Consider the following 115,343-nt stretch of genomic DNA (forward strand, 5'->3'; position numbering starts at 1 on the left):
CACCCGCGCCCTGGCGATCTGGGAGAAGGCGCTCGGCCCCGACCATCCCGACACCGCCTTGAGCCTTAACAATCTGGCCTATCTGTACAAGGCGCAGGGGAACCTTGAGGCCGCCGCCCTGCTCTACACCCGCGCCTTGGCGATCTGGGAGAAGGCGCTCGGCCCCGACCATCCCGACACCGCCTTAAGCCTCAACAATCTGGCCTATCTGTATCAGGCGCAGGGGCAGCTTGAGGCCGCCGCCCCACTCTACACCCGCGCCTTGGCGATCCGGGAGAAGGCGCTCGGTCCCGATCATGCTGATACGGCGATCAGCCTCAACAATCTGGCGCGCACCCTTCAGGATCAAGGTCAGTTGCCGGAGGCCGCCCCGCTCTTCATCCGTTCTGTCGCCATCCTGGACAAGGCGCTTGGGCCGCAGCACCCCACGACGATTCATGTTCTGAAAAACCTTGCCAAGCTGCGCCAGGCGCAAGGGCAGGCGGAGGACGCGGCGGCGTTGTTTGCCGACGCCGAGGCGCGTGCGGCGGCTCAGGCACCGGCCAAAGCGCCTTAACCGGGCCGCAGCCGGTCCCGTTCAGCCGCCAGCGCGCGGAACCAGTGGAGTTTTTCCGCGTAGGGCAGGCGGGCGAGGCCGCTGGGGGAGGGGAGGACGAGGTCGGTGATGCCGGGGAACAGGGCGGTGTCCTGCACGCCCCATGGCGCGTCGGGTCGGCCGCTCGCCGCCAGATAGACGCCCTTGCCGGTGTGGGCGAGGATGGCCGGGCGGACCGCCGCGACGATGCGGGCCAGACGGGGCAGACCGGCGCGCAGCTCCGCCCGGCTCAGTTCGGCGGCGGACGCGGTGGCGCGGGCGACGAGGTTGGTGGAGCCAAGGCCGAAGCCGGGCAGCAAGCCATCCTCCTCGCAGCGCAACCGGCGCGGGGTCAGGCCGGAGTCGGCCAGCAAGCGCCAGAACTGGTTCCCCCGCCCGGAATAATGATGCCCCAACGCGCCGGACCGCAAACCGGGGTTGAAGCCGACGAACAGCACCGCCAGGTCCGGCCCCAGCACATCGGGCAGGGGACCGTCTTGCGGTGGTCCGTCTTGCGGCGGGCCATCGTGGGGCAGGCCATTGTGTGATGGGCCATCGTGGGACGGATCATCCGGCGACGGCGGATCCGAAAGCGGCCAAGCGGGGGCGGTCACGGCGCGGTGTCCCCGTCGGGGATCTCCAGCCCGCCCAGCGCGGCGGCGCAGGCGTCGCGGACCAGGGCGCGCAGCCAGCGGTGGGCCGGGTCGGCGTCCTGGCGCGGGTGCCACAGCAGGGAGATTGTGACCTCCGGCGTGGCAAAGGGCAGGGGCCGGGTGCACAGACCGGCGCGCAGCGCGGCGGTGTGGCGCAGCGGCACGGTGGCGACCAGATCCGACCGGCGCGCCACCGCCAGGGCGGCGGCGAATCCGCCGACGCTGGCGATGATCCGGCGTTCCAGCCCCAGCGCGCGCAGGGCGCTGTCCACCGGCCCCCGTCCCAACCCGCCCTTGCCACCGCCAGCGCTGGATCGGGTGACGCAGACATGGGCGGCGGCGCTGTAGCCATCGAGGGTGAGCGGCCCCTTATCCATGCCGGCGGCCAGCGGGTGGCCGGGGCGGACCACGGCGACGAAACGGTCGCGGAACAGGGCCTGGGCGCGCAGCTCCGGCCCCATCGCCGGGGTGACGACGCCGGTTTCCAGATCGACCGCGCCGTCGCGCAAGGGGGCGCTGTCCTTGTCGGGTTTGGGCAGGAAGACCAGCCGCACGCCGGGGGCCGCCGCCGTCACCGCCGCGATCAGCTCCGGCCCCACCGTTTCCACAAAGCCCTCGCTGCTGCGCAGGGTGAAGGTGCGGGCCAGACGCTGCGGAGTCAGCGTCTCCACCGGGCGCAGCACCGCCGCGCCATCCTCCACCAGTTGGTGAACGCGCGCGCGCAGCTCCAGCGCGCGCGGGGTGGGGACCAGATCGCGCCCGGCGCGGACCAGCAGCGGATCGCCCGTCACCTCCCGCAGGCGGGCGAGCGCGCGGCTCATCGCCGACGGGCTGAGGTTGAGCCGCCGCGCGGCGCGGGCCACGCTGCCCTCCGCCAGCAGAACATCCAACGTGACCAGCAGATTCAAATCGGGAAGCGCCATGCCCCAACTGTAGCACGATCCAGTGCGCGCGCGGCAACGGGCGGGGGAACGGGCCAACGCGGCGGGGCCGGGCGCTGGCATGGCGTGGCGCGCAACAACTTCCTGCGTCCGGCGCGCGTTCCGCCGGTGGTTGGGGCGGGCATAGGCTGGGGGCAACGCCGCGCTGCGGCTGTCTCACAACCGGATGCCTGACCATGACCAACAGCCTGAACCCGCCCGCCCCGGAGGGCGCGGCGACCCTGAACGACACCCTGAGGAACGACACCTCGACGAACGGCACCCCGGCGGCGGCCCCAACGGCAGCAACGCAAACCCGCGCGCTGCTCGCCCTCTGCCTGCTGACCCTGCTGGCGGCGCTGGGGGCGAGCGGGGCGAACGTCGCCCTGCCCACCCTGGCGGGCGCGTTCGGCGCGTCGTTTCACGACGTGCAATGGGTGGTGCTGGCTTATCTGCTGGCCATCACCAGCCTGATCGTCGGGGCCGGGCGGTTGGGCGACCGGATCGGCCGTCGCCGCCTGCTGCTGGGCGGGGTGGCGCTGTTCACGGCGGCGTCGGCGCTGTGCGGGCTGGCCCCCAGCCTGGGCGTGCTGGTCGCCGCGCGGGCGGTGCAGGGGGCCGGGGCCGCCGTGATGATGGCGTTGACCATCGCCATGGTCGGCGACAGCGTGGCCAAGGCGCGGACCGGGCGGGCGATGGGGCTGCTGGGCACCATGTCGGCCATCGGCACGGCGCTGGGGCCGTCGGCGGGCGGCGGGCTGCTCGCGGTGGCGGGCTGGCCCGCGCTGTTCCTGGTCAACGCGCCGTTGGGGCTGCTGGCCTGGGGGTTGGCACGCGCCAGCCTGCCCGCCGATCCGCCCCGCCCGGCGGGACCGCGCCCGGCCTTCGACAGCGCCGGGACGCTGCTGCTGGCGCTGACGTTGGCGGCCTACGCCCTGGCGATGACGGTGTGGCGGGAGCGCTTCGTTCCGCTGGGGCTGGGCCTGTTGGGCGCGGCGGTGGTCGGGCTGGCGTTGTTCCTGTGGGTGGAGCGGCGGGCGGCGGCCCCGCTGCTGCGGCTGTCGCTGTTCCGCGATCGCGCCTTTCGCGCCAGCCTCGCCGCCAACGCGCTGGTGTCCACGGTGATGATGGCGACGCTGGTGGTCGGCCCCTTCTTCCTGTCGCGGGCGCTGGGCTTGACGGAGGCGATGGTCGGGCTGGTGCTGGCCAGCGGGCCGGTGGTGTCGGCCCTCAGCGGCGTGCCCGCCGGGCGGTTGGTGGACCGCTTCGGGGCCGCGCGCATGGTGTCGGCGGGGTTGGTGCTGGCGATTGTGGGGGCGGTGGCGCTGGCGCTGCTGCCGGGCTGGTTCGGCGTGGCGGGCTACGTCGCCGCCATCGCGCTGCTGACCCCCGGCTATCAACTGTTCCAGGCCGCCAACAACACCGCCGTGATGGCGGATGTGCCGGCGGACCGGCGCGGGGTGACGTCGGGCCTGCTGACCCTGTCGCGCAATCTCGGGCTGGTGTCGGGCGCGTCGCTGATGGGCGCGGTGTTCACGGCGGTGGCCGGGGAGGCGACCAGCGCCGGGGCGGAGGCGGTGGCCGACGGCATGCGCATCACCTTCCTGGTCGCCGCCGGGCTGGTGGCGGTGGCCTGGCTGTGGTGTTCTGCCAAGCCGCGCCGGGGGGGCTGATCCGGTTCTTGCCATCGCGACCGGGTGCGCAGGCTGGAAGCGGATCCGGGGGGCGGCTGGTCAAGCGCATGGCGTTTGACCGTGTGTGCGTTGGGTTTGCGGGTGTTTGGTCGCAGTGGGCGATCAACGCGGCTGGACCGGCAGGGCGCGGCCACGACCCCACAGGACGAAGGCGGTCAGGGCGATCAGCACCACGTTCATCGGGACCACCGCCGCCTCGCCGCGCGACAGGTGGAAGGCCAGGGCGAGCACCTGAAGGATGATGATCCCCAGAGCGGCCAGAACCGTCAGACGCGGTTGGATGCGGGTCAGCGACGGCAACAGGATGCCAAGACCGCCCAGCAGATCCGCCGTGCCGGTCAGGGGAACCAGACCCGGATGCTGCGCGGTCCAGGGGATCATCGCCGCCAGCTGGTCGGCGGGCAGGGCCAGCTTGGTGTAACCGGCATAGACGAAAAACAGCGACAACAGGCCCTGAACGGTCCACAGGCCGGGACCCAGGATGTTGCGGCGGGGGGCGACGGTGGCGGTGGTCATGGGGGTGTTCCTTTGGTGCGGGGATGATCGGCAGGGCGTCGGGCGACGCCGTTTCTGATCATCATCCTGCGTCTCGAAACACATCCACGGAAGCGATATGATTTCGATCAAACCCATCGATTGGAGAGATGGATCATGATCGGTGCCTTGACGTTGGACCAACTGCGTGTGCTCGTGACCATCGAGGACACCGGCAGCTTTTCGGCGGCGGGCCGCAAGCTGCGGCGTGTGCAATCCGCCATCAGCCACGCGATTCAGGCGCTGGAGGACGCGCAAGGGGTTCAACTGTTCGACCGCAGCGGGCGGACACCGCGCTTCACCGATGCCGGGCGCGTGCTGGCGGTTCAGGCCCGGCAGGTCCTGCGGCAGGCCGAGGCGTTCGAGCGCACCGCCCAGTCCATGGCGGCGGGGCTGGAACCGGAACTGTCCATCGCGGTTGACAATTTCGTGCCCTCGGGGCCGGTGATCCGTGGGCTGGCCAGCCTGCAACGCGCCTTCCCCGATCTGACGGTGACGCTGTTCACGGAGGGCATCGGAGCGGCCGAGCGGCGTGTGCGCGACGGCAGCGCCACCCTGGGCATGTGCGCGCTGATGCCGTCCACCGCGCAGGATCTCCAGGCCAGCGCGCTGACGCAGATCACGCTGGTTCCGGTGGTGGCCCCGTCCCATCCGCTGGCGACCGAAGCACGGCCCCTGACGCGGGAGATACTGGCCGAACATGTGCAGTTGATTTTGACCGATCCATCGCAGCGCCCCGGCCCCAGCTTCAGCGTGGTCAGCCCGCGCGTGTGGCGTTTCGTGGACATCACCCGGCGTCTGGAGTTTCTGCGGGCGGGGTTCGGCTGGGGAACCATGCCCCATCATCTGGTCGAAGCCGATCTGGCGGCGGGGCATCTGTTGCGGTTGTCGATTGAGGATCCGGCGGTGCTGCCCGGTTCGATCGGGTTGTTCGCCATCCACGACCGTCGGCACCCGTTGGGCATGGGCGCACGCTGGCTGCTGGCGGAGTTGCAACGGCAGGGTTGGGGGACCACCCCCTGACCCTGGCGGGGCCGTGGATGGCATCAGGGACGCGCAACGCGGATGGCGGCGGCGCTGCGCGTCCTCTGGTCAGGCGGCTTTCTTGGGCGCGCCGTGGTGGCCGCCTTCCAGGAAATCGAGCAGCTCGGCGCGGTACTCGTAATAACGCGGGTGCTCCAGCAACGATTGACGGGTGCGCGGGCGGGGGATGTCCACCTTCAGGACGTGACCGATGCGGGCGTTGGGGCCGTTGGTCATCATCACCACGCGGTCGGCCAGCAACAGCGCCTCGTCCACATCGTGGGTGACGCAGACCGCCGTGACCTGGGTGCGCGCCCACACCTCCATCAGCACCTCTTGCAACTCCCAGCGGGTCAGGCTGTCGAGCATGCCGAACGGCTCGTCGAGCAGCAGCAGCTTGGGCGACAGGGCGAAGGCGCGGGCGATGCCGACGCGCTGCTTCATGCCGTTGGACAGTTCCGACGCCTTTTTGTCCATGCTGTCGCCCAAGCCCACGCGGGCGAGGTAATAGCGGACGATGTCGGCGCGCTCCGCCCGTTTGGCGTGGGGGTAGACGCGCTCCACCCCCAGCATGACGTTTTCATAGGCGGTCAACCAGGGGAACAGGCTGGGGGCCTGGAAGACGACGGCGCGGTCGGGACCGGCGGTTGACACCTCCTTGCCGTCCAGCACGATGCCGCCGCTGGTGACGTCGGCCAGCCCGGCGACCATCGACAGCACGGTGGATTTGCCGCAACCGGAATGCCCGATCAGCGAGATGAACTCCCCCTTGCGCATCTTCAGGTCAAAGCCATCGACGATGGTCAGCGGCCCCTTGGGCGTGGCGAAGGTCTTGGTCAGCCGGGTGAATTCCAGATATCGTTCGTCGGCCACGCTGCTGGCCTGCGCCGCGCGGTAGGCCTTGGGCGGTTCGGACGCGGTGATCGGGCGGATGTCGGGCAGGGGGAGATCCTCCCCCGTGGCGGCGGCGCGCGCGATCCCGGCGTTCATCAGATAGGCCGTGACCTCCGCCCGCAGCCGCTTGAAATCCGGGTCATGGTTGACGGCGGTGCGGTCGCGCGGGCGGGGCAGATCGACGGTGAAGGCCGGACCCAGCGTCGCCCCCGGCCCCGGCGTCAGCGGGATGATGCGGTCGGCCAGCAGGATGGCTTCATCGACGTCGTTGGTGATGAGGATGACGGTCTTGCGGTCCTTGCGCCAAATGGCTTCGATCTCGTCCTGCAATTTGGCGCGGGTCAGGGCGTCGAGTGCCGACAGCGGTTCGTCGAGCAGCAGCATGTCGGGCGACATCGCCAGCGCGCGGGCAAAGCCGACGCGCTGGCGCATCCCGCCCGACAGCTCTTTCGGGCGGCGGTCGGTGGCGTGGCCCAGCCCGACGGTTTCCACCGCGCGGCGGGTCAGCACGCCGCGTTCGCTCGCGGTCTTGCCGCTGTGGACGGCGTCCACCGCCAGCGCGACGTTTTCCTTCACGCTCAACCACGGCATCAGCGAATAGCTTTGGAACACGACGCCGCGTTCCGGGCCGGGGCCGCGCACCGGCGCGCCGCGCATCAGCACCGCGCCGCTGTCGGGCATGGTCAGGCCGCCGATCAGGTTGACCAGCGTCGTCTTGCCCGAGCCGGAGAAGCCGACGATGGCGACGAACTCCCCCTCCGCGATGGTCAGGTCGATGTCGCGCAGGACGTTGGTTGCGCCGTAGGACTTGGAAACGCCCTTCAGTTCCAGGATCGCCATGGTCGTAGTCTCCGGGGAGGCAGAGGGGGAGGCAGGCAGTCGGGGGGGAGAGAGGATCAGCGGTTGCCGGTGTGGGTGACGGCGGCCTGGAAGGCCAGCATCACGCGGTCCAGCAGGAAGCCGATCAGGCCGATGGTGAAGACGGCGACCATGATCTTGGCCAGCGAGTTGGAGGAGCCGTTCTGGAACTCGTCCCACACGAACTTTCCAAGGCCCGGATTTTGCGCCAGCATTTCCGCCGCGATCAGCACCATCCAGCCCACGCCCAGCGACAGGCGCAGCCCGGTGAAGATGAAGGGCAGGGCCGACGGCAGGACCAGACGGCGCACCATGGTCAGGCCCGACAGTTGCAGCACCTTGCCGACGTTCATCAAATCCTTGTCGATGGACGACACGCCGACGGCGGTGTTGATCAGCGTCGGCCACAGCGAGCACAGCGTGACGGTGATGGCGGAGGTGAGGAAGGATTTCTCGAAGGTCGGGTTGTCGCTCGACACCGTGGCCGACACCACCATCGTCACCAGCGGCAGCCACGCCAGCGGCGACACCGGCTTGAACAGTTGGATCAGCGGGTTCATGGCGGCGTTGACCGTGCTGGACAGGCCGCAGGCCACCCCCAGCGGCACCGCAACCAGCGCGCCGATCAGGAAGCCGGTGAAGACCGTCTTCAGGCTGGTCAAAATCTGATCAAGATAAGTCGGCTTCCCGGCGTAGGGGCGGGTCTTGACCGGGGCGTTGGGGTCGGCGGCCAGCGCCTCGGCGTTGCGCTTGGCCTGGCGCTCGTAAAAGGCGGATTCCTTGGCGCGTTCGGCCTTGTGGTCGGCGTAGAGGCTGGTCGCCTGTTCCCACACCTGCGCGGGGCCGGGAATGGCACCAAGGCTGGTGTGGACTTGCGGAGCCGCCCAACCCCAGGCGGCGAGGAACAGCAGGATCGCGGTCAGGGGAACGCCCATCTGCCGCCACAGCTCCACGGCCTGGACGCGCGGGTTTTCGCCAGCGGCCATGCGCAGCAGCGGGGCAAGCCAGCCCAGCCCGACGGTGGTCAGGGCGCTGGCGATGCGGTTGAGCGCGTGGGCGCGCCGGGCCTTGCGCTGGGCGCGGGCCAGATCGGAGGGGGCGGTGTCGGTCAGGCTGGTCATGGTGGTTGGTTCCTTCATGATCCCGTGGCCCCGTCCGGTTCCCGGTTGGGGAGCCGGGCGGGGGCGCGTGGAGGATGGACGCGGGGCGGGGCGCTGGCGTCTCAGCCGCCGACCAGTTGCCCGCCTTCGACCTTCTGGTTGCCCTTCAGGCCGATGGGCTGCTTGTTCAGGTAGTCGTTGGGCTTGCGGCCATCGAAGGGGATGCCGTCGATGAACCCGGCATCGACCGGCTTGTAGCCGTCGCTGGTCCAGGGGAAATCGGCCTCCTTGACCTTGCCTTCCTCGACCAGCAGCTTGGCGGCCTTCAGGTAGGTGTCGGGCTTGTAGACCTTGCGGGCCGTCTCGTCGTACCAGGAATCGGGCTTGCTCTCGGCGATCTGGCCCCAGCGGCGCATCTGGCTGAGATACCAGACGGCGTCCGAATAGAAGGGGTAGGTGGCGTTGTAGCGGAAGAAGACGTTGAAGTCGGGCACGTCGCGCTTGTCGCCCTTCTCATACTCGAAGGTGCCGGTCATCGAATTGGCGATGACCTTGGCGTCGGCCCCGACATATTCGGATTTGGCGAGGATCTTCACCGCTTCGGCGCGGTTGGCGTTGTTGTTCTCGTCCAGCCATTGGGCGGCACGGATCAGCGCCTTGACGACGGCCAGATGGGTGTTCGGGTTCTTTGTCGCCCAGGCGTCGGTCACGCCGAACACCTTTTCCGGGTTGTTCTTCCAAATCTCGGTGTCGGTGATGACCGGAACGCCGATGCCCTTGACGACTGCCTGCTGGTTCCAGGGTTCCCCCACGGCGTAGCCGAAGATGGTCCCGGCCTCCAGCGTCGCCGGCATCTGCGGCGGCGGGGTGACGGACAGCAGGGCGTCGGCCTGGATCTGGCCCGACACGTCGCTGGGGGCGTAATAGCCGGGGTTGATCCCGCCCGCCGCCAGCCAATAGCGCAGCTCGTAATTGTGGGTGGACACCGGGAAGACCATGCCCATGGTGAAGGGCTTGCCCGCCGCGCGGTATTCGGCGATCACCGGCTTCAGCGCGTCGGCCTTGACCGGGTGGACCGGCTTGCCATCGGCCCCCTTGGGCACGTTGGGCTTCATCTTCTGCCAGACCTCGTTCGACACGGTGATGCCGTTGCCGTTCAGGTCCATGGAAAAGGCGGTGACGATGTGGGCCTGGGTGCCAAAGCCGATGGTTGCCCCAAGCGGTTGCCCGGCCAGCATATGCGCGCCGTCCAACTCGCCGGAGATGACGCGGTCGAGCAGAACCTTCCAGTTCGCTTGCGGCTCCAGCGTCACCGACAGCCCTTCATCCTCGAAGAAGCCCTTTTCAACGGCGATGGCGAGCGGGGCCATGTCGGTCAGCTTGATGAAGCCAAGCTTCAGCTGCTCCTTTTCCACCTTCAGCGGGGCGGCGAAGGTCGGAACGCTCAAGCACAGGGCGATGGCGGCGGCGGCGGACGCCAGCAGGGTGCGGAAGGCCATCGGGGTGCGGACAGAACGGGCGGTCATCACGTCGGTTGCTCCATCTCAGAAAGCCGGACCATCGGGCGGCGGCGGCGACACCGGCGGGTGCCAATCCGAAAGGGCTGTTTTTTGGGCAGCGGCACTGTGGCCGGGTTTCCCAAGAACGCGTCCCGTTGGATCGGCTCCCGAACACCCGGCAAGCGGCGGCAGGGCTGCTTGCGCGGTGCGGGAAACCGGGGTCGGCAACACTGCCGGGGGATGGCCCAACGTTGGACGCTGTGGGATGCGCACCGTCGTTGGCGCGTCTCTCGCCCCGATCCTTCGCAAGCCTCATGCCAAAGGATGGGATCTTGGGGCCGACGCGGTGAAACTGGCGGGATGGCTTGGATTTTTGTGGAGAGATCAGCCGAAAGGTATGGGTCTGCCCGGCGGATCGCCATACCAAGTGATGAATTTTGCAGCGCACAAACGCCTGTGTGTCTGTTTTCTGACCAAGACCTAAGCATGGGCAAAAAACAGGCACCTAAGCATCACCCCCACGCCGGGCCGCGACGTGGCGGAAACGCTGGCGTTGCGGCCGGTTGACCGTCTGCGGTTGGGCCGGAAACGGGCTTGGCACGCGCCTTGCGAAGAGAGCGGCGAGACAAAAGGCGGAGGTCGGCAACGTCGCCAACCCCCGCCGCAGGGCCGGATCCGGGCGACGCGGCGCGGATATCGGCCATGGTTCGACGACGAACCGCCCGGACAACGGCGTCCGATCCGGTAGGCCCCCATTCCACGGGATGGGCACGCCCGCCGGTTCGGACGCCTTTTTTTTGGCCCCGCGCCCCGCCGACACGGCCGGGCGGACACGAGACGAGGCAGACGCCATGGACATGCACCACCCGATCTCATCGCCCGACGGGCAAAACGCCGCGCAGGACACCCCGCGCAAGGAACGCCTGGTCGTTGTCGGCAACGGCATGGCCGGGATGCGCACGGTGGAAGAGCTGTTGGCCAAGGCCCCCGGCCGTTACGACATCACCGTGTTTGGCGCGGAACCGCTGCCCAACTACAACCGCATCATGCTGTCGCCGGTGCTGGCGGGCGAAAAGACCTTTGACCAGATCGTGCTGAACAGCCGCGCGTGGTACGAGGAGAACGCCATCACGCTGCTGACCGGCGAGCCGGTGGAGAGCATCGACCGTGCCGCGAAAACGGTCACATCGGCCAGCGGGCGGGTGGTGGCCTATGACCGGCTGTTGCTGGCGACCGGCTCCATGCCCTTCATCATCCCGGTGCCGGGATCGACCCTGCCGGGGGTGATCGGCTTCCGCGATCTGGCCGATGTGGACGCCATGCTGGCCGCCGCCGCCAAGGGCGGGCGCGCCGTCGTCATCGGTGGCGGTCTGCTGGGGCTGGAGGCCGCCAACGGCCTGCGGGTGAAGGGGATGGACGTCACCGTCGTCCATCTGATGCCAACGCTGATGGAACGCCAGCTCGACCCGGCGGCGGGCCAACTGCTGCAACAGGAGCTGGAACGGCGCGGCATCGCCGTGCTGACCGGGGCCGACACCGCCGAAATTGTGGGCGGTGAACAGGCCGAGGCGGTGCGCCTGAAGGATGGCCGGCTGCTGCCCGCCGACATTGTGGTGATGGCGGTGGGCATCCGTCCCAACATGGCCTTGGGCAAGGCGGCGGGGCTTGAGTGCGGGCGCGGCGTGAAGGTGGACGACGCGATGCGCACCAGCGACCCGGCGATCTTCGCCGTGGGCGAATGCGTCGAGCATCGCGGCCTGACCTATGGCCTTGTCGCCCCGCTGTTCGAGATGGCGAAGGTGCTGGCCGACGCGCTGGCGGACGGGGAGGGCAGCGCCTACACCGGTTCCGTCACCTCGACCAAGCTGAAGGTCACTGGCGTGGATGTGTTCTCCGCCGGGGATTTCTCCGGCGGCGCGGACACGGAGGAGATCGTGTTCCGCGACCCGGCGCGTGGCGTCTACAAGCGTCTGGTCCTGAAGGACAACCGGCTGTTGGGCGCGGTGCTGTACGGCGACACCAAGGACGGCGGTTGGTACTTCTCCTTGCTGAAGGACGGGGCCGACGTCAGCGCCGAGCGCGACACCATGATCTTTGGTCAGGGCTTTGGGGGGGCCGACGCCGGAAACCCTAAGGCCGCCGTTGCCGCCCTTCCCGACAGCGCGGAAATTTGCGGCTGCAACGGCGTGTGCAAGGGAACCATCGTCAAGGCCATCACCGACAAGGGCCTGACCAGCCTGGACGAGGTGCGCGCCCACACCAAGGCGTCGGCCTCCTGCGGAAGCTGCACCGGCACGGTGGAAGCGCTGCTGGCGGTGACGGCGGGCGATGCCTTCACCGCCGCCCCGGCGGTCAAGCCGATGTGCAAATGCACCCACCACAGCCACGACGCGGTGCGCGCCGCCATCGTCGCCCAAAATCTGCGCACGATGGGCGAGGTCTTCGCCGCGCTGGATTGGACGACGGCGGACGGTTGCGCCTCCTGCCGCCCGGCGCTGAACTATTACTTGCTGTGCGCCTGGCCGGGTGAGTACGCCGACGATTACCAGTCGCGCTTCATCAACGAACGCGCCCACGCCAACATCCAAAAGGACGGGACCTATTCGGTGGTTCCGCGCATGTGGGGCGGGCTGACCAGCGCGACCGAACTGCGCGCCATCGCCGATGTGGTGGACAAATTCGCCATCCCCACGGTGAAGGTCACGGGCGGCCAGCGCATCGACCTGTTCGGCGTGAAGAAAGAGGATCTGCCCGCCGTGTGGGCGGATCTGAACGCGGCGGGCATGGTGTCCGGCCACGCCTACGCCAAGGGTCTGCGCACGGTGAAGACCTGCGTCGGGTCGGAATGGTGCCGCTTTGGCACGCAGGATTCCACCGGGCTGGGGGTGAAGCTGGAGCAAATGACCTGGGGCACCTGGACCCCGCACAAGGTCAAGCTGGCGGTGTCCGGCTGCCCGCGCAACTGCGCGGAGGCGACCATCAAGGATCTGGGCGTGGTCTGCGTGGACAGCGGGTACGAACTGCACGTCGGCGGCAACGGCGGGCTGCACGTCCGCGCTTGCGATCTGCTGGTGAAGGTGGCGACGGAGGAGGAGGTGTTGGAATACACCGGGGCCTTCATGCAGCTTTACCGCGAAGAGGCCCGCTATCTGGAGCGCACCGCCCCGTGGGTGGAGCGGGTCGGGCTGGACCACATCAAGCGCGCGCTGGTCGATGACGCCGAAGGGCGCGCGGCGCTGCACGCCCGTTTTCTCTTCTCGCAACGCTTCTCGCAAGACGATCCGTGGGCCGAACGCGCCGCCAAGGGCGTGGACCGTCACGAATTCTCGCTGCTCGCCAAGGTGGGGTAAGACACATGGACCAGATCCTTTCCGCTCTCCCCAAAACCGGTGTGGCCGAAACCGGTGTGGCCGCGACCAGCGCCGCCGCCGACACCCTGTGGACGCCGGTCGGTCGGGTGGAGGACATCCCGGTGCGCGGATCGCGCGTGATCCGCACGCCCGACGGCGACGTTGCCCTGTTCCGCACGGCGGACGACGCCGTGTTCGCCCTGCGCGACCGCTGCCCGCACAAGAACGGCCCGCTGTCGCAGGGCATCGTTCATGGCCAACGCGTCACCTGCCCGCTGCACAATTGGGTGATCGAGCTGAGCACTGGCGAGGCGGTCGCCCCCGACGTCGGCAACGCCGGTCACATCCCGGTGCGGGTGGAAGATGGCGCGGTGTCGGTGGCGTTGGAACTGGCGACGGCGGCGCGGGGCGGCTGCAAGGGGGCGTGCCATGTTTGACGGGCCGGAGGGGGACGGACCAGGAGGGGGCGGGTCAGCCCCCGGCGCGTCGCGGGACACCCGCACCACCTGCCCCTATTGCGGGGTCGGCTGCGGCGTCATCGCCACGGTGACGACGGACCCGGCGACGGGGCAGGACCGGGTGAGCGTGCGCGGCGACGCCGACCACCCGGCCAACCGGGGGCGGCTCTGCTCCAAAGGCTCCGCGCTGGCCGACACGCTGGTGCGCGACGTCGATGGCGGCGGGCGGCTGCTCCACCCGGAAATCGACGGGCATCGGGTGACGTGGGAGCGCGCCCTCGCTGAAGTCGCAACGCGCTTTGCCGACACCATCGCCCAGCATGGGCCGGACTCGGTGGCCTTCTACGTCTCCGGCCAGTTGCTGACGGAGGATTATTACGTCGCCAACAAGCTGATGAAGGGCTTCATCGGCGCGTCCAACATCGACACCAACTCGCGCCTGTGCATGGCGTCGTCCGTCGTCGGCCACAAGCGCGGTTTGGGGGCGGACGCGGTGCCGGGCAGCTACGCTGATTTTGAAACGGCCGATCTGGTGGTGCTGGTCGGCTCCAACCTCGCCTGGTGCCATCCGGTGCTGAATCAGCGCTTGCGGGCGGCCAAGGCGGCGCGCGGGACCCGGATCATCGTCGTCGATCCCCGCCGCACCGATTCCGTCGATGGCGCCGACGCCCATCTGGCGCTGGCGGCGGGCACCGATTCCGTGCTGTTCAACGGCCTTTTGGTCCATCTGCACGCGCGCGGGGCCACCGACGCCGTCTTTGTCGGCCGCCACACCGATGGGGAGGAGGAGGCGCTCGCCGCCGCCCGCGCCGACGCACCGGATCTGGCGACCGTCGCCCGGCGTTGCAAACTCAGCGAGGCGGAGGTCGCCGCCTTCTACGCTGACTTTGAAACGACGGAGAAGGTCGTCACCGTCTATTCCCAGGGTGTGAACCAGTCGAGCCAGGGAACCGACACCGTCAACAGCATCCTGAACGTCCATTTCCTCACCGGGCGGATCGGGCGGCCCGGCATGGGTCCCTTCTCCGTCACCGGCCAGCCCAACGCCATGGGCGGGCGCGAGGTGGGCGGGCTGGCGAACCAGTTGGCCGCCCATATGGGCTTTTCCGCCGAGGACACCAACCGGCTCGCCCGCTTCTGGAACGCGCCGCGCGTCGCCGCTCAACCGGGGCTGAAGGCGGTCGATCTGTTCCGCGCCATCGAACGCGGGCGGGTGAAAGCGGTGTGGATCATGGCGACCAACCCGGCGGTCAGCATGCCCGACGCCGGGCGGGTGCGCCGCGCGCTGGCGCTTTGCCCCACCGTGGTGGTGTCCGACTGCATCCGCGACACCGACACCGGGCGGTTCGCCCACATCCGCCTGCCCGCCGCCGGGTGGAGCGAGAAGGACGGGACCGTCACCAACTCCGACCGCAACATCTCGCGCCAGCGCGCCTTTTGCGCGCCGGAGGGGGAGGCGCGGCCCGATTGGTGGATCATCACCCAGGTGGCCCGGCGCATGGGCTTCGCCGACGCCTTTGGCTTCGCCAGCCCGGCCGATGTGTTCCGCGAGCACGCCGCCCTGTCGGCCTTTGAGAATGACGGGCGGCGGGCGTTCGACATCGGCGCGCTGGCGGCGGTGAGCGACGCTGATTTTGATACGCTGGCCCCGTTTCCGTGGCCGTGGCGGGCGGGCGGCCAACCGCAGGAGCGGCTGTTCACCGATCACCGCTTTTTCCACGAGGACCGGCGGGCGCGCTTCATCCCGGTGACGACGCGGCCCCTGCCGCGCAGCCTGCCCGACGGCGCGCTGCTGCTGAACACCGGGCGGTTGCGCGACCAGTGGCACACGATGACCCGCACCGGCCTGTCGGCCCGGCTGTCGGCCCACGCGCCCGAACCCTGCCTGGATCTGCACCCCATCGACGCAGCGGCGCGCGGCGTGGCCGATGGCGGGCTGGCCCGAATCGTCAGCACGGCGGGGGAGGCGCTGGCCCGTGTCCGCGTCACCGACGCGCAGGTGCCGGGCACCGCCTTCCTGCCGATGCATTGGACCGACGCCTTCACCGGGTCCTGCGTGATCGGCCGACTGATCGACGACGACGCGGTCGATGCGCTGTCGGGCCAACCCGATCTGAAGCGGATGCCCGTCACCGTCCTGCCCTATGAGCCGGATTGGACCGCCTTCTGGCTGTCGCGCCAGCCGGTGACGCCGACGCACGACGGCTATTGGGCGCGCCGCGCGGTGCCGGGCGGGCATCTGATCGAACTGGCCGGGCGCGGTCCGGTCCCGGATCTGGCCCCCGCCGGGTGGGACGCCGCCAGCGGCACGGCGATCAACTTCAGCGACGCCGCGCGCGGCAACCGGCGCACCGCGTGGCTGCGCGGCGACCGGCTGGACGCCTGCCTGTTCGTGGCCGCCGATGGGCGGTTGCCGGGGCGGGCGTGGCTGGTCGGGCTGCTGGAGGGCGACGGTCTGGCCGACGCCGACCGCGCCGCCCTGCTGGCGGGCCGCGCCCCCGGCGCGCGCGCGGACGAGGGGCGGATCGTGTGTTCCTGTTTCAGCGTGGGCATCAACCGCCTGATCGCCGCCATCGGCGACCAGTCCCTGACCAGCGCCGAGGCGGTCGGCGCGGCGTTGAAGGCGGGGACCAATTGCGGCTCCTGCGTTCCCGAAATCAAGGAGGTGCTTCGTCATGCGGTTCAGCGCGAAATGGCGTGATGGCCTGATCCTGTTCGGTTTCCGCCTGCTGTCCCCGGTTCTGCCCACCGCCACTTTGCGTGGCGTGGTGGGGGGTGGGGCGGATCGGACGCCCGGCCCGGTCGCACCCGCCACACCGGTGGATCGGCCCGGCGTTGGCAGCGTCACCCTGGTCGGGGCCGGGCCGGGCGATCCCGATCTGTTGACGGTGGCGGCGGTCAAGGCGCTGGCGGCGGCGGACGTCGTGCTGTTCGACCATCTGGTCGGCGACGGCATCCTCGACCTCGCCCCGCCCGGGGCCGAGCGGATGTGCGTGGGCAAGCGGTCGGGCCGCCATTCCCTGCCGCAGGAGGAGATCAACGCGCTGATCGCGCAACAGGCGCTGTCGGGGCGGCGGGTGGTGCGGCTGAAGGGCGGCGACCCGATGATCTTCGGCCGCGCGGGCGAGGAGATCGATCACCTCGACGCGCTGGGCATCCCCGTGCGCGTCATCCCCGGCATCACCGCCGCGCTGGGCTGCGCGGCCTCCGCCGGACTGTCGCTGACCAAGCGCGGCGTGGCCCGTGCCGTCACCTTCGTCACCGCCCATGGCCGCGACGGCGAACGTTTTGAACCCGATTGGGCGCGGCTGGCCAGCCCGGACACGACTCTGGCGATCTACATGGGCCGCGAACAGGCACGCGCCGCCGGGGCGGGCCTGTGCGCCGCCGGTCTGCCCGCCGACACCCCGGTGCTGGCGGTGGAAAACGGCTGCCGCCCCGACGAACGCCGCCTCCGCACCACATTGGGCGCGATGGCGGTGGACGGCGTGGCGGCGGGGAAGGGGCCGACCCTGCTGCTGATTGGCGACGCGCTGGCCGCGCGCGGCACGGGCGAGGCGGCGGAGGTCTGCGGCGCGATGGCGGTCGAGGGTCGTTGACGCCCGCCCACCATCGCCGGTCCCTCAACGCCGATTCACGTCGCACAGGGCGGGCAGCAGGATGGCCGGGGTGACGCTGGCCCCGACCAGCGCGCCGTAGAGCGCCTTGCCCACCAGCACGATTGTGAACGGGACCGCCGTCCAGCCGCCGCCCCACAGCAGGGCGGTGGCCGTCGGCGCGAACAGGATGAACCAGACAAGGGCCAGGACGACCGCGCGCGCGACCACCCCGCGCGGGACAAACCGGCTCCACCCGGCCAGATCGCTCCAATCGCAATCGGGCAGCCCGCCACCGGCCCGCCGTTTGCGCAGGACAAACGGCAGCAGCAGGCCCATGGCCAGCACCGGCAGGATGGTGCTGGGCAGCAGGTCGAAGGCCAACCCGCCCAGCCCCCAGACCGGAACCGGGTCAACGCCGGAAAACACCAACCCGGCGATCCCCGCCGTGATCGCGCCGTTGACCGCCGCGCCGACGGCCATTTCCACGCGCAGGAACGCGCGCAGGTCGCCGCGCCGCGCCGCCAGAGAAGTGAGCATTCCACAATCCTTTCGGTTCAAAACATGATGAGACGGGGGGCGCTCAATTGGGGCGCGTTCAATGGGCGGAGCGGACCTTGACGACGAAGGAGTCGACCGCCACGCCCAGCCGGGTCGATTCCCCGACCAGCCCGTCCGCCGCCGCCAGCACGCGGTCGGCGATGGTTCCGGTGTCGCTGGCCCCCTGCATCACCTCGTCGATGATGACGCGGACGTCGTCGGCACCGCTGGCCGCCCGGCTGGCGCTCTGGGCGATGTCCTGGGTGGCCTGGCTTTGCTCCGTCACCGCCGCGCTGATCGCGCCGGAGATTTCCGACATGCGGGTGATGACGCTGCCGACGCCGTGAATGGCGTCGGCGGCCTTGGCGGCAGCGGCACGGATGTCGTCGATCTGCCGTTCCACCCCCAGGATCGCGTCGGAGGTCTGGCGCGCCAGCGCCTTCACCTCCTGCGCGACGATGGCGAAACCGCGCCCGGCGTCGCCCGCGCGGGCGGCCTCGATGGTGGCGTTCAGCGCCAGCAGGTTGGTGCGCCCGGCGATGGCGTCGATCAGGCGGACCACCTCGCCAACCCGTTCCGCCGCCGTCAACAGCTCGTCCATCGCCGCTTCGCTGCGGCGCGCCCCGGCCACGGCGTGTTCGGCGATCCGTTCGGAGGCCACCACCCGTTCGCCGATGTCGCGGATGCTGGCCGAAAGCTGTTCGGCCACCTCGGCCACCACATCCACGCTTTTGGCCGCCTGCCCGGCGCTGCCGGCGGCGGAGGTCGAGCAGCGGTTCGCGTTGCCCGCCACCGCCGCCAGCTCGTCCGCCGTCTGGCGCATCCGGGTGGCCGCCGCGCCGACGGACTGGACCACCTCGGCCACTTCGGCCTTCAGGCCGTCGGCCAGCCGCTCCAGCGTCCGGCGCTTGTCGGTTTCGGCCTGGGCCTGCAAACGCTCCTGTTCGTCGCGCAGCCGTTCGGCGTCCCGCATTGCCCGTTGGAACACCAGCACGGCGCGGGCGGTGGCGCCGATCTCGTCCCGGCGCTCCACCCCATGGATGGGGATGTCCAGCGCGCCATCGGCCAGCCGCGTCATCGCCCGCACCGTGCGTTCCAACGGCCGCGACACCGAATGCAGCGCCAGCAGCAGGGCCACCGCCAGCGTCAGCAGCGCCCCGGCAGAGCCACTGACGACGGTCACGCGCACCGTGTCGTCGTAGCGGGCCTGGGCGGCCTGATCGGCGGCCTCAATGGCCTTGTGCACGTCGGCGCTCAAGCCTTCGAACTGGGAGATGGCGACGCTGAGGTCGAGACGCCCGCTGTTGAGCAGGTCGGCGGCGGCGCTGCGGCGGCCCGCCATCACCTCCCGCCGCACCTCCTCCACGATCGCCATCAGGTTGGTGAATTGGCTGATGCCGGAGTCGATGTCCTGGTCGCGCTGGGGCAGGATGCGTTTCAGGCTGTCGGCGCTGGTGGTGACGGTCGCCTTCAGCGCGTCCAGATCGCGGCTGAGGAACGCGAGATTGTCGGGGTCCTCCTCGGCGACCATCTCGCGCACCAGCCCGCTGATCGACCGCACGGCCCCGGAGGCGACATACGCCGCCTTGCCGCGTTCCGACAGATCGACCACCCGCTGGTAATCGTCCTTGATGAGGCCGCTTTGCGCGATGCCGTACCACGACATCGCCAGCGACACCCCCATCATCACCACCAGCGGAACCACGATCTTCACGACAATCGGCAGATGGTTCCATGGCGCGGCCAGACGGCGGACGGTCGCCGCCACCGCCACCATCGTTGCATCGGCCAACCGCCGACCACCGGAAAGCAGAGCGCGCATGCTGCGGTCCTCCCTGTTCCAAGCCTGCGGGGTCACGGGGCCAGGGCGCGGCGGATCAACGCGCCGACGTCCCCGTCATGGCGGAAGCCGACCGCCGCCGCCGCCGTGGCGTCGAGGGGCGGAAAGGCCCCGAACCCGGCCTCCAGCGCCGGATCGGGCGCGTGGGTGACAAGGCGGCGGCGGTCCTCGCCGAACCGCGCGGCCAACCCGTCCACCAGATCGGCGATGGTCAGGCGCAGCACCGGCAGGGTGAAGACGCGCCGCTCCGCCAGCGTGGCGGACGGCAGCCCGGCGGCGTGCAGCAGGTTGTCCACGCAGGTTTCGACCGACATCCACCAGGCGACCGCCTGCGCCGACACCGGGCAGACAAAGGGCCGCCCCGCCGCCAGCGCCCAGAAAATCTCGCTCATGAAGGCCGACAGCAGGCCGTTCGGGGCCGGGGGGCGGGCGACGATGCCGGGCAGGCGCAAGGCGCAGCCATCGACCCACCCGCGCCGCCCGTAATCGTTCAACAGGATTTCGGCGGCCAGCTTCTGCGCGCCATAGCTCAGGGTGGGGCGCGTCGGCGTGGCGTCGTCCACCCGGTCGGGCAGGGGGGAGCCATAGACGGCGATGGTGCTGGTGAAGACCAGCCGCGCCGCTGGTTGGCCAGGGTTTTCGACGGGGTGTTTGGCGGCGCGCCGCCGCAGCAATTCCAGCAACGTCAGCGTCGCCCGCAGATTGACGTCCAACCCCAAGGCGGGCTGACGTTCCGCCGCCCCGCCGGGCAGGCTGGCCAGATGGAACACGCCGTCGCAGTCCGGCTCCAGCGCGGCGGCGAGAACGCCGTCGTCGGCGATGGACCCGACCACCCGGCGCACGCGTGGATCCTGCGGCGCGTCGTCGAGCGTCAGATCCACCAGGGTCAGGCGTTCGCACGCGCCATCGGCCAACAGCCGACGGGTCAGCGCTTGGCCGACGAAGCCGTTGGCTCCGGTGACAAGGATGTGTTTCATGCGGTCCACCCGTTGGCCATGCTGTTGGCGGTGGTGTCTTTATCGGCCATGCTGTTGTTGGCCGTGCCTTTGCCGGTGGCGGCTGACGTTTCGGTCGCGGGGGATGCCCCGCCGGGCAGCAGCAGATAGGCCAGGGCGGGCAGCAGGACGAGCGCGCCGACCATGTTCCACAGGAACATGAAGGCCAGCAGGATCCCCATGTCGGCCTGGAATTTGATGTCGGAAAAGGCCCAAGTGGCGACGGCGGCGGCCAGGGTGACGCCGGTCAGGATCACCACCTTGCCGGTGAAGATCAGCGCCCGGTAATAGGCTTCGGACAGCCCCATTCCGGCCCGCATCATCGCCAGCGTCACCGACAGGATGTACAGCGCGTAATCGACGCCGATGCCCACCCCCAGCGCGATCACCGGCAGCGTGGCGACCTTCACCCCCATGCCCAGCCACACCATCAGCGCTTCGGCCAGGACGGAGGTCAGCATCAGCGGCAGCACCGCCACCAGCACCGCCCGCCACGAGCGGAAGGTGACGAAGCTCAGCAGCATCACCGCGCCATAGACGAGGTAGAGCATCTGCCGCCACGCCTGCTTGACGACGATGTTGGTCGCGGCCTCGATCCCGGCGCTGCCTGCGGCCAGACGGAAACGGATGTCGGGCGTGTCGTTGTCGGCGGCGAAGCGTTCGACGCGGGCGACGACGCGGTCCAGCGTGTCGGCCTTGTGGTCCTTGAGATAGACGAACAGGGTCAGCAGGGTGCAGGCCTCGTTGTACAGGCCGCGCGGCGCGCCCGCCGTCACGAAATTCAGCATCGCCTGATTCTTGATCAGCTCCCCCCATTTCGGGTTGGCCTCGTTCAGGCCCGACAGCACGTCGCGGTTCAACTGCGCCAGGGAGTTGGTGGTCTCCACCCCCTCCAACTGCCGCAGCTCCCATTCCAGGGCGTCCAGGCGGCGCAGCGCCTCGTAACCGGCGCAGCTTCCGTCCCCCTTGGTTTCCACCATCACCGCGAACACGTCGCTGCTGGCCCCGTAATGGGCGTTGATGTAGGCGACGTCGCGGTTGTAGCGGGAGTCCGGGCGCAGCTCCGGCGCGCCGGGGTCGAGATCGCCGATCTTCAACCCTTCGGCCCCCCACAGCCCGACGGCGGCCAGCGCCACCCCGCCCAGCACCGCCACCATCGCGCCTTCACGCCGGGTGAAACGGTCGAGGAAGGCCCAGACCGGATGCTTGACGCCGGTGGTCTGGCGGGCGTTGTCGGTCTTCAGGCTGCGCGCCGCCGCCGCCGCGCTGACCCCGGTGTAGGACAGCAGGATCGGCAGCAGGATGAGGTTGGTGAAGATCAGCACCGCCACGCCCAGGCTGGCGGCGATGGCCAGTTCGCGGATCACCTGGATGTCGATCACCAGCAGCACGGCGAAGCCGACCGCGTCGGCCAGCAGCGCGGTCAGACCGGCCAGGAACAGGCGGCGGAAGGTCAGGCGGGCGGCGACGTATTTGTGCACGCCGCGCCCGATGTCCTGCATGATGCCGTTCATCTTCTGCGCGCCGTGGCTCATGCCGATGGCGAAGACCAGGAAGGGGACCAGGATCGAATAGGGATCCAGCGCCATGCCCAGCGTCGGCAACAAGCCAAGCTGCCACACCACCGCCGTCATCGAGCTGACCACCACCAGCGCGGTGGAGCGGACGCAGCGGGTGAACCACAGCACGCAGACGGTGGTGATGACGATGGCGACGGCCAGGAACAGCAGCACCTCGCGCAGGCCGTCGATCAGGTCGCCGACGATCTTGGCGAAGCCGGTGACGTGCAGCGTCAGCCCCGGCCGCTCGAAACGCTGGCGGATCTCCTCCAGCTTTTGGGAAAAGGCGGCGTAGTCAAAGGGCGTGCCGTCGGGCAGCGCGCTCAACAGCGGCACATAAAGGGCGCTCGACGTGCCGTCCAGCGCCACGATCTGGCCGATCTCGCCCGACCGCGCCACGTTGACCCGCAACTGCCCCAGGCTGGCGGCAGAGCCGTCATAGCCGTCGGGGATGACCGGCCCGCCATCCATGCCGTCTTCCGTCACCCCGATCCAGCGGGTGTTGGGCGTCCACAGCGATTTCATGAAGCTGCGGTCCACGCCGGGGGTCAGGAACACGGCGTCGTTGATCTGGCGCAGCGTGTCGAGATAGGCCGCCTCGTAGATCGACCGCCCGCCGTTGGACACCACGATGCGCACGGCGTTGCCCAGGCCCCGCAAATCCTGCTGGTGCTCCATGTAGGCGGCGATGAAGGGGTGCTGGCGGGGGATCGTCTTTTCAAAGCTGGCGTTCAAGCGCAAGGCGGACGCCTGCCACCCCAGGACCAGCGTCATCACCAGGCACAGGCACACGACGATCAGGCGGTTGTTGAACAGGACCCGTTCGACGCGGGACCCGGATTGCGGATCGAAGGCCGCAAGGTCCTGCGGTTCGGCTGGGTCGACGGTGGGGGAAACGGCCATGATGGTTCCAGACTGTCGAAAGGTTCAGGGGGGCGGGTGCGCCGATCTCAGCGACTGGCCTCAGCGGCCAGACTCAGCGGTTGGGCTGGGGCACGCGCCACAGACCGCGCAGGGTGGCGACGACCAGCCCGCCGTCGCCGCTGTCCAGCAGACCCGTCGGCGTCGGCAGCGGCGGGGTGGGCAGCGGGGCCACGGGGGTCGCGCCGTCCCGCGCCATCAGGATCTGCCCGGCCTGGTTGGCCAGCAGCAGGCGACCGGAGCCGCTGGTCGCCGCCGTCACCGACACCGGGGCGGGCAGCTCGATCGGCTGCCAGCTTTCCCCCCGGTCGGTGGAGCGGAAGGCGTTGCCGCGCAGCCCGCCCAGCACCAGGGCACCGGACGCATCCACCGCCGCCGTGAACCAACTGCCGCGATAGGGTGTGGACAGCCGGGTGAAGCCGTGCCCGCCATCGTCCGACCGCAGCAACAGCCCCTGTTCCCCGGCGATGTAGAGCGTCTGGTCTCCGGCGTTACCGCGTCCGGCGCGGATGGCGTACAGGTGCAGCCCGTCCGGGTTGGGCAGGGCGAGCGTCAGGGACGACCAGCTTTTGCCGCCGTCGTCGGTGCGCAGCGCCAGGCCGAAGGCCCCGACGATGAAGCCGGTGTCCGCCGTCGGGAAGAAAAGGTCGAGGAAGGGCTTGTCCGGCCCCTCCTCGACCAGTTGTCCGATGCGGTGGGAGGGACCGTCTTTCGGAAGGCTGTCGGCGATGATGCGGGCCGCCGCCACGCCGTCGAGCTGTTTGACCCAGCTTTCGCCGCCGTCGCGGCTGTGCAGCACGACGCCGTAATGCCCGACCGCCCAGCCCAGCGTCGGGGTGGGGAAGGCCACGGCGGTCAGGGTGACGCTGACCGGAACCTTGGCCTGACGCCAGCTCGCGCCCTTGTCGTCGGACAGGGCGATCACGCCGCGTTCGCCCACCGCAACCAGACGCCCGCCCGCAGCGGCGAGCGCCTGGAAGGCGGCGCGTTCGGGTTGGCGGACCAGCGTGGCGGGGCGGTCCAGCGGTTCGGCCACCGGTGCCGCACCCGCCGCGCCCGCGAAGGCGAAGCCACCCAGGGCGAGCGCACCCGCCAGGGCGATCCTCGCCGCTCCATTGCACCGTCGCATCATTTCACCATGGTTTGAGGCATCGGACGTCACGTCGCGGGGACTTGCGCGGGGACCGTCAGGCGGGGTCGGCCGACGGGATGGCCGCCGGGGCGATGGCGTGGTCGATGGCCCCGAACAGCGAACGGCCCGCCGCGTCCAACACCTCGAACCGCAGCCGGTCGCCGAAGCGCAGCGGCGGGGTGGTTGCGGCGCCCGTGGCGATGACCTCCAACGCCCGCCGTTCGGCCAGACAGGCCGATCCCACCGTCGCGGCGTCGCGGTTGGACACGGTTCCCGACCCCAGGATCGCGCCGCTGCGCAGATCGCGGTTGTGGGCGAGGTGGGCCAGAAGCTCGCCAAAGCTCCAATCCATCTCGCGGCCGTTGGGGTTGCCGAACCAGTCGCCGTTGCGGTGGATGCGCAGATCCAGCGCGATGCGGCCATCGACCCAGGCGTCGCCCAATTCGTCCGGCGTCACCGCCACCGGCGCGAAGACCGTGGCCGGTTTGGCCTTGATGAAGCCGAAGCCAAGCTGCAATTCGGCGAACAGGTGGCGGCGCATGCTCATGTCGTTGAACAGCGTGACGAGCCGGATGGCCCGTTCCGCCGCCGCCGGGGAACTGCCCATCGGCAGATCGCCGACGATAACCGCGAACTCCCCTTCGAAATCGCCCTGCTCCTCCTCGTCCAGCATCGGGTAATCGTCGCAGGGGCCGCGAAAATCGTCGCTCTGGCGCTGGATCAGGATCGGAACGCCCTCCTGCTTCTTGACCGTCAGGTTGTAGGCCCGCTCCATGATGTTGCCATGGTTGAGGAAGGCCGACGCGTCCACGAACTGGCCGGTGCGCGGCAAGGGGGCCATCGCCTGCGCCGGATCGAAGGGGAAGGCCCCGGGGGCGGTTCCCTCCTCCAGCCGCTGGGCCAGGGCGCGCAGATCGCCTTCGCAGCGTTCCCAACGGTCAAGCGCGGCGCGCAGCGTCGGCGCGATGGCCGCCGCGTCCACGGCGCGGCTGAGATCGCGCGACACGACGACCAGACGGCCATCGGGCGCGCCGTTTTTCAGGGTGGCGAGCTTCATGGGATCAGACCTCTTCGAAAATCGCGACGGCGCGGGTCCATCCGGCGGACGCGCCGCGAATCTTGTGGGGGAAGCAGCTGACCAGAAAGCCGTCGCCCGGCAGCGCTTCGAGGTTGTGCAGCTTTTCCAGGTGGCAATAGCCGATGTCGCGCCCGGCCTTGTGCCCTTCCCAGATCAAACTGGTGTCGCCGGTCTCCGCGATCTTCTCGGCGGTGTAGGAGAAGGGGGCGTCCCAGCTCCAGGCGTCGGTTCCGGTCAGGCGGACGCCGCGTTCCAGCAGGAACATCGTCGCCTCGTACCCCATGCCGCAGCCGGTTCGGACATAGTCGTTGTGCCCATAGCGGGACCCGGCGCGGGTGTTGACCAGCACGATGTCAAGCGGTTGCAGGCTGTGGCCGATGCGGTCCAGCTCCTGTTCCACATCGGCGGCGGTGGCGACGTAGCCGTCGGGGAAATGCCGGAAATCCAGCTTCACGCCGGGTTGGAAACACCAATCCAGCGGCACCTCGTCGATGGTGATCGACTTTTTCCGCTCGCCCAGCTTGGCGTCCATGGTCGAATGGAAATGCCAGGGTGCGTCCAGATGGGTGCCGTTGTGGGTGGTCAGCGTCACCCATTCCGCAGCGGCGGCCTCGCCTTCGGGAAGGTCCCCGGCTTTGATGCCGGGCAGCATGTGGAGAAACTCCGGCACCGTGTCGGCGTGCTGCTGATAGGTGATTTTCGGGGCCAGCGGCGGCGGGTCCGACAGCACGTCGTTTTCCAGATAGATCGACAGATCGACCAGCCGGCGTTTTGCGGTGAGCAGCATGAACGGGAACTCCTAGGGCGCGCGGGTGGGCCAATGGGTGGGCGGCAGGCCGGGAACGGGGGACCGGAAGACCGGCAGGCGGTCGCCGCCCAGACTGCCCAGGCAGACGGTGCGCAGATCCGGCCCGGCAAAGGTGACGCTGGCCATCAGCGGGGCGATGGTTCCGGCACAGGCCCCCAGCAGGGCGGGCGTGACCGTGCCTTGCGCGTAGGCGGCCTCATAGGCGGCCAGCGCGTCCGGCTTGCCATCGTCGAGCAGGGTCAGAACCTCGCCCGTCGGGGTCAGGGCGATCAGCCGTTCGGTCAGGATCAGGGTGATCCACAGGTTGCCGACGGCGTCGAGCGCGAAGCCATCCGGGAAGCCGCCCAGATCGCTGGGGCCGTACACCTCGCGGTCGGTCAGCGCGCCGTCGGCCCCGACGCGCAGGCGCGAGATGCGGCGGGCGTTGGTTTCGGCGACGTAGAGCCATTCCTCTGCGGCGTCGAAATGGATTTCGTTGGTTCCGCAAAAACCGTCGGCGACGATGCGCGCGCCCCGCTCGTCGATCAGGCCGATGTAGCCGTCCGCCGTGCGCTCGTTGATCGAGCGGGTCCAGGGAACTTGCCGGGTCGTCACGGTGAACCAGATCCGGCCACGCCGGTCGGTCAGCACGAAGTTGGTCTTGCCCAGCGGCTGGCCGTCGATGCGGTCGCACAGGGTGGACAGCGCGCCGTCGCGCGTCATCCGTTCGATCAGGTCGGTGCCGAAATTGGCGATCAGCAGATCGCCGTTGCGGTCAAAGGCCAGCCCGTTCGGCAGGGAGCCGCCCAGGATCAGCGAGTCCGCCGTGCCCGTGCGGGCGTCGGCGGTGGCCGGGCGGCCTTCGATCAGGCGCTGGGTCCCGTCGGGCCGCAGATGGACGACGCCGCGCGCGTCCGCCGTCCACAGCGACCCGTCGGGTTCGGCGAGGATGCATTCCGGGCGGCGCAGGCCGACACCGACGTAACTCAGGGCGTCAGGGTCCACCCGCCATCCCGTCAAGGGGTTGGCGGCGGACGAACGGGTCGTCGTCATCAGGGAAGGTCCGCTGGGTTGGACCCCGCCGGATCAGACCCGTGGAGGGATCAGACCGGAGGGGATCGGGCGGGGATCGGCGCGGCTCGGGTCAGATCGGCTGCGCCAGCGCCATCATCGACGCGCGCATGATGGCGGCGTGTTCGGCCTTGTCGCCCCCGGCGATCTCGATCTCGCCCAGGCGGCGGGAATTTTCGACGACCATGCGGCAGCGCTCCCAACGGCGGGCCTGGAACGCCTCCAGCCCGGCGGCGAGGGCGTCGGCGCGCGCCACCTCCTCGGCCAGCACCAGGGCGTCCTCGATGCCGATGCAGGCCCCGGAGGCGAGGTGCGGCGTGGTGGCGTGCACGGCGTCGCCGATCAGCACCACCCGGCCCTTGTGCCAGGGCTGCGGGACCAGCAGGCCTTCCAACGGGCGGTAGACGATGTGGGAATCCGCCGTCAGTTGGCCGCGCATCCACTGCACCAGCGGGGCCGGAAACGGGGCCAGCAGGCCATCGAGCAGCGTCAGGAAGCGGTTCGGCTCGATGAAGCTGTTCTCGGCGCGGTTTTCGGTGATGAACAGATACATCTCTTCGCGCGACACCGGGTTGACGCCAACCTTGATCTGCGGGCCGATCCACATGATGCAGCGCTCGACCTCCGCCGGGCGCGGCAGCACGGCGCGCCACACCCCTTGCCCGCTGTAGGCGGGGGCCGGGGCGTCGGGGAACACCGTTGTGCGGACCTTGGAATACAGGCCGTCGGCCCCGATCACCAGATCGTAGCGGCCCGTCGTTCCATCGGTGAAGGCGACCGTCACGCCGTCGGCGTCCTGGTCGATCGCCGCGAAGCTGCAGCCCAGCCGCACCGAGGTCCCCGACGCGCGGGTGGCGTCGGCCAGGATGCGGGCCAGGGCCGGGCGCATGATGCCACCACCGCCCGGAACCTCGGGACCGGCCACGCGCGGGGTGGGCAGGGTGGCCAGATGGGTGCCGTCGGGGGTGCAGGCGTCCACCCCGTCGCTGGCGGCCCCTTCCTCCAGGAAGCGGTCGAGAACGCCAAGCTGGCGGAAGGCGCGCAGGGTGGCCCCGCCGATGCTGATGCCAGCGCCGTAGGAGCGCCAGCCCGCATCGATCTCGACCAGATCGACCGCCACGCCCCGCTTGCGCAGTTCGATGGCCGCCGCCATGCCGGAAAACCCGCCACCGATGACAAGCGCCTTCTGAACGACCGACGTCATGATGCTGTCCTTAAATCCAGGGCGTCGCGCGGAACCAGCAGCAGGCCGTCCGCGCGACGGATGAGAGGGAGGGATTGCAGCGACTGGCCCGGACAGGGTCCATGAACGCAGTCGCCGGTGTCGATGTCAAACCGCGCGCCGTGGGCGTAACAGACGATGTGGCCGCCGTCGGGGCTGAGATAGCCATCCTTGCGCCACGCCATCGGCGCGCCCGGCCAATGCGGGCACCGGTTGCGGTAGGCCCGCAGCGTGTCGCCGCGCCGCACGACGAACAGGGCGTCGCGCCCCTGTCCGAGCGGATCGAACCCACGCGCGCCGTTGGGCGGCAGCTCGTCCACCCGGCACAGCGGTACCGGATGCAGGGCCTGCGGCGCGCCGTCCATCGTCGGCCTCACGCCGTCTTGGCCGGGGGCGGGCCGCTGGGGAACCACAGCTCGCGGGCCTGGAACAGGAAGACTTGCGAGCTGTCGGCGTTGGCCTCCGCCTCGCGCGCCACCCAATCGGCGTCGTGGTGGTCCATGTCGGCGTCGTATTCGACGTGGCAGCCGAACGGGCTGTTGAAATACCAGAACCAGTTCGACCCGAAGATGTGGCGGCCCGGCCCCCAGAAGGATTGATAGCCCAGCTCCACCATGCGCCGCCCCGCCGCCAGAACCTCGGTCGGGCCGCCCATGTGGAAGGTGAAATGCTCGCACCCCTGAAGGAAGGGCGGGGTCTGGATCATGAACAGCGTGTGGTGGTCGCGGCACCCCGCCGGGCGCATGAAGGGGCCGACCTTGGTGAAACGGTCGGTGGTGACGAAGCCCAGACGGTCGGCGTAGAACGCCTCCGCCTTCGCCACGTCGGGCACGAAATAGACGACGTGCGAGAGGGAGCGCGGCTTGGGCGGCGGGGCGTTCGTGTCCACGCCCAGCGCGTTGACCGGGCGTTGCGCCGACACGCCCGGCGCGTTGGCGGCCTCCGCCGCGAAGGTCAGCGGGCGGGGCGTGCTGACGCGGAACCCCAACGCGAAGCCCAGATCGTCCACCGATTCCAGCGACCCGTCGGCCAGCCAGCGCACCGCGCGGTCGCGGCCCAGCTCCGCCGCGATGGCGTCGAGCGTGGCGGCTTCGGCGACGCCGTAGATGGTTTTGCGCAGGGTGCTGGCGGTCGGCAGCGGCGGCGGCAGGGACGGATCGTCCCGGCGGGCCAGCAGGATGGCGGTTCCGTCCAGCCCCTCGAACCGCCCGCCGTCCGGGCCGGTGTCGACCGGCGTCAGGCCGTAATCGATCAGGTAGCGCGCGCAATCGGCCACGTCGTCGACGCCGAAGACCAGCGCGTCAAGTCCCACAATGTTCATCGGGTGTCCCCTGCCGTCAAAGTGCCGTGCGACCGCCGAGTGTTTCGGCAACCCAATCGGCGATGTAATGGCCAGCGTTGATGCTGTTGTCGAAACTGGAATGCTGAACACCGCCTTCGCGGTCGGTGAAGATCTTCAGCTCGCGCTTGGGGCTGTTCACCAACTGCTCGTAGGTGCGGTGCGCCCATTTCAGCGGGATTTGCGAATCCTTTTCGCCGTGCGTCACCAGGAACGGAACCGTGATCCGGTCGAGCACGCCGTCGAGATGGACGTTTTCGGCGATGCGCATGAAATCGTCGAGGTCCGTCGCCCCCCACACCCATTGGACATGCGCCCAATAATGGGGAACCGGGAAATTGCCCTCGCGCTCCAGACGGCGCTTTTGCACGTCGCGCCAATCATGGTTGGCCCCCCACACCACGCCGCAGGCAAAGCGCGGCTCGAAGGCGACGGCGCGCGGGCAGTAATAGCCGCCCAGCGACACCCCTTCCAGACCGATGCGGGTGGGATCGACCTCGGACCGGGTTTCCAGCCAATCGACGACGCGGCTGGCCCAATGCTCGCTGTCGTACCGCGCGGTCAACCCCTGAAGGCGCAGCGCCTCGCCCGTGCCCGGCTGGTCAACGATGAGGGAGGAGACGCCGCGCTTGGCCAGCCAGGCGGGCAGCCCGACCCGGTATTTCATCTCCTTGGTCGAATCCAGCCCGTTCACCTGGACCAGCAGCGGGGCCGGACCAGGACCACCCGGTGCGCGCACATACAGGGCCGACAGATGGGTGTCGCCATAGGGGATCTCGACGCGCTCGCAGTTTTCCCCCGACAGCGCCACCCCCTTCTGAAACAGATCCAGGTGACGGCGGTACAGCGCCACCCGCCCCGGCGTGCCATGGGCCTGCAACCGTTCGCAGGTGATCAGGTAGGTGGCCGCGCGGCTGTATTTCTCGCCAGCCGACAGCAAGCGGCCCTGCTGCTCGTCCTCCGCCGCCAACCCGCAGAGCTTGTCCGCCATGGTTTCCCAGACATCGCGGAACGCCTGGGTTCCGGTGGCGTCGGGCTGCTTGGCGGCCTCCTGCAACGGCCCGCACATCTCCGCGATCTCGCCGATGCGGGCGCCCATTTCCAAGGCGAGGTTGATGGACAGGTCCCAGCCATAGTTGGTGGGGAAGTATCGAAACATGGGATCCTCGGGAAAGGTCATTTCGGTGGGCGCGGCCGGGGGTTGGGGGCCGCCCGGCCGCTGGACCGGGTCAGCGCACGCCTTCGCCCGCCATGGCGTCCGGCGTGAACACCCGATCCGGGAAGGGCGGCTTCACGGCGTAATGGACCGGTTGGGCGTTGTAGAGGTTGGCGACATAGGCCGACCCGCCCAGCAGATCGTTCATCCCGAACGCGGCGGTGACGGTGCCCGGCAGATCGGGGGCGACGAAGGTTTGCGTCCACAAGGTGCGCCACAACTGGCCGTTCGCGTCCCAGCGGTCGGCCAGCACGCAGGCCCAGGTGTCCTCGTCGCAGTAATAGCGGCTGCGCGTCGCCTGGTGACGGGCACCGGCCCGCAGCGTCGCCTCCACCACCCACACCCGGTGCAGCTCCCACCGCACATGGTCGGGGTTGAGATGGTGCGCGCCCAACACCGCCTCGTCCTTTTGCGGCTGAAGCAGGCGGTTGCCGTTGTAGGGGATGTACATCTCCTGCTTGCCCAACAGCTTCCAATCGAAGCGGTCGAGACGCCCGGTGAAGGTTTCGAGTTCGTCGAAGGTCATCACCCCCGCCGTCGCCGGGGCTGGGGTGTCGCAGCACGGGTTGGGCAGCTTGCGCACGCGGCGCTGGCCGGTCAGATAGACCCAGCTTTGCGATTTGGATCCGTCGATCTGCTCGCGCCCGACGATGGCCTCGCCCGCGCGGATCGGCGGGCCGTTGTTGACCAGCCGGACCATCCAATATTCGCCGCGCTTGGCGAACTCCTCCGGCGAACCGTCGGGCAGGTAATAGGGCATCTGCTGGTCGGCGGCCCCGACCGTGGTCAGCACGGCGTTGCCGGCGCTGGTCAACTGGTATTGCGTGACCTGCCACTGGGCGGCGGTGCCGCGCCACCGCAGGATGTGATTCCACATCACCTCCGCGCCCGAGGACGGGATGGGGAAGGGCACGCCGCCGTAAGCCCCTTCGACCAGATCGCCGTTCAGGCGGGCGCGGGTGGCGTTCTTGGCGGTGTTGTCATAGACCCATTGCGGTGCCGCAGCGGTGCGGTGGGTCTTGTAGACGTCGATCCGAAAGCTGTCGGGGTATTTGGCCAGCATGGCCTTGGCCCCGTCGGTCAGCTTGTCGGCGTACTGGCCGACGTTCTTCTGGCTGATCGAGAACAGCGGCTTTTCGTCCTTGAACGGGTCGCCGCGCCGCCCGCCGGGAACGTCGCCCGCGATCGGGGTGGTGTGGCCGCCGGTCCAGGCGGGGATGGTCCCGTCCTTGTTGCCCGCCTTTTCCGCGCCGAACGGGGTCAGGCTGGTTTTCAGCTTGGCCGCCGCGTCGGCCGACACCTGCGCGACGGCCGGACCAGCCAGGCAGAGCGCCGCGACCATGGCGGCGCACAGGGGATAACGCGTCTGCATTCTGGGGGTTCCTTAAAAAGTCCGGCTGACCGTCAGGGCGACGAAATCGCGGTCCTTCAGCGATTGCTTGAAGGAGACGTGGTTCTGCGAGTCGACGAAGGTGCCTTCCGGGCCGAAATAGTGGGTGTAGCTGAGGCCCATCTGCCAGGTGTTCTCATAGACACCCTTCAGGCCGATGCTGAGGTCGCCGACGCGGTTGCCGTTGACCGCCGTGCCCAGGGCGGCGGAATTGCCCATGCCAAAACCGAAACCGACCGGCACCGACAGATCCAAGCCGGGCAGCGCCTGCCGGTAGGACGGTTCATAGACCATGCGCAGGTTGCAGGCGTCGCGGTTGGCGTTGGGGTTCAGCGCGGCGGCGTTCTTCGTCACCTTCAGCACGCGGTTGCAGGCGAATTCGCCCAGGAACGAGGCCTCCTCCGCGACAAAGCTCGGCGGCAGGCTGGCCAGCCACGACACTTGCGCGTGGGCGGTGCGGCCCACGGCGTAGAGCGGGTTGCCGTCATTGTCGCCCGCCGCCGTCGGCCCGCCGAACCGGCTGGGCACGATGCCGAACAGATCGAGTTGGGCGTTGCTGGCCAACGGCATGTTGGTCCGCATCGAGGCTTCGCCCGCGATGTTGAAAATGCCGATGGTGTGGCTGAAGCTGGCCCCGACCGTGCGGATGTTTTCCGGATAAACCCACAGGAATTGGCTGGGCACGCTGGTCCCGGTCATCAAGCCCCGGAAATAGGGTTGCGGCGACTTGTCGTGATACTGCATGGCGTACAGGCCAAAATCGGTCTCGCCGATCTGGAAACGCGCCTGGACGCCGCCCTGGCCGGAGTTCTTGGCGCGGATGTCGGCGGCGCGGGTGGCCCAGAAGGGACCGAAATTCATCCGCTCCGCGCCCGCGCCGAAATTGTCCGACGCGGAAAAATAGCTGCCGGACCCGGCGAAGCGGTTTTCCTCCCACCGGAACTGATAATAGGCCCCGATCGACAGATCCGGCGAGATCTGCCATTGGCCGGACATCTGTTCGACCGGGCGGATCAGCTCCTTGAACTGGGTGTTCGGCACCGACTGCGCCTTGACGATGTCAATGGGGGCCATGGCGGCGGCCACGCCGTTCGACCCGAAGAACAGGCTTTCACCCCATTGCAGGGCGTAGCGCCCGACGCGGAAGGAGGCGGTCGTGTCCTCGATGTTGACCTTGCCGAAGGCGAAGGCGTCCAGCAATTCGGCGTTGCGGCCGTGCAGGCGCTGCGTGTCCTTGGTGAAGCTGGTCGACGACACCGACCGCTGGTTCGCGGTCCGGGGGGAATCGTTGTCGTTGGAGCGGTTGTAGACGGTGTCGTACCAGCCCGCCCCGCTGACGCGCACACCGAAGCCGCGATACACCACGTCCAGTTCCGACAGCAGATCGACGCGGTTGGAAATCAACCCGCGATCGAAATTGCGGTCGCCGTCGTCAAAATTCGGCGATCCCTTCAGCGTGGACGACGCGTCCTTGACGCGGGCGGCGGCGCTGTATTTGGCCGTCGTGTCCCAGCGGATTTTGACCTCGGGGTTGCCGCTGTCGATTTCAAAAGCCTGCGCGGCCGGCAGGGCCAGAACGCTCCCCGCGCACAACGCCAGGGCGCAGACGATGGACCGGCGCGCCCGTCGCGCGCGCCGCTTTGCAACAGTCTTCACGAGACCCCCCATTGAATGATTGTGTCCAGGCAGCGGCCGCGCGCGACGGATCAATCACGACCGCGCGATGGGAAACACAACGCCGCTGGAACCATCAGCCCCCCAGAATCCGCAGGAAAACCGCAAGGATGTTCTGGGAATGTCCGGTTTCTTCAGAGTGTCTGGTGTGGTGATGTTTGATGGATTGTCATGGTTTGTCTCTTCCCTATGGATTTTGATTGAGACGCCGCTGCGTTGCCGGGATGGAAGACCGGGAGCAACTTGCGGGTTCGATTGTTGTTTCAAAAACCATAGAGGCAAAAAATTGCTTAGACGAATGATTATTTTCCATTTGACATATTGATACAGTGAATACCTTATGGGGGTACCCATCTCAAACGAGGATGGACAACCCCAGCAATCCGTGTCCCCCAACGGTGTCGCGGTTCAGGAACGTCATGCGGTTCAAACGTCTGGATTTGAATCTTCTCGTCGCGCTCGACGCCCTGTTGCGGGAGCGGAACGTCAGCCGGGCCGCCGACGGTCTGAACCTGTCGCAATCGGCGATGAGCAACGCGCTGGCCCGCCTGCGTGACTATTTCAACGACGATCTGCTGGTGCAGGTCGGGCGCAAGATGGAATTGACGCCGCAGGCCGAAAGCCTGGTGGAATCCGTGCGCGACATCCTGTTGCGGATCGACACCGCCATCGCCGTGCAGCCGGATTTCGTCCCGGCGGAGTCCAAACGAACCTTCACGCTGCTGGTGTCGGAATACACCACGACGGTGCTGATTCCCGCCCTGCTCTCGCTGGTGCACCGGGAGGCCGAACACATCGCCTTCCGCTTCCTGCCGCAGACCGGCTCGCCCGAAGCGATGCTGACCAGCGGCGACGCCGATCTGCTCATCATGCCGGAGGCGTTCATCCCGCCCGGCCATCCGTTCGAACCGCTGTACGAGGATGATTTCACGTGCGTGGTCTGGCGCGACAGCGCGGCGTTCGGCGACACCTTGAGCGTTGACCAGTATCTGGCGGCCCTGCACATCATCACCGAATTCACCACGGCCCGCGTGTCCTACGAAGGCTGGTTCATCAAGCGCCATGGGGTGGAGCGGCGGATCGCGGCGATCACCCCCAGCTTTCTCACCCTGTGCCCGCTGGTGGTCGGGACCGATTGCGTCGCGACGGTGCATTCGCGCATCGCCCGGCAGGCCGCCCGCGCCCTGCCGATCCGCCTGCTTCCCACGCCGATGGAGATTCCCACGCTGGTGCAGACGGTGCAGTGGCACAAATACCGCTCGCAGGATCCCGGCCTGAAATGGCTGCGCCACCGCTTGCAGGAGGCCGCGCGCCTGATCCAGGCGCAATGACGCAGCGGCATGCGCAATGAATGGGGAACGACGGTTGGGCAGTCCCATCAGGAGGGTGCCGCCGCCTGCCGCAAGCTGTCGATGATGAGCTTGAAGGCGGGCAACGTCTGGCGGCGGCTGGGGTAATAGATGCAATAGCCGGGAAAGGGCTGGCACCAGTCATCCAACACCTGACGCAACGCCCCGCTGCGGATGTGCGGCAACGCCAGATCCTCCGGGACCAGGGCGATGCCATAGCCGCGCAGCGCCGCGTCGATCATCGGAAAGGAACTGCCGAAGGTGAGTTGCCCATTCACCCGCACGCGCAGTTCCTGATCGCCCTTGCCGAACTCCCAGGCGTACAGGCCGCCGGCGGTGGCTTGCCGCATGTTGATGCATGTGTGCGCCAACAGGTCCTGCGGGTGTTCGGGAACCGGGCGGTTGGCGAAATAGGCGGGGGAGGCCACCGCAACCTGCCGCCAGTCGGGACCGATCCGCAGCGCGATCATGTCCTTTTCCACAGTCTCGCCCAGCCGGATTCCGGCGTCGAACCCATCCTCCACAATGTTGCGCAGGCCGTTGTCGATGCTCAGTTCCAGCTTGATGTCGGGGTAATCCAGCAGGACCGAATTCAGCTTCGGCCACACCACGCTGTGCAGCGCGTGGTCGGACAGGGTCAGGCGGATGGTTCCGGCGGGCTTGTCGCGGAAGGCCATCAGGGCGGCGATGTCGGTTTCGATCTCGGCGATGCGGGGGGCCAGCGACTGACGCAAGCGCTCGCCCGCTTCGGTCGTCGCCACGTTGCGGGTGGTGCGCGTCAACAGCCGGATGCCCATCCGGTCTTCCAGCCGTTTGATCGTGTGGCTCAGGGTCGATTGCGACACGCCCAGCTTGGCGGCGGCGCGGGTGAAGCTGCGCTCCTCCGCCACGGCGAGAAACCACAACAGATTGTTGAAATCCTCTTTGGCCATCGGTCCCCCGCTGCGGCGTCGGTCATGATTTATGGGCGGGATCGATAAACGCAAGAGAATTGCCCCCACTAATCGGTTCCGTGCGCCGCCGTTACCCTGCGCGCTGGTGAACACCCGGCGCGGGTCTGCCCATCGACCACCGCCCCCACCGACAACGACGGCACGCACTGACGGCAAGCACAGGAGGAGGCGATGGATCTGACCATCAACGGGGTCACGCAGCGTGTGGAGGTCGAACCCGACACGCCGCTGTTGTGGGTGTTGCGCGACACGCTGGGCATGACCGGCACGAAATACGGCTGCGGCGCGGCGCAATGCGGGGCCTGCACGGTGCTGGTCGATGGTCAGGCCGTCCGCTCCTGTGTCACCCCGGTGGAGAGCGTCGCCTCCGCCGCCATCCACACCATCGAGGCGGTCGAGACGGATCCCGTCGGGCGCAAGGTGGTGGCGGCCTGGGTCGAACAGCAGGTGCCGCAATGCGGCTATTGCCAATCGGGGCAGGTGCTGACCGCCACCGCGCTGCTGAAGCAGACCCCGAACCCGACCGACGGGGACATCGCGGCGGCGATGGTCAATCTCTGCCGCTGCGGCACCTACGAGGCCATCGCCACCGCCGTCCGCAAGGCGGCGGGCGCGTGACGGAGAGCAACACCATGACCAACGCCCACCACAGCCCCGCCCTCGCCACGCCGGTCCGGCGTCCCGTCAACCTGTCGCGACGCGGCGTTCTGGGCGGCGCGCTCGGCGCGTTCGTCCTGGGCGTCACGCTGCCCGGCGGCCCGCTCCGCGCCCAGGGCGCGGCGGCAACGATCACGCCGGGCACGCGGGTGCGGGCGTTTCTGGACATCCGGCCCGACGGAACCGTGCGGTTCCGCAGCCCCTTCATCGAGGGCGGGCAGGGCATCTTCACCGCCATGGCCCAGATCGTGGGCGAGGAGCTGGACAGCGACCCCGCCCGCTTCGAGGTGGAAGGCGCTCCACCCGGTCCCGATTACCTGCTGATCGGCGGCATGCGCTTCACCGGCGGCAGCATGTCGGTGCGGATGAGCTATGAGACGATGCGCAGGCTGGGGGCCTCGGCCCGCGTCATGCTGCTGCAGGCGGCGGCGGCGCGGCTGAGTGTGCCGGTCGCCACGCTGACGACGGAACCGGGGCGGGTGGTCCACGCGGCCAGCGGACGCACCCTGGCCTATGGCGACCTCGCCGCCGCCGCCGCCGCGCTGCCGGTGCCGCGCGACCCGCCGCTGAAGGCCCCTGCCGATTTCCGTTGGATCGGCAAGCCGGTGCCCCGGATCGACGTGCGCGACAAGGCGACGGGGCGGGCGCGTTACGCCATCGACCTGACGGTGGACGGCATGCTGCACGCCGCCGTCCAGCACGCCCCGCGTCTGGGCATGGAACCCGGCCCGATGGCGAACGAGGCGGAGGTGCGACGGATGCCCGGTGTGCATTCCGTCCACACGCTGCCGGGCGCGGTCGCCGTGGTGGCGTCAAGCTGGTGGCGGGCGCGGCGGGCGGTGGAAACCCTGTCGGTGTCCTGGACGCAGGCCAAGCCGGGAACCGCCCACGCCATGCCGGCGGATTTCTCCTCGGACGGCCACCGGGCGCGGCTGATGGCCGCCAGCGGCGACGGTGTGGCCTATGAAAGCGATGGCGACGTCGCCGCCGGGTTGCGCGGGGCCGCCCGCGTGGTCGAGGCCACCTACGACGCGCCGCATCTGGCCCATGGCCAGTTGGAGCCACCCTCCGCCCTGGCGCGCTGGAACGCCGACGGCACGCTGGAGCTGTGGTGCCCCAACCAGGCCCCGGAGATGTTCCAGACCGCCGCCGCGTCGGTCGCGGGGATCGCGCCGGACAAGGTCATCCTGCATTCCCCGATGCTCGGCGGCTTTTTCGGGCGGCATTTCCTCTACCAGACCGCCAACCCCTTCCCGCAGGCGATCCGCCTGTCCAAGGCGGTGGGGCGGCCGGTCAAGGTGATCTGGAGTCGTGAGGAGGAGTTCCTGCGCGACGCCCTGCGCCCGATGGGCGTGGCCCGTTTCCGCGCCGGGCTGGACGCCCACGGGCTGCCGGTCGCCCTCAGCGCCGTCGCCGTGGGGGAGGGGGCGACCGGCCGCTGGTTCGGCCGCCCGCCAAACGGGGTGGACAGTTCCGCCGTGGAAGGCATCGCGGGAAAGCCCTACGCCATTCCCCACCGGCGGGTCGGGCAAATCCACATCGACGATCCGGCCATCATCGGCTTCTGGCGGTCGGTCGGCCATTCGATGAATGATTTCTTTTACGAAACCTTCTTCGACGAGATGGCCGACGCGGGCGGGCAGGACCCGTATGAGCTGCGCCATCGGCTGCTTGCGAACAGCCCACGCCACCGAAATCTGCTGGAGGCGGTGGCCGATCTGGCGGGTGGTTGGCGGCGCGGCCCCTACACCCACGCCGACGGCAGCCGCCGCGCCCGTGGCGTCGCCATGGCCTCCCCCTTTGGCAGCGAGGTGGCGACGATGGCCGAGCTGTCGCTGCGCGGCCGGACCCTGCGGGTGCATCACCTGTGGGTGGCGGTCGATCCCGGCAGCGTCGTCAACCCGGCGATCGTCGAGGCGCAGATCCGGTCCGCCGCCGCCTTGGGCCTGTCGGCCACCCTGGTGGAAGGGGTGGTGTACAGCGGCGGCGTGCCGCAGGCGCGCAACTTCGACGCCTATCCCGTGCTGCCGCCCGACCGGATGGCGCGGGTGCATGTCCGCATCGTCGAAAGCGGGGCCAAGATGGGCGGCATCGGCGAACCCGGCCTGCCCGGCGTGCCGCCCGCCGTGGCCAACGCGCTGGCCAGCCTGACCGGCCAGCACGTCCGCAGCCTGCCGCTGTCGCGCGCGGGGTTTGTCTGACAAGGAGCCGCCTGGATCCAAGGAGAGTGTGCGCCATGATCGATCACCACACCCGTCCGCTCCTCACCCGTCCGCTCCTCACCCGTCCGCTGTCGCGGCGCGGCCTGATCGGCACGGCCCTGGCCGTCGCGTCGGGGCTGACAATCGGAACCGCCGTCGCCCAAACCCAGCCGGGCCTTGCCCCGGCCTCGAAGCCAGTGGCTTCGAAGGCGCTGGCACCGGAGACCATCATGTCCATTCGTTTCGCGTTCAGCGGCCAGACCTTCACCGCCACCCTGTTCGACACGCCGTCGGCCCGCGATTTCGCATCGATGCTGCCGCTTGATCTGACGATCAGCGACTACGCCACCAACGAGAAGATCGCCTATCTGCCGCGCAAACTGACCGAACAGGGCAGTGGTCCGTTCGACAACGAGGCACCGGGGGATCTCTGCTACTACGCGCCCTGGGGGAATTTGGCCTTTTTTTACGCCGGATACCGCTGGTCGCGCGGCTTGATCCGGTTGGGCCGGTTGGACGCCGGTCCCAGGCCGCTGATGACGCGGGGTGAATTTCCGCTGCGCGCCGACCGTCTGTCCTGATGTGACATTTCAAAAAGCAAAGGACCAATCCCATGTTGGCCACCGTTCTGCATGGTCCCGGCGACGTGCGTTATGAGCCGGTTGAGGACCCGCAAATCCTGAAGCCCACCGACGCCATCATCCGGCTGGCGGCCACCTGCGTCTGCGGGTCCGATCTGTGGCCCTATCGTGGGCTTCAACCCACCAGCGCCCCCACCGCCATGGGCCACGAATATTGCGGCGTGGTGGTGGAGGTGGGCGGCGCGGTCAAGACGGTGCGCCCCGGCCAGTTCGTTGTCGGCTCCTTCTGCCTGTCGGACAACAGTTGCCCGCATTGCCGATTCGGCTTCCCATCCTCCTGCGAACAGCGGGAGTTCATGAGCGGCGCGCAGGCCCCCTACGCCCGCATCCCGCTCGCCGACGGCACGCTGGTCGCCACGCCGGAGTTGCCGCCGGACGACCTGATCCCCAGCCTGCTGGCGACCTCGGACGTGCTGGGGACCGGCTGGTACGCCGCCGACGCCGCCAACGTGCGCCCTGGGGCCACGGTCGCCGTGGTCGGTGACGGGGCGGTTGGATTGATGGGGGTGCTGGCCGCCCATCGGATGGGGGCCGACCGGATCATCATCATGAGCCGTCACAAGACCCGCCAGGATCTCGCCCTGGAGTTTGGCGCGACCGACATCGTGCCGGAACGCGGGGCGGACGGTGTGGCGCGGGTGCGGGAACTGACCGCCGGAGTCGGGGCCGACGCGGTGCTGGAATGCGTCGGCACGCAGGATTCGATGGAACAGGCGATCCGCTGCGCCCGGCCCGGCGCGATGGTCGGCTATGTCGGCGTGCCGCACGGCGTGCGGTTGGACGGGCAGACCCTGTTCTTTTCGCAAACCGGGCTGATGGGTGGACCGGCCCCGGTGCGGCGCTTCCTGCCGCATCTGATCGATCTGGTGCTGAGCCGCAAGATCAACCCCGGCAAGGTGTTCGACCTGGAACTGCCCATCGCCGACGTCGCCGAAGGCTATCGCGCCATGGACGAGCGCCGCGCCATCAAGACGCTGCTGCGGGTCTGACGGAGCCGGAGGACGTCCGTCGGTGGGGCCACCCTCTGGCGCCTCTGGGGCGTCGATGGTCCGCCGTTGCCATCACGGGCCATCGGTGCGCAGACGGGTGGCGTGCGCCCACCATCCCGGCTCCGCCATCCGGATCGCGGCGGCGGCGGCCTCGGCCTCTGTCGTGGTGGGGTACAGGGCGAAGCAGGTGGCCCCGCTGCCCGACAGACGGGCCAGCAGGCAGCCGTGGGTGCCCTCCAGCGCGGTCAACACGGTGGCGATCACCGGGGCGACGGTCAGCGCCGGGGCGGTCAGGTCGTTGCGGCGCGCGCGGAGCGCCTCGGCCAGCGCCGCGACGCTGCCCGGCGCGTGGGTCAGGCGGGCGGGGGTGGAGAAGGGGGCCGGGCCGCGCGCCCGGAACACCGCCGGGGTTGGGACCGGCACGTTGGGGTTGACCAGCACGACCGGGCAATCGGGCAGGGCCGGGGCCGGGGCCAGCTGATCGCCGACACCGCCGAAATGGCGGTTTTCCCCGACGACGCAGACGGGGATGTCGGCTCCCAACCCGGCGGCAACCTCGAACAGGACCGGCGCGTCCGGCGGCAGGCCCCAGAGCCGGGCCAGCGCCCGCAGGCAGGCCGCCGCGTCGGCGGACCCGCCACCGATGCCCGACGCCACCGGCAGATTTTTGGTCAGGGTGATCCGCCCGCTTGCCCGTCGGCCCAGGGAGTCGGCCAACCGCCGGGCGGCGCGCGTCACCAGATTGCCGGCGGGATCCTCCCCCGCCAGCGCGGCGGCGAAGGGGCCGCAGATCGACAGGGTCAGATCGGCGTCGCCGTCCGCCACCTCCAGCGTCAGCGTGTCGCCCAGTTCGGTGAAGGCCACAAGGCTGTCCAGCTCGTGGAAGCCGTCCGCGCGCTTGCCGGTGACGTGCAGATACAGGTTCAGCTTGGCCGGGGCGGCTTCGGTGATCCGTTGGGCGGGGGTATGGGCGGGGGTGGATGCGGTGGCGATCATGCCCCTTGTGTCGCACCGATGGGGGCGGGGAGGCAAGACCCGCCCCCATGCCATGTCTCAGCTCTGGGCGATCAGCTCCTTGACCAGGGTTTCGCCCATCGGCCAGGGGCCGAACCCCGACGCGACGTTGATGTGCCCGACCGCCCCGGCGTTGAGGAAATCGGCCCCCCACAGCACGGCGAAGGCGCAGGCCCGTTCGGTGCTGCAATAGGGGTCGTTGTCGCTGCCGACGACGATGGTGTTGAAGGGCAGCGGATCGGTCGGGATGGGGGCGAAGACATGGACGGCGGGGGGCGTGTGCTCCGCCGATTCGACGTCGGTCGGGCCGACCAGCAGGGCACCGGCCACCTTGTCCACGCTGCCGCTGCGGGTGCCCGACGCTGCCCAATGGGCCACCAGCGCGCAGGACGCGCTGTGCGCGACCAGAATCACCCGCCCCGGCGTGACCAGGATCGCCGATTCCAACCGGGCCATCCATTCGGACGGGACCGGCTGGTCCCAATCGGCCTGTTCCACCCGGCGCGCGCCGGGGATGCGGGCCTGAAGCCAGCTTTGCCAGTGATCGGGGCCGGAGTTTCCCAGGCCAGGAAGAATCAAAACGGTTGGATGCGTCATTCTTTCAACCCAGAAGCGGCATGGATGGCGTATAGTACGGCCCCAAGACCGTGGGGCAACCGCCCGATGGCTGGGGTCAGCAATGCGCCCGATCCGACCATCGCCAAGAGCGGCCACGGAGCGGGTCATTCAGGGGGGGAAGTCTTGGAGATCAGCGCCACCATCGCTCAGGACATTTGCGATCACATCGGCCGCGAACTGGACGTCGTCGTGTCCTTCATGGGGCAGGGCGGGAAGATCATCGCCTCCACCGCGCGGGAGCGGATCGGGTCCACCCACGCGATCGCTGCCGACATCATGGCGCGTCGCATCGACGAACGCGCCGTGAGCAAGGACGAGGCCGCCAAATCCGGCGGTTCGATGCGCGAAGGCTACAACATCGCCATCGATATGGAAGGCGAACGGGTCGGCTCGCTCGGCGTGGCCGGTCCCGCCGATCAGGCCCGCCGCTACGCCCGTGTCGCCCGTCATTGGGTGCTGTCGATGCTGCGCGCCGACGGGGCCGATTCGCAGCGCGCCAAGGTGGTGCGCGAGATGAGCGACCGGCTGGAGCGCGAGGTCGGCGGGCTGGCCAGCGAAATGGCCGAGGCCGGGCGCAAGCTGGAAAGCGCGGTCAACGCCGTGCGCAAGGCGGGCGGCGACTGCCTGCGCCAGACCGCCGACGCCGCCGGGGCCGCCCGCGCCGTCGATGGGTCGGTCGGCAACATCGTCGGCATGCTCGACCGGCTGTCCTCCACCTCCATGCAGATTTCCGGCGACACCAGCAAGGCGCGCGAAATCAGCCAGGCGGCGGCGGTGGACAGCGACCGCGCCACCACGGTGATGACCTCGCTGCGCGCGGCGGCGGAACAGATCGCCAGCGTGGTCAAGCTCATCAACGCCATCGCCAGCCAAACCAACCTGCTGGCGCTGAACGCCACCATCGAGGCCGCGCGCGCGGGCGAGGCCGGTCGCGGCTTTGCCGTGGTCGCCAACGAGGTGAAGGCGCTGTCGCGCCAGACCGCCGACGCCACCAAGCAGATCGCCGATCAGGTGTCGAACCTGCAAAAGGAAACGGCGGCGGTGGACGAGGCGCTGGGCCGCATCCATTCGACCATCGGGTCGATCCAGACCATCAACGGCACCGTGGCGGCGGCCATCGACGAACAGGCGATGCTCACGGCGGAGGTGTCGCGCGCGCTCGACCGCTCGCGTCAGGACGCCATGGCCGCCGAACAGCGCATCGTTGGGGCCGAACAGTCGCTGGGCAGCGTCAACAAGACCTTGGACGATCTGGGCAACCTCAGCCAGACCATCACCACGCGGGCGGGCGGGCTGACCAGCCGCGTCGGCGACGTGCTGCGTCAGGCGCGCGGGTAAGACCTTGTTCTAAGACGCCGTGGTCGCCCCGTCGTCCGCGTGATCGCGGGCGGCGGGGGCGGCACCGCCGGGCAGCGGCACGATCAGGCGGCGTTTGGTCGGCTGCTTGGCGGCGCGGCGCGACGACACCCCGGCGAAGATCTGCTTCGACGCCTCGATCATCGTCACCCCGGCGAAGGCCTTGAACCAGCGCCCGCCGACCTCTTCCCAGGCGGGCGCGGTCTTCAGCAGGACGTGGGAGCGCAGCGGCGGCATGAACAGGGCGTGGCCGGTGCGTTCCGGCACGAACATCGCCTCCCGCAGCACCTGTTTGAGCTGCGAGGCGGAATAGGGAAAGCCGTGGCCGAACGGGGTCCAATCGGCCCGCGCCCACAGACCGCGCCGGTTCGGGACCACGGTCAACACCCGTCCGCCCCCGGCCAGCACCCGCCAAATCTCCCGCATCATCGGGCGCAGCTGCTCGGTGCCTTCCAGCCCATGGACCAGCAGCACCCGGTCGATGGTGTTGTCGCCAAAGGGCAAATCGGCCTCGTCCCCCAGCGCCACCATGCCCGGCCCTTCCGGCGGCCAGAAGGTGACGCCCTGGCTGGCGGGCATCACCGAGACGACGCGGTCGGCCTCGCCGATGAAGGGGCGCAGATAGGGAGTGGTGTAGCCGATGCCCATCACGATCTGCCCGCGCAGGTCCGGCCAGATGGCGCGGATGCGACGGCGGATCATCCGACGGGACATTTGCCCCAGGTCGGACTCGTAGAACTCCCGCAGATCGACGATATCGGTGTACATGATGACCCGAGCCTAGCACGGTTTGCAGCGCAACAGCAGGGAGTTCGCCGTTGTGGAGATCATTCTGGTTCCGGCATTCGCCGACAACTACCTCTATGTGTTGCGCGATCCCGCGTCCGGCAAGGTGGCGGCGGTCGATCCCGGCGACGCCGCCCCGCTGATGGCGGAGCTGGAGCGGCGCGGCTGGGGGCTGGACCTGATTTTGCTGACCCACCATCACAACGACCACACCGGCGGCGTGGCCGCGCTGGTGGAGCGTTACGCCCCCCTGGTCGTCGGGGCCGGGCACGATTCCCACCGGTTGCCACCGCTGGGGCGGGCGGTGGCCGACGGCGACCGGGTGGCCTTTGGCGGGACCAGCGCCGAGGTGATCGCCACACCCGGCCACACGCTGGGCCACATCGCCTATTGGTTCGCGCAGGACGAGGCGCTGTTCTGTGCCGACACCCTGTTTGCGCTGGGCTGCGGGCGGCTGTTCGAAGGCACGCCGGGCCAGATGTGGGAGTCGCTGCTGCGCTTGCGCGCGCTGCCCGATGCCACCCGCGTCTGCTGCGCCCACGAATACACCCTGTCCAACGCCCGTTTCGCGGTGACGGTGGACCCGGACAACGCCGCCCTGCGCGCCCGGGCCGAGGAGATCGCCGCCCGGCGCGCCCGCCACGAACCGACGGTCCCCACCCTGTTGGGGGTGGAGAAGGCGACCAACCCGTTTTTGCGCGCCGACGATCCAGGGGTTGCGGCGGCGGTCGGTTTGGTTGGATCATCGCCCGACCGCGTCTTTGCCGAGCTTCGCGCCCGCAAGGACCGGTTCTGACATGTGCGCCATCCCGTTCCCCTTCCATGTCCAGTTCTGAAAGGACAGCCGGTCCCATGATGACGTTGCGGTGGAGCGCCACCTCCCCCTTTGTGCGCAAGGTGATGATGGTCGCCATCGAACGCGGGTTGGCCGACGCCATCACCCGCCAGCCGACCGATCCGTGGTCGGCCGACACCGATCTGCCCCAGGGCAACCCGCTGGGCAAGGTTCCGGCGTTGACCCTGGCCGACGGAACCGTCCTGTTCGACAGTCCGGTGATCGCCGAGTATCTCGACAGCCTGGGCGACGCCGCGCCCCTGTTCCCGGCGGTCGGCCCGGCGCGCTGGGCGGCCCTCCGGCTCCAGGCCATCGCCGATGGCGTGTGCGACGCGGCGATCCTGCGCCGCCTGGAGGCCAACCGCCCCGACGGCGAGAAATCCGCCGGGTGGAGCGAGCGCCAACGGCTGGCGGTCGCCCGTTCGCTTGATCTGCTGGAGGCCGAGGCCGCTGGGTTGGGCGAGGCTGTGACCATCGGGACGCTGGCGGTGCTGGCCGCGCTCGGCTATCTCGATTTCCGCTTCGCGCATGAACCCTGGCGCGAGGGCCGTCCGGCGCTGGCCGCGTGGCACGCCCGCATGGCCGACCGCGACAGCGTCCGCCTGACCGCCCCGCCGGTGGGCTGACGCCCGCCCGTTACCCCCTTTCTCCCGCTCTGGAACCGCCCGCCATGCCGCCCGTGATCCGTCAAATCACCGCCCCGCACGCCGTCCTGTTGGAGGAGGCGCGCGCGGGCGTGCCGCAGACCAGCGAAATGCTGCGCGGCGAGGTGTTTCATGTGTTGGAGGAGCGGGACGGCTGGTTTCGGGTCGAAAACGGCTTTGACGGTCACGTCGGCTGGTTGCCGCCGGACACGCCGCAGGCCGAGCCGGTCATCACCACCCACCGCGTCCGCGCTCTGCGCGCCGACCTGCACCCGGCCCCCACCCACAAGGCCCCGCCGGTCGGCACGCTGAGCGTCGGTTCGCTGCTGCGGTTGGATGGCCGGGCCGAAAACGGCTGGGTCGGGGTGGGCGATGGGCTGTGGGTGTTCGCCAAATGGCTGGAGCCGATCGACGCGCCGCCCGCACGCGACCACATCGCCACCGCCCTGCGCTTTCTGGAAACGCCCTATGTCTGGGGCGGGCGCAGCGCGTTCGGGATCGATTGCTCCGGGCTGGTGTTGACCGCCATGGCGGCGGCGGGGGTGGTGTCGCACCACAGCAGCGGGATGCAGCGCAAGGACGACCGGCTGGGGGCCTGGATCTCCGACGATGGCCGCGACGTCGCCTTTCAGTATGGCGACATCGTGTTTTTCCCCGGCCATGTCGGGCTGATGCTGGACGACCGCCACCTGTTGCACGCCACCGTGTTCACCATGTCGGTGGTGGTGGAGCCGCTGGCTGATGTCGTCGCCCGTGCGGAGATCATCAACGGCGTGCGCCGCCCGTAAGACGTTTTCCGTAAAATTTCCGTCTGTTACGCCCGGACGCTGCGGCGGCCCCGGCGGGTGGTGTCGCTGTCGTTGATGACGGCGTCCTGCGGCACTTCCCGCAGGGTGACGCTGCCGTTGCGCCGGTCCAGCACCAGCTTGCGGGTGTGATGGGCTGCAAGGCCGTTGTGGTTGCTGATGGTCAGGACCGTGGCCTGCGGGAATTTCCGGTGCAGCAGGGCCAGCAACTCCTCCTCGCTGTCCAGATCCAGGGAGTCGGTGGCGTCCTCCAGGAAGATCCAATCCGGGCGGCGGATCAGCAGGCGGGCGAAGCTCAGGCGCTGGCGTTCCGGGACCGACAGGGTTTCGTCCCACTCCTCCGTGTGGTCAAGCTGGTCGGCCAGGTGGGGCAGGCCGACGTCGCGCAGGGCCGCCTTGGCGGCGTCGTCCCCCGCCGGGTTGGGTGAACCGGGATAGGCCAGCACCGCGCGCAAGCTGTCGTGCGGCAGATAGGGCCGTTCGGGGATGAAGAACACGCGGGTGTTGGACGGCAGGCGGATGTGTCCGCTGCCCCACGGCCACGCCCCCGCCACCGCGCGGAACAGGCGGACGGTGGCCGCCGCGTCGCCGACGATCAACACCCGGTCGCCCTGCTGGATCGTCAGGTCGAACCGCTCCACCAGCGGCTTGCCGTCCGGTTCGTGGATGCGCACGCCGCTGCACACAAGGTTGTGATTGTCCTCGGATCGCTCGACGGCGATGTGGTTGTCGGCCACACCGCAGATGTCGCGGTCCAACCGTCCGAGCGCGTCGTGCAGATTCAGCACGCGTTCCACCGACGCCCGCCATTCCGCCGCGCGGGCCAGATTGTCGATGGGCCAGGACAACGCGCCGACGGTTTGCTGGAACGCTTGCGAGGTCTGCATCAGCACGCCGAGCGAGATGGTCCCGGCGATGTAGCGCGGGGCGGCCACCAGAATGGGAAAGGCCGCCGACAGCACCGAATAGGTGGCGCTGAACAGCATCATGTTGCCCAACGCGCGGGTTTGCCCGTGCCAGCCGGTCGCCACCTCGGCGAACAGGCCGGTCAGGCTCTTGCGTTCGGCGGTCTCCCCGTGCAGCAGGGCGATGGCCTGCCCGTTCTCGCGCACGCGGGCCAAGCCGAAACGGAAATCCGCCTCGTAATGCTGGCGCTGGTTGACGGCGCGGACCAGCGGTTGCCCGACCAGCAGGGCGATGGTGGTTCCCATCGCGGCGTAGATCAGGGCGATGAACAGCAGATGGCCCGGCACCGTCAGATCGCTGCCGAACAGGGTGACGGTGATCCGCCCGGACAGCATCCACAGGATGTTCGTGAAACTGACCAGCAGCATGGCGCAATAGGTCAGCGAATGACCAAGGTCGATGGCCATTTCCGCCGTGATGCGCACATCCTCGGCGATGCGGCCATCGGGGTTGTCATGGTCGCCGGGCAGGAAGGCGATCTGGTGGTGGCGGCCCCGACGCAACCAGTCCTCCAGCAGCTTCTGGGTCAGCCATTTCCGCCAGCCCAGTTGCAGCCGCCGCTTGACCAGCAGATGCAGCACCGCGTTGACGATGTTGTAGCCGATGATGACCACCACCGCGCCGATCATGGTGTAGAAGCGGTCCATCGACCGCTGTTCCAGCGCGTCGAAGAGCTGTTCGCTCCAGATGTTGATCAGCACCGGAACGACAACCTGTCCAACCGTCAGCACGATCAGCGCGATGGTCAGCAACCACACCGTCACCCGCTGCTCGCCGGTCCAATAGCCACCGGCGAAATCCAGGAAACGGCGGGTGAAGCTGCGGGCGGCGGGGGTGCCGCCGGGCGGGGTGGTCAGGCTGTCCATCGCGCGGTCCGGGCTGTTTCTGCGATCCTCCGTATGACAAACGAATAGGATGCGGCTGGTCGAAAGTACAGGGGCAGAACCAACAAAACCTTACAGCCTCCCGCTTTTCGCAACCGCGCTGAGGAAATGGTAGCTGTCCTTGGGCGTGCGTTTCTGCGTGTCGTAATCGACCCGGACCACGCCGAACCGCTTGGCCAACCCATAGGCCCATTCGAAATTGTCGAGCAGGCTCCAGCACAGATAGCCTGTGACGTTGCAGCCCTCGGCCAGCGCCTGGGCCACCGATTCCAGATGCTCGCGGAAATACAGCACCCGCTCGGCGTCGTGGATCTGGCCATCCTCCGCCACGACGTCGTCATAGGCGCAGCCGTTTTCGGCGATGAAGACGGCGGGGTTGCCATAGCCGGTGCGCAGCTCGCTCAACAGATCATACAGCCCCTCCGGCTGCACCGGCCAGGCCATGCCGGTCCAGCGGCGGCATTGCGCCTCCCCCCACCACACATCAAAGGGATGGCCCTCCTCATGCTTCATCGTCATGCGGGAGTAGTAGTTGATGCCCAACAGGTCGATGGGGTAGCGGATCGCCTCGCGGTCGCCGGGCAGGACGAAGCTGTCCATTTTTTCGGCGAGCAGGGCGGGGATTTCGCCGCGCAGCACGCCGTCCAGCGACACCCGGTTCCACACCGCGTCCCAACGGGCGGCGGCGGCCACATCCTCCGGCTTGTCGCTGTCGGGCACGCTGGGTTGCAGGTTCAGCACGGTCCCCAGCGTCAGGCCGGAATGCTCCGCCGCGATGGCGCGCAGCGCCGCCCCTTGCGCGAGATTCTGGTGGTGCAGGGCGCGCAGGATCCCTTGTTCGCCCAGCGTGTGCCCCGGCGCGTGCTCCCCGACGCCATAACCGAAGATGGCCACGACGTTGGGTTCGTTGAGCATCATCCATTCCTTGACCCGGTCGGCCAGCCGGGCGGCGACGATGCGGGCGTAGTCGGCAAAGGGGCCGATGATGTCGCGCCCCTGCCAACCGCCGCCCTGCGGCCCGGCGGCGTCCTCCAGCGGCTGCGGCAGGTCCCAATGGTACAGGCAGGCCATCGGGGTGATCCCGGCCTCCAGCAACCCATCGACCAGCCGGTCGTAGAAATCCAGGCCGCGCGGCTCCACCGCCCCGGTTCCGGTCGGTTGGACGCGCGGCCAGGCGATGGAAAAGCGGTAGCTGTCAAAGCCCGCCGCCTTCAACAGCGCGATGTCCTCGGGGAAGCGGTGGTAATGGTCGCAGGCGGTGGCCGCACTGGTCCCGTCCTGGATGCGGCCCTGGGCGGTGAAGCGGTCCCACACGCAGGAGCCGCGCCCATCCACGTCCAGCGCCCCTTCGATCTGGTAGGACGAGGTCGAGGCACCCCAACGGAATCCGGGCGGAAAGGTGAAGGATGGCATGGCGTTGTCCTCCCACGGACGGTTTTGCCTTTGCCGTTCAGCATGCCCCAAGCCGGGCGGCGACGCCATGGGTTGCGCGGGGGCTGCGGCGTGCGGGCGCAGGGCGTTCGGTCGCAGCGGGGGCGGCCCGCTCCCATCTGGGCAGCGGGCGGGGATGGGCGTAGGCTGATGGGCAAGCGAACAAGAACGGGGCCGCCGCCCTTACGCACCGTTGCCACTCACGGGCGGATTTCATGCAGGCGGCCCCACTGTGGAAGGAAACGCCGATGACCAACACCACCAAGATCGTGTTCATCGGGGCGGGCAGCGCCGCCTTTGGCCTGAGCCTGTTCCAGGATCTGTTTTCCACCAGCGAACTGGCGGGCAGCACCCTGACGCTGGTGGACACCAACCCCGAGGCGCTGGACCGCATGGCCGCGCTGGCCGAGGTGCTGAACCGCGAGGGCGACGCCCGCATCACCATCGAGAAGACCACCGACCGCAAGGCGGCGCTGGTCGGCGCGGGCTTTGTCCTGTGCGCCATCGCCATCGACCGCAACCGGCTGTGGAAGCTGGATTTCGAGGTGCCGAAGAAGCACGGCATCCGCCACACGCTGGGCGAAAATGGCGGTCCGGGTGGGCTGTTCTTCACCCTGCGCACCCTGCCGCTGATCGTCGACATCGTGCGCGACGTCGAGGCGATCTGCCCCGACGCGCTGTTCATCAACCTGTCGAACCCGGAAAGCCGCATCGTGCTGGGGCTGTCGCGCTGCACGTCGGTGCGCTCCATCGGGCTGTGCCACGGCATTTTCCTGGCCCGCTGGTTCGTCTGCCAGATTCTGGGCATGGCGGAAAAGGAGGTCGATGTCTGGGGCGCGGGCCTGAACCATTTCCAATGGCTGACGGCGATCCGCGAACGTTCCAGCGGGCGCGACCTCTACCCCCTGCTGCGGGAGCGGGAAAAGACCCACGACCCCGCCTTCACCCCGCTGACCCGGCGGCTGTTCCACGCCTTCGGCCTGTGGGTGACGTGCAGCGACGACCATATGGGCGAGTATCTGCCCTATGGCTGGGAGGGCGGCGAGCATGGTTTTGACTTCGAGAACGACGAGCGGGGCCGCGTCATCCTGAAGGATTTGATGGACGGGGTGATCGACGGCAGCAAAGCCATTCCCGACGATTGGACCAAGCCAAGCTGGGGCGAGCGCGCCGTCGCCGTCATCGCCGGAATTCTGCACAACCAGAAGCGCTTCATCGAATCCGGCATCGTCGTCAACCGGGGTGTGGTGCCCGGCCTGCCCGATGAATTGGCGGTGGAGGTCCCCTTGATCGCGGACGCCGCCGGGGTGCATCCGGTGTCGCTGGGCCGCCTGCCCGATCCCATCGTCAAGCTGCTGTCGGTTCAGGCCGGGGTGCAGCAGTTGGCGGTGGAGGCGGCCTTGCGCGGGTCGAAGGAGCTGGCGTTGCAAGCGCTGCTGATCGACCCGGTCATCACCTCCAGCACCGCCGCCGTCGCCATCCTCGATGAGCTGTGGGAGGCGAACAAGCCCTACATCCGCCCCTGCCTGTGAGGTGTGTTCCGCACCTGCCCGGTTCCGGTGCGGGCGCGCGTCCCTGGCGTCAGCGGCGGATCAGGCGGACGGACACAAACCCCAGCGCGGCGGTCAGCGCCGCCACCCCCAGCAGCAGGGCGGGAAAGCCGGTGTGGTGGACCAGCGCGCCATAGACCACCGGCCCCACCCCCTGCCCCAGGAAGAAGGACGAGGCGAACAGGGCGAGGGCCGAGCCGCGCGCGGTCGGGGCCAACTCCGTTGCCTGGGTCTGCATGGTGTTGTGCAGCATGTAAAAGCCGAAACCGGCCAGCAGGAAGGCTCCGCACACCACCGGCCAGGGAACCGGAAAGGCGGCGACGAAATAGGCCAGGGCGCAGCACAGGCCCCCGGCCTGCATCATGCCCCATTGGCCCAGGCGCTGGATCAGACGGCGGACGATGGCGCTGTAAACCACGCCGCCGATGGCGAATCCGGCGATGGTCATCCCGGCCTCGAACGCCCCGCCCGCGCCATGCTCTTGCAGGATCGGGGCGACGAAGGGGAACAGGCCGAAGATCAGGATGCCTTCCGCCGCCACGGTGGCGAAGACGATCAGCGAGGCCGGGTTGGTCAGCACGGTCCCATAACGCAATTGCGCGTCGGCCAGCGACAGGGGCGAGCGCTTTTCCACCTCCCCTCGCAGGCCGATCACGGTGGCGACGCAGACCAGCGCCGTCAAGCCGGCGGCCAGCCCGAACACCACGCGCCAGCCCGCCAGCTCCGCCAACGATCCGGCCACCACCGACCCGGACATCTGGCCGAGAATGACCGCCAGCAGGAAGCGGCTGATGGCGATCTGCCGCTCCTCATAGGCCACGCGGTCGCCGATCAGCGCCATCGACGCCGGGATGATCCCCCCGGCGAAGGCCCCGGCCAACATGCGGGACGCAAAGACGGTGGCGTAGCTGGGGGCGATGGCCGACAGGGTCAGGCCGATGGTCAAAATCACCAAGGCCAGCCGGATCAGCCGCGATTTGCCGATGGCGTCGCCCACCGGCCCCAACACGATCTGCATCAGCGCGTAGGGCAGGGTGTAGGCCGAGGCCAACAACACCGCCTGCTGCATGGTGACGTGCAGATCGGCGGCGATCAGCGCCAGCAGCGGATCGGTGGTGCGCAGGGAAAAGGCGCTGGCGAATCCGGCAAGGCCGAGCAGGACAATCAAACGCATGGGACGGGCCTTGACCGGAGCGGTTTGGTTCAGGGCCTGAAGTGTAGCCAGCAACCCCGCCGCTGCGGTGCGGCGTATGTCGCGGGGCAGTCATGCGCGGGCTGTTGTGGGCGGGGGTGGCGGCACCCGAATGGCTTGCAATCACCAATCCCGCCCCAGCATTATCCGCCCACCCTCATCACGGAGCCGCCGCGCGCATGAAGCCGACCAACCGCCTGAAGCCTGCGGCGGACGCGCAAGCCCTGCTGGCCCGCGCCGTGGCTCTGCATCAGGCCGGGCGCTGGGCCGAGGCCGGGCCGCTGTACGAGCAGGTCTTGCGGCGGCAGCCGGGTCACGCCGACGCGCTGCATCTGCTGGGGCTGGTCAAGGGGCAGGGTGGCGATCCGGCGGCGGGGGCGGCGCTGGTGCGTCAGGCGCTGGCGGCCAACGGCGGGCAGGCGGGTTTTTGGTTGAGCTTGGCGCGCTTGTGCAACGCTGCTGGCCAACCGGGCGCGGCGGTGGACGCCCTGTGCCGCGCGCTGGCGCTGCTGCCCGCCGACGCGGGCGGCCTGACCGGTCTGGCCGACACCCTCTATGATTCCGGGCAACCGGGGGCGGCGGCGCGCCTGTATGGCTGGGCGGTGGCGCTCGACCCCGGCTTGACCGAAGCGGCCTACAACCGGGGGGCGGCGCTGCGCGACGCCGGGCAGACGGAAGCCGCGCTGGCGGCGTTCGAGGCGGTGGCGGCGGTCGCCCCGCTGTTGATCCCGGCGCAGGAGCAAATCACCGGTCTGCGCCACACGCTGGGTGATGCGGTGGGCGCGGCGGCGGCGGCGCGGCGGTTGCTGGCGCTGGTCCCCGATCAGGCCGACGCGCTGGCCATCCTGGGCAACGGTTTGGCGGTGGGGGGCTTGGCAGTCGGGGGCTTGGCGGCGGGGGATCACCGGGACATGGGGGCCGTGTGGCTGGTCCGCGCGCTGCGGCAGCGCCCGGATCCCGCCACCGCGCTGACTTTGGCGGCCCGGTGGCACGGGCGGGGCGATGCGGCGGCGGCGGTTGGCGGCTTCCGTCTGGCCTTGGCGTTGTCCCCCGCCGCACCGGTCGGCTGGTCCGGTCTGGGGCTGGCGCTGGCGGCGCTGGGGCGGAACGACGCGGCGGTGACGGCGGCGCTGCGGGCCACCCACCTCGCCCCCGACGATGCAGCGGTGACGGTGAACGCCGGGTCGGTGCTGCATCAGGCGCGGCGGCGGGACGACGCCGGGGGCTGGCACCGCCGGGCGCTGGCGCTGACCCCCGACAGCGTCACCGGCTGGATCAATCTGGGAACCCACGCGCTGGAGGCCAACGCCCACGACCGCGCGATCCCGCTGTTCGAGCGCGCCCTGCGCCTGGGCGCGGACGCGGACGAGGCGCTGGCGCGCTCCAATCTCGGCGTGTCGCTGATGGCGCTGGGCCGCAACGCCGAGGCGGCGGCGGCCTTCCGCGCGGCGCTGGAACGGGTTCCGGGCGACGCCGCCATCCGCTCCAACCTGTTGTTCTGCCTGTGTTTTGATGAGACCGCCGATCTGGAGGACGTGTTCGCCGAACACCGGGCGTTTGAACGCTTCGCCGCGCCCGCTGCCGTTCCACCCCCGACCTTCGCCGCGACCGACCGCAACCCGGAGCGGCGCTTGCGCATCGGTTATCTGTCGCCGGATTTCCAGCGCTACCCCGGCCCCGGCTATCACTTCCTGTTGCCGTTGATCGAGGGGCATGACCGGGCGGCGGTGGAGGTGACGTGTTATTACCACGACACCGTCCGCGACGCGGCGACCGCGCGGTTCCAGGCGGCGGCGGACCGCTGGCGCGATTGCGCGGGCCTGACCGACGCCGATCTCGCCGCCTTGATCCGCGCCGACGGCATCGACGTGCTGATCGACTGTGACGGCCACATGTCGCGCAACCGGATGACGCTGTTTTTCCACCGCCCGGCCCCGATCCACATCAGCCTGCCGCTCTACCCCAACAGCACCGGCCTGTCGGTGATGGACTATCAGTTCGCCGACCCGCGCATCGCCCCGGCGGGAACCGACGCCCTGCGGTCGGAGCGGTTGATCCGCCTGCCCGGCTGCGTCCTGTGCTACCGCCCGGCGGAGTCCGGCTTTGCCCCGCCCGCCCGTCCGCCGGTGGAGCGGAACGGGGTGTTCACCTTCGGCTCCTTCAACAACATCACCAAGGTCAACGACGCCACCATCGCCCTGTGGGCGCGGCTGCTGCGGGCGGTTCCCACCGCGCGGCTGCTGTTGAAATGGCGGGGCTTGGGCAGCGGCGGGGCGCTCGATCAACGGCTGTTGACCGCGTTCGCCGCGCAGGGCGTGGGGGCGGACCGGCTGCTGCTGCGCGGCCTGACTCCTGACCCGTACGAGGATTACACCCGCATCGACGTTGCGCTGGATCCCGTTTTCGCCAACGGCGGGACGACGATCTGTGACGCGCTGTGGATGGGCGTGCCGGTGCTGAACCGCAGCGGTCGGGCGATGATTTCGCGCTGGGGTGCGTCCTTCCTTGGCGCGGTCGGGCTGGATGGGCTGGTGGCCGACAGCGACGACGCCTATCTGGCGCTGGGCGTCCGGCTGGCGACCGACCGCGCGTTTTTCGACGCCCAGCGCGCCGATGTGCGCGGGCGGATGGCGCGGTCGCCTCTGATGGACGAGCAAGGGTACGCCCGCGCGGTCGAATCCGCCTGCCGCCGCGCGTGGCGGCGCTGGTGCGCGGGGCAGGAGCCGGTGGCCTTCGCCGTGGGCGCGGAGGAGGTGGCCCCGAGCGTTTCCCCTTCCATCCCCCTGCCCAACAGCCCAGTGTCCGACACCCCCTTGCCCGGCATTCCGGCGGACGCGCTGCGCAAGGCCGCGCGTATCCTGGTCATCAAGCTGGACGAGTTGGGGGACTTTGTGCTGTCCACCCCCTTCCTGCGCGGCTTGCGGGCCAGCGCGCCGCAGGCGGCCATCCATCTGGTGGTGTCCGCGTCCGTGGTCCCCTTGACCGAGGGCTGTCCGCATGTCGACGCGGTGGTCAGCCCGACCGGCGACGGCGCGGGCGGGGCGTTGAATTTCCGGGGCCGCACCCCCGCCGATCTGCAACGCTTCGCCGAGGCGTTCCGCGCCGGGTTCGACATCGCCGTGACCGCGCGGTTTGATTTTGACAAGGGCGGGGCGGCGACCTTGGCGGCGGCCAGTCGCGCGCCGATCCGTCTGGCCCATTCCGAACAGGCCACGCCGTGGAAGGCCGACGCCAACCGGGGCTTTGACGCCGCTTACACCCACATTCTGCCCGCCGGTCCGGCGCGGCACGAGGTGGACGGCGCGCTGGCCCTGCTGCACGCGTTGGGCGGGCGGGATCCCGGCCAGGGGGTGGAACTGTACCCCAGCGCCGAAGAGTTGGAGCGCGCGCGCGGCGAACTGGCGGGCGTCGGCACCGACGCGGACGCCCGCCCGCCCTGGACCCAACGGCCCCGCCGCCTGCTGGTCCTCGCCCCGACCACCGCCAGCGATCGCCGCAATTACCCCATCCCCTTGCTGGCCGCGCTGGTCGCGCGGCTGGTGGAGCGAGGCGGGATCGACGGCGTTGTGCTGGTCGGCGCTGCGGCGGACGCGGCGCGGGCGACGGCGCTGGCCCGGGCGCTGGCCCCGCTCTGCCCGCTGTGGGATCGCACCGGGGCCACCGACCCGCGCGGCCTGACCGCGCTGCTGGCGGCGGTGGACGCGGTGCTGGCGATGGATTCCGGCCCGGCCCACATCGCGGCGGCGGTTGGCACGCCGGTGGCCGTGCTGTCCTGCCACCCCCAGGGCGGCGACCCGCTGAACCCCCACGCGCCGGAGCGGTTCCGCCCCTGGTCCGACGCCGCGCTGGTGTTGCAACCGTCCCGCGCCATTGCCCCCTGCGGCGACGGTTGCCGCGCGGCGACGGCCCATTGCATCACCGGCATCGCGCCCGACGCGGCGGCGGACTCCATCGCCGCATTCCTGCGGGCGCGCCCCGGTTGGGACGACGCGCCGACCCCGCAACCGACCCCCCAACCAATCCACCAGCCACCGCGCCAGACCGCCCGTTCCGGTTCGGTGGTGGTCAGCTTTCCGGCCTTGCCCGATGCCTACCCGGCCAACCGCCATTGGCACGCGCAATTGTCGTCCTTCGTCACCCGGGCGTTGGTGGAGCGGTTCGGCGACCGGGTGTCCTTCGCGCCGTGGGGCGCTCCGCCGCTCCTGCGCGGGCAGGACGCCTTCGTCAGCTTTCTGCCCCATCCGGCGTTGGCCGACTGGAAACGCTCGGTGGTGTTGGACAACGACACGTTCGATAACGACAAATGGCGTTTTTCCGCCTTCCGCCGCTTTGGCTACGACGCGCCGCTCGATCCGGTGGCCGACGCCTACCGCCTGTTGGACGGCCAATTCGCCCGGATCGTGCTGGTGAACGACATCACCCGTCGGCGGGTGGCCGACCGGGATCCGTGCGTGGCCGATTGTTGGGATTATCTGAGTGGGTTGACCGGCGGGCGGGTGTCGCTGCACCCCCACCCCATCGACAAGGCGTTTTTCAGCCGCCTCTATGGCGCGGAACCGCCGCCCGACCGGGCGCGGATGCTGGTCTATCACGGCGGGCCGCGCAAGAATTCCGCCGAACTCATCGCCCTGCTGCGCCGCCTGGGCTTTGCCGAGAACCGTGATTTCTCCATCGCCCCCTACATCGACAAAAGCAACGACGACCTCGCCCGCTTCCTGTTGAAGAACTTCTTTTTCGTCGGCAACACCTCCTTCTCGGAAACCGGGCCGATCAACATGTGGGAGTATCTGACGGCGGGCCACATCCCCTACGGCCACGAGGAGTGGTGGGACGGGGCCGGGAACCCCCGCCTGTGCTGGAGCTACGACCCCGCCCGGCAGGAGGAGAACGCCGACAACCTCGACCATCTGCTGCGCCGTATGGATGTGGGCGCGCTGGTGGAGGAACGGGATCGGCTGTGGCATTGGTGGATCGGTCGGCGCGACAATGATTGGGCCTGCGTGACGACCGACCTGTGCGATCAGGTGGACCGGCTGTTGAGTGACCCCCATCCAGCGGAGAAGCGGGAATGACGACGGATTTGTTGGGCGAGCGCGGCGACAACCGCCTGATTGCCACCCGCCACGGCCACATGCTGGTCAACCGTCACGATTCCATCGTTGGCCGCTCGCTCGACTATTACGGCGAGTATTTCGAGCAGGAGGTGGCGCTGTTCCGCCAGTTCCTGCGGCCGGGCGACGTGGTGATCGACGTCGGTGCCAACATCGGCGCGCACACGGTTCCGCTGGCCCGGATGGTCGGCCCGACCGGGCGGGTGCTGGCCTATGAGCCGGTGCGGCTGAATTTTCAAACCCTCTGCGCCAATCTGGCGCTGAACAGCCTGACCTGGGTGGACGCCGTCCAAGGTGGCCTGGGTGCCCGCGACGAAACCCTGATGATCGCCGACGTGGCGATGGAGGCGGAGGGCAATTACGGTGCCCTGGCGCTGGCCGATCTGCCCGGCAACCGCCCGGTTCCGATCCAACGCCTCGACGCCGCCTTCACCCACCCCAAGCTGCGCTTCATCAAGATCGACGTGGAGGGGATGGAGGCCGACGTGCTGACCGGCGCGCGCGGCGTGCTGGCCACCCACCGCCCGGCGCTCTATGTGGAAAACGACCGGCTGGACCGGTCGCGCGACCTGCTGGCGACGCTGCACAGCCTGGATTACGAGTGCTATTGGTTCCTGCCGTCCTTCCACAACCCGGCCAACTTCTTCGGCGTGACCGAACCGCTCTACGCCACCGGCTTCGTCGACGACGGAACCCGCATCCACGCCCGTGGCATGGGCATCAACCTGCTCTGCATCCCCAAATCCGCCAACGCCCGCCTGTCCGGCCTGCTGCCGGTGCTGAACCTGGACGAACATCCTTGTCAGCGCGCCTGCACACCGCGCTTTGTGGGGGGGTGATGGGGTTTGGAAGTAAGAGCGCCGTGGAACCATTGTCAAGCCGGGTTTTATGGATTGCGTTCAAAGGGGTGATTGAGTTGGCAGTGTTGAGTTGGGAGTAACACTGAGTGTGGGTGTCTGTTTTGAGACAATCACGGTCAATTAAAATCAGTATGTCGCGTGAATCCGTCTGATCAATAAACGCTGAGCGTGCTGTGCGCTGTATTTCAGTTTGGGCATGGTGTTCCGAATTCCATATCCAGAGCTTTTAAAAATCACATTTCGATGCATAATGTTATTTATGGCCTATTTTAGTCGAACTAAACTCTTTTTAAGAGAAATATGATTCATTATAGCTTCTATAAAAATAAAATTTCTTATGGTCTAATCCAAATAGATAGAAAATATGCATCAGAAATCCATCAATACGGATTTCGGCTATGAGTATATCACCGTAAATAACGCACAGAACGAGGGAAGTATGACTTCTGCTAACGTATATCTGAACAATGATTGGCCAACGGCCATGAATGTAACCACTTCAGACAATAATATTGATGGTCTCATCGCCAATGATACAAACATAAATGGGTTTTCATCAACAAATTTTACAGTTGAAACGACTGGAATTGAGCAGTCATGGTTTGCCATTGGAAATGGTGGTGCTGGGTGGGCGAATTTCTATCTTGGAAGCGGTGCTTATAAATTGGGTTACAATGGGTCTGGTAACGATCCAAATTTTTGCTTTTTCGAAGCGGACACGGATATACCAGTTGTTTCAACTCTTGGAATTGGGTCAATATCAAATTTTCATTACTGCTGGGGTCCGCAAAACGTACCCCCTGTTATAAACGGCGTTCTCTCGGCCAACTTACCATCAATCATATCCTGGATCAACTCTGGGAAAATCTCTTTTGATTTGGGAAGTGTCTCCATAACATTGAACAGCATTTCGGAAAGCGCGTCTGTAAATTGTTATTATGGCTCTCTGTTTCCAACATCCCAGAATTCGGCATACGCTCGATTGATGCTCTGCATCAACAACGCAACGATCGACGCAACAGCCAGCATAGCATCCACGTCATTCTCCATAAGCGCAGATCCTCTCTATGTTTATGTGGGATTCCAAGTCAACTATCCAACAAATTCTGAAGGAACCGCAAATCCTTCCATAACAGTTGATCTGTTCCAAGTTAGCACTCCCGGGTGGTCGGTGAGCAGCAGTTTTGTTCTGGAAGCGATCCTTGCCATTGTGCTCCCTGGTGTTGGTGTTGCGGCCCTTAGCGCGCTGACCGGAAGTTCTGCTGGAAATTATGTCAATGGTGTATTGAATGCCGCAATCATCAATGCAATCAACAATTACATATCCGGTGCATTGAAGAATATTTGAACAAGCGATGAAATATCAACAATTCACGAAGGATCTTTACGATGTCAAACGCGACTTGGATGAGCAACTCTTCTGTTCAGTCTCTTGAGATTGGGAAAATAGTTCTTCCTGGGACCCATGATAGCGGGAGTTACTCGATACAGAGAGGGGTTCTTTCCCAGATCAATTATGGAAACATCAATTTTCTATGGCAAATCAACAGTGGATCGGCCCCGGCGAACGGGAGCGCTCCTTGGAGCAATCCGCTTCCAGGCATGCCAAATCTTCTAAACCCAATCAATGAAAAAAACAGCGAGGATGGTTTTTCTAATTTGAACTATCTGTACCTTGGTCAGAGTATGTACAACATGGTCATGGATGTGGCCTATGATATGTCCCGATCACAGGATAACACCATCCTGCAGCAATTGAATGACGGAATCCGATATTTTGATCTCCGGGTGTATTGGGATACGAACCTCAATGGATTTTACATCCAGCATGGGCTTTGCGGATGTTCTTTTTCTCAGGTTCTCTCGGATGTCAGTGCGTTCATCAACGCCAACACCACAGCCAGTGAACTGATTGTTCTGGTGGTGTCTCACCTGAACATCGCATCCGGGTCCGTCGAGGCCACGTCCTTGGCGAATTTGATTTCGGCCAATTTGCCGAAGGGCGCGCTTTATGAACCTCCGTCTGTTTCTGCTGGGACCGATCCCTTTTTGTCCCTCGCAACCAGCACCATCGGTTCGTTGACGGGCGGAAGCAACAAAGTGTTGGTGTTGAATGGGGATTATCCGAGCATTTCCTATGATTCCGTTCTCTTCAACAGCGTTGGATACACGGCGTTTCCCAATGGTGATTACGGAACCGACTCCCTCACCGCTTTGTCATCGGCTGCGGAGCAAGCGATGGGGCAGATGACAAGCGGGAATTTGGGGCGTTTGTCGTGGTGTCTGACGTGCCAGACGCAGGACGCCATCACGGATGTTGTCAATCAATTGTCAGGCGCGTCGGGGACGCTGCCCGCGCTGCAAGGTTTGGCGGTGACGGCGAACAACGGTTTGCCCAACTTTCTCAATGGCCTCGACAGCGCTCAAACGAACACGATCAACTGCATCACCGTTGATTGGTACGAGCAAACAACGGGTCAAAACGTTGTTCAGCTTGCGATCAACATGAACACGGCTCGTGCAGGGGCATAAAGAAGATTGCGTTGGGTCAGAACCGATTTGACGCATGAATCCGCTCGATCAATCAAGGCATAGAGCGCCCAATACGGTTTCATATTCAGAGGATGGCGAACCAGACAACTCGGTGAAGTGAACACTGGAACAGGATGCGTCCAACCGGAAACGGCCTGATGCATTCTGTTTCATGGACCACTCATGAAACAGAGGGCTGCGCCGGGGATGTGGGAACCGCGCACGGCGCTCAGTGGCTGGAGCAACGGTTATCCTCTTGCCAATGTGGGGCGACGAGGGATGTGGATGACAGACCGGATCCGCTGGTGGCGAGCAATGCGTATGTTGTCCTCTTGTCTGTCTTGGCGTCATCACGGTACCGTTGCAACTTCAATGGTGCAAATGGGGCAATCATGACCAACCAAGCGGACAGGGTGGGGGCGACCGGCGGCTATCGGGTGACGGGGTTTCCGGGGCGGCCGGTGTTTCAGGACGCGCGTGGCTTGGTCGTCGGCCTGCCCGCCTCAGCCCCGGAAGGGGCGGGGGTGGTGACGTTGCTTGAGGGGGTGATTGTGGGTGACGACGCGCAGGCCTGGGTGGCGGCGGTGCGCGGCGGCAGCGCCGAACCCGCCACCCTTCTGGTGGATCGGCTGGACCCGACCGGGGCGGCGACGCTGCGCTGGACGCTGACCAACGCCGTGCCGACCAGCCTGAGCGCAGCGGGCGTGCAGGCCGGTGCCGCCGATGACGGCAACGAGGTGGCGGTGGAAAGCGTTGAGATCGCTTACGAAACCCTGACGATTTCCGCGCCCTGAGCGGTTTGCCCTGACTTGCTTCTGAACGGACGGGCGGCGGTTTTCCGCCGCCTTCGGCATCAGCGGCGCGGGCCGGTGTTGCGCCGCCCCTTGCCCGCCTGCTGGGTCAGGAAGGTGGTTCCCTTGCCGCTTGGCGTGGGGACGTTGCCGGTCTTCGCGGTGCTTTTCAGGCCGCCGCCCTTCGGACCCGTTTCGCGCGGCTTGGCGGTCGCCCCCACCGGCTGCCAGGCGGGGATGAGCTGGTGTTCGCCCGGTCCGATCAGGTCGCTGCGGCCCATCGCCTTCAGGGCGTCGCGCAGGATCGGCCAGTTGTCCGGGTCGTGGTAGCGCAGGAACGCCTTGTGCAAGCGGCGCTGGCGCAGGCCCTTGGCGGTCTGCACCTCCTCCGACCCGGTGCGGCGGACCGGGCGCAGGGGGTTGCGTTCGCTGTGATACATGGCGGTCGCCAGCGACATCGGCGAGGGCAGGAAGGTTTGCACCTGATCGGCCTTGAAGCCGTTCCGCTTCAGCCACAGGGCGAGATTCATCATGTCCTCATCCGTCGTGCCGGGGTGGGCGGCGATGAAATAGGGGATGAGGTAGAGCTTTTTCCCGGCCTCCTTCGCGGCCTTGTCGAACATCCGCTTGAACTCGTCATAGGCTCCGATGCCGGGCTTCATCATCTTGCCCAGCGGCCCCGGTTCGGTGTGTTCGGGCGCGATCTTCAGATAGCCGCCGACATGGTGGGTGACGAGTTCCTTCACATATTCCGGGTTCCGCACGGCGAGGTCATAGCGCAGGCCGGACGCGATGTGGATTTTCTTCACCCCCGGCACGGCGCGGGCCTTGCGGTAGAGCTGCACCAGCGAGGAATGATCGGTGTTCAGATTCTTGCAGATGTCGGGGAAGACGCAGGACGGGCGGCGGCAGACCGATTCGGTTTCCTTGTCCTTGCAGGCCAGCCGGTACATGTTGGCGGTCGGCCCGCCCATGTCGGAAATCGTGCCGGTGAAGCCCTTGGTCTTGTCGCGGATCAGCTCGATCTCGCGCAGGATGGAGGCTTCGGAACGGCTTTGGATGATCCGGCCCTCATGCTCGGTGATCGAGCAGAAGGAGCAGCCGCCGAAACAGCCGCGCATGATGTTGACCGAAAAGCGGATCATCTCCCACGCCGGAATCCGCGCGTCGCCATAGACCGGGTGCGGCGCGCGGGCGTAGGCGAGGTCATAGACCCCGTCCATCTCGTTGGTTTCGAGCGGGATCGGCGGCGGGTTCAGCCATACCTCGCGCTCGCCATGGCGCTGGATCAGGGCGCGGGCGTTGCCGGGGTTGCTTTCCTGGTGCAGAATCCGGCTGGCATGGGCGTACAGCACCTTGTCGGCGCTGACCTGCTCGTAAGAGGGCAGGCGCACCACCATGCGGTCGGCCCCCGGCGCGCGCGGCGACACGGTGACGGTCGGGTCGTCGATGGAGCTGCTGTCGATCTCGGTCCATCCCTCCGGCACGCCGCTGCGCATGATGGCGGTGCCGCGAATGTCGGTCATCTCGCGGATCGATTCCCCGGCCAGCGCGCGTTGCGCGATCTCGATGATCGCGCGTTCGGCGTTGCCATAGACCAGCATGTCGGCCTTGGAATCCATCAGGACGGAGCGGCGGATCTTCTCGCTCCAATGGTCGTATTGGGCGATGCGGCGCAGGGACGCCTCGATGCCGCCCAGCACCACCGGAACGCCCTTGAAGGCTTCGCGGCAGCGTTGGGCGTAGACGGTGACGGCGCGGTCGGGGCGCTTGCCGCCCTCGTCGTTGGGGGTGTAGCTGTCGTTGTGGCGCAGGCGGCGGTCGGCGGTGTAGTGATTCACCATCGAATCCATGTTGCCGCCGGTCACGCCCCAAAACAGGCGCGGCGCGCCCAGAACGCGGAAGGCCTCGGCGCTGCTCCAATCCGGTTGCGCGATGATGCCAACGCGCAGGCCCTGCGATTCCAGCAACCGCCCGATGATCGCCATGCCAAAGCTGGGGTGATCGACATAGGCGTCGCCGGTGACGATGATGACGTCGCACCGGTCCCAGCCCAGCCGGTCCATCTCCGCCCGCGACATCGGCAGGAACGGCGCGGGCTTTGGGCGCACGCTCCGGTCGGGACGGTGGGCGAACAGGTGGGGGGCGGTCAGCATGACGGTTTCCGGCAAGGTCGAACGGGAACGGGGACGAACAAGCGGCCAGTCATACCGCGTTCGCCCCCGGATTCCCACCGCACAAATCGCAGCGCTGCGATTGGGTATTGCCGGCACACCCGGTCAGACGGTGATCGTGCCTTCCAGATACAGCACGCCCTTGCCGCCGATCTTCACCCGGTCGCCCGCCAGCGTGCAGGCCAGATCGCCGCCACGGGCCGACACCTGCCGCGCGACCAGATTGGTCTTGCCCAGCCGTTCCGCCCAATAGGGGATCAGCGTGCAGTGGGTGGAGCCGGTGACGGGATCCTCCGGGATGCCCTGGGCCGGGGCGAACAGGCGCGACACGAAATCCACCCCGTCGCGGCCCGGCGCGGTGACGCACACCGCGTGCGTGTCGATCTTGGCCAGCGCCATCATGTCGGGGGTGAGCGCGCGCACCTCCTCCTCGCTGCGGTAGACGACCAGATAATCGCGCCCGTCAAAGATGGCTTCCGGCGCGGGGCCGCCGAGCGCGGCGCGCAGGGCGGGCAGGGGGTTGTCGGTCGGGACCGGCGGGCGGCAGGGGAAATCCAGGGTGAAGACGTCGCCCTCGCGCGTCACCGTCAGGGTTCCGGCTTGGCGGGTCAGGTAATCCATCCGCGTCCGCCCCGGCTCCAGCAGGGTGGCGATGACGAAGGACGCGGCGAGCGTGGCGTGGCCGCACAACTCCACCTCGACCGCCGGGGTGAACCAGCGGATTTCAAACACATCCTCGTGCCGGACGAAGAAGGCGGTTTCCGACAGGTTGTTTTCCGCCGCGATGGCGAGAAGCTGGTCGTCGGGCAACCATTGGTCCAACGGCACGACCGCCGCCGGATTGCCCGCAAAGACGCGGTTGGTGAAGGCATCAACCTGATAGATGGGCAAACGCATGGGTGGCTCCCTGATGGGGCAGACAGGAATGGAAAGGGGGATGACCTGGGCCGGTCAGGCCGCCGCGTGAACCAGCGTGGCAAAGCGCGACAGATCGACGTTGCCGCCGGTCAGCACGACGCCAACCCGCTGGCCCGCCAGATCGATCTTGCGGCCCAGGGCAATCGCCGCGCCCAGGCAGCCGGTCGGCTCCACCAGGATTTTCATGGTGCGGGCGAAGAAACCCATGGTTTCGACCAGTTCGGCGTCGGTGGCGGTGACGATGTCCGACACCAGCCGCTGCATCACCGGGAATGTCAATTGGCCGACGCAGCGGCTTTGCGCCCCGTCGGCGATGGTGCGCGGCGCGTCGATGCGGACGATGCGGCCGCTGCGCAGGCTTTGCTGCGCGTCGTTCCCGGCCTCCGGCTCCACCCCGATCACCCGGCAGCCGGGGGAGAGCGCCTGCGCCGTCACCGCAGCACCCGACAGAAGGCCGCCGCCGCTGGTGGGGATCAGGATGACGTCGAGCGGCCCGACCTCCTCAATCAACTCCTTCACCGCCGTGCCTTGACCGGCCATGATGTGGGGATGGTCGAAGGGCGGCAGCAGGGTGGCTCCGCGTTCTTCCACCAACCGGTTGGCCACGGGGTCCGCCGGACCGGCGTAGCGGTCGTACAGCACCACCTCGCCACCATAGGCGCGGGTGGCGGCGATCTTGGATGCGGGCGCGTCCTGCGGCATGACGATGACCGATGCCACCCCCTGCAACCGGGCCGCCAGCGCGATGGCCTGGGCGTGGTTGCCGGAGGAAAAGGCGACGACCCCGGCCGCGCGCCGGTCGGCGGGCAACTGGGCGATGGCGTTGGCCGCCCCCCGGATCTTGAACGCACCGGTCCGCTGGAAATTCTCGCATTTGAAGAACAGCCGCGCGCCGCTTTGGGCGTCGGCGGTGGTCGAGGTCATCACCGGCGTGCGGTTGGCGATGCCGGTGATGCGGTCCGCCGCCGCCACAACATCGGTGTAGGAAATGGCAAGGTCGGTCATGACGGCTCCACAAGGGGATAGGGGCGGGGTGAACCGGCCAGCCGCCAGGGTTCCGGCGGGATCATTCCGTCTGTTGGCCGTCGGTTGGCCGCCGGATGGCTGGAAGGGCCTGACCGTAGGATCAGGCCGCTTCGTTCAGCGGTTCGCGTGTGGGGGTGTTCAGCCTGTGATCGCTCAAGACGCCGGGGGCAGGTCGGTGAACAGGAAAGCCTGTTCGTGCCGTTTCAACCCGGCGTCCTCGTAAAAGCTGATGGCCTTGGGGGCCGACAGCAGCAGGCACATGGTTCCGGTCCCCATCGCGTCGCGGGTGCGGCGCATCAGCTCCTTGCCGATGCCCCGCCCCTGGAACGCGCGGTCAACCGCCAGATCGGACAGGTAGCAGCAATAGACGAAGTCGGTGATCGAGCGGGCAACACCGATCAAGGCACCGTCCACGCGGGCGGTGATGATCAGACCGGCGTTGCGGAGCATCGCTTCCACCCGTGGGCGGTCCGCCACCGGGCGGCGTTCGGCCAACCCGGAGCGGTGCAGGACATCAATGAAGGCGTCGGCGGTCAGATCGGGTTCAACCGCGTATTCGACCGCGCTGGTGCTGTTGGCCGTCGTCATCGGATCAACCCCGCCAGAACGGCTTGGTGATTTCCTGCTCGACCTCGCTCCGGTTCAGGCCGATGTCCTTGAGCAGATGTTCGTCCAACCCGGACAGCGCCCGCCGTTGCCGACGCCGTTCCGCCATGCTCAACAACCAATCAAACAGGGCGGTCACGCCACGCTTGCCAACGCCGGTGACGCGGGTGTCGGCGTGGGCGACGCCGGTGGCGACGGTCGCGAACGGGCCGGGGCGGGTCACTTCGGTGCGGCGCATGGGAACCTCCATCATTTGGCGCTCGGGTCTCTGAACAATCGAGACAATTGAGAGTATGAGCATCGTAGCGGCGGGGTCAATTCCATAATTGTCACCATGACATTTCCGACATCGGATGTAACTTTTGGGCAACAGGCCGATGGTGAGCGCTATTCATTCACAACAATCGTCACTTATTCCAATATCTTGACGGATTTATCGCTGTCATGGAGGGTGAGTGTGCCCCTTGGACGCGGCCAAAAAGTGCGACAATTCCACGATCATGGGGACAATGGATACGCTGCATGTCGGCCATGCGGACAAATCCCTGGTTTTCCGCGCGAAGCCGACGGTTGGACGGGTCAGCGGTCCACCGCCTGATAGATCAGCACCCGGCCATAGGTCAGCAGCAGCTTGTTGTATTCGTTGATCAGCAGATTGGCGCTGCCCGGCCATTTCCACCAGTCGGCCAGCCGCACGGTGGGGGCGACCACCGGATGGGGGACCAGCTCCACATCCGGCATCGCCATCCACAATTCCAGTAGACTGCGGCGCATGTGGTAGTTGGCCGTCACCACCCGCAGCGACCGCACCCCCTGGTCGCGCACCCAATCGGCGGTTTCATAGGCGTTGCCGATGGTGCTGTCGGCGGAATAGCCCAGCGTGATGCAGCATTCCATCTCGCGCGGGGCGCGGCGGGACAGGCGCAGCAGCTCCTGCACCTCCACCCCGTCATAGACGCCGGAGACGAACAGCTTGCGGGCGCGGCCCGCCGCCAGCAATTCCAACCCGGCGCTGAGGCGGTTGCTGCCGCCGGTCAGCACGACGATGGCGTCGGTCGGCCTTTGGCTGGTCGGGTCGGCGGGGTCGGGGGGCAGGCGCGGGACCGTGCCGATGAACCAGACCAGCCCGCCCAGCCACAGCCCCACCACAAGAAGCGCCAGGGCGATGGCGCGGCGGACCGTACGGGTGAGCGGGCCGGAGCGGGCGCGGCGCAGGGCAAACACGCCCCTCACGGCATCGCCTCCAGCGTGCGCAGCACCGTCCAGCGGGCGGTCAGCAGCGCCAGCAGCGCGGCGGCCAGCGGAACCAGCCCCAGTGCCGCCCATTGCCAGACCGCCAGGGTCAGATCGGGCAGCAGGCTGGCGCGCAGGCCGTGGGCGGCGTGACGCACCCCGACCAGCGTCGCCACCGCCAACCCCAACCCGACCAGACCGCCGCGCAGGCTCAACCCCACAACGTGCCGTTCGAACTGGCGGGCGATGTAGCGGTCGGTCGCCCCCATCAGGTGCAGCAGTTCCACGACGTGGCGGTGGATGGCGAGACCGGCGCGCACGGAAAACACCACCGACATCACCCCGGCCCCGCCGATCAGCGCCACCAGCGCCAGCGCTGCCAGATGCACCGCCCCGGTGAAGGAGCGCAGATCGGCCAGCCACACGGCGTGATCGTCCAGCGTGGCACCGGGGGCGGCCGATTTCAGCCGATCCACCAGCCCGGCCACATCCACCGGCCCGTCCGTCACCACGTCGATCAGGCGCGGCATCGGCAACAGCGGGTCCGCCGCCTCCGGCCCCAGCCAGGGTTCCAGCAGGCGCGCGGTGTCGGCGCTGGTCAGGGCGCGGGCGGATTTCACACCGGGGGCGGAGCGCAGGATGGTCAGCGCGGCCTCCACCCGCTCGTCCAACGGCGCCACGGGCAGCGGTGCCACGGGTGGCGGCACCATGGGCGTTGCGCTGGCGCTGGTCGGCAGGGGCGCGATCTGCACCGTCAGGCCACCGGCCAGGCCGCTGTCCCAGCGCCGCGCCATGTCGGACACGGTCAAGGCCCCGGCCAGCGCCAGACCGGCCAGATACACCATCAGCGCGGTGATCCAGACCAGAAAACGACCGGAGGGGTCGCGGGCCAGCGGGATGTCCGACGGGCGGCGGCGCAGAAGGGCCAGCGCCATGGATCAGCCCCCCCGCGCGGCGGCGGCCGGAACCACCTGCAACCGCCCGCCGTCCAAATGCAGGCGGGGATGGTTGAAGCGCCGGATCAGGGTTTCGTTGTGGGTGGCGATGACCACGGTGGTTCCCAGCTTGTGCAGCTCCTCAAACAGATAGAGCAGGCGCATGCCGATTCCGTCATCGACGTTGCCGGTCGGCTCGTCGGCCAGCAGCAGGCGCGGGCGGTTGATGACCGACCGGGCGATGGCCACCCGCTGCTGCTGCCCGCCCGACAGGGTGGACGGCTTGGCGTGCAGATGGTGGCCCAGCCCGACCCAGCGCAGAATCTCGGTGCAATGCTCCACCGTGTCGGTGTCCGTCGCGCCGGCCATGCGCAGGGGCAGGGCCACATTGTCCAGCGCCGACAGATGGTCGAGCAGGGCGAAATCCTGGAACACGACGCCGATCTGTCGCCGCAGCTCCGGCAATTCGGCCCGGGTCACGCGGGACATGTCGCGCCCGAACAGGGTGATGATCCCGCGCGAGGGCCGGTGCGCCAGATACATCAGCTTCAGCAGCGACGATTTCCCCGCCCCGCTGGCCCCGGTCATGAAATGGAAGGAGCCGGGAGTCAGGGTGAAGCTGATGTCGCGCAGCACCTCCGACTCGACGCCGTAGCGCAGCCCGACATGTTCGAAACGGATCACGGTTCCACCCAGCCTCGCTTCCGTCCGCGCGCGGTGTTCGGGCCGTCACCCGCCTGGACTCCATGCACGGCACTGGACAATGCACCCATGACGGGACGGAAGTCCACTGATTCACCAATGGGGCAGGTGCCGGGCAATCGCTGGAAGCCTTTGAGCGGTCATTCTGGCTTGCGTGACCATGATCGTTCGTGCAGGCGATTGCCCTGGCGCGACCGAAGGGGCGCTTGAGAATGGGGGCGAATCCTGACAAGGTTCGCGCCATGATCTGGCTACGCTCCCTTCTCTTTCTCATCGCGTTCTATGGCTGGACCGCGTTGATGTGCTTTTCCCTGCTGTGGATGCTGCTGCTGCCGCGCCCGCAGATGATCGCGGTCGTCGTCTGGTATCTGCGGACCATCGGCTGGATGGAACGGGTGATCGTCGGCATCCGCTACGAGGTGCGCGGGGCCGAACACATCCCCGAAGGCTCCTTCCTGCTGGCGGCCAAGCATCAATCGGCGTGGGAGACGATGAAGCTGCATCTTCTCGTCCGCGACCCGGCGGTGATCCTGAAGCGGGAGCTGACCTGGATCCCGATCTGGGGCTGGTACGCGAAGAAAGCCAAGATGATCCCGGTGGATCGCGGGGCCGGGGGGGCGGCGATCAAGTCCCTGATCCGCAATTCCCGCCCGGTGCGCGACCAGGGGCGGCCCATCGTGATCTTCCCGCAGGGAACGCGGGTGGCGGTGGGAACCTACGCGCCCTATCGGATCGGCGTGGGCGTTCTCTATGAAAGCCTGAAGATTCCCATTGTGCCGATGGCGCTGAACGCCGGGCTGTATTGGCCCCGCCACAAATTCCTGAAGCGCCCCGGCACGGTGGTGGTGGAGTTTCTGCCGCCGATTCTCCCCGGACTGCCGCGCGTGGAGGCCATGCGCGACCTGGAGGACCGGCTGGAGGCGGCGAGCGACCGTCTGGTGATGGCCGCCGGTGGCCCGTCCACCGTCCGACCGCCCGCCGCCCACCCGCCGCAGGCCGATGCGGCGGTGGCGGAGCGGCGACCGGACCGAACGGCCTCCGCCACCGCCGACTGACGCGCGTCACCCGCCGGGCGGTCTCAGGCCGCCGGTTGGGCCGCGACGGTTTCACCGGTCATCGCTTCGATGCCGGTGAAGGCGATGCGCACCGACTGGCCGATGCCGATGGCGTGCACCCCGGTCAGGGCACCGGTGGACACCCATTGCCCGGCCTTCAGCGGCTGCCCCAGCGTGGCCGTGGCGTTCAGCGCGAAAGCCATGGCGGTGGCGACCCCGCCCGGCAGCTTGTCGCCATGACCGGTGCCGACGCTCTGGCCGTCGATGGTGGTTTCGGCCTGGACGCTCGCCAGCCCATCCAGGCCATCGGCGACCTTCGGCCCGATGATGAGGGCCAGATTGTTGCCGAAGGACGCGATGGCGGCCAACGGCCCCAGCGTCATCACCGGGGCGACGGCGTTGCCCGCCATCTCAATGCCCGCGTGCACGGCTCCGACATAGGCCCCGACCTCGTCCGGGGTGAAATCGATGCGGTCGGCGGGGGCGTCGATGGCGACGCGGACCATGAACTCCGCCTCCACCGCGCCGAAGCCTCCCGCGATCACCGGCAGGAGCAAGGGCGCGCCGGTCCAATCCACCACGGTTTCGGCGAACACCGGCCCGGCGTAGCGCATGGTCCCCAGCGCGTCTTCCAGCGCGGGCGGGACGCGCGCGATCTTCCACCCGGCGACCGGCTGCGGCCATTGCGCGATGGCGGCGCTCTGGACGGCGTAGGCGGTGGCGAGGTCGGACGGCAACGCGCCGGGAAAGGAGTCGGCTCCCAGCGCCGCGCGGCGGGCGGCGATCAGGGCGGCGGCGGTCTGGTTGATGGCCGTCTGGTCGATGGCGGGGTCGGTGGCGCGCTTGAACCCGGTGGGCGGTGCGGCGGTCATGCGGTTGGCTCCTGAAACGTCAAGCAAAAGCGGTGGACCCGGACTGTAGCGGGGCGGGTGCGACGGGGAAAGGGCTGGACGATCATGAGTCTGATGGTTGTGGGCTGGACGGGGTGGTCCGGCGGGGCGCACAGTTGACAGGACGCCGTTGCCGATCGGGAGACGCCATGTCCACCGTTATGCCCACCGCCAATCCCACCGATGCCCGCGCACCGCAAGCCCGTGACGCCCTGTTCACCCGGATCGAGGAGCGGCGCGACGATCTGGTCGCGTTGACCCAGGCGTTGATTCAAATCCCCACCATCAACCCGCCCGGCGACGCCTACACCGACTGCGCCGAGCTGATCGGGCGGCGGCTGGCGGCGCGCGGCTTTGGCGTGGAGTATGTGCGCGGGGTGGGCAGCGCTGGCGACAGCGACCGTTACCCCCGCACCAACGTCATCGCCCGGATCGAGGCGGCCCGGCCCGGCGCTTGCGTGCATTTCAACGGTCACATCGACGTGGTGCCGCCCGGCCAGGGCTGGACCGTGGATCCCTTCGCCGGGCTGGTGCGCGACGGGCGGGTCTATGGGCGCGGGGCCTGCGACATGAAGGGCGGCATCGCCGCGTCGATCATCGCGGTGGAAGCGCTGCTGGAGTCCGGCCTGTTTGCGGCGGGGGCGTTGGAGATTTCCGGCACGGTGGACGAGGAATCGGGTGGATTCGGTGGAGTCGGCCATTTGGCGCGGCTGGGCTATTTCTCCAAACCGCGCGTCGATCACGTCATCATTCCCGAACCCTTGAACGTGGACCGCGTCTGTGTCGGCCATCGCGGCGTCTGGTGGGCGGAGATCGAGACCAAGGGCCGGGTGGCGCACGGCTCCATGCCCTTTCTCGGCAATTGCGCGGTGCGCCACATGGGGGCGGTGCTGCACCGGATCGAGGAGGAGCTGATTCCCCGGCTGGCGCGCCAGCGCACGGAGATGCCGGTGGTCCCGGAGGGCGCGCGGCAGTCGACGATCAACATCAACGCCATCCACGGCGGCCAGCGCGAGGACCATGACGGGCTGCCCAGCCCGATGGTCCCGGACCGCTGCCGCATGGTGATCGACCGCCGTTACCTGATCGAGGAAGACCCCGAGGCGGTGCGCGGTGAGATCGTCGCCATTCTGGAGGATCTGCGGCGCTGCCGATCCGGTTTCGATTATGAGCTGCGCGAGGTTCTTGCCTTTCTGCCGACGATGACCGACGCCAACGCGCCGGTGGTCCGCGCCGTGGCGGCGGCGATTGAAACGGTGCTGGCGCGCCCGGCGCAGCGGGTGGTGTCGCCCGGCACCTACGACCAGAAACACATCGTCCGCACCGGCCTGTTGAAGGACTGCATCGCCTATGGTCCCGGCATCCTCGATCTGGCGCACCAGCCCGACGAGTATGTGGAGATCGACGCGATGGTTCAGTCGGCCAAGGTCATGGCGCTGGCGACGCTGGATCTGCTGGCGGGTGGGGGGTGAACACGGTTTTGGGCAGGTTGGCCAGCGTGTGCAGCAGCGGTTCCAACTGGTCCACCGGAACCGGGCGGCTGAACAGGAAGCCCTGATAGCTTTCGCAGGTCAGATCGCGCAGCAGGCGCAACTGATCCTCCGTCTCCACCCCTTCGGCGATGACCGACAGGCCCAAACTGCGGCCCAGCCCGACGATGGCGCGCGGCACCGACGCGTCGCTGACCCCCAGCGACAGATCGTGGATGAAGGAGCGGTCGATCTTCAGCTTGTCGATGGGCAGCCGGTGGAGGTAGCTGAGGGAGGAATAGCCGGTGCCGAAATCGTCCAGGGCGATCAACACCCCGCGCCGCTTCAGCGCGTTCAGGATGACGGTGGCCCCTTCGATGTTTTCGATCAAGGTTCCTTCCGTCACCTCGATTTCCAGTTCCGGCCCGGCCAGACCGTGGGCGTCGAGCAGGCGGAAGATCTTGTCGGGCAGCAGCCCGTCGCGGAATTGCGCGCCAGAGACGTTGACCGCCACCGGGATGCGCAGGCCGAACCGGTCCTTCCAGCGCCGGATTTGGGCGCAGGCCTCGGCCAGCACCCAATCGCCCATCGGTCCGATCAGACCCGATTCCTCGGCCACCGGCAGGAAGCGGCTGGGCAGGATCAGCCCCTCTTGCGGGTGACGCCAGCGCACCAGCGCCTCCATCCCCACAATCTCGCCGGTCACGGTGTCCACCTGCGGCTGATAGACCAGGAACAGCTCGTTTTCGGCGATGGCGTGGCGCAGGCTGCCTTCCAGATCCATGCGGTCGCGCGATTTCGTCCCCATTTCGCGGGTGACGAAGCGGTAGGCGTTCCGCCCGCTTTCCTTGGCGTTGTACATGGCGATGTCGGCGCAGCGGATCAGCCCCTCCGCGTCCTCCGCGTCGTCGGGGTACAGGCTGATGCCGACGCTGGGGGTGACGACGAAGCTTTGCCCGCTGACGACGATGGGCTTGGCCAGTTGGGCCACCACCTTTTCCGCCACCTGCGCCGCGTCGTTCGCTTCCTTGGCCTGACGGGCGACGATCAGGAACTCGTCACCGCCCAACCGTCCGACCGTGTCGGATTCCCGCACCACCCCTTGCAGGCGACGGGCGACCAGCCGCAACACCTCGTCACCAAAGGAGTGGCCGAGGCTGTCGTTGATGACCTTGAAGCGGTCGAGGTCGATGAAGAGGACGGCGACCTTGCCGCCGTCGCGCCGCGCCTCCTTCAACGCCTGGGCGATGCGGTCGAACAGCAGCACGCGGTTGGGCAGGCCGGTCAGCGCGTCGAAATGGGCCAGATACTGGATGTGCTGTTCCGCCCGCCGCCTGTCGCCGACATCCTCGACGAAGAGCAGGGCAAAGAGGAACTCGCCGTCCGACGTCACCGGTTGGACATGCAGGCTGTAATTGCCGCGACGCCCCCCCAAAAGCAGCGGCTGGTCGATCTCCAACCGCTCCCGGCCCCCTTGCAGCGCGGCGTCCAGCGCGACAGCGGTCGCCGGATCGCCTGCGCGCAGTTGAAGGTCAATGCCGATCAGTTCGGTTTGACTCATGCCAGCGGCTTGGGCAAAGGCCAGATTGCAGTCCTGGATCACGCCGCCCCGGTCGATGATGGCGATGCCCAACGGAGCCTGGGTGAAGAGTTGATGCCGTTCCAACTCCTGCCGCCGCAGGGATTCGGTGATGCGGTCGGCCAGGACCAGCGCGCGGGCGCGGGTGGCGACCATCGACCGGGTCATTTGGAACAGCGCCAGGCTGAGGGTCAGGCCGCCCAGCAACGTGGCGTGTGCCAGCCAGGTTTGACCGCTGAACGGGGCATCGGGGCGACTCTGGTAGCGGATGCTCCAGCGTTGTCCGCCCAAGGTCAGGCTGTGGGTGGTGGTGAACGCAGCCGTGTCGCGGCTTGGCGGATCGCTGCGGTGGATCGGCGCATCCACAGCCACGGTGGGGGTATCGAACAGCTCGATCGCGACATCGCGGGGGCTGCCGTCGAACAGGCCATCGATCAACGGGGCCACACGCACCGGGGTCAGAACCACGCCGGTGAAGGCGGCCCGCCGTGTTTCGGCGGTTGCCGTGCTGTGATCGGCGCGGTAAGTGGCCTGATACAGGATGAAGGCGGGCTGTGTGCCTCCATTCTCATCGATCTTCAGGGTGATGGCGCGCGTGGCCGTCGGTTCACCGCTGGCGCGCGCCTGTTCGATGGCCGCCCGCCGCACCCCTTCCGACATCATATCAAAGCCGAGCGCCCGATCATTGCCTTCACTGGCCGGGGCGGCGAAGATGTTGATCACACGTTCCGGCCCGGCGTTTTCCGGCCAGATGCGGAAATGCTCCGCGCCATCCCCACGCATGGCGGCGATCAGATTGGCGCTTTGGCTGGCGGGGATCGCCCGGGCGTAGGCCACGGCGATGATCCCAGGGTATCGTTCGGGGATACGCAACCCCTCGACAAAGCGCCGCCATTCCGTGCGGTGGACGTTGGGAAAGGCGGTGACGACCGACGCCGCACCGCGCGCCACCTGTTCATACACCCGGACCCGGTCGGCCAGCTGGTTGTGCAGCTCATCCACCCGGCGGTTGAAGCGGTGTTCGCCTTCCTCCTTCAACGCGGAGACGGACTGCGTCCAGCTCAGCAGCGTGACGCCCAGTCCAACCGCCAGGACCAGCCACGGCAAACGATGCGTCAGGGTCGCGCGGGCAGGGGTGACGGCGGGCGACGGCTGGGTGCCCGTCGTCGAATCCACCCGGCCCGGTTTCATTCGAATTCCTTCAGGATCTTGGGGCTGCGAACCAGGAGGGTTTCGATCATGCCCAGAATTTGTTCGATCTTGCTGCGGGTGGCGTCCAACTCATCGGCGGTCTTGTCGTCGATGCCCGCTTCCAGCAGCATGGTGTCAAAGGTGTGGAGGGTTTCGTTGAACGCCTTCTGTTCGGCCTCCAGCACATCGAACGCGCCGAGGGAACTGGTGAGCGCGATGGGCGGATCGCTGACGAAAGCGTGACTGATGTCGGTGAACATGGCGATGGCGGTCAGCTTTTGCCGCAACACCCATTGCGGAAAGTTGGACGGCAATTCGTTGCCCGCCTCCTCCAACCGTTCCTGAATCGAAAAGATCAGCCCCTGGATGTCGAGGTAGGCGCTGCGGATCTCGCGGAACCGGGGAAAGGTTTTTGGCCGACCGGCGGCGCGCAGACGGCCAAGGACCGCGATGTCGTCGGTGAGCTTCCGGGCCATCCGAAGAACGATCTGCGTCACCTTCGCCATGGACCGCCTCCGCTCACGCTCGCCTCTTCCGCTGCCGATGTGTCATCGTGTTGATCCAGATTACACCATGCGCGCCGGGTTCCGGTAGTGTTGCAGCGGTGTAAGAATTCGATTGCGTCGTTCTGCCACCGCTTCGCCTCTTGCGGTCGGGCGCTGGCGTTGACGACCGGCCGGATGGCGGGTAGAAGAAACAGGTTGTTTCGCAGAATGTTGTGTTTCATGGACCTCATCGTCGCCGCCCATCTGGAAAAGCGCAGCCGCCGTCGAGCCTGACGGAACCATCGCCGCTCGCTGTTTCCGACCGTTGGTCGCCGCCTGTTGCGCGGTTGGCCATTGATGAGGTGTTGTCCAATGTCGTCTTTGTTTCTGGTGGCGTTCCAGGGCTTTTCCCTGGGCGGAGGGTTGATTGTTGCCATCGGTGCGCAGAACGCGTTTGTCCTGCGTCAGGGGTTGGTGAAGCGCCACGTCCTGCCGCTGGTTTTGTTCTGTGCCCTGAGCGACGCGTTTTTGATTGCCGTCGGTGCGGCCGGGTTCGGGTCGCTGGTGGCGTCCAGCCCGTTGCTGTTGCAAGGGGTGGCCTATGGTGGTGCCGCCTTTTTGGGGTATTACGGTTTTCGCGCCTTCCGCAGCGCGCTGTCGGCGCAAAGCCTGAGCGCGGAGGGGGCCGCCAGTCTTGCTCTGGGCCGGGCGTTGGCCACCGTTGCGGCCTTCACCTACCTCAACCCGCATGTGTATCTGGACACGGTGGTGCTGGTCGGTGGCATCGCCGGGCGCTATCCGGTGGACGAACGGCTGTGGTTCGCCGGGGGGGCCATGTCGGCGTCGTTGGTCTGGTTCGCCGCGCTGGGCTATGGCGCGCGCCTGCTGGCTCCCATTTTCGCCAAGCCCTTGGCGTGGCGGGTGCTCGACAGTCTGATCGGGGTGGTGATGTCGGCCTTGGCGCTCAGTTTGCTGATGTCCGACCTGTCCGCCAGCGTCGCGGGCGGGTGACGGTGTTGCGATGATGGACGGTGGTTCGGGCGGCTGGCGGGCGGACATCGACGCCCTGGTGTTTCAGCCGCCCAATCATCAGGGATGGTGCGCCGTCCATCGGCTGGCCTTCCGCACTCTGCTGGGGTGGAGCGGTCGGCCTGCCGATTGTGTGGCTTTTTTTGCCGCCCGCCGCCCGGCTTTTGACCGGGCGGCGGTGGCGAAGATTGTCCGCTGCGGGCTGCGCCCAACCATGAATCTGCATCTGACCAGCCGGGACGTGGCCCGCGCCTTGGAGTCGCCTGTCGCGACTCCGTGATTGGGCCTTTCGCCTCAGAACCCCATGCGCCGGGGCAGCCACAGCGCCAGATCGGGCCAGATCACCACAGCGATCGTTACCATGAGCATGGTGATGAGCGGCCAGATCACCCAACGGACGGTGCTTTCCATGGTGCAGCCGGTCATCCGGCAGGCCACCATCAGATTGACCGCCATCGGTGGAGTGAACTGACCCACCGCGATCATCAATGTCAGGATCACCCCGAACCACGTCAAATCCCAGTGATAGGCGGTGGCGATCGGGATCAGCAGAGGCAGCAGAATGATGAAGATGGAAATGCCGTCCAGGAAGGTGCCGACAATGACCAGCAGCACGATCAGCAGAGCCATCACCCCGCCTTCGCCGATGCCGAGGTTGAGAATGCCCTGGGTGATCGGGTCGATCACCGACAGCGTGCTCAACGCCCAGCCGAAGACGCTGGCCAGGGCGATGACGGTCAGGATGATGGCGGAGATTTCCGCCGCCTCCACCAGCATCGAATACAACTCGCGCAGGCGGATGGTCCGGTAGATCACCATGCCCAGCAGCAACCCATAGGCCACCGCGATCACCGCCGCTTCGGTGGGGGTGAAGATGCCAAAACGCAGTCCGCCGAGGATCAACACCTTGGCGAACAGGCCGAGTGCTGCGTCCCACAGGCTGCTCCAGAAGGGGGGGCGCGGCTCGTGCGACAGCTCCGTTCCCAGATTGTGGCGGCGGGCCAGCCACAAGGTGGGGACGATCAGCGCCAGACCGGCCAGGGTGCCGGGGATGATGCCCGCCGCAAACATCGAGGTGGTCGGGGCGGCGGGAACCAGCACGCTGTAGATGATGAGCGCAACCGATGGCGGAATCAGAATGTCGGTGGCCGACGCGGCGGCGATGGTGCTGGCGATGAAGGGGCGGGGGTAGCCCGCCCGGATCATGCTTGGCCCCATCACGCCGCAGACCGCCGCCGCGATGGCCGGGCCGGACCCGGAGATGCCGCCCATCATCATGGTGACGACCACGGCGATGACCGCCAGCGATCCCCGGCCATTGCCGATGATCGAGGTGGCAAAGCGCACCAGCTTCTGAGCCACGCCGGAGCGGTCGAAGATCGTTCCCGCCAGCACAAACATCGGGATGGTCATCAGCGGATACTTGGCGATGCCGGTGTAGACGCTGGTCGGAACCGAAATGATGCCGAGATGGGCGGTGGCGATGGCGGCGGTGCCCGCCAACCCCAAAGCCGCTGCGATGGGAACACCGACCAGCAGCATGATCAGGAAGGTGCCAAAGAGAAGGGCCGTGATCACGCTTCACCCTCCAGCTTTTCCGTGCCACGGCGGATGCGGACAATCCGCCCGACCGCGCGGCCCAGCACCGCCGCCGACAGCACCGGCAGACAGATGGTGTAGATCCATTGCGGCAGCCCCAGCGCCGGGGAGGTGACTTCGAAACGGTAATCGTCCCAGGTCGCCCAGGCCCCATAGACCACCAACAGCCCGTACATCGCCGCCATGCACAGCATGGAGAACACCTCTGCCCGCCGCCGGTTCTTCGGCGACAGCTTGTCGGCAACAAAGGTGATGCGGATGTGCCGATCCTTCACGACCGCTGCCGAGGCTCCCAAAAAGGTCAGCACGACCATCAGGGCGATGGAATATTCCTCGGTAAAGGCAAAGGAGACGTCGGTCAGGTACCGCATCACCACATTGGCAAACGTGATGAGCGCAACCAACGCCATGGTTGCGGCGACCAGCACTTCTTCAATGGCCAAAGGGACGCGTGGTGTGGGCACCGGTCGGACGACGGTGGGGTCGTGATCGCTCATCTTGCCGAATTCCTGATGGTGAGGGCCGGATTATTCCCAGCGCCACCATCCCTTTGCAAGAAACTATCGGTGTGGCGGAGGATCCCAGCCCGCCGTTTCGGCGATGGCTGCCATGCTGCCCATTGTGCGGTCGGTCAGGCGCGCGCATGGGGCCAGAGGCAGAAGCAGGGTGAAGCGGCTGCCCATCCCCACCCGGCTTTCCACCCCAACCGAACCGCCGTGCAGCGCGGCGATGCGGCGCACCATGTTCAGCCCGACCCCGGTCCCCGGCGCGCCGCTGGCGTTGTTGGCGCGGTAGAATCGGTCAAAGATGTGGGGCAGTGCCTCGGGCGGCACGCCGATCCCCTGGTCGATCACCGTCACCGCAAGCGACGCCCGGCCCATCGGATCGGTTTGGGTGGTGGCGTGCAACTCCACGGGGCTGCCGGGTGGGGAGTATTTGAGCGCGTTGCTCAGCAGATTGTGCACCGACAGCGCCACCAACGTCGAATCGCCGATCATGCGCGCAGGGCAACCGGACAGATCAAGGTGGATCGGCTGGTCGCCGTCATCGGGATTCGGGGCGGAATCGGCGGCGTCGCGCAACAGGTCAGGCAGGTCGATGGTGTCCCGGCGGAGGGTCACGGTGGGGTGGGAGAGGCGGTCGTCGGCCAGGCAGGTTTCCAGCAGGTTGACCTGCCGCCGCACCGCCTGCCGGATGCGGTCCAACCGGGGCAGCATTGACGGGGCCTTGCGCTCGGCCTCCAGGGACAACAGTTGCGCCGCGCTGTCGATGATGGCCAGCGGGGTCTTGAACTCATGCGCGGCCATGGACAGGTAGCTGTTCAGAGCGTGTTTGGCCGCCGTTTCGGCTGCCAGACGATCTTCGGCCTCTGCGCGGGCGGCGATGAGGCGATCCACCATTTCCGCCAGCCGGGCCTCGATCCGTCGGCGTTGGGTGACGTCCCGCAACAGCAGCATGCGCCCGACCGATTGGCGTCCACCGCTGGACAGGGTGACAACCGTTACCTCAAACGTCCGTCGTTCCGAACCGCGTGGCAGTTCGACCAGCCGCGCGGCGGAGTCGGGACTCAACGGGGCTGGACCGGTCAGCAGCGCGTCCAACGCGGGCAACGCGTCCAAACGCCCGCCGATCACGCCGCCGGGCTTGCGGCTCAAGGCGTTGGCGGCAGGGTTTGCCTCCACCACCGTCCCGTCGGCATCGAGCACCAGAACGGGATCCGGCATTGCGTCGAGCAGGGCGTGGTTGGCGACCGGCAGCAGCGCGAACAGACGCCGTCGGGTGATGAGCCAGTAAAACACCGCGCCCATCAGCAAGAAGCTGAAGGGGGTGGGATCGAAATCGAACAGAACGACGTTGTTGGTGACATAGCCGATGTTGGCCAACCACGGAACCGCCATCGCCAGCAGAAAGCCCAGGTAATGCGCGCGATAGGCGGGGGCGGCGCGGTGGATGCCGCTGGCGGTGACAACGACGCTCATCACCATGAAAACATACAGATAGACGGTTGTGGCGAAGAACCAGAAGCCATGCGTGTAATCCAGCGCGGCCCCAGGCTGGTCGTTGATCGGCACCGCCGACACATACATCAACCGATGCAGGTCGTTGGTCATCGCGACAGCCCAGGTCAACAATCCCATGCCGATGGGCAGCAGCCGCCAGCGTGGAGCCAATTCACCATGGATGTAGGACCATATGAACAGGGTCCAGAAGCTGGGCGCACCAACGATGCCGACCCAGGCCATCTTCGCCCAGAATTGCTTGTCGTCCGGCGCGACGGCGGCAATCTCCAAAGCGGCGGCGGTTGTCCACCAGGAGGCCGACAATTGCATGGCCACGAAATTGATCCGCCCGGGAAAGGGCGGCAGCCGACCACCACGCCACGCGATCCAAAGCGTGACCAGGACAGCCGCCAGCAACAGGATCGCGGGCGGACTCAGCATGCCTGAGGGCTGGGGCGGAAAGGCTGCGGTTCGGTCACGGCGTCTCGTGAGGGGATGATCACAGGGGGCAACCATTGATCCTAACATGGGCGCGCCGGGCATTGGCCCGAGCGCGGTTGCATCCGTCCCATGCGTTCTCGGCGCGCCGGTCGCCGCCCGATCAGGCGTAGGCGTAGGGGCCACCGCGTTCCAGGGCACGGCGGTAGGCCGGGCGGGCGTGGATGCGGTCAAGCCACGCCATGATGTGCGGGCGACTGGCGTCCAGACCGGCCCGCGCCACGGCGGTTTCCAGGGGAAAGCTCATCTGGATGTCGGCGACGCTGAACGGATCCCCGGCAAACCAGGGGTTGGCCGCCAGGTGGGCCTCCACATGGTCAAGATGCTGGGTCAAGCGGGGCGCGACCATGGCGGCGGTGACGGCTCCGGCGATCTTGCGGGCGATCGGGCGCAGCAGGAACGGCATTTGCGGGCCACCCATGCGGACCAGCACCAGTTTCAGCAACAGCAACGGCATCACCGAGCCTTCGGCGTAATGCAGCCAGTAGGTGCAGGCTCGTCCGGCGGCGGTTCGGGAGGGTGGTCGCAAAGCCCCGTCGCCGTGCGCGTCGGTCAGATACTCCAGGATCGCCCCCGATTCGGCGATGGTCAACGCCGTGCCGTCCCCGTCGTCGTCGGTGATGACCGGGGATTTCCCGAGCGGATGGACGGTGTGCAGGCTGGCCGGTGCCGCCATGGTCTGCGGATCCCGTTCGTAGCGCACGATGTCGTAGGGAAGGGCCATCTCTTCCAGCAGCCAGAGGATGCGCTGGGAGCGTGAGTTGTTGAGGTGATGAACGGTGATCATGGTGTGGGTTCCCGGTGTCGTGGGCGGTTGGGCAAGCGCCGTGTCGTCCTGACTGCCCTATACGTTAAGGCAATCCGTCTGGTTCACCGGAAACAGGCTGTTGCGTGAAAAAATGCGGTGGAAAACAATCAAGGCACCGGAAGACCGATGCCTTGATCGCAAACAGGAGCCGGAACCGAGGGATCAGGCGCGGCGCAGGGAGCCGACGAAATCACCCACCTGGGCCTGCATGGCGTTGACACGGGCCTGAAGCGAGGACATCGCCGTGCTCAACCGGCCCGAGGCGTCGCCGGTCTGCTCGGCGGCGGCGGTGGTGGCGTTGACATCGCCCAACAGGGCGCGCACGCCCTGCGCCGCTTCGTTCACGCCCCGCCCGATTTCGCCGGTGGCCGCGTTCTGTTCCTCCACCGCTGCGGCGATGGAGGCGCTGATTTCGCTGACGCTGGTGACAACCTTGGCGATTTCGGTGATTTCGCCCGCCGCCGCACCGGTGGATTCCTGAATGGCGCGGATCTGGCTTTCGATTTCCTCGGTCGCCTTGGCGGTCTGGTTGGCCAGCGCCTTCACCTCACCGGCCACGACCGCGAAGCCCTTGCCCGCCTCCCCGGCGCGCGCGGCTTCGATGGTGGCGTTCAGCGCCAGCAGGTTGGTTTGGCTGGCGATGGAGTTGATGAGCGTCACCACCGCGTTGACCTTGTCGGCCGCCTGGACCAGACCGGCGACGCGCTCTTCGGCGCGGTTGGCGCGAACCGACGCCTCTCCGGCGATCTGCTGCGAGCGTTGGGCCTGACCGGAGATCTCGCGGATCGACGCGGCGAGCTGTTCGACCGCCGCCGCCATGCTGTCGACGCTGCTGTTCACCGACGCGGCGTTGCCGGCGGCGCGCTGGCTGACCTCGCCGTTGCGTTCGGCGGCGGTGCTCAGCTGGCGGGTCGAATCGCCCATCTCGTTGGCGGTGGCGCACACCTCGGCCATCACGGAGCTGACCTGACGTTCGAAATTGTCGGCGACCCCGGCGATGGCGGCCCGACGGTCGCTTTCGGCGCGCTGGCGCATCCGCTCCTGGTCGGCTTGCAACTGCTGGCGTTCGATGCCCTGTTCCTTGAAGACCTGGACGGCGGCGGCCATGCGGCCGATCTCGTCGCTGCGGTCCTGCGAGGGGACCACCGTCGTGGTGTCACCCGAGGCCAGTTGCGACATGATGGCGGTCAATTGAACGATGGGTTTGGTGGCCCCGCGCACGATCCAGGCCAGCACACCGCAGACCACAACCAGAGCGGCGAATCCGGCGATGGCCAACATCGTGGCCCGCTCCAGCGCCTGCTTTTCGGCGCGGGCGGCGGACAGGCGAACCTCGACCGATCCGAGAACGGAGGTCTTGCCGTCGGCCTTGCGCACGATGTCGGCCTTGCGCACCAGGATCAGGGAGCCGCTGGCCGCCGCGTTGCCGTGGCTGGCAAACACCGTGCCCTTGGGATCCACCACCTTGCTGCTGACGTAATCGGCGTCGTTGGCCAGCGCGGCGAGCTGAGAGGTCGCGGAGTCCTTGTCCACATTCCACAGGGCTTCCGTCAGGCCACCCGCAATGATCTTGGTGGTCACGTCGGCGCGATCCTCCAGCGAGGTACGGCCATCCTCCAGATTCACCTTTGCGGCACCGATGACGGTGATGAGGGCCATCACGGTCACGAGCAGGGCGATGGGCATGACCACCCGCATGGCCAGTGCTCGGGTTATGAACTTCAGCATCCTACCGGCTCCCCTTCTGGTCGGCTCCTCGGTTCCCTGCAACCAAGGTGTGTCGTCCGCAAACAACGGACAATGTCGTGATCAAGAAGAACGCTGCCATCCGATCAGCAGGAACGCGTCGATGTCGATCCTGACAACCATGACGAGAGCGTTGCAATCTCCCCAGATGGACGCAATTTCATGCGCTTTGTTGTTGTGAGTAGAGCGTGTTGACCCTTAAGTTTTCGTTATCCAAACAACAGTCTATAAGCGGCGGCACGGATTTGCACATCGAAATTTCGTCAGGAAAACCCTGAAGATAGGTTTCGTTCCGTGGCGTTCCTGGCCCGGGGTATGAGAGAAAACGGACTCTGTTCGTCCAAAGGTGCCATGCGGTGGGGCTTGCGCGGGACCCGACCCGTTGCCCACTATGCGCGGTGGGAGGAGCCGTTGGCGGACGTCGAATCTGTTCAACCGCAGATACAGGCACGCAACGGCGCGGATCAACGCCCCGGACGGATGGCGCACCGTCGGGCGCACCCACATCAACAGGCGCCGATTGGAGCATTCGCCCGTGACCATCCTGACTTCCACATCCCCCGCATGGGCCAGTCTGGCCAGCCATCGGTCCTGGCTGCTGCGCCAAGCCGACGATCTGTTCGCCTTCTTCGAGAAGGCCAGCATCAACCCGTTGGGCGGCTTCCATGACCTCGATTCGCAGGGGCGTCCCCTGGCACCGGGTGCCGTTCCGGGTGCCCGTCCGGGCCGCGCCCTGCACGTCACCACCCGCATGGTCCATTGCTTTGCCATCGCGCATTTGTTGGGGCGGCCCGGTGCTGACGCGCTGATCGACCATGGCATGGAGTTTCTGTGGAACGGCCACCGCGATTCGGTGCATGGCGGTTATTTCTGGGGCGTGGGGTACGACGCGCCGACCGACGACACCAAGCAGGCCTACGGCCACGCCTTTGTCCTGCTGGCGGCGTCGAGCGCCAAGCTGGCCGGGCATCCCGACGCCGACCGGCTGTTGACCGACGTGTCCACCATCCTGGACGAACGGTTCTGGGAGGAGGAGCACGGCGCGGTGGCGGAGGAGTTCACCCGCGATTGGCGCAGCTTCGACCAGTATCGCGGCCAGAATTCCAACATGCACCTGACCGAAGCCCTGATGGCGGCGTTCGAGGCAACGGGCGACAGCCAGTATCTGCGGCGGGCCGAACGCATCGCCGACCTGATCGTGCGCCGCCACGCGGCGGCCAACGATTGGCGGCTGCCCGAGCATTTCCGCACGGATTGGAGCCTGGACCGCGACTATTCCGGCAGCCCGATGTTCCGCCCCTATGGGACCACCCCCGGTCATTGGCTGGAATGGGCGCGCCTGCTGCTGCAATTGTGGGAGATGGGCGGCCGCAAGGTGGATTGGATGCCGGGCGCTGCGTCCAGCCTGTTCCGGCAGGCGGTGGCCGATGGCTGGGACGCGAAGACCGGCGGTTTCTATTACACGCTGGAATGGGATGGATCGCCGCGCATCCGCGAGCGTTATTGGTGGCCCTGCTGCGAAGGCATCGGGGCGGCGGCCTTCCTCAACGCCACCGACGGCGACCCGTTCTATGAGGAATGGTATCGGCGGATCTGGAATTTCAGCGCCACCCGCCTGATTGACCGGGAGCATGGCGGCTGGCATCCCCAGTTGGGCGAGGACATGCAGCCCACCGTCAACCCGTTCTTTGGCAAGCCCGACCTGTACCACGCCTTGCAAGCCTGCCTGATCCCGCTGGTTCCGACCACCGGCAGCATCGCCGGTGGGCTGGCCCAGGGGCGGATCGCGCTGGGATGACGGGGATTCCCGGCGACGGCGGGCTTGACCGTGGTTTCGTCGGCGCGTTCGGCGTGGAGCCGGACGCGCTGCGTGGGCGCGCCATGCCGTCGCTGTTCGAGGCGCTCGACAAGCAGTCCGAAGGCACGGTGGCGGTGGACCGCGACGCCCGCGTCACCTGGATCAACGCCAAATACGCCCGCATGCTGGGCATCGCCGACCCGGCCCAGGCGATTGGCCGCGAGGTGGAGGAGATCATCCCCAACTCGCAAATGCGGCAGGTGATCGCCACCGGGCAGCCGATTTTGCTCGACCTGATGCGGTTCGGCGCGCAGCGGCTGGTGGTGTCCCGCTTTCCCCTGATCGACGATGACGGGGCGGTGGTGGGGGCGGTCGGCTTTGTCCTGTATGACAGCCTGCACCGGTTGAAACCGCTGTTGGCCGAACTGTCGCGGCTGGAAGCCGAACTGGCGGCGACCAAGCGGCGGTTGGACGAGCGGCGTCAGCCCCGCTACAGCCTGCAAAGCTACGTCGGCGACAGCCCGGCCTGTCTGGAGGTGAAGCGGCGGGCGCGGCTGGCGGCGCGTTCCGACGCGCCGATCCTGCTGATGGGCGAAACCGGAACCGGCAAGGAGCTGATCGCCCAATCCATCCATGTCCTGTCGGCGCGCTCCGGTCGGCCCTTCGTCGGCGTCAACGTCGCCGCCATTCCCGACACGCTGCTGGAGGCGGAGTTTTTCGGCGCGGTCGCCGGGGCCTACACCGGCATGGACCGGCGCGGGCGGGAAGGGCGGTTCAAAACCGCCGAGGGCGGAACCCTGTTCCTGGACGAGATTGGCGACATGCCGCTGGGCTTGCAGGCCAAGCTGCTCCGCGCCCTGCAGGAACAGGAGGTCGAGCCGCTGGGGTCGGACCGCCCGATCAAGATCGACGTCCGGGTGATCGCCGCCACCAACGTGGATTTGGAACAGCGCATTTTGGAGGGGCGGTTCCGCGCCGATCTCTATTACCGGCTGAACGTGCTGCCGATCCGCCTGCCGTCGCTGGCCGAGATGGGGCATGGGCTGGAGGCCATCGCCGAATCGGTGTTGCAGGACATCGCGTCCCGCACCGGCCTGCCCGCGCGCGGCCTGACGCCCGAGGCGGTGGAGCTGTTGAGCCGTCACCCCTGGCCCGGCAACGTCCGCGAATTGCGCAACGTGCTGGAGCGCGCCTGTCTGCTGACCGACAACCCGCGCCTGACCGTGGAGGATCTGGCCGAGGCGCTGCCCACCGCCCGTTGCGGCGCGATGCCGGTCCCGGCCGCCGCCCGTTTGCCATTGGAGGTGACGCCCTTGCCGGGTGCGGTCCCGCCTGTGCCCGATGCGCTGCCCGACTATGACAGCGCCTTTGACGCGTTCGAACGCGATCTGCTGCGCCGGGCCTTGGCGCTGTCCGATGGCAAGGCGGAGGTCGCCGCCCGCCGTCTGGGTGTATCGCGCGCGGCCTTTTACAAAAAGCTGGCCCGGCTTGGCTTGCGGGCGAAGGGCTAGATCAATCCATACAATACAGAATTGACTGCATGTTACGAATTGATTGCGTCGGAATGACGCAATCAATTCACTTGATGAATGCATTCAATCGGCGTAGGACTGATGCAGACAGCGACGGCGGTATTGCGATGCGCGGGCCGTCGCGTCGGCCCGGCGGCTCTTGCGCCGGTTCGGGCCTGTGCCGCGCCGCGCCGCTCCTTTTCCGACCGAGGCCGCCGATGCCCACCCCTCCGCCCCCCTCTGGCGGTGCCGCCACCGCTTTGCCGTTTCACGCCACGCCGTCGGGGCACTCGTCGGGGCCGCTGTCGCCGGGGCCGATGTACGCGTCGCGCCGCCGCATCCACCCGAAATCGGTCAAGGGACGCTACCGGCGGATCAAAACCGGCTTCGGCGTCGCGCTGCTGGCGCTGTTCGTCCTGCTGCCCTGGCTGCGCTGGGATCGCGGGCCGGGCGCGCCCGATCAGGCGGTGCTGTTCGATCTGGGCGAACAGCGCTTCTACATCTTCGGGGTGGAGCTGTGGCCCCAGCACATCTACTACATGACCGGGGCGATGATCCTGGCGGCGATCGGCCTGTTTCTCGCCACCACCGTCGCCGGGCGGGTCTGGTGCGGCTTCACCTGCCCGCAAACGGTGTGGACCGACCTGTATGTCTGGATCGAAAAGCTGACCGAGGGTGATCGCGGCGCCCGCATCCGCCTGGATCGCCAGAGCTGGACGGTGGCCAAGCTGCTGCGCAAGCTGGTGAAGCACACCGCGTGGCTGCTGGTGGCGCTGGTCACGGGGGCGTCGGGCATCTTTTATCTGACCGACGCGCCGACCCTGACGGCGGATCTGCTGCGCCTGGACGCGCCGGAACTGGCGGTGTGGTCGATCCTGTTCATCGCGGGCTGCACCTACGCCATGGCGGGGTTCATGCGCGAACAGATGTGCCTGTACGCCTGCCCCTGGCCACGCTTCCAGGCGTCGATGATCGACGAGGACAGCCGCGTCGTCACCTATCAACCCTGGCGCGGCGAAGGGCGCGCGCCCCTGCACAAGCACCAGAGCGCCGAGCAGCGCAAGGCCGAGGGGCTGGGGGACTGCATCGATTGCGGGGCCTGCGTGCAGGTCTGCCCGACCGGCATCGACATCCGCGACGGTTTGCAGATGGACTGCATCGGCTGCGGCCTGTGCGTGGACGCCTGCAACGACGTGATGGCCCGCATCGGTCGGCCCGGCGACCTCATCCTGTTTGACACCGCAGCGGCCCAGACGGCGAAGGCGGCGGGCGCGCCCCCCGCCAAGGCCCGGTTCCTGCGCCCCCGCACCATCGTCTACGCCCTGGTGATGATCGTGGTGGTTGGGGCGATGGCGATCAGCCTGTTGCTGAAGCCCACCGCCGACATCGCGATCCTGCGCGACCGCGCCCCGCTGTTCGTTCAACTGTCCGATGGCCGGGTGCAGAACGCCTACACCGTCAAGATCGCCAACATGACCCGGCAGGAGCGCCGCTATCAGTTGCGGTTGGATGGATTGACTGGATACGCGCTGGCCAGCGCCGGGGATGGGGCGGAAGCCACCCATCTGACGCTGACCGCCCCGCCCAGCGCCGTTGCCACTTACCGCGTTTACGCCCGTGTTCCGGCGTCGGTCCTGACCGCCCCGTCGCAGCCGGTGACGTTCGCCCTGAAGCCAGACGATGCCGGGGCCGAACCGCGCGGCGGTGCCCGCCACGACAGCGTGTTCATCAGCCCATAAACCGCCTCTCCAGCCACCCCTGCACCGTGTGGAGCGCCCGCGATGACCGATCCGCGTGACCATCATTCCCCATCGCCCGGCCTGTCACCGATGCGCTGCGGCTTGCGGGGCTGTTGCCCGCGCTGCGGGCGGGGGCGGCTGTTTGACGGCTACCTCACCCTTGCCCCGCGCTGCGCGGTGTGCGGGTTGGATTTCTCCTTCGCCGATCCGGCGGACGGCCCGGCCTTCTTCGTCATGTCCATCGTCAGCTTTCCGGTGGTCGGGTTCGCCGGGTGGCTGGAGGTGGCGATGGAACCGCCGCTGTGGGTTCACGCCCTGACCACGCTGCCGCTGCTGTTGATTGGCTGTCTGGGCTTGCTGCGGCCGCTGAAAGGATGGATTGTGTGCGCGCAACACATCCACAAGGCGGCGGAGGCCCGGTTGGCCGACCGGCCCCCCGAAGCCCGAACCGATCCGACAGCCTGAGCCAATGACCGACATGACGGTGGATCACGACGCGCCCGATCCGACGGAGTGGTTGCCCCGACTGGACCGGGCCAACGCGGCGGCCGGGCACACCGGTGCAGACGGGCAGACCGGCAAGGGCAAGCCGGTCTATCTCGCCATCGCCGACGCCATCGCTGAGGATGTCCGCGCGGGCCGTCTGGTCCCCGGCCAGCGCCTGCCGCCGCAGCGGGCCTTGGCCGCGCGCATCGGGCTGGATTTCACCACGGTCAGCCGCGCCTATGGCGAGGCCCGCCGCCGGGGGTTGGTGGACGCCCATGTCGGGCAGGGGACCTTCGTGCGGGCGGCGGCTCCTCCGCCTCCGTTGGCGGCGCTGGTCCGGCCGGTGGCGGAGCCGCGCGGCAACGACCGGCCTTTCATCGACATGACGATGAACCAGCCACCGATTCCCGATCACCCGGCCTTGCTCGACGCCCTGCGGCGCAGCGCGGCGGACGCGGTGCTGGGGTTGGAGGCCGGGCGCTTCCTGCGCTACCCCGACAACAGCGGCGGCGATGGCGCGGCGGCGGACAAGGCGGCGGCGCTGCGCTGGCTCCACCCCCGTCTGCCGGGGGTGACGGCGGAGCGGTTGATCCTGTGCCCCGGCACGCAAGGGGCGCTGCTGGCGCTGCTGACCCTGCTGACCCGCCCCGGCGACACGGTGATCGCCGAAGCGATGACCTATCCCGGTTTCAAGGCGGCGGCCCGCCAATTGGGGCTGACGGTGATCGGCGCGCCGATGGACGCCGACGGGCTGGACCCGGACGCCCTGCGCCCCCTGATCGAGCGGCACCGCCCGGCGCTGCTCTATTGCATGCCGACGCTGCACAACCCGACCGCCACCACCCTGCCGCTTAACCGCCGCCGGGCCTTGGCCGCGCTGCTGCGGGACCAGGCTTTGTTCGCCATCGAAGACGACATTTACGGCCCCTTGCTGTCGGATGGCGCGACCGACGACGGGCCGCCACCGCTCGCAGCGCTGGCCCCGGATCGGGTGTTCCACATCCATGGGCTGGCGAAATGCCTGTCGCCTGCCCTGCGCGTGGCCTATGTCGTCGCGCCTGACGCCCGGCAGGCGTTGCGGGTGACGGGTGCCCTGCGCGCCACCACCTTGATGGCCTCGCCGCTCACCACCGCCATCGCCACCCGTTGGATCGGGGAGGGGCTGGCCGACCGCCTGCGCGACGCCCTGCGCGACGAGGCGCGGGCGCGCCAGAGCCTGGCCGCAGCCGCGCTGCCACCCGGCTGTTTCGTCGCCGATCCCCAGGGCTTTCATCTGTGGCTGACCGTGCCGCCGCCCTGGACGCGGGGGGAGTTCGCCACCCATCTGCGCACGCGCGGCATCGCCGCCGTGGTCAGCGACACCTTTGCCGCTGGGGACACCGCGCCGGGTGAGGCCGTGCCCGAGGCGCTGCGGGTGTGTCTGGGGGCCGCCGCCAACCGGGCCGAATGCCGGTGGGTTCTGTCGGTGATCGCCGAGGCGCTGGAGCAAAGCCCGGCGCTGGCCGGGGTGATCGTCTGACCGGAGGGGGGCCGGAAGGGGGGGCGAGCCTTCCGGCACCGGTGCAACGGCTCTGGCGGGGCCGCATTCTTCTGTTACACTCTTTCGCAAGTGCGTACGACGCGCGCGGTTTTGCCGTGCGCGAACGTGCCCGATCCAATCCGCAGGGGATGCTTCCGTATGAAACGTTTCTCGCTCGCCGCTGTTTTGGCCGCTGCGCTGGTGGCCGTGCCCGCTGCCGCCAACGCCCACATGTTCGGCGCGCACGACGCCGGGTTCGTGCATGGGTTCACCCACCCGCTGGGCGGGCTGGACCATTTGATGGCGATGGTCGCCGTCGGGCTGTGGGCGGCGCAGCGGGGCGGCAAGGCCCTGTGGGCGCTGCCCGCCGCCTTCGTCGCCGCGATGATCGGCGGTGGCCTGATGGGGGCCGCTGGCGTCGCGCTTCCGGCGGTTGAGTTGGGGATTGCCCTGTCGGTGGTGGCGCTGGGCGCGTTGATCGCCGTGCAATCGCGCCTGCCCTTGGCCGCGTCGGTTGGTGTGGTCGCGCTGTTCGCCCTGTTCCACGGCCACGCCCACGGGGCGGAGATGCCGGAAGCCGCCGCGCCGCTGCTCTATGGCGCGGGCTTTGCGCTGGCGACGGCCCTGTTGCACGGGGCCGGGGTGGCGGCGGCGCTGGCCTTGCGCGGCTGGTCGCGGGGCCGGATCGGCGCGGCGCTGCTGCGCGGCCTTGGCGCGGTGATTGGTCTGGGCGGCGTGGCGCTGGTGGCGCTGGGCTGATCGCGAAGGGCTGAGAGCACACCAAAAAGGCCGGACGGGGCAGCCCGTCCGGCCTCTTTCGTGGGAACGGCGTGGGGTGTGGCGTTACTGCGCCGTCCAACCACCATCCATGGTCAGCGCGGCTCCGCGCATGTTGCCCGCCGCTTCGGAGCAGAGGAACACCGCCAACTCGCCCAACTGGTCGGGGGTGACGAAGGACTTGGAGGGCTGCTTTTCGCTCAACAGCTCGCGCCCGGCCTCCTCGACGCTGAGGCCCTTGGACTCGGCCAGGGCGTCGATCTGCTTTTGCACCAGCGGGGTCAGCACCCAGCCGGGGCAGATGGCGTTGCAGGTGATGTTGCTCTCCGCCGTTTCCAGCGCCGTCACCTTGGTCAGGCCGATGACGCCGTGCTTGGCCGCGACATAGGCCGCCTTGTTGACCGACGCGACCAGCCCATGGACGGAGGCGATGTTGATGATGCGCCCCCAGCCGCGCGTCTTCATGCCCGGCAGCGCCGCGCGGGTGCCGTGGAACACCGCCGACAGGTTGATGGCGATCACCGCGTCCCAGCGTTCGACCGGGAAGGCGTCCACCGGGGCGACGTGCTGGATGCCCGCGTTGTTGACCAGAATGTCCAGGCGGCCGAACTCGGCCTCCGTCGCGGCGACCATCGCCTCGATCTGCTCGGGCTTGGACATGTCCGCGCCGTTGTGATCGACACGGACGCCGAACTCGTCGGACAGCGCACCGCAGAGATCGGCGATGTGGGTGGGGTCGCCGAATCCGTTCAGCATCAGATCGGCCCCCTGCGCGGCCAGCTTGCGGGCGATGCCCAGGCCGATTCCGCTGGTCGATCCGGTGACAAGGGCGGCCTTGCCGTGCAATTGGGTCATGGTGCTCACCCTTCCAGGGGCATGGGTCGAAGGTCCGGGGATAGAATCAGTTCGCAACCCGTGTTGGCAAGCACCTGTTCAACCGTGACACCCGGCGCGGTTTCCTTCAGCACCAGACCGGCGTCGGTCGGCTCGATCACCGCCAGATCGGTGACGATCAGATCGACCCGGCGGACCGAGGTCAACGGCAGGGTGCAGTGCTTGACGATCTTCGATTCGCCCTTGGCGCTGTGCTGCATCGCCACAATGACGCGGCGCGCCCCGGTGACGAGATCCATCGCCCCGCCCATGCCCGGAACCATCTTGCCCGGAACCATCCAGTTGGCCAGATGGCCTTCCTCGTCCACCTGCAAGCCGCCCAGAACGGTGACGTCGAGATGGCCGCCGCGAATCAGGCCGAAGGACAGGGCGCTGTCAAAGGACGCCGCCCCCGGCAGGGCCGAGATGGGCGAGCCGCCCGCGTCGGTCAGGTCGTGGTTGTCGGCCCCGGCCACCGGGCCGGACATGCCGACGATGCCGTTTTCCGACTGGAAGAACACGTTGCGCCCGGCGGGGACGTAGCGGGCCACCAGGGTCGGCAGGCCGATGCCCAGGTTGCACAGGTCGCCGTCCTTCAGTTCCAGCGCGACGCGCTTGGCGATCAGGGTCTTTTCGTCCATGACGTGGGGTCTCCCGGTCTTCAGCGGTTCGAGTTGGAAATGAGGTGATCGACCAGAATCGACGGCGTCATCACCGCATCGGGCGGGATGCAGCCGACCGGCACGATGTCCTCGGCCTCCGCGATCACGGTGGTGGCGGCCATCGCCATGATCGGGTTGAAGTTCCGCGCGGTCAGCGCGTAGGTCAGATTGCCGTAGAGATCGGCCTGCTTGGCGGCGATCAGGGCGAAATCGGCCTTGATCGGCAGCTCCAGCAGATAGGTCTTGCCGTCGATCTCCACCGTGCGCTTGCCCTCCTCCACCGTGGTGCCGACGCCGGTCGGGGTCAACACCCCGCCCAGCCCGACCCCGCCGGAGCGGATGCGCTCGGCCAGCGTGCCTTGCGGAACCAACTCGACCTGGATGTCCCCGGCGATCATCTGTTTCTGGGTTTCGGGGTTCAGGCCGATGTGGCTGGTGATGACCTTCGCCACCAGCCTTTCCACCACCAGCTTGCCCAGCCCCATGGCGGGGCGGGCGGTGTCGTTGGCGATGATGGTCAGGTCGGATTTGCGTTGGCGGATCAGTTCATCCACCAGCCGGTTGGGACCGCCCACGGCCATGAAGCCGCCGATCAGCAGCGACGCGCCGTTGGGGATGCGGGCAACCGCGTCTTCCAGGGAAATCAGTTTGCTCATGGTCAGACGATCCCGGTCAGGTAGTAAACGGCGATGACAACGAAGACCGCCAGGGTCTTGATGCAGGTGATGGCGAAAATGTCACCGTAAGATTGCCGGTGGGTCAAGCCGGTCACGCCCAGAAGGGTGATGACGGCCCCGTTGTGCGGCAAGGTGTCCATGCCGCCGCTGGCCATGGCGGCGACCCGGTGCAGAACCTCCATCGGGATGCCGTTGGCGTTGGCGGCGGCGATGAACTGGTCGGCCATGGCGGCGAGCGCGATGCTCATGCCGCCCGACGCCGATCCGGTGATCCCGGCCAGCGTGGTGACGGTGATCGCCTCGTTCACCAGCGGATTGGGAATGGCCTTCAGCGCGTCGGCGATGACCAGGAAGCCGGGCAGGGCGGCGATGACCGCGCCAAAGCCGTATTCCGACGCCGTGTTCATCGAGGCGAGCAACGATCCGCCGATGGCGGCCTTGGTCCCTTCGGCAAAGCGCTGGGACACCGGTTTCCAGGCAAAGGCCAGCACGATCAGGATGCCCGCCAGCAGCGCGCCTTCCACCGCCCAGATGCCCGCGACCGACGGGACGGCCGTGACCAGTGGCTTGGCCCCCGGCGTCAGCGCCACCGAATGGCTGGTTCCGTACAGGCCGGGGATGGCCAGGGTGAAGACCTTGTTCAGCACGCCGACCATCACCAGCGGCAGCAGGGCGATCAGCGGATTGGGCAGGGATTCGGCGGCGATGGCCTCCGGCTCGTTGCTGTGGCCGGTGCCATAGCCCTCACCGCGCGCGGCGGCGGCGCGCACCCGCCATTCCAGATAGACGATGCCGACGGCCAGGATGAAGATCGCCCCGATGGTCCCCAGCCAGGGGGCGGCGTAGGCGTCGGTCTTGAAGAAGGTGGTCGGGATGATGTTCTGGATCTGCGGGGTGCCGGGCAGGCTGTCCATGGTGACGGTGAAGGCCCCCAGCGCGATCACGCCGGGGATCAGGCGCTTGGGAATGTCGCTCTGCCGGAACATTTCGGCGGCGAAGGGGTAGACGGCGAAGACCACGACGAACAGCGAAACCCCGCCATAGGTCAGCAGCAGGCAGACCAGGACGATGGACATCACCGCCCGCTCGCGCCCGATCAGCGCGATGACCGCCGAGACGATGGATTTGGAGAAGCCCGACAGCTCGATCACCTTGCCGAACACCGCGCCCAGCAGGAAGACCGGGAAATAGAGCTTCACGAAGCCGACCATCTTGTCCATGAACAGGCCGGTGAAGATCGGCGGCACGGCGACGGGGTCGGTCAACAGAACCGCGCCCAGTGCGGCGACCGGCGCGAACAGGATGACGCTGAAGCCGCGATAGGCAACCAGCATCAGGAACGCAAGCGCTCCCAGGCAGATCAGGAAACTCATGCGGGCGGTGCTCCCCTTTGGGGTGTGTTGTTGTCGGTTGGCGTTGGTTGGCTTTGGATTGGTCTGGTTCTGGTCGATCAGGGCGGAACGCCGACCAGCAGGCGGCGCAGCCGTTCGGCCCCGTCGTCGTACAGGCGGCGGACGGTGTCTTCGGACTGGTCGGTGGTGGCGCGGAAGGTGGCGGTCCAGGTCAACAGCGCGTGGGCGTCGGCCATCGGCTGGACGCGGATCTGCGCCAGCAGGTCGGCCACCGGGTAAGGGCTGTGGAGGATGCTGTAGCTGTAGGCGCTGGCGGTCCGGCTGACATGGTCGAGCCGTTGCAGCAGCGTGGCCCCATCGGCGAGATGCAGGCGGCGCAGCGCGCCCTTGCCGTGGCCCGCGACGGTCATGGCGACGGCCCCCGGATACCAGTCGCACAGGCGGCCATCCCAACGCACCAACGGCCACAGGCGGTGGGCCGGGTCGGGCAACAGGATGGTGGTGGTGACGAGCGGCATCGGCGGTGTCTTCGCGCAGGGTCCCCGTTGGGGGCGTGCCGCTCCCTTCGCAAGGCACATGCCAGCCTGAAACCGGGTTCCCTGATGCCGCCATCCCTATGAAAAGGCACAGGAAAACAGGGGTGATGCGAATCGACGTCGTCGCAAAATCTCTTTTTGGAGACTCTGCGACGAATCTGCGTCTCAAAATGAATACTGAGTCTCAGAAATGAGATTTTGTGAGGCGGTCCGGCGCTGTGCCAACCGGTCGCAACCCGGCGTTGACAATTCGCAATGGCGGGTGGGGGCGCGACGCCTAGCCTTCCGGAGCGCGCACCGGTGGGTCAATGGACCCATCGCGGCGCGCGTGACGGAGGCCGATCATGAATTTCGACGCGCAGACCTACATCGCCCTGGCGGGGGCGGCGAGCGTCATCGTCGTGACCATCGGTGTGTTCGTGTTCCTGCTGACCCGTGGCGACAAGTGACGCCGCCACGGCGCGGCTCCATCCGGGCTGACTCTGACTGGGCTGGCTCTTACTTGGTCAGGATCAGCTTGTTGGCCCGCGTCACCCGCAGGCGGTAGCTCTGCCCGGCGTGCTGGATGACGATTTCCCGGCTGCCCGCCATCAGGCCAGCGGATTCCACGATCGGCAGAGACAGGGCGGGACCGGCGGACGGGGCGGCGGCGGCTTGCTGCATGGGGGCGCTCTCTCTTCGGTTGGGGTGGCTTCGGTGGGGTGGCGATGGAACGGGAGCCTACTGAAGCTTCAGCGCAAATGCAAGTCATTCTCATTTGAGGCGCGAGGCCCCGACCATGGACGGGGGCGGTGGGATCGCCTATCATCCCTTCCGATATTCAGGGCATTCAACAATCGGGAGGGGTGGGCGGCGATGACGGCGGGCAAGCGTTACGCGTCGTCCACGGATGTGGCCCGGCTGGCCGGGGTGTCGCAATCGGCGGTGTCGCGCACCTTCACGCCGGGCGGCAGCGTGTCGGCGGAAACCCGGCGCAAGGTGATGGCGGCGGCGGACGCGCTGGGATTCCGCCCCAGCATCATCCCGCAAATCATGCTGACCAACCGGTCCGGTCTGGTCGCGGTCATCGTCGGCGGCCTGCGCAACGCCTTTTACGGCGCGGTGCTGGAACGATTCGCCACCCGGCTGCGCGACGCCGGGCATCAGGTGCTGTTGGTTCCGGTGGAAAGCGACTACACGCTCGACACTGTGCTGGAGGAGCTGCGCAGCTACCGGGTGGACGCCATCGTCAGCGGTCTGGCCGTGCTGTCGCAGGAGGTGGCCGACGCGCTGTCGGCCTTCCGCATCCCCATCGTGTCCTGCAACACCAGCGTGACCAGCGACTGGGTGGCCTCGGTCGATTCCGACAACCGGGGGGCCGGGCGGGCGGCGGCGGACTGGCTGCACCGCTGCGGCGGCACCCGCTTCGCCTTCCTCGCCGGGCCGGAGGAAAGCCCGGCCAGCCGCGACCGCCTGGACGGCTTTCGCGCCGGGTTGGCGGCGTTGGGGTTGGAGCCGCCGCGCGTCATCAACGGCGATTACACCTATGACAGCGGTCAGGCGGCGGTGTCGCGGCTGTTCGCCGACGGCCCGGCCGACGCGATGTTCTGCGCCAACGATCTGGTGGCTCTGGGGGCGATGGACCGCATCCGCAACGGGCTGGGCCTGCGGATTCCCGAGGATGTGATGGTGATCGGCTATGACGACATCCCGTCGGCCGCTTGGGAATCCTACCGCCTGTCCACCTTCGACCAGGACCCGGAGGGGCTGGTGGTGCAAGCCCTGGATCTGGTGCGGGAAATGAGCGAGCAGGGACCGGCGCGCGGGCGGGTCCGGGTGGTCGAGGCCCGCTTCATCCCACGCGGCAGCACCCGCCAACCCATGGCCTGATACAGTTTGCTGCATCGCACAATATTGCCCCGGCGATCATCGGGATTTCCAACATTTGCAGGGCCGTGCCGGGCCGTTGCGCGCCCGGTGCAGGGCTGTTCTGCGCATTGCATAGCTATGCAGTGAGACGAAGTTCGGGTTTCATGGTGTGGCGTTGCGCCGCAGCATAGACCCGTGTTCTGTCTGGCCCCGACGCGCGTCCCGCCGCTGTCCGCCCCCCGCCCCCCCCGCCCGCCCGTCATCAGGAGCTTGCCGCATGGTTCCGCCCCCCATTCTCGCCCTTGCCGCCGCGTCCTTCGGCATCGGGACCACCGAATTCGTCATCATGGGGCTGCTGCCCGACGTGGCGCGCAGCCTGGAGGTCACGGTCCCGCAGGCCGGGTATCTGGTGTCGGGCTATGCGATGGGTGTGGTGGTCGGTGCGCCGCTGATGGCGATGGCCACCGCGCGCCTGCCGCGCAAAACGGCGCTTCTGGCCCTGATGGCGATTTTCCTGCTGGGCAATGTGGGGTGCGCGGTTGCGCCGAACTATTGGCTGCTGATGGCCGCGCGGGTGCTGACCGCCTTCGCGCATGGGGCGTTTTTCGGCATCAGCGCCGTGGTGGCCAGCGATCTGGTCCCGCGCCACCAGCGCACGCAAGCGGTGTCGCTGGTCTTTTCCGGCCTGACCATCGCCAACATCCTGGGCGTGCCGTTGGGAACCGCGCTGGGGCAGGTGACGGGCTGGCGCTCCACCTTCGTCGCGGTGGTGGCGATCGGCGTCATCGCCGGGCTGGCGATGCTGCGCTTCCTGCCGTCGGGCCTGCCGGGGTCGGCGGGTGGCCTGTCGTCGGAATTCCGGGCGCTGCGCCGCTGGTCGGTGTTGCTGCCGATGATCATCAGCGCGGTGTCGTCGGTCAGCCTGTTCGCCACCTTCACCTACATCGCCCCGCTGCTGGAGCATGTGGCGGGCATGACGCCGCAGGCGGTGACGGGCGCGCTGTTCGTCTTTGGCATCGGCATCACGCTGGGCAATTTCGCCGGTGGCCGTCTGGCCGACAAGAGCGCGCTGGCGACCATCGCCGGGGCCTTTCTGGCGGTGACGCTGGTCATGCTGGCCTTTGCCTTCACCAGCGCCGCACCGCTTCCGGCGGTGTTGACGGTCGGGGTCTGGGGCTTTGTGTCCTTCGCCGTCGGCGCGCCGCTTCAGCTCTGGGTCGTCGATGCGGCGACCGAGGCGCCGAACCTCGCCTCCACCCTCAACCAGGGGGCGTTCAATCTGGGCAACGCGCTGGGGGCCTGGATCGGTGGCATGGCGATCAGCCTGGGGGTGGGCTACGCCGATCTGCCGTGGATGAGCGCGGCGATCGCCGTGGTGGCCCTGGGCCTGACCCTGAGCGCCCGCAACGGCGTGGCGGCCCGCCCGGCGCAGGACGAATTGGTCTGCGACACCCCGAGCTGAGGGCGCTGCGGACCTGCCTATAGGGTGCCTGCCCACGGGATGTGGTGCGCGTGGAACCGATGAGGTCGGCCCCTGGCCCGGAGACGGGCGAGGGGCCTTTTTTTGGCATTGGGTTGCGTCCGGGTCCGGCCCTATCTATAAGGCAAGAACCAACCTTTTCCCGACGGCGCGATGATCGTTTCCTGCCCGAACTGCGCGACGCGTTACACCCTGTCCGAATCCTCGGTCGGGGTGAACGGTCGCAAGGTGAAATGCGCCAAATGCGGCCACATCTGGTGGCAGCGGGCGGTGGAAACCGATCTGTTCGCCGCCGACCTGTCGGACGCGCCGACGGAAATCCGTCCGTCCAGCCCGATGGGCGGCAAGGGAAAGACCAAGGGCGGGAACAGCAAAAAGCCGTCGGCCTTCTCCCGCCCGGACAAGCGGACGATTATTGGGCTGGCAGGGTTGTCGGTGGTGGTCGCTGGGATCGCCGTTGGTGCGTTTTTTGCCCGCGACCAGATCGTGCACCGCTGGCCACCCGCCGCGCTGCTGTTCGAAACGGTCGGGGTGCCGGTCGAACCGCCCGGTGCCGGGTTGCAATTGCAGAATGTCCGCTCCGAACAGAAGATCGAGGGCGGGGCGACCCGGTTGGTCCTTCAGGGGCAGATCGTCAACCTGTCCACCGTGGAACGTTCGGTTCCACGCCTGCGCGCGGTGTCGCTGGGGGCTGACCGCAAGCCGCTGCAAACCTGGCTGATGGATCCCTCCGCCGAACGGCTGCAACCCGGTGACGTCGCCACCTTCCTGCACACCCAGCTGGACCCCGGCCCGGTCGCCGAAGTCACCATCACGCTGGATGGCGGCTGAAGACGCCGGGGCGCGGGGTCAAACCGACAGGAACACCTTGTTGGACGGCAGGCGGTAAGGGCGCTCGGGTTCCGGCTTGGGTTCGCCAATCGCCTTGCCCGACATCAGCACCGCGCCCGCCGCGACCAATTGCCGACAGATCACGCTGGCGTCCACGCTGGAGGTCCACACGTCGAATCCGGCGTTGGCGGCCGCCCGGATCGCTTCCTGCACCGCTTGCGCCATGCGTTCGCGGCGCAGGCCGGTGTTGTTCAGCACGTTGGCATCCAAATGCAGGATACCAACCCCCAGCGGCTTCAAGCCGGTCAGGCGTGGATCGTTGACGTTCAGGGCGGCGGCGATGGGGCCGCCGATGGGCGTCAGCTTGGCGATGATGTGCCGCAACAGGCCGGTGGGAACCTGATCGTCGAGATGGGTCAGCAGAAACCCCATTTGCCCCTTGTCGAGCAGACGGGAGGCGTCCTCCAACTGGCGTTCAACCTTGTAGGTTCCCATGTCCTGAAAGACCGGGATGGCCAACGGAACCAGCACCGGCCCCAGTTTGCGCCCGATTTCCGGAGACGCTGCGGCGGCCATCACGTCGCGCACCGCGCGGTCGATGACGTGGCACTGCAAATCGCACATCATCGGATCGGACACCCCGCGCAGCAGGGTGCGATCCTCGGGCACGAACGCCCCGTTGATCTTGCGCCGCCAGCGCAGATGCGTGGCCGTCACCGCCTGGGCGCGGGCGTCCCACAGGGGCTGATAGCCAATCTGGAGGGTCTCGGCGATGTCGGCGAAGCTTTCCGGCGGTGGGCCGCCGCCGTCGCCAGGGGTGCGCAGGGCGCTGGCGAACAGGGTTTTCAATGTGCGCGACAGCTCGGGGTCAGGGGCCGGATCGTCCGGGTCGGCCAATCCGGGCGATTGCGGTCCGGAGGCATTGCTGGCTTCACCCTCGCCGCTTTCGGCGTTGTGCTTGCCCATCGCGTGGGTCAGCCGCATGCGCAGCAGGGTCATGCGGTCCGCCGCCTCCCCCCGGTCGGTGGTGGCGAGCACGACCAGACGGCTTCCCGCCCCCAACTCCACCATCACATCGGAGGGTGTCAGGGTCTCGTTCAGCACGCGGGCCAGCACGGCGGTGATCTTGTTGCGCGCTGATGGTGTCAGCGTCAGGAAATCGCGGTGAATGTCCTCCGGTGACAGCACGAAGACACGGCCCTTCAACGACGCCCCGGCGATGTCGGCGATGCGTTCCAACGGGGTTGGTGGTGGCGGTTCGGTCACGCTGTCGTCGATGTTGTTTTCGCGCTGCAACCCTTTGAACAGGCGGACGAACTGCTTTTCCTTCAACTCCCCGGCCTGGCGGGCGCGGGAGAGGCGGGAGTCGATGGTGGCGACCAGCACGCGGTAATCCACCGGCTTGGTCAGGTAATCGTCGGCCCCGATCTCCCGCCCGGCGATCACATCCTCCTTGTCGCTCAGCGCGGTCAACAGGATCACCGGCATTTCGGCGAGCGTCGGATGGTCGTTGCGGATGGCGGCCAGCATTTGCAAGCCCGTCATCACCGGCATGGAGATGTCCGACACCACCAGATCCGGGGGAGACTGCTCAATCAGGGCCAGCGCCTCCCGCCCGTTGCCGGCGGTGGAGACCTGATGACCCGCGTGGGTCAGCACGATTTCCAGATTGTCGCGCAGATCCACCTCGTCTTCGACCAGCAGCACATGGCCCATGGCGTTTCCCTTTCCCGATCCGGTCAGTTGGCCGCCGTTTTGGCCACCGCCGCCGCACCGGACAGCGGAAGATGGACGGTGAACAGGCTGCCCCGTCCGACCGCGCTTGTCACCTCGATCCGGCCGCCGTGCAGGCGCACGAACTGGTCGGCCAGATACAGCCCGATCCCCGTTCCGGCGATGCCGCTGGAGGTCGAAGCCCGGAAGAACTTGTCGAACAGGCGCGGAATTTCCTCGGTCGGGATGCCGACACCCTCGTCGGCCACGGTGATCTGCACCTCCTGTGCGTTCACCCCGGCGCGCAGCAGAACCCGGTCGCGCCCTGGCGAATATTTCACGGCGTTGCTCAACAGGTTGGTGACGATGTGGTCGATCATGCGCGGGTCGGCCGGAATGCCCGTCGGCACGCCAACCGTTTCCACAACGATGCGGTGGCTGGTGATGGTGCTTTGCAGGCGGTCGGCGGCGGTCCGCAACAGGGCGGCGAGGTCGGTCGGAACCGGGTGCGCCTCCAATCCGCCCGCCTCAAGTTTCGAGATGTTGAGCACGCTTTCCATCAGTTCCGTCATCCGGCGGACGGACTCGCGGATCATGCCGATGCGCTTGCCGCGCTGCTGGTCGGTGATCTGATAGGGACCGCCGAGGATCTCGCAGGCGCTGTCAATGATCGCCAGCGGGGTGCGGAATTCGTGGCTGACCATGGCGACGAACTCCCGCTGCTGTTTGGCGGCGGCGCGCTCGCGTTCCAAGGCGTTGCGGGTGACGTCGGCCTGCCGGATCAACTCGCGTTCGGCCTGATGCAACCGGTGTTGGCGCAGCCCGGCGTCCACCGCCTCGATCACCGTTTCGACCGGTGTCGGTTTGGTCAGAAAGCGGAAGACATGCCCACGGTTGACCGCCTGGATGGCGGTGTCCTGGTCGGCGTTGCCGGTCAGCATGATGCGCACGGCGTCGCCATGGTGCTTCTGGCATTCGGACAGGAATTGAACCCCGTTCATCCCCGGCATCCGCATGTCGGCGATGATGACGGCGATGCCGGGTTCCGCGTCGAGAATCCCCAAGGCTTCCTGTCCGCCCAGCGCGGTCAGCAGGGTGTAACGGCGGCCCAGATGGCGGCGGTAGCCGGACAGGACGTTGGGATCGTCATCGACCAGCAGGACTTTTTCGTTCGGTTCTGGCATCCGACCGGCTCTTTCCCAAAGGATCAGCGGGTTAAGCAGCTTTCATGCCACAGGCTAACGGGTGTTCTGGGGGCCGGAGTGGCCGGAAACCAGTCGGGTTTTCGCAGTTTGCGTTGCAGTCTGCCAAAGTGTTGTGGCTTTTGCATCGGCATGGGGAAAACTCCGGCCAGGGTCAGGGGTGAAGCGCGCGGGCGGCCTCGATCCATTCGGTCTTGTGCAACCGGGTCAACGGGTGATCAACCAGCCCCGGATCCAGCCCACGCAGCGGGTCGTCGGCGGGGGCCTCCACCAGCGCGTTGGCGACGTGAACCGCCAACAGCGCCCCATCGCACCCGGCGACCGACCCAGCCACGGAACCAATCGCCGGGTCCAGATGGGCCAGTGGCGTGTGATGGTAAGCCACGGCCTCGACAATCCGGTCGGGCAAGCCCCACAACCCCAGCAGATAGGCGGCGAATTCGGCGTGGGTGGCCCCCGCGTGACGGCGCTCCAGGGAGGAGCGGTCGGCGATGGGCAGGTCGCGCGGGGCCTCGGCGATGGTCCGATAGGCGGTTGGCCGGTTGGCAGCGAGAATCAGCCACCCCAGATCGTGCAGCAACCCGGCGGTGAAGGCCGCATCACGTTCGCCGGCCTCACCGCCGTTGATGGTGGCGATTCGGCGCGCCAGCGCGGCCACCCGGAAACAATGCGACCACAGGCCCGCGCTGTCGAAATTGTGCGGCAGTTTCGCCGGGTCGAATTGGGCGATGATCCCGCGTTCCAGCACCACGGCACGCACGATGTCGAATCCCAGGGCGCGCACGGCGGTCAAGGTTCGTTGGATTGGTGCGCGCGGGGCGAAATAGGCCGAATTGGCAACGTGCAGGAACTGGGCGGCGACCGGCGGGTCGGCGTCGATGATCGACACGATGATCGATTCCGAGGGATCCAGACGGGCCATCTCGTCGTGCAGGGTCAGATAGGTGCGCGGGATGGTTGGCAGATGCGGCAGGCCCGACATCAGGGCGCGCGCCTCCGCTGGATCCAGGAAGCGGCGCAGGCCCACCGCGCGGGTGATCCGACCGATCAGTGTTTCGCTGGGGCAGGGTTTGCACAGCACGGCGTGGCTGGTCGCCAGCACCGTCATCATGTCCTGCGGCTCGCTGTCGGCGGTCAGCACGATGCGCAGCACGGCGGGGTGCAGGCGCGCGCATTCGGCCAGCAGCGACCGCCCGGACAGGCCCGGCATGTGCAGATCGGTGACGAGCACGTCAATGGATTGCTGACCCAAAATGTCCAGCGCCGCTTCGCCGTTCAGGGCGATCGACACGCGCCAGTCCAATCCGGCGCTGTGGATCAGCCGTTGCAACCCGCGCAGGGTTTGCGGTTCGTCGTCAACGAAGAGGACGGACAGCGGCATGGCTCAGGCCATCTCCTGGGCTTGGCGTTCGAGCGGGGTTGCGTCGGTGGAACCGGCGATCGGCAATTGCACGGTGAAGCAGGTTCCCTGCCCAACCTCGGTTTCCATGGCGATGCGTCCGCCATGGCGGCGGACCACAATGCTCTGGCAGATCGACAGGCCTTGCCCGGTGCCACGCCCTGGCGGTTTGGTGGTGAAGAACAGATCGTAGATCTTCTCGCGGTGTTCCGGCTGGATTCCACATCCGGTGTCGCGCACCGACAGGATCACACTATCGTCGGCGCGGGTCAGGCCCAGGGTGATGGTTCCCTTCACCGACTCCTCGGCGCTGGCCGCGCGGTTCTTGTCCTCGATGGCGTGGGCGGCGTTCACGATCAGGTTCAGGATCACCTGATTGATTTCCCCGGCTTCGCAGAAGACCAGCGGCACGTCCGGCTCGATGGCGTAGGCGATGTCGGCGACGTATTTCCATTGGTTGCGCGACACGGTGGCGGTGGTTTCCAGGGCGCGGGCCAGATCGGTCCACTCCTTGTGCCCGGTGTCGGGATGGGAAAACTCCTTGATCGCACCGACGATCTTGCACACGCGCTCCACCCCCTCCAAACCTTCGGTCAGGGCGGTGGGGATCTCATCGGCCAGATATTGTGTGTTGTCGTCCAGCGTGCCGACCGCCGACACCAGCCTGTCGCGGATTTCGACGAAGGAATCGCGGACGAATTTCATGTTGTCGCCGATGTATTGCATGGGCGTGTTGATTTCGTGGGCGATGCCGCCCGCCAGCGTGCCCAGCGATTCCATCTTTTGCCCGTGCATCACCTCCATCTCAAGCTCGCGGTTGCGGCGTTGCATGGTGACGAACTCGGTCATGTCATGCGCTTCGAGAAGGACATAGAGCACGTCGCCGGTGGCTGAACGCACCGGGCGGCAGGCCACGGTGAAATGATGCGCGGTGGTTCCGGCATCGGCGAACAGCAGGTCGAGCGAGGTGGCATCCCCGAGCGCGGCGGTTTCGACGGCGTAGCGGATCGCGGTGCGGGCACCCTCCTCCTGCCCGAACCAGGGGCCATCCCACAGGGGTTCGCCCGTCACCTGTTCGCGCTCCAGACCGCGAAAGCTGAGGGCGGCGTGGTTGATCTCCACCACCGTGCCGTCGATCAGCATCAGCATGACGAAGGTGCCGACCCCGTTGAAGATGGCCTTCACCCGACGGTCGCTTTCGGCCTTGGCGCGTTCCAGCAGCTCGATGTAACGCAGACGGCCATGCACCGCCGTGCTGTCCGAACCGATGCCGCGATAGCCGGAAAACGCCCCGTCGGCGGCGAAGAAGGGAACCCCGCTGATCGTGATGTGATGCGCCCGCCCGCTGTCGTCGGTCAGGCTGTAGGAGAAATCATGGAACGGACGGTGGGCCAGAATGTCGGCGGTGTGGGCGGCCAGCGCGTCGTTCCGTCCATCCCGCGCCCGGAAATCCAGGCAGCGGGTGCCGATCAGCAGGGTCGGCGACAGGCCGGTTGCGGTGGCAAAGCTGTCGGTGAACCGGGTGAAGCACAGATCAGCGTCGCATTCCCATGCCCAATGGCGTCCCGACGCGCCAATCGCCGCCATCAGCAGATCGCGCATATCATCACCAATGGCTAGGGCGCGGGTGGTCATGGGCACTCTCCGAATCGCGGGCCGCCGCTTGGTTCAATGCACAAGGGTGTAAGCGCAAACCCTGTTCGAGCACAGATTGCACCTGCGCGACCGTAAAATCCACGAACATTCTGACTCCGCAGAGGATGTCCGCCCAAGCTGGGGGCAGTCCCTATCCATCGGTGCGGGTTGTCGGCGTTGGTCAAAAATCTGATGGGGTGGTCAGGAAAGAACAATAAATTCCATGAAAAGAAACAAAATAACTATTCAATAAAAACAAGTCATCCCTGAATCGATTCTGAAATGTAACGAAATAAAACAGTGAATTTTTGGATTCTCTGCGGCATGATCTCACCGGACAACAAGCAATGATCTGTCATATATCTGTAACAAAACTGTCAAAGAAGAATAACGAATCAGTGTCTGCCAGGACGCGGATTTGACTGGTCAGGTTGCAGGAGACTTGGTGCGATGGGACAGACTCTGTCGATTACGGCGCGGCTGATTGCCTTGCAGGCGTTGGTCGCGATCGGGTTGCTTGCGCTTCTGGTGACAAATCACGTTGCCTTTGAACGGACGGAGCATGACTTGCGCTCCTCCCAACGAAGCCAACAGGACGCGCGGCTGGCGCAAAGCGTTGAAAGCGGCGTGTTGGCGCACAAGCAGGCGCTCGACCGATATGTGCTGTTGCGCGACGCCAACAGCTTGGCGCGGGTGGAGGCGTTGCGGACCAGCGTCGCCGCCGATCTCAGCAACCTGAACAGCGCCGAGCTGACGGCCACGGTCCAAGCCTATCTGGCGACCACGGGAACCATCCGCGACCGGGTGGAAACGCTGGGCATCACCGAAAATCATGGCTTGCAGAAGACGCTGCGCGGCGCTGTGCAGACGGTGGAAAAGCGGTTTGACCAAATCCGCAGCGATTCCATCGGCACCCGGCTGGAGGTGGTGAACCAAATGCTGGTGCTGCTGCTGCAAATGCGTCGGCACGAGAAGGATTTCATGCTGCGCGGCGACCGCACCCGCTACATGGGCCAGATCGCCGAGCGTCGCAAGGAGATGCTGGAGGTTCTGAAGTCGGCCCCTCTGCTCGACAGCTTGAAGGCGGAGGTCACGCGGCTGCTGGAGGATTACGTCACCGCCGTCAACGCCTTTGCCGATGGGACGGAGGCGCTGACCAAGGCGCGGAGCGAGAGCGACGCCCTGTTCGACAAAGCCTCGGCCCAAGCCAACGCGATCGAAACCACCGATTTCGCCGCCGCCGACCGTGATCGTGATCGCGTGCTGGTCACGCAGGATGAGTCGCGCAATCTGTTGCTGGCGTCCGTGGTCGGTTTGTTGGCGGTGCTGTCGGTGGGTGGGTACCTCATCGGGCGGTCGATCACGGTGCCGGTGCGCCGCCTGACCGACCTGATGGGGGTGATGGCCCAAGGCGACTATGCCAACGCCGTTCCGGATCAGGACCGCCGCGACGAGTTGGGCGCGATGGCGCGCGCGCTGGGCGTTTTCCGCGACACCGGCCTGGAAACCCAACGTCTGCGCCAGCAACAGGAGGAGGAGCGGATCGCCGCCGAGGCCGCCAAGCTGGCCGCGCTGGAGGGGATGGCCGCCACGGTGGAAAACGAAAGCCGACTGGCGGTCAACCGCGTGGCTGAGCAGACCCGTAAGATGGACGAAAGCGCCAAGGCAATGGCGGAATCGGCGGCCCATGTCAGCGCTGATTCGCAAAGCGTGGCCGCCGCCGCCGAGCAGGCCTTGACCAACGCCCAGACCGTCGCCGCCGCAACGGAGGAGTTGAGCGCGTCGATCCGCGAAATTTCGACCCAGGTTGCCCAGGCCAGCAACGTCAGCCAGCGCGCCGCCGATCAGGGGCGGACGACCCAGGACTCCGTGCGCGCGCTGGCGGACGCGGTCGGCCAGATTGGCGAGGTTGCCACCCTCATCCAATCCATCGCCCAGCAAACCAATCTGTTGGCGCTCAACGCCACCATCGAGGCCGCGCGGGCGGGAGAGGCGGGCAAGGGGTTTGCCGTGGTGGCGAGCGAAGTCAAGAACCTCGCCAACCAGACCGCCGGGGCGACCGAGGACATCGGCCGCCGGATCGCGGACATCCAGGCGGTGACGTCCGGGACCGTGTCGGCGGTGGCTGACATCGGGCGGTCCATCGCCGAGATCGACGAGGTGTCCGCCGCCATCGCCGCCGCCATGGAGGAGCAAGCCGCCGCCACCCAGGAAATCGCCCGCAACGTCCAGGAAACCTCCGCTGCGGTGCAGGAGGTGTCACGCCGCATCACCCAGGTTTCGGCGGAAGCGGCGACCACCGGAAGCCACGCGTCCAGCGTGGGGGACATCGCGGCCAACGTGTCCGGTGGCATCGACGCGCTGCGCGGCACGCTGGTCCGGGTTGTCCGCACCGCCACCCAGGATGTGGACCGCCGCCGCCAACCGCGCTTTGCCGTACCGGTTGGCGCGCGGGTGGATGGCATTGCGCAGCCTGTTCATGTGCGGAACCTGTCGGTGGGTGGGGCCACGCTGCGGGTGGAGCCGGGGCAAAGCCTGCCGGGTTCGGGGCTGCTGCGTTTGGATGGTGTGGCGGTGGCGCTGCCCTTCACCACGCTTGAACAAGGGGGTGGGGAAGCGCATTTGCGTTTCACCCTGACCGGTGCGGACGCCGATGCCTTCCGCGACGCGTTCCAACGCCTGACCGCTGGGCTGTCTCCGTTGGGGCGGGCGGCGTAACGATCGGCATCAACGATCAACGCCAACGAGCAGGGTCAGAACCGCTTCAGCAGCCGGTCGATGTACTCGCGTTCCGGCTGCGGGCGGCTGTATTGCCCGGCCCGCCGCCGCAGTTCATCCAGGATCTCGCGGGCGCGCTGCACCTCGGCCTGTTCGGGAATTTTGACGTCGTTGCCGTCCTGCTGGCCCATCCCGGCGGGGCGGCGGCCCAACGGGTCGCGGCCCCGGCCCGGCCGTGGCTGTGACTGGCCCTGCTGACCGGCGGATGCCGGCCCGCCTTGCCGCATCATCTGGTTGGCCAGCTTTTCGGCCATGCTTTGCAGCCCCTGTTGGATCTCGTCCATCGCCTGGGTTTGCGACGGCACGGCGGCACCGGGCGATCCCTGCTGCAAGGCCTGGGTGGCGTCGCGCATCGCCCGTTCGGCCCGTCCCAGCGGGCGGGGGATGTCGCCCCCGGCCTGTTCGCCCATCCGTCGCATCAGGTCTCCCAACTGGCGGCGCAACGCCTCCTGCTCCTCCGCCTGTTTTTGCAGGGAGGGACGGTCTGCCATCCCGCCGGGTTGGGGGGGGCTGTTGGGCGTCCCGCGCCCCGACGGCTGCCGACCGCGCGATCCCGGTTGACCCGGCATCGTCTGGGGTTGGTTGAGCGCGTCCTGGTTCTGGCGAAAGCTCTGATCGAGCAACCGTTGCTGTTGCTGGCTGAGATTTTGCAAATCCTGCATCATCTGCCAGGGATCATTCGGTCCGTTGGGTTGCCCCGCTTGCGCCAAAGCTCCGGTTTGCAGATTTTCCAGCATCTTTTGCAGATCGGACAGCATTTTGCGGGCGGCGTCGCGTGATCCGGTCTGTGCCAAATCCCGCATGCGATCCAGCATGTTTTGCAGATCGTTGCGGTCAGTCATCCGATCGGCCATCTCCGGTGGGACCGTCGGCAATGTTTCGCCGCGTTGCAACGCCTCCATCATCTGTTGCTGAAGGGCGTTCATGAAGGCGTCCAGCGCCGCTTGCATCTCGTCCATCAGCCGGTTGAGTTCGGCGTCGGTCACGTCACGCTCCAGCGCCTCCGACAGGCGGCGTTCGGCGTCGCGCAAATCCCGTTCGGCCTGCGACAACCCGCCATCCTCGATGCGCAGCGCGGTTTCCCACAGCAACGCCTGAACGGCGGGCACGGCGTCGGCGTTGTTGCGGTTCAACATCAAACGGGCGACGGCGGCCCGCAGAGACAGAAAGGCCACCAGATCGTGGCCATAACGGGCCGGACGGGCGGAGATCTCGGCCAGGGCACGCGCCACGCCGACACGGGCACCTTGCGGGTTGCGAGTCAGGTTCTTGCGTTGGTCGATGATGGCGCGGGCAACCGGGTGGTTGAAGGTCCGTTCAGGCAGGGTGACGGGCAGGGCATCGGATTGGCCGGTCTGCCCAGCCCCGTCGGTGGCGATCAGGCGCACCGTCACCGGCAGCCCAGCCCAGGGATGGGCGGTCAGATCATGGAACCCACCGCCGCGCGCCTCCTTCGGGCGCTGTCCCGGCAAAGGAAGCGGAAGGTCGAGAGGGGCGCTTTCATCGCGCGCGCTGTTGGGTCCATCCGCCCCCGCCAGGGCCGGGTCGTTGTCAGACAACCGCCGGACACGGGCCTTGATCTCGGTCAGGCCATAATCGTCACGGGCCGCATAGTCGAGCCGCAGGGCACCGCGCTCACCAGCGGATGGGGCGGCGGCGTGGCTGATCTGCGGCGGTTGGTCGGTGATGACGCGCAAGGGCCAGCTTCCCAACGTCTGCCGCCCTTGTCGGACGGTGATGCGGGGTTCCGGCGCGCCGGTGGTCGGCGCAGAGGTGGGGTGCGTCGGATCGAGCGGTCGTTGGATCTGGAAGGTGGTGGCATCCACCGTGTCAAAGGGGATGGTCTGGGTGGACAGTTCCAACACCGGTGTGGTGGTTCCTCCGCCGCTGATCCGCGCCATCAGCGTGCTGCCCCCGGGGATCGTCACCGTGGGACCATCCGCCGGTGGGGTGGGGCCAGCGGCGCCGGTTTTCAGGAACACCGGCGGCAAACCGGTGTAATCGGGGGGCGTGATCCACAGGTCGAGCGCGACACTGGCCGTTGCGCCAGGGCCGTCGAAGCGTGGCGACAGGGCCGCCAGAAGACGGGGCTGCCAATCGCCCCACCGTGCGCCCCCGACAACCACCAACACCAGAACAGCCAGCGCGCGCAGGGCGTAGGGATCGCAGGATGGCACGGTGCTGCGCGGCCACGCCACACGCAAACGGCCTAACGCAGCGTGGGCGCGTTCCTGATGCAGGCTCCACAGCGCCAAGGCCAGCGCGTCGTCGTCGCTCGGGCGGTCACGCAGGGTGGACAGGGGGCGGTGCGGAAGGTTGCTGTCACGTTCCAGCCGACGCAGGGCGGTGTTCAGACTGGGCAGGACGACCCGCCGCGCTCCGCGCACAGCGGTGAACAGAATCGCTGGGATCACCGAAGCCAAGGCAATGGCGTGCAGCCAGCCCGGCACGACGCCCCACGGGATCAGAAGCGCACCGACCATGGCGGCGGCAAGCAGCGACAGCGGCAGCCACAACGCCGGTCCCAGCGCTTCCCAGAGCAAAGCGGCGCTGGCAAGGGCCAGGCGACCGTAGGGCAGTGGGGCGGGCGTCTGCGCCTCTGTCGTTGGCGTGAGATCCTGTGGAGTCATTCTGGCAGTCCTCGACCCCGGCGCGTTCCAGCGCACCGCACGCTCATGCTACAGCACAACAGCGCATCAAGGCGACAATGTGGCGCGGTGCGCCGTGGAGCCGACCGCTTTCCTCAATCCGATCCCGGCGGCGGCGGGCGCGACGGAGTGGCGTTGCGGCGTGTCTCGCGGTGGAGAATATAAAGGCCGCTGGCCATCACGATGGCGGATCCGATCCCGGTCGACGCGGACGGCACGTCGCCCCACAACAGCCAGCCGAACAGCACGGCGACCAGAAGGGAGCTGTAGGTCAAGGGCGCGACCACAGCCGCAGGGGCCAGCGAATAGGCCCTGGTCATCAGCAATTGCGCGCTGCCGCCCAGCAGTCCCATGCCTGCCAGCATCGCCCATTCCAGCGGGCTGGGTGTGACCCAGGCAAAAGGCAGCGTGACGGCGATCAGGATCGTCGACAGAAACGTGAAGTAGAACACGATCGTGTTCGAGGCTTCGGTTTTGCTGAGCTGACGGATTGTGATCATGGCCGACGCGTTGCAGAAGGCCCCGACCAACGCCACCAGCACACCGAGATTCAGCATGTCGCCGCTTGGCTTGGCGATGACCAGAACACCACCGAAACCGATCAGGACCGCCCCCCAGCGATGGATTCCGACCCTTTCCCCCAACATCGGCACCGACAGGGCTGTCAGAAACAGGGGGCTGGCGAAGTTCAGGGCGATGGCGTCGCCCAACGGCAGCAGATGGAAGGACCAGAACATGGCCACCATCGTCGTCAACCCGATCAGTGTCCGGGTGAAGTGCCCGACCGGTCGGGCGGTGCGCAAGGCGTTGCGGAATCCACCGGTGATGTGGATGGCCACACAGACGGGAAGCAGGGCGAACGCGCTGCGGAAGAAGGTGAGTTCGGTGATAGGAAAGCGGTCGGTCAGCAGCTTCACCACCACGTTCATGATGGAGAACAGCAGCACCGACCCGAACATCGATGCGATGCCGAGCGGCGTGTTGTCCACGCGCACATGACGGGGGCGGTCGGGCGGGGCGGGTGATGGGGAGGATGGACGCGTCACGATGAGCCGACCCTAACAAGCAAGACCGCCCGCGTCACGGCGTCGCGACGCGGGCGGGCATGTTCGGGCGGAATGGCGGCCCTGCGGCTTGAAGGGCTTGCCGACCTCAGCCTTTCAAAAGGCCGGTGATTTCGGCTTCGGCGCGCAGCCAGTGGGCTTGCTCCTGGCCTTCGGGACGGCCTTCGGCCTCCCAGATTTCATAGGCGCGCTCCTGGATCAGCTTGTTTTGCTGGCCGCGCAGCAGACCCTCGGAAATGCTCATGTTGATGCGGGCCAGCGACACCAGGCGGCGCTCCTCGATGGTCCCCTCGGTCGCTTCCATGGTGGTGGAAACGACGTATTGGGCCAGATTGCGCAAGTTGGCCTTCACGTCCGGTTCCAGCGGGCACGCGTCGTTGTTCAAGACGGTCTTGATGGCAATCCAGAGCTTCAGATTGTGATCGAGCGCGACGCTGACGTTCTCGGGGCCATCGGCCTCCAACAGCAGGCTGGCGGCGTGCAGCAGGGCGATGCTGTCCTGTTCGACGACGGCAAAGTTGGTGCGCAGGACAACGTCGGCACCCGTTTCGATGACGGCTTCGGCGCTGACTTTTTCAGGAACGCCGGTGTTGGCGAGCGCCTCGGCGACGGAGGCGGCGGGAGCGGAGGCGGCGGTCTTGCGCTTGGTGGCCATGTGGTCAATCCCCAGGAGCGTTCATTCCACGGTCAATAGAACGAACCATGATTAAGATGTGGTTAAGGAATAGGTGGTCACGGGACATGGCTCCGCAACCGCAGCGGTGCGATTGGCCCAACGGTCTATGATCCGTCAGTGTCAAGGTCCACCGAAAGGCAAGCGGTAATAAAAACCGAACACATTGTTGGGGGCAACCGCCGATTCGGCACCGTTCCCATCGGTGGCGATTCGGCTGTAGCCCAAGGTGAAGCGCGACTTGTTGTCGAAGACGTAACCCAGTTCCAATTGGGAGCGGAATTCCGTGCTGATTCCCGCGTCGCGTTGGGCACGGCTGCGGTTGGCCGGGCCAAGGCTGGCCCCGAAACTGGGGGTGAAGACGAAGGATCCCAGCGGCACATCGATCAGGATGCCGCCCGTCACGCCACCCCCGGTGATGCCACCCCCGCCAATCGAGACGCGCCCGTCGCCCAAACCCGGCCCAATCCACGGACGGATCGTGGCAAGGGACTCGGCCCCGGGCAGCAGGAAACCGCCGACTCGGGTCTTGCTGTTCAGGTCGCTCAGGCGGCTGTCGCTGATCCGCAATTCGCCTGGGCGCAACGTTGGCACGCCGAAGGCCAAGCCGCCCAAGGTCCAGGTCCGCGCGTGTTCAACCACCGCATCGGCCACCGCATCGGCTCCGTCGCGCCCGCTGGGCGCGGCGCTGGCGGGGGACAACGACCCAATCAACGCGACCGCAAACACCAGCAGCGCGCAAACCAACAACACCCGGAGACGGGTGGGGGGTGGGGTGGATCGGTCGGTCGGATGGCGCATGCTAGCCCCCCTTCCGGCAAGGCGGTGTTGCAACCAAGAATGTCGGTATCTCGCCCCACAATTCAAGCATCAAAAGGGTGGTTTGCAAAGCTGGGGGTATTCGGGACCGAACCTGCTACTGTTGAGCCATGAACGTCACCCAGCCACCGGCCGAACAGGAGGCCATTGCGTTTCTCGGGGACCCTCGCAACCACGGCGGGGCGGTGGTTGCGCGCATCGATACGCACGCCGCCATCGTTTTTCTGGTGGGGGATCGGGCCTTCAAGCTCAAACGGGCGGTGCGCTATCCCTATCTGGATTACGGAACGCTCGAACGCCGTCGCGCGGCCTGTGTGGCGGAGGTGGCAATCAACCGCCGCACCGCGCCGTCGCTGTATCTGGGTGTTCAGGCCGTGGTGCGTGGGTCGGAAGGTGATTTGTGTCTGTCGGCTCTGTCCGACGATGGCGCGGGGTTTGGGGCGGAAGCGGTCGATTGGGTGGTGACGATGCGCCGCTTTCCAGACGACGCGCTGTTTGATCGTCTGGCCGAACGCCACGCACTGACCCTGCCAATTCTGCGGGCGTTGGCCGAACGCATCGCCACGTTTCATGCGGCGGCGGCACCACGCCCCGATGGTGGCGGTGCGGAGGGAATGCGCGCGGTGGTGGTGGGCAACCTTGACGATCTGCGTGGTGCCTCCACCGTGTTTCCTGCGGCGACGGTGGCGCGCTTGGCGGACGACTCGACCGCCGCGATCACCCGGCTGGCCGGTCTGTTGGAGGCGCGGCGGCGTGGCGGCTTCGTTCGTCACTGCCACGGCGACCTGCATCTGCGCAACATTGTTCTGCTGGATGGGATTCCAACGCTGTTCGACGCCATCGAGTTTGATGAGGCTCTGGCCGTCACCGATGTGCTGTATGATCTGGCGTTCCTGCTGATGGATTTGGATCATCGTGGGTTGCGCCCTCTCGGCAACGCGGTGTTGAACCGGTGGGTTGAGGTGAGCGGCGATGCGGAGGGGCTGGCTGCGTTGCCGCTGTTCCTGTCCGCCCGCGCGGCGGTGCGGGCCAAGGTGCTGGCCGCTGCGCTGCGGGTGGCCAACGCGCCACCGGACGTGGCGGCAGAGGCGCGCGGCTACCTCGATCACGCCGTTGCGGCGTTGGAGCCGCCGCCGGCCCGCCTGGTGGTGATCGGGGGCCTGTCGGGCAGTGGCAAATCGGTTCTGGCCGCCGCCTTGGCCCCGTCCTTGGGAGCCTGTCCGGGCGCGCTGGTTCTGCGCAGCGACGCGCTGCGCAAGAGCCTGTTCGGGGTGGCCGACACGGCGCGCCTGCCAAG

Annotated in this window: 94 protein-coding genes (1 of these 94 cut by a window edge); 37 read left to right on the plus strand and 57 right to left on the minus strand. The window is 67.6% G+C overall.

The window, feature by feature from the left end; all coding sequences use genetic code 11:
• Positions 1-556, plus strand: a 556-nt coding sequence (locus EJ903_RS15730; RefSeq protein ID WP_148105283.1) for a tetratricopeptide repeat protein, incomplete at its 5' end; no start/stop codon positions are given.
• Here the strand turns inward: EJ903_RS15730 and EJ903_RS15735 are convergent.
• Together EJ903_RS15735 and EJ903_RS15740 are read right to left on the minus strand one after the other, a co-directional pair.
• Complete coding sequence (locus EJ903_RS15735) at positions 553-1,188, minus strand: mismatch-specific DNA-glycosylase (RefSeq protein ID WP_246015625.1); 636 nt, start codon at positions 1,186-1,188, stop codon at positions 553-555. The genes EJ903_RS15730 and EJ903_RS15735 overlap by 4 nt on opposite strands.
• Positions 1,185-2,150, minus strand: a complete 966-nt coding sequence (locus EJ903_RS15740) for a LysR family transcriptional regulator (protein ID WP_126617123.1) — start codon at positions 2,148-2,150, stop codon at positions 1,185-1,187. The genes EJ903_RS15735 and EJ903_RS15740 overlap by 4 nt, the downstream gene beginning before the upstream one ends.
• Positions 2,151-2,344: 194 nt before the next feature.
• Here EJ903_RS15740 and EJ903_RS15745 point away from each other — a divergent pair, with 194 nt between their 5' ends.
• A complete protein-coding gene (locus tag EJ903_RS15745) occupies positions 2,345-3,820 on the plus strand; it encodes an MFS transporter (RefSeq protein ID WP_126617125.1) in 1,476 nt (491 codons plus the stop codon).
• A gap of 123 nt (positions 3,821-3,943) precedes the next feature.
• On the opposite strand, the gene EJ903_RS15750 is transcribed toward EJ903_RS15745, so the two are convergent.
• On the minus strand, positions 3,944-4,357 hold the full coding sequence (locus EJ903_RS15750; protein ID WP_126617127.1) for a DoxX family protein: 414 nt from the start codon (positions 4,355-4,357) through the stop codon (positions 3,944-3,946).
• A gap of 135 nt (positions 4,358-4,492) precedes the next feature.
• Between EJ903_RS15750 and EJ903_RS15755 the strand changes: the two genes are divergently transcribed.
• Positions 4,493-5,398, plus strand: coding sequence for a LysR family transcriptional regulator (locus EJ903_RS15755; RefSeq protein WP_126617129.1), 906 nt, complete (start codon positions 4,493-4,495; stop codon positions 5,396-5,398).
• Between the two features lie 69 nt (positions 5,399-5,467).
• Here the strand turns inward: EJ903_RS15755 and EJ903_RS15760 are convergent, their stop codons facing one another.
• From EJ903_RS15760 to EJ903_RS15770, 3 genes are all read right to left on the minus strand, one after another.
• Positions 5,468-7,132 (minus strand): ABC transporter ATP-binding protein, encoded by a 1,665-nt coding sequence (locus tag EJ903_RS15760; RefSeq protein WP_126617131.1) that lies wholly within the window; start codon positions 7,130-7,132, stop codon positions 5,468-5,470.
• Positions 7,133-7,188: 56 nt separating this feature from the next.
• A complete protein-coding gene (locus EJ903_RS15765) occupies positions 7,189-8,271 on the minus strand; it encodes an ABC transporter permease (protein WP_126617133.1) in 1,083 nt (360 codons plus the stop codon).
• A 101-nt stretch (positions 8,272-8,372) separates the two neighbouring features.
• Complete coding sequence (locus EJ903_RS15770) at positions 8,373-9,776, minus strand: CmpA/NrtA family ABC transporter substrate-binding protein (protein WP_126617135.1); 1,404 nt, start codon at positions 9,774-9,776, stop codon at positions 8,373-8,375.
• Between the two features lie 830 nt (positions 9,777-10,606).
• Here EJ903_RS15770 and nirB point away from each other — a divergent pair.
• Genes nirB through cobA form a run of 4 tightly spaced genes read left to right on the plus strand, consistent with a single transcriptional unit; the run spans position 10,607 to position 17,156 of the window.
• On the plus strand, positions 10,607-13,099 hold the full coding sequence (gene nirB / locus EJ903_RS15775) for a nitrite reductase large subunit NirB (RefSeq protein WP_246015644.1): 2,493 nt from the start codon (positions 10,607-10,609) through the stop codon (positions 13,097-13,099).
• A 5-nt stretch (positions 13,100-13,104) separates the two neighbouring features.
• Positions 13,105-13,536 (plus strand): nitrite reductase small subunit NirD, encoded by a 432-nt coding sequence (gene nirD / locus EJ903_RS15780; RefSeq protein WP_126617139.1) that lies wholly within the window; start codon positions 13,105-13,107, stop codon positions 13,534-13,536.
• Positions 13,529-16,258 carry a nitrate reductase gene (locus EJ903_RS15785; RefSeq protein WP_126617140.1) on the plus strand — a complete coding sequence of 910 codons (2,730 nt, stop codon included), beginning with the start codon at positions 13,529-13,531 and terminating at the stop codon, positions 16,256-16,258. The genes nirD and EJ903_RS15785 overlap by 8 nt, the downstream gene beginning before the upstream one ends.
• Entirely contained in the window at positions 16,233-17,156 is a 924-nt protein-coding gene (gene cobA, locus EJ903_RS15790; RefSeq protein WP_126617142.1) for a uroporphyrinogen-III C-methyltransferase, read from the plus strand. The genes EJ903_RS15785 and cobA overlap by 26 nt, the downstream gene beginning before the upstream one ends.
• Before the next feature lie 24 nt (positions 17,157-17,180).
• On the opposite strand, the gene EJ903_RS15795 is transcribed toward cobA, so the two are convergent.
• The 14 genes from EJ903_RS15795 to EJ903_RS15860 all read right to left on the minus strand — a co-directional run bounded on the left by EJ903_RS15795 (position 17,181) and on the right by EJ903_RS15860 (position 33,899).
• Positions 17,181-17,693 (minus strand): hypothetical protein, encoded by a 513-nt coding sequence (locus EJ903_RS15795; RefSeq protein WP_126617144.1) that lies wholly within the window; start codon positions 17,691-17,693, stop codon positions 17,181-17,183.
• 58 nt (positions 17,694-17,751) lie between these two features.
• The gene (locus tag EJ903_RS15800; protein ID WP_246015626.1) at positions 17,752-19,515 is read right to left on the minus strand and encodes a methyl-accepting chemotaxis protein; all 1,764 of its coding nucleotides are present in this window, start codon (positions 19,513-19,515) and stop codon (positions 17,752-17,754) included.
• 32 nt (positions 19,516-19,547) lie between these two features.
• Positions 19,548-20,510 carry an NAD-dependent epimerase/dehydratase family protein gene (locus tag EJ903_RS15805; RefSeq protein WP_126617146.1) on the minus strand — a complete coding sequence of 321 codons (963 nt, stop codon included), beginning with the start codon at positions 20,508-20,510 and terminating at the stop codon, positions 19,548-19,550.
• Complete coding sequence (locus tag EJ903_RS15810) at positions 20,507-22,990, minus strand: efflux RND transporter permease subunit (protein ID WP_246015628.1); 2,484 nt, start codon at positions 22,988-22,990, stop codon at positions 20,507-20,509. The genes EJ903_RS15805 and EJ903_RS15810 overlap by 4 nt, the downstream gene beginning before the upstream one ends.
• Positions 22,991-23,063: 73 nt before the next feature.
• Positions 23,064-24,140 (minus strand): WD40/YVTN/BNR-like repeat-containing protein, encoded by a 1,077-nt coding sequence (locus tag EJ903_RS15815; protein WP_126617148.1) that lies wholly within the window; start codon positions 24,138-24,140, stop codon positions 23,064-23,066.
• A gap of 55 nt (positions 24,141-24,195) precedes the next feature.
• Positions 24,196-25,197: a fumarylacetoacetate hydrolase family protein gene (locus tag EJ903_RS15820; RefSeq protein ID WP_126617150.1), complete on the minus strand. Its 1,002-nt coding sequence runs from the start codon at positions 25,195-25,197 to the stop codon at positions 24,196-24,198.
• Between the two features lie 4 nt (positions 25,198-25,201).
• Complete coding sequence (locus EJ903_RS15825) at positions 25,202-26,005, minus strand: cyclase family protein (RefSeq protein WP_126617152.1); 804 nt, start codon at positions 26,003-26,005, stop codon at positions 25,202-25,204.
• Between the two features lie 12 nt (positions 26,006-26,017).
• Positions 26,018-27,058 (minus strand): SMP-30/gluconolactonase/LRE family protein, encoded by a 1,041-nt coding sequence (locus EJ903_RS15830; RefSeq protein WP_126617154.1) that lies wholly within the window; start codon positions 27,056-27,058, stop codon positions 26,018-26,020.
• Between the two features lie 91 nt (positions 27,059-27,149).
• Positions 27,150-28,280 carry an FAD-dependent oxidoreductase gene (locus EJ903_RS15835; protein ID WP_126617156.1) on the minus strand — a complete coding sequence of 377 codons (1,131 nt, stop codon included), beginning with the start codon at positions 28,278-28,280 and terminating at the stop codon, positions 27,150-27,152.
• Positions 28,277-28,663, minus strand: coding sequence for a Rieske (2Fe-2S) protein (locus EJ903_RS15840; RefSeq protein WP_126617158.1), 387 nt, complete (start codon positions 28,661-28,663; stop codon positions 28,277-28,279). The genes EJ903_RS15835 and EJ903_RS15840 overlap by 4 nt, the downstream gene beginning before the upstream one ends.
• Before the next feature lie 8 nt (positions 28,664-28,671).
• The gene (locus EJ903_RS15845; RefSeq protein WP_126617160.1) at positions 28,672-29,619 is read right to left on the minus strand and encodes a VOC family protein; all 948 of its coding nucleotides are present in this window, start codon (positions 29,617-29,619) and stop codon (positions 28,672-28,674) included.
• Positions 29,620-29,635: 16 nt separating this feature from the next.
• Complete coding sequence (locus EJ903_RS15850) at positions 29,636-30,796, minus strand: alpha/beta hydrolase family protein (RefSeq protein ID WP_126617162.1); 1,161 nt, start codon at positions 30,794-30,796, stop codon at positions 29,636-29,638.
• Between the two features lie 70 nt (positions 30,797-30,866).
• A complete protein-coding gene (locus EJ903_RS15855) occupies positions 30,867-32,225 on the minus strand; it encodes a DUF1329 domain-containing protein (protein WP_126617164.1) in 1,359 nt (452 codons plus the stop codon).
• A gap of 12 nt (positions 32,226-32,237) precedes the next feature.
• Entirely contained in the window at positions 32,238-33,899 is a 1,662-nt protein-coding gene (locus EJ903_RS15860) for a DUF1302 domain-containing protein (protein ID WP_210211459.1), read from the minus strand.
• Positions 33,900-34,336: 437 nt separating this feature from the next.
• Between EJ903_RS15860 and EJ903_RS15865 the strand changes: the two genes are divergently transcribed.
• Positions 34,337-35,248, plus strand: coding sequence for a LysR family transcriptional regulator (locus EJ903_RS15865; RefSeq protein ID WP_126617169.1), 912 nt, complete (start codon positions 34,337-34,339; stop codon positions 35,246-35,248).
• Between the two features lie 47 nt (positions 35,249-35,295).
• Here the strand turns inward: EJ903_RS15865 and EJ903_RS15870 are convergent, their stop codons facing one another.
• On the minus strand, positions 35,296-36,198 hold the full coding sequence (locus EJ903_RS15870; protein ID WP_126617171.1) for a LysR family transcriptional regulator: 903 nt from the start codon (positions 36,196-36,198) through the stop codon (positions 35,296-35,298).
• 192 nt (positions 36,199-36,390) lie between these two features.
• On the opposite strand from EJ903_RS15870, the gene EJ903_RS15875 reads away from it, so the two are divergent.
• Genes EJ903_RS15875 through EJ903_RS15890 form a run of 4 tightly spaced genes read left to right on the plus strand, consistent with a single transcriptional unit; the run spans position 36,391 to position 40,707 of the window.
• Positions 36,391-36,837, plus strand: a complete 447-nt coding sequence (locus tag EJ903_RS15875) for a (2Fe-2S)-binding protein (protein ID WP_126617173.1) — start codon at positions 36,391-36,393, stop codon at positions 36,835-36,837.
• Between the two features lie 14 nt (positions 36,838-36,851).
• Positions 36,852-39,077 carry a xanthine dehydrogenase family protein molybdopterin-binding subunit gene (locus EJ903_RS15880; protein ID WP_126617175.1) on the plus strand — a complete coding sequence of 742 codons (2,226 nt, stop codon included), beginning with the start codon at positions 36,852-36,854 and terminating at the stop codon, positions 39,075-39,077.
• 35 nt (positions 39,078-39,112) lie between these two features.
• Positions 39,113-39,658, plus strand: a complete 546-nt coding sequence (locus EJ903_RS27680) for a cyclophilin-like fold protein (protein WP_246015630.1) — start codon at positions 39,113-39,115, stop codon at positions 39,656-39,658.
• 32 nt (positions 39,659-39,690) lie between these two features.
• Positions 39,691-40,707: a zinc-dependent alcohol dehydrogenase family protein gene (locus tag EJ903_RS15890; RefSeq protein WP_126617177.1), complete on the plus strand. Its 1,017-nt coding sequence runs from the start codon at positions 39,691-39,693 to the stop codon at positions 40,705-40,707.
• Positions 40,708-40,779: 72 nt separating this feature from the next.
• Here EJ903_RS15890 and EJ903_RS15895 read toward each other — a convergent pair whose 3' ends face one another.
• Complete coding sequence (locus EJ903_RS15895; RefSeq protein ID WP_126617179.1) at positions 40,780-41,703, minus strand: 4-(cytidine 5'-diphospho)-2-C-methyl-D-erythritol kinase; 924 nt, start codon at positions 41,701-41,703, stop codon at positions 40,780-40,782.
• Between the two features lie 57 nt (positions 41,704-41,760).
• Positions 41,761-42,318: an RBBP9/YdeN family alpha/beta hydrolase gene (locus EJ903_RS15900; RefSeq protein ID WP_126617181.1), complete on the minus strand. Its 558-nt coding sequence runs from the start codon at positions 42,316-42,318 to the stop codon at positions 41,761-41,763.
• Positions 42,319-42,462: 144 nt separating this feature from the next.
• On the opposite strand from EJ903_RS15900, the gene EJ903_RS15905 reads away from it, so the two are divergent.
• Positions 42,463-43,677: a methyl-accepting chemotaxis protein gene (locus EJ903_RS15905; RefSeq protein WP_126617183.1), complete on the plus strand. Its 1,215-nt coding sequence runs from the start codon at positions 42,463-42,465 to the stop codon at positions 43,675-43,677.
• A gap of 9 nt (positions 43,678-43,686) precedes the next feature.
• On the opposite strand, the gene EJ903_RS15910 is transcribed toward EJ903_RS15905, so the two are convergent.
• The gene (locus EJ903_RS15910; protein WP_126617185.1) at positions 43,687-44,463 is read right to left on the minus strand and encodes a methyltransferase domain-containing protein; all 777 of its coding nucleotides are present in this window, start codon (positions 44,461-44,463) and stop codon (positions 43,687-43,689) included.
• Between the two features lie 52 nt (positions 44,464-44,515).
• Here EJ903_RS15910 and gloB point away from each other — a divergent pair, with 52 nt between their 5' ends.
• From gloB to EJ903_RS15925, 3 genes are read left to right on the plus strand one after another with little or no spacing between them, the layout of a single operon-like run.
• Positions 44,516-45,277, plus strand: coding sequence for a hydroxyacylglutathione hydrolase (gloB, locus tag EJ903_RS15915; protein WP_126617187.1), 762 nt, complete (start codon positions 44,516-44,518; stop codon positions 45,275-45,277).
• A 56-nt stretch (positions 45,278-45,333) separates the two neighbouring features.
• The gene (locus EJ903_RS15920) at positions 45,334-45,942 is read left to right on the plus strand and encodes a glutathione S-transferase N-terminal domain-containing protein (protein ID WP_377006434.1); all 609 of its coding nucleotides are present in this window, start codon (positions 45,334-45,336) and stop codon (positions 45,940-45,942) included.
• Positions 45,943-45,986: 44 nt separating this feature from the next.
• On the plus strand, positions 45,987-46,748 hold the full coding sequence (locus EJ903_RS15925; RefSeq protein ID WP_126617189.1) for a C40 family peptidase: 762 nt from the start codon (positions 45,987-45,989) through the stop codon (positions 46,746-46,748).
• A 26-nt stretch (positions 46,749-46,774) separates the two neighbouring features.
• On the opposite strand, the gene EJ903_RS15930 is transcribed toward EJ903_RS15925, so the two are convergent.
• Together EJ903_RS15930 and EJ903_RS15935 are read right to left on the minus strand one after the other, a co-directional pair.
• Positions 46,775-48,598: an ABC transporter ATP-binding protein/permease gene (locus EJ903_RS15930; RefSeq protein WP_126617191.1), complete on the minus strand. Its 1,824-nt coding sequence runs from the start codon at positions 48,596-48,598 to the stop codon at positions 46,775-46,777.
• 90 nt (positions 48,599-48,688) lie between these two features.
• On the minus strand, positions 48,689-50,029 hold the full coding sequence (locus tag EJ903_RS15935; protein ID WP_126617193.1) for a GH1 family beta-glucosidase: 1,341 nt from the start codon (positions 50,027-50,029) through the stop codon (positions 48,689-48,691).
• Positions 50,030-50,295: 266 nt separating this feature from the next.
• Here EJ903_RS15935 and EJ903_RS15940 point away from each other — a divergent pair, with 266 nt between their 5' ends.
• On the plus strand, positions 50,296-51,579 hold the full coding sequence (locus EJ903_RS15940) for a family 4 glycosyl hydrolase (protein WP_126617195.1): 1,284 nt from the start codon (positions 50,296-50,298) through the stop codon (positions 51,577-51,579).
• Between the two features lie 49 nt (positions 51,580-51,628).
• On the opposite strand, the gene EJ903_RS15945 is transcribed toward EJ903_RS15940, so the two are convergent.
• The gene (locus tag EJ903_RS15945) at positions 51,629-52,771 is read right to left on the minus strand and encodes an MFS transporter (protein ID WP_126617197.1); all 1,143 of its coding nucleotides are present in this window, start codon (positions 52,769-52,771) and stop codon (positions 51,629-51,631) included.
• A 197-nt stretch (positions 52,772-52,968) separates the two neighbouring features.
• On the opposite strand from EJ903_RS15945, the gene EJ903_RS27690 reads away from it, so the two are divergent.
• The 5 genes from EJ903_RS27690 (at position 52,969) to EJ903_RS15975 (ending at position 62,086) form a co-directional block, all read left to right on the plus strand.
• The gene (locus tag EJ903_RS27690) at positions 52,969-57,861 is read left to right on the plus strand and encodes an O-linked N-acetylglucosamine transferase family protein (protein WP_281274762.1); all 4,893 of its coding nucleotides are present in this window, start codon (positions 52,969-52,971) and stop codon (positions 57,859-57,861) included.
• On the plus strand, positions 57,858-58,739 hold the full coding sequence (locus tag EJ903_RS15960) for an FkbM family methyltransferase (RefSeq protein ID WP_126617199.1): 882 nt from the start codon (positions 57,858-57,860) through the stop codon (positions 58,737-58,739). Before EJ903_RS27690 ends, EJ903_RS15960 begins: the two co-directional genes overlap by 4 nt.
• Positions 58,740-59,124: 385 nt before the next feature.
• A complete protein-coding gene (locus tag EJ903_RS15965) occupies positions 59,125-60,108 on the plus strand; it encodes a hypothetical protein (protein ID WP_126617201.1) in 984 nt (327 codons plus the stop codon).
• 41 nt (positions 60,109-60,149) lie between these two features.
• On the plus strand, positions 60,150-61,292 hold the full coding sequence (locus tag EJ903_RS15970) for a PI-PLC domain-containing protein (RefSeq protein ID WP_126617203.1): 1,143 nt from the start codon (positions 60,150-60,152) through the stop codon (positions 61,290-61,292).
• 392 nt (positions 61,293-61,684) lie between these two features.
• Positions 61,685-62,086 (plus strand): phage tail protein, encoded by a 402-nt coding sequence (locus EJ903_RS15975; RefSeq protein WP_126617205.1) that lies wholly within the window; start codon positions 61,685-61,687, stop codon positions 62,084-62,086.
• Positions 62,087-62,145: 59 nt separating this feature from the next.
• On the opposite strand, the gene EJ903_RS15980 is transcribed toward EJ903_RS15975, so the two are convergent.
• The 8 genes from EJ903_RS15980 to ftsE all read right to left on the minus strand — a co-directional run bounded on the left by EJ903_RS15980 (position 62,146) and on the right by ftsE (position 69,659).
• Positions 62,146-64,239, minus strand: a complete 2,094-nt coding sequence (locus EJ903_RS15980) for a YgiQ family radical SAM protein (RefSeq protein ID WP_126617207.1) — start codon at positions 64,237-64,239, stop codon at positions 62,146-62,148.
• A gap of 123 nt (positions 64,240-64,362) precedes the next feature.
• Positions 64,363-65,154: a PhzF family phenazine biosynthesis protein gene (locus EJ903_RS15985; RefSeq protein WP_126617209.1), complete on the minus strand. Its 792-nt coding sequence runs from the start codon at positions 65,152-65,154 to the stop codon at positions 64,363-64,365.
• Between the two features lie 54 nt (positions 65,155-65,208).
• Positions 65,209-66,180: a threo-3-hydroxy-L-aspartate ammonia-lyase gene (locus tag EJ903_RS15990; RefSeq protein ID WP_126617211.1), complete on the minus strand. Its 972-nt coding sequence runs from the start codon at positions 66,178-66,180 to the stop codon at positions 65,209-65,211.
• Between the two features lie 174 nt (positions 66,181-66,354).
• Positions 66,355-66,789, minus strand: a complete 435-nt coding sequence (locus tag EJ903_RS15995) for a GNAT family N-acetyltransferase (protein WP_126617213.1) — start codon at positions 66,787-66,789, stop codon at positions 66,355-66,357.
• Between the two features lie 4 nt (positions 66,790-66,793).
• Positions 66,794-67,045: a DUF1127 domain-containing protein gene (locus EJ903_RS16000; protein ID WP_246015632.1), complete on the minus strand. Its 252-nt coding sequence runs from the start codon at positions 67,043-67,045 to the stop codon at positions 66,794-66,796.
• Between the two features lie 341 nt (positions 67,046-67,386).
• Positions 67,387-68,040, minus strand: a complete 654-nt coding sequence (locus EJ903_RS16005) for a YdcF family protein (protein WP_342772176.1) — start codon at positions 68,038-68,040, stop codon at positions 67,387-67,389.
• Positions 68,037-68,975 (minus strand): cell division protein FtsX, encoded by a 939-nt coding sequence (locus EJ903_RS16010; RefSeq protein WP_126617217.1) that lies wholly within the window; start codon positions 68,973-68,975, stop codon positions 68,037-68,039. Before EJ903_RS16010 ends, EJ903_RS16005 begins: the two co-directional genes overlap by 4 nt.
• Before the next feature lie 3 nt (positions 68,976-68,978).
• Positions 68,979-69,659, minus strand: a complete 681-nt coding sequence (gene ftsE, locus EJ903_RS16015) for a cell division ATP-binding protein FtsE (RefSeq protein WP_126617219.1) — start codon at positions 69,657-69,659, stop codon at positions 68,979-68,981.
• A 260-nt stretch (positions 69,660-69,919) separates the two neighbouring features.
• On the opposite strand from ftsE, the gene EJ903_RS16020 reads away from it, so the two are divergent.
• On the plus strand, positions 69,920-70,732 hold the full coding sequence (locus EJ903_RS16020) for a lysophospholipid acyltransferase family protein (RefSeq protein ID WP_126617221.1): 813 nt from the start codon (positions 69,920-69,922) through the stop codon (positions 70,730-70,732).
• A 23-nt stretch (positions 70,733-70,755) separates the two neighbouring features.
• On the opposite strand, the gene EJ903_RS16025 is transcribed toward EJ903_RS16020, so the two are convergent.
• Positions 70,756-71,604 carry a 2-keto-4-pentenoate hydratase gene (locus tag EJ903_RS16025; RefSeq protein WP_246015634.1) on the minus strand — a complete coding sequence of 283 codons (849 nt, stop codon included), beginning with the start codon at positions 71,602-71,604 and terminating at the stop codon, positions 70,756-70,758.
• Between the two features lie 167 nt (positions 71,605-71,771).
• Here EJ903_RS16025 and EJ903_RS16030 point away from each other — a divergent pair, with 167 nt between their 5' ends.
• Positions 71,772-73,094: an acetylornithine deacetylase/succinyl-diaminopimelate desuccinylase family protein gene (locus EJ903_RS16030; protein ID WP_246015636.1), complete on the plus strand. Its 1,323-nt coding sequence runs from the start codon at positions 71,772-71,774 to the stop codon at positions 73,092-73,094.
• On the opposite strand, the gene EJ903_RS16035 is transcribed toward EJ903_RS16030, so the two are convergent.
• Both EJ903_RS16035 and EJ903_RS16040 read right to left on the minus strand, forming a co-directional pair.
• Positions 73,051-75,861, minus strand: coding sequence for a bifunctional diguanylate cyclase/phosphodiesterase (locus tag EJ903_RS16035; protein WP_126617223.1), 2,811 nt, complete (start codon positions 75,859-75,861; stop codon positions 73,051-73,053). The genes EJ903_RS16030 and EJ903_RS16035 overlap by 44 nt on opposite strands.
• Positions 75,858-76,367, minus strand: a complete 510-nt coding sequence (locus EJ903_RS16040; protein ID WP_126617225.1) for a hypothetical protein — start codon at positions 76,365-76,367, stop codon at positions 75,858-75,860. The genes EJ903_RS16035 and EJ903_RS16040 overlap by 4 nt, the downstream gene beginning before the upstream one ends.
• A gap of 351 nt (positions 76,368-76,718) precedes the next feature.
• Here EJ903_RS16040 and EJ903_RS16045 point away from each other — a divergent pair, with 351 nt between their 5' ends.
• Together EJ903_RS16045 and EJ903_RS16050 are read left to right on the plus strand one after the other, a co-directional pair.
• Positions 76,719-77,357 (plus strand): LysE/ArgO family amino acid transporter, encoded by a 639-nt coding sequence (locus tag EJ903_RS16045; RefSeq protein ID WP_126617227.1) that lies wholly within the window; start codon positions 76,719-76,721, stop codon positions 77,355-77,357.
• A 10-nt stretch (positions 77,358-77,367) separates the two neighbouring features.
• Positions 77,368-77,655 (plus strand): hypothetical protein, encoded by a 288-nt coding sequence (locus tag EJ903_RS16050; protein WP_246015638.1) that lies wholly within the window; start codon positions 77,368-77,370, stop codon positions 77,653-77,655.
• 14 nt (positions 77,656-77,669) lie between these two features.
• Here the strand turns inward: EJ903_RS16050 and EJ903_RS16055 are convergent, their stop codons facing one another.
• From EJ903_RS16055 to EJ903_RS16075, 5 genes are all read right to left on the minus strand, one after another.
• The gene (locus tag EJ903_RS16055) at positions 77,670-78,953 is read right to left on the minus strand and encodes a TRAP transporter large permease (RefSeq protein WP_126617229.1); all 1,284 of its coding nucleotides are present in this window, start codon (positions 78,951-78,953) and stop codon (positions 77,670-77,672) included.
• Positions 78,950-79,471, minus strand: a complete 522-nt coding sequence (locus EJ903_RS16060) for a TRAP transporter small permease (RefSeq protein WP_126617231.1) — start codon at positions 79,469-79,471, stop codon at positions 78,950-78,952. Before EJ903_RS16060 ends, EJ903_RS16055 begins: the two co-directional genes overlap by 4 nt.
• Positions 79,472-79,534: 63 nt before the next feature.
• Complete coding sequence (locus EJ903_RS16065) at positions 79,535-81,415, minus strand: sensor histidine kinase (RefSeq protein WP_126617233.1); 1,881 nt, start codon at positions 81,413-81,415, stop codon at positions 79,535-79,537.
• 160 nt (positions 81,416-81,575) lie between these two features.
• The gene (locus EJ903_RS16070) at positions 81,576-82,259 is read right to left on the minus strand and encodes a glutathione S-transferase family protein (RefSeq protein WP_126617235.1); all 684 of its coding nucleotides are present in this window, start codon (positions 82,257-82,259) and stop codon (positions 81,576-81,578) included.
• Between the two features lie 183 nt (positions 82,260-82,442).
• Complete coding sequence (locus tag EJ903_RS16075; protein ID WP_126617237.1) at positions 82,443-84,008, minus strand: methyl-accepting chemotaxis protein; 1,566 nt, start codon at positions 84,006-84,008, stop codon at positions 82,443-82,445.
• Between the two features lie 553 nt (positions 84,009-84,561).
• Here EJ903_RS16075 and EJ903_RS16080 point away from each other — a divergent pair.
• The 6 genes from EJ903_RS16080 (at position 84,562) to EJ903_RS16105 (ending at position 91,838) form a co-directional block, all read left to right on the plus strand.
• A complete protein-coding gene (locus tag EJ903_RS16080) occupies positions 84,562-85,824 on the plus strand; it encodes an AGE family epimerase/isomerase (RefSeq protein WP_210211460.1) in 1,263 nt (420 codons plus the stop codon).
• The gene (locus tag EJ903_RS16085; RefSeq protein WP_126617239.1) at positions 85,821-87,335 is read left to right on the plus strand and encodes a sigma-54 interaction domain-containing protein; all 1,515 of its coding nucleotides are present in this window, start codon (positions 85,821-85,823) and stop codon (positions 87,333-87,335) included. The genes EJ903_RS16080 and EJ903_RS16085 overlap by 4 nt, the downstream gene beginning before the upstream one ends.
• A gap of 218 nt (positions 87,336-87,553) precedes the next feature.
• Positions 87,554-89,074 carry a cytochrome c oxidase accessory protein CcoG gene (ccoG, locus tag EJ903_RS16090; protein ID WP_126617241.1) on the plus strand — a complete coding sequence of 507 codons (1,521 nt, stop codon included), beginning with the start codon at positions 87,554-87,556 and terminating at the stop codon, positions 89,072-89,074.
• A 42-nt stretch (positions 89,075-89,116) separates the two neighbouring features.
• Positions 89,117-89,539 carry a DUF983 domain-containing protein gene (locus EJ903_RS16095; RefSeq protein WP_126617243.1) on the plus strand — a complete coding sequence of 141 codons (423 nt, stop codon included), beginning with the start codon at positions 89,117-89,119 and terminating at the stop codon, positions 89,537-89,539.
• Positions 89,540-89,543: 4 nt separating this feature from the next.
• A complete protein-coding gene (locus EJ903_RS16100; RefSeq protein WP_246015640.1) occupies positions 89,544-91,079 on the plus strand; it encodes an aminotransferase-like domain-containing protein in 1,536 nt (511 codons plus the stop codon).
• A 159-nt stretch (positions 91,080-91,238) separates the two neighbouring features.
• The gene (locus tag EJ903_RS16105; RefSeq protein WP_126617245.1) at positions 91,239-91,838 is read left to right on the plus strand and encodes a HupE/UreJ family protein; all 600 of its coding nucleotides are present in this window, start codon (positions 91,239-91,241) and stop codon (positions 91,836-91,838) included.
• 84 nt (positions 91,839-91,922) lie between these two features.
• On the opposite strand, the gene EJ903_RS16110 is transcribed toward EJ903_RS16105, so the two are convergent.
• From EJ903_RS16110 to hemP, 6 genes are all read right to left on the minus strand, one after another.
• On the minus strand, positions 91,923-92,711 hold the full coding sequence (locus EJ903_RS16110; RefSeq protein WP_126617247.1) for a 3-hydroxybutyrate dehydrogenase: 789 nt from the start codon (positions 92,709-92,711) through the stop codon (positions 91,923-91,925).
• A 5-nt stretch (positions 92,712-92,716) separates the two neighbouring features.
• Positions 92,717-93,370: a 3-oxoacid CoA-transferase subunit B gene (locus EJ903_RS16115; protein ID WP_126617249.1), complete on the minus strand. Its 654-nt coding sequence runs from the start codon at positions 93,368-93,370 to the stop codon at positions 92,717-92,719.
• Between the two features lie 20 nt (positions 93,371-93,390).
• Positions 93,391-94,047 carry a CoA transferase subunit A gene (locus EJ903_RS16120; protein WP_126617251.1) on the minus strand — a complete coding sequence of 219 codons (657 nt, stop codon included), beginning with the start codon at positions 94,045-94,047 and terminating at the stop codon, positions 93,391-93,393.
• 2 nt (positions 94,048-94,049) lie between these two features.
• Positions 94,050-95,441, minus strand: a complete 1,392-nt coding sequence (locus EJ903_RS16125) for a GntP family permease (RefSeq protein ID WP_126617253.1) — start codon at positions 95,439-95,441, stop codon at positions 94,050-94,052.
• Positions 95,442-95,518: 77 nt separating this feature from the next.
• Positions 95,519-95,938: an SRPBCC family protein gene (locus EJ903_RS16130; protein ID WP_126617255.1), complete on the minus strand. Its 420-nt coding sequence runs from the start codon at positions 95,936-95,938 to the stop codon at positions 95,519-95,521.
• Positions 95,939-96,454: 516 nt separating this feature from the next.
• Positions 96,455-96,619 (minus strand): hemin uptake protein HemP, encoded by a 165-nt coding sequence (hemP, locus tag EJ903_RS16135; RefSeq protein WP_126617257.1) that lies wholly within the window; start codon positions 96,617-96,619, stop codon positions 96,455-96,457.
• A gap of 192 nt (positions 96,620-96,811) precedes the next feature.
• Between hemP and EJ903_RS16140 the strand changes: the two genes are divergently transcribed.
• From EJ903_RS16140 to EJ903_RS16150, 3 genes are all read left to right on the plus strand, one after another.
• On the plus strand, positions 96,812-97,825 hold the full coding sequence (locus EJ903_RS16140) for a LacI family DNA-binding transcriptional regulator (protein ID WP_126617259.1): 1,014 nt from the start codon (positions 96,812-96,814) through the stop codon (positions 97,823-97,825).
• Positions 97,826-98,081: 256 nt separating this feature from the next.
• Entirely contained in the window at positions 98,082-99,266 is a 1,185-nt protein-coding gene (locus tag EJ903_RS16145) for an MFS transporter (RefSeq protein ID WP_126617261.1), read from the plus strand.
• 171 nt (positions 99,267-99,437) lie between these two features.
• Positions 99,438-100,115, plus strand: a complete 678-nt coding sequence (locus EJ903_RS16150; RefSeq protein ID WP_126617263.1) for an MJ0042-type zinc finger domain-containing protein — start codon at positions 99,438-99,440, stop codon at positions 100,113-100,115.
• Between the two features lie 18 nt (positions 100,116-100,133).
• On the opposite strand, the gene EJ903_RS16155 is transcribed toward EJ903_RS16150, so the two are convergent.
• The 4 genes from EJ903_RS16155 to EJ903_RS16170 form a co-directional block, all read right to left on the minus strand.
• The gene (locus EJ903_RS16155) at positions 100,134-101,831 is read right to left on the minus strand and encodes a response regulator transcription factor (protein ID WP_126617265.1); all 1,698 of its coding nucleotides are present in this window, start codon (positions 101,829-101,831) and stop codon (positions 100,134-100,136) included.
• Between the two features lie 23 nt (positions 101,832-101,854).
• Entirely contained in the window at positions 101,855-103,012 is a 1,158-nt protein-coding gene (locus tag EJ903_RS16160) for a hybrid sensor histidine kinase/response regulator (protein WP_126617267.1), read from the minus strand.
• Positions 103,013-103,184: 172 nt separating this feature from the next.
• Entirely contained in the window at positions 103,185-104,411 is a 1,227-nt protein-coding gene (locus EJ903_RS16165; RefSeq protein ID WP_126617269.1) for a response regulator, read from the minus strand.
• A 3-nt stretch (positions 104,412-104,414) separates the two neighbouring features.
• Positions 104,415-106,064, minus strand: coding sequence for a PAS domain-containing sensor histidine kinase (locus EJ903_RS16170; protein WP_126617272.1), 1,650 nt, complete (start codon positions 106,062-106,064; stop codon positions 104,415-104,417).
• 450 nt (positions 106,065-106,514) lie between these two features.
• Between EJ903_RS16170 and EJ903_RS16175 the strand changes: the two genes are divergently transcribed.
• The gene (locus tag EJ903_RS16175; RefSeq protein WP_126617274.1) at positions 106,515-108,782 is read left to right on the plus strand and encodes a methyl-accepting chemotaxis protein; all 2,268 of its coding nucleotides are present in this window, start codon (positions 106,515-106,517) and stop codon (positions 108,780-108,782) included.
• 35 nt (positions 108,783-108,817) lie between these two features.
• Here the strand turns inward: EJ903_RS16175 and EJ903_RS16180 are convergent, their stop codons facing one another.
• From EJ903_RS16180 to EJ903_RS16195, 4 genes are all read right to left on the minus strand, one after another.
• Entirely contained in the window at positions 108,818-111,472 is a 2,655-nt protein-coding gene (locus EJ903_RS16180; protein ID WP_126617276.1) for a TIGR02302 family protein, read from the minus strand.
• Between the two features lie 113 nt (positions 111,473-111,585).
• Positions 111,586-112,536, minus strand: coding sequence for a DMT family transporter (locus tag EJ903_RS16185; protein WP_246015642.1), 951 nt, complete (start codon positions 112,534-112,536; stop codon positions 111,586-111,588).
• 106 nt (positions 112,537-112,642) lie between these two features.
• Positions 112,643-113,209 (minus strand): DUF2934 domain-containing protein, encoded by a 567-nt coding sequence (locus EJ903_RS16190; protein ID WP_126617278.1) that lies wholly within the window; start codon positions 113,207-113,209, stop codon positions 112,643-112,645.
• Positions 113,210-113,350: 141 nt separating this feature from the next.
• A complete protein-coding gene (locus tag EJ903_RS16195; protein ID WP_126617280.1) occupies positions 113,351-114,028 on the minus strand; it encodes a hypothetical protein in 678 nt (225 codons plus the stop codon).
• A 128-nt stretch (positions 114,029-114,156) separates the two neighbouring features.
• Between EJ903_RS16195 and EJ903_RS16200 the strand changes: the two genes are divergently transcribed.
• A protein-coding gene (locus EJ903_RS16200) for a bifunctional aminoglycoside phosphotransferase/ATP-binding protein (RefSeq protein ID WP_126617282.1) crosses the window boundary here: on the plus strand, positions 114,157-115,343 show its 5' portion. 364 nt of this gene lie beyond the right edge of the window; only the first 1,187 of its 1,551 coding nucleotides appear in the window; the start codon lies at positions 114,157-114,159; its stop codon lies beyond the right edge, outside the window.

This window comes from Azospirillum griseum (assembly GCF_003966125.1).
Lineage (GTDB): Bacteria > Pseudomonadota > Alphaproteobacteria > Azospirillales > Azospirillaceae > Azospirillum > Azospirillum griseum.

Excerpts from the sequence above, each read along its gene's own strand:
- EJ903_RS15925 (WP_126617189.1), top strand. The coding sequence starts at position 45,987 with ATGCCGCCCGTGATCCGTCAAATCACCGCCCCGCACGCCGTCCTGTTG.
- nirD (WP_126617139.1), top strand. The coding sequence starts at position 13,105 with ATGGACCAGATCCTTTCCGCTCTCCCCAAAACCGGTGTGGCCGAAACC.
- EJ903_RS15920 (WP_377006434.1), top strand. The coding sequence starts at position 45,334 with ATGATGACGTTGCGGTGGAGCGCCACCTCCCCCTTTGTGCGCAAGGTG.
- EJ903_RS16085 (WP_126617239.1), top strand. The coding sequence starts at position 85,821 with ATGACGGGGATTCCCGGCGACGGCGGGCTTGACCGTGGTTTCGTCGGC.
- EJ903_RS16070 (WP_126617235.1), bottom strand. The coding sequence starts at position 82,259 with ATGATCACCGTTCATCACCTCAACAACTCACGCTCCCAGCGCATCCTC.
- hemP (WP_126617257.1), bottom strand. The coding sequence starts at position 96,619 with ATGCAGCAAGCCGCCGCCGCCCCGTCCGCCGGTCCCGCCCTGTCTCTG.
- EJ903_RS16040 (WP_126617225.1), bottom strand. The coding sequence starts at position 76,367 with ATGGCGAAGGTGACGCAGATCGTTCTTCGGATGGCCCGGAAGCTCACC.
- ccoG (WP_126617241.1), top strand. The coding sequence starts at position 87,554 with ATGCCCACCCCTCCGCCCCCCTCTGGCGGTGCCGCCACCGCTTTGCCG.
- EJ903_RS16030 (WP_246015636.1), top strand. The coding sequence starts at position 71,772 with ATGTCCACCGTTATGCCCACCGCCAATCCCACCGATGCCCGCGCACCG.
- EJ903_RS15940 (WP_126617195.1), top strand. The coding sequence starts at position 50,296 with ATGACCAACACCACCAAGATCGTGTTCATCGGGGCGGGCAGCGCCGCC.
- EJ903_RS15980 (WP_126617207.1), bottom strand. The coding sequence starts at position 64,239 with ATGCTGACCGCCCCCCACCTGTTCGCCCACCGTCCCGACCGGAGCGTG.
- EJ903_RS27680 (WP_246015630.1), top strand. The coding sequence starts at position 39,113 with ATGATCGATCACCACACCCGTCCGCTCCTCACCCGTCCGCTCCTCACC.
- EJ903_RS15990 (WP_126617211.1), bottom strand. The coding sequence starts at position 66,180 with ATGACCGACCTTGCCATTTCCTACACCGATGTTGTGGCGGCGGCGGAC.
- EJ903_RS15800 (WP_246015626.1), bottom strand. The coding sequence starts at position 19,515 with ATGCGCGCTCTGCTTTCCGGTGGTCGGCGGTTGGCCGATGCAACGATG.
- EJ903_RS15945 (WP_126617197.1), bottom strand. The coding sequence starts at position 52,771 with ATGCGTTTGATTGTCCTGCTCGGCCTTGCCGGATTCGCCAGCGCCTTT.
- cobA (WP_126617142.1), top strand. The coding sequence starts at position 16,233 with ATGCGGTTCAGCGCGAAATGGCGTGATGGCCTGATCCTGTTCGGTTTC.
- EJ903_RS16025 (WP_246015634.1), bottom strand. The coding sequence starts at position 71,604 with ATGACCGCCGCACCGCCCACCGGGTTCAAGCGCGCCACCGACCCCGCC.
- EJ903_RS16150 (WP_126617263.1), top strand. The coding sequence starts at position 99,438 with ATGATCGTTTCCTGCCCGAACTGCGCGACGCGTTACACCCTGTCCGAA.
- EJ903_RS15890 (WP_126617177.1), top strand. The coding sequence starts at position 39,691 with ATGTTGGCCACCGTTCTGCATGGTCCCGGCGACGTGCGTTATGAGCCG.
- EJ903_RS16180 (WP_126617276.1), bottom strand. The coding sequence starts at position 111,472 with ATGACTCCACAGGATCTCACGCCAACGACAGAGGCGCAGACGCCCGCC.
- EJ903_RS15880 (WP_126617175.1), top strand. The coding sequence starts at position 36,852 with ATGACCAACGCCCACCACAGCCCCGCCCTCGCCACGCCGGTCCGGCGT.
- EJ903_RS16000 (WP_246015632.1), bottom strand. The coding sequence starts at position 67,045 with ATGCGCCGCACCGAAGTGACCCGCCCCGGCCCGTTCGCGACCGTCGCC.
- EJ903_RS15995 (WP_126617213.1), bottom strand. The coding sequence starts at position 66,789 with ATGACGACGGCCAACAGCACCAGCGCGGTCGAATACGCGGTTGAACCC.
- EJ903_RS16170 (WP_126617272.1), bottom strand. The coding sequence starts at position 106,064 with ATGACCACCCGCGCCCTAGCCATTGGTGATGATATGCGCGATCTGCTG.
- EJ903_RS15840 (WP_126617158.1), bottom strand. The coding sequence starts at position 28,663 with ATGGACGGCGCGCCGCAGGCCCTGCATCCGGTACCGCTGTGCCGGGTG.
- EJ903_RS16125 (WP_126617253.1), bottom strand. The coding sequence starts at position 95,441 with ATGAGTTTCCTGATCTGCCTGGGAGCGCTTGCGTTCCTGATGCTGGTT.
- EJ903_RS15740 (WP_126617123.1), bottom strand. The coding sequence starts at position 2,150 with ATGGCGCTTCCCGATTTGAATCTGCTGGTCACGTTGGATGTTCTGCTG.
- EJ903_RS15930 (WP_126617191.1), bottom strand. The coding sequence starts at position 48,598 with ATGGACAGCCTGACCACCCCGCCCGGCGGCACCCCCGCCGCCCGCAGC.
- EJ903_RS16155 (WP_126617265.1), bottom strand. The coding sequence starts at position 101,831 with ATGGGCCATGTGCTGCTGGTCGAAGACGAGGTGGATCTGCGCGACAAT.
- EJ903_RS15835 (WP_126617156.1), bottom strand. The coding sequence starts at position 28,280 with ATGACGTCGGTCGTTCAGAAGGCGCTTGTCATCGGTGGCGGGTTTTCC.
- EJ903_RS16145 (WP_126617261.1), top strand. The coding sequence starts at position 98,082 with ATGGTTCCGCCCCCCATTCTCGCCCTTGCCGCCGCGTCCTTCGGCATC.
- EJ903_RS16160 (WP_126617267.1), bottom strand. The coding sequence starts at position 103,012 with ATGCCAGAACCGAACGAAAAAGTCCTGCTGGTCGATGACGATCCCAAC.
- EJ903_RS16065 (WP_126617233.1), bottom strand. The coding sequence starts at position 81,415 with ATGCTGAGTCCGCCCGCGATCCTGTTGCTGGCGGCTGTCCTGGTCACG.
- EJ903_RS15845 (WP_126617160.1), bottom strand. The coding sequence starts at position 29,619 with ATGAACATTGTGGGACTTGACGCGCTGGTCTTCGGCGTCGACGACGTG.
- EJ903_RS15825 (WP_126617152.1), bottom strand. The coding sequence starts at position 26,005 with ATGCTGCTCACCGCAAAACGCCGGCTGGTCGATCTGTCGATCTATCTG.
- EJ903_RS16165 (WP_126617269.1), bottom strand. The coding sequence starts at position 104,411 with ATGCCGCTGTCCGTCCTCTTCGTTGACGACGAACCGCAAACCCTGCGC.
- EJ903_RS16120 (WP_126617251.1), bottom strand. The coding sequence starts at position 94,047 with ATGAGCAAACTGATTTCCCTGGAAGACGCGGTTGCCCGCATCCCCAAC.
- EJ903_RS16020 (WP_126617221.1), top strand. The coding sequence starts at position 69,920 with ATGATCTGGCTACGCTCCCTTCTCTTTCTCATCGCGTTCTATGGCTGG.
- EJ903_RS16115 (WP_126617249.1), bottom strand. The coding sequence starts at position 93,370 with ATGGACGAAAAGACCCTGATCGCCAAGCGCGTCGCGCTGGAACTGAAG.
- EJ903_RS16050 (WP_246015638.1), top strand. The coding sequence starts at position 77,368 with ATGATGGACGGTGGTTCGGGCGGCTGGCGGGCGGACATCGACGCCCTG.
- EJ903_RS16195 (WP_126617280.1), bottom strand. The coding sequence starts at position 114,028 with ATGCGCCATCCGACCGACCGATCCACCCCACCCCCCACCCGTCTCCGG.
- EJ903_RS16075 (WP_126617237.1), bottom strand. The coding sequence starts at position 84,008 with ATGCTGAAGTTCATAACCCGAGCACTGGCCATGCGGGTGGTCATGCCC.
- EJ903_RS15855 (WP_126617164.1), bottom strand. The coding sequence starts at position 32,225 with ATGCAGACGCGTTATCCCCTGTGCGCCGCCATGGTCGCGGCGCTCTGC.
- EJ903_RS15865 (WP_126617169.1), top strand. The coding sequence starts at position 34,337 with ATGCGGTTCAAACGTCTGGATTTGAATCTTCTCGTCGCGCTCGACGCC.
- EJ903_RS16190 (WP_126617278.1), bottom strand. The coding sequence starts at position 113,209 with ATGGCCACCAAGCGCAAGACCGCCGCCTCCGCTCCCGCCGCCTCCGTC.
- EJ903_RS15875 (WP_126617173.1), top strand. The coding sequence starts at position 36,391 with ATGGATCTGACCATCAACGGGGTCACGCAGCGTGTGGAGGTCGAACCC.
- nirB (WP_246015644.1), top strand. The coding sequence starts at position 10,607 with ATGCACCACCCGATCTCATCGCCCGACGGGCAAAACGCCGCGCAGGAC.
- EJ903_RS15895 (WP_126617179.1), bottom strand. The coding sequence starts at position 41,703 with ATGATCGCCACCGCATCCACCCCCGCCCATACCCCCGCCCAACGGATC.
- EJ903_RS16140 (WP_126617259.1), top strand. The coding sequence starts at position 96,812 with ATGACGGCGGGCAAGCGTTACGCGTCGTCCACGGATGTGGCCCGGCTG.
- EJ903_RS15960 (WP_126617199.1), top strand. The coding sequence starts at position 57,858 with ATGACGACGGATTTGTTGGGCGAGCGCGGCGACAACCGCCTGATTGCC.
- EJ903_RS15985 (WP_126617209.1), bottom strand. The coding sequence starts at position 65,154 with ATGCGTTTGCCCATCTATCAGGTTGATGCCTTCACCAACCGCGTCTTT.
- EJ903_RS15810 (WP_246015628.1), bottom strand. The coding sequence starts at position 22,990 with ATGGCCGTTTCCCCCACCGTCGACCCAGCCGAACCGCAGGACCTTGCG.
- EJ903_RS15745 (WP_126617125.1), top strand. The coding sequence starts at position 2,345 with ATGACCAACAGCCTGAACCCGCCCGCCCCGGAGGGCGCGGCGACCCTG.
- EJ903_RS27690 (WP_281274762.1), top strand. The coding sequence starts at position 52,969 with ATGAAGCCGACCAACCGCCTGAAGCCTGCGGCGGACGCGCAAGCCCTG.
- EJ903_RS15965 (WP_126617201.1), top strand. The coding sequence starts at position 59,125 with ATGCATCAGAAATCCATCAATACGGATTTCGGCTATGAGTATATCACC.
- EJ903_RS15805 (WP_126617146.1), bottom strand. The coding sequence starts at position 20,510 with ATGAAACACATCCTTGTCACCGGAGCCAACGGCTTCGTCGGCCAAGCG.
- EJ903_RS15975 (WP_126617205.1), top strand. The coding sequence starts at position 61,685 with ATGACCAACCAAGCGGACAGGGTGGGGGCGACCGGCGGCTATCGGGTG.
- EJ903_RS15970 (WP_126617203.1), top strand. The coding sequence starts at position 60,150 with ATGTCAAACGCGACTTGGATGAGCAACTCTTCTGTTCAGTCTCTTGAG.
- EJ903_RS15870 (WP_126617171.1), bottom strand. The coding sequence starts at position 36,198 with ATGGCCAAAGAGGATTTCAACAATCTGTTGTGGTTTCTCGCCGTGGCG.
- EJ903_RS16095 (WP_126617243.1), top strand. The coding sequence starts at position 89,117 with ATGACCGATCCGCGTGACCATCATTCCCCATCGCCCGGCCTGTCACCG.
- EJ903_RS16130 (WP_126617255.1), bottom strand. The coding sequence starts at position 95,938 with ATGCCGCTCGTCACCACCACCATCCTGTTGCCCGACCCGGCCCACCGC.
- EJ903_RS16060 (WP_126617231.1), bottom strand. The coding sequence starts at position 79,471 with ATGAGCGATCACGACCCCACCGTCGTCCGACCGGTGCCCACACCACGC.
- EJ903_RS15785 (WP_126617140.1), top strand. The coding sequence starts at position 13,529 with ATGTTTGACGGGCCGGAGGGGGACGGACCAGGAGGGGGCGGGTCAGCC.
- EJ903_RS16010 (WP_126617217.1), bottom strand. The coding sequence starts at position 68,975 with ATGGCGCTGGCCCTTCTGCGCCGCCGCCCGTCGGACATCCCGCTGGCC.
- EJ903_RS15820 (WP_126617150.1), bottom strand. The coding sequence starts at position 25,197 with ATGAAGCTCGCCACCCTGAAAAACGGCGCGCCCGATGGCCGTCTGGTC.
- EJ903_RS16175 (WP_126617274.1), top strand. The coding sequence starts at position 106,515 with ATGGGACAGACTCTGTCGATTACGGCGCGGCTGATTGCCTTGCAGGCG.
- EJ903_RS15765 (WP_126617133.1), bottom strand. The coding sequence starts at position 8,271 with ATGACCAGCCTGACCGACACCGCCCCCTCCGATCTGGCCCGCGCCCAG.
- EJ903_RS15755 (WP_126617129.1), top strand. The coding sequence starts at position 4,493 with ATGATCGGTGCCTTGACGTTGGACCAACTGCGTGTGCTCGTGACCATC.
- EJ903_RS15760 (WP_126617131.1), bottom strand. The coding sequence starts at position 7,132 with ATGGCGATCCTGGAACTGAAGGGCGTTTCCAAGTCCTACGGCGCAACC.
- EJ903_RS15795 (WP_126617144.1), bottom strand. The coding sequence starts at position 17,693 with ATGCTCACTTCTCTGGCGGCGCGGCGCGGCGACCTGCGCGCGTTCCTG.
- EJ903_RS16110 (WP_126617247.1), bottom strand. The coding sequence starts at position 92,711 with ATGACCCAATTGCACGGCAAGGCCGCCCTTGTCACCGGATCGACCAGC.
- EJ903_RS16045 (WP_126617227.1), top strand. The coding sequence starts at position 76,719 with ATGTCGTCTTTGTTTCTGGTGGCGTTCCAGGGCTTTTCCCTGGGCGGA.
- EJ903_RS15770 (WP_126617135.1), bottom strand. The coding sequence starts at position 9,776 with ATGACCGCCCGTTCTGTCCGCACCCCGATGGCCTTCCGCACCCTGCTG.
- EJ903_RS15900 (WP_126617181.1), bottom strand. The coding sequence starts at position 42,318 with ATGACGCATCCAACCGTTTTGATTCTTCCTGGCCTGGGAAACTCCGGC.
- EJ903_RS15750 (WP_126617127.1), bottom strand. The coding sequence starts at position 4,357 with ATGACCACCGCCACCGTCGCCCCCCGCCGCAACATCCTGGGTCCCGGC.
- EJ903_RS15910 (WP_126617185.1), bottom strand. The coding sequence starts at position 44,463 with ATGTACACCGATATCGTCGATCTGCGGGAGTTCTACGAGTCCGACCTG.
- EJ903_RS15935 (WP_126617193.1), bottom strand. The coding sequence starts at position 50,029 with ATGCCATCCTTCACCTTTCCGCCCGGATTCCGTTGGGGTGCCTCGACC.
- EJ903_RS16105 (WP_126617245.1), top strand. The coding sequence starts at position 91,239 with ATGAAACGTTTCTCGCTCGCCGCTGTTTTGGCCGCTGCGCTGGTGGCC.
- EJ903_RS15850 (WP_126617162.1), bottom strand. The coding sequence starts at position 30,796 with ATGTTTCGATACTTCCCCACCAACTATGGCTGGGACCTGTCCATCAAC.
- EJ903_RS15830 (WP_126617154.1), bottom strand. The coding sequence starts at position 27,058 with ATGACGACGACCCGTTCGTCCGCCGCCAACCCCTTGACGGGATGGCGG.
- EJ903_RS16100 (WP_246015640.1), top strand. The coding sequence starts at position 89,544 with ATGACCGACATGACGGTGGATCACGACGCGCCCGATCCGACGGAGTGG.
- EJ903_RS15815 (WP_126617148.1), bottom strand. The coding sequence starts at position 24,140 with ATGATGCGACGGTGCAATGGAGCGGCGAGGATCGCCCTGGCGGGTGCG.
- EJ903_RS16035 (WP_126617223.1), bottom strand. The coding sequence starts at position 75,861 with ATGAAACCGGGCCGGGTGGATTCGACGACGGGCACCCAGCCGTCGCCC.